General features: G+C 61.5%; 106 protein-coding genes and 2 tRNA genes (2 of these 108 running past the window's edge). 56 read left to right on the forward strand and 52 right to left on the reverse strand.

Annotated elements, in window-relative coordinates; all coding sequences use genetic code 11:
* On the forward strand, nucleotides 1–2,193 hold the 3' portion of the coding sequence (locus IE095_RS01685; RefSeq protein ID WP_189409765.1) for a GcvT family protein. Its footprint begins 231 nt before the window's first position; only the last 2,193 of its 2,424 coding nucleotides appear in the window; its start codon lies off the left edge, out of view; its stop codon occupies nucleotides 2,191–2,193.
* Nucleotides 2,194–2,316: 123 nt separating this feature from the next.
* On the forward strand, nucleotides 2,317–2,904 hold the full coding sequence (locus tag IE095_RS01690; protein WP_189409767.1) for a nucleotidyltransferase family protein: 588 nt from the start codon (nucleotides 2,317–2,319) through the stop codon (nucleotides 2,902–2,904).
* Here IE095_RS01690 and IE095_RS01695 read toward each other — a convergent pair.
* Nucleotides 2,901–3,767 (reverse strand): NAD(P)-dependent oxidoreductase, encoded by an 867-nt coding sequence (locus tag IE095_RS01695; protein ID WP_189409768.1) that lies wholly within the window; start codon nucleotides 3,765–3,767, stop codon nucleotides 2,901–2,903. The two genes, IE095_RS01690 and IE095_RS01695, sit on opposite strands and share 4 nt — an antisense overlap.
* Nucleotides 3,768–3,849: 82 nt before the next feature.
* Here IE095_RS01695 and IE095_RS01700 point away from each other — a divergent pair, with 82 nt between their 5' ends.
* The gene (locus tag IE095_RS01700) at nucleotides 3,850–6,318 is read left to right on the forward strand and encodes a penicillin acylase family protein (RefSeq protein WP_189409769.1); all 2,469 of its coding nucleotides are present in this window, start codon (nucleotides 3,850–3,852) and stop codon (nucleotides 6,316–6,318) included.
* A gap of 51 nt (nucleotides 6,319–6,369) precedes the next feature.
* Here IE095_RS01700 and IE095_RS01705 read toward each other — a convergent pair whose 3' ends face one another.
* A complete protein-coding gene (locus IE095_RS01705) occupies nucleotides 6,370–7,551 on the reverse strand; it encodes an NAD(P)/FAD-dependent oxidoreductase (protein WP_189410127.1) in 1,182 nt (393 codons plus the stop codon).
* 67 nt (nucleotides 7,552–7,618) lie between these two features.
* Here IE095_RS01705 and IE095_RS01710 point away from each other — a divergent pair, with 67 nt between their 5' ends.
* Complete coding sequence (locus IE095_RS01710) at nucleotides 7,619–8,407, forward strand: helix-turn-helix transcriptional regulator (protein ID WP_189409770.1); 789 nt, start codon at nucleotides 7,619–7,621, stop codon at nucleotides 8,405–8,407.
* Between the two features lie 26 nt (nucleotides 8,408–8,433).
* Here IE095_RS01710 and IE095_RS01715 read toward each other — a convergent pair whose 3' ends face one another.
* Entirely contained in the window at nucleotides 8,434–8,814 is a 381-nt protein-coding gene (locus tag IE095_RS01715; RefSeq protein ID WP_189409771.1) for a VOC family protein, read from the reverse strand.
* 76 nt (nucleotides 8,815–8,890) lie between these two features.
* On the opposite strand from IE095_RS01715, the gene soxR reads away from it, so the two are divergent.
* Nucleotides 8,891–9,328: a redox-sensitive transcriptional activator SoxR gene (gene soxR, locus IE095_RS01720; protein WP_189409772.1), complete on the forward strand. Its 438-nt coding sequence runs from the start codon at nucleotides 8,891–8,893 to the stop codon at nucleotides 9,326–9,328.
* A 241-nt stretch (nucleotides 9,329–9,569) separates the two neighbouring features.
* Here soxR and tsf read toward each other — a convergent pair whose 3' ends face one another.
* From tsf to IE095_RS01740, 4 genes are all read right to left on the reverse strand, one after another.
* Nucleotides 9,570–10,466, reverse strand: coding sequence for a translation elongation factor Ts (gene tsf, locus IE095_RS01725; protein WP_189410128.1), 897 nt, complete (start codon nucleotides 10,464–10,466; stop codon nucleotides 9,570–9,572).
* A 75-nt stretch (nucleotides 10,467–10,541) separates the two neighbouring features.
* Nucleotides 10,542–11,300 carry a 30S ribosomal protein S2 gene (rpsB, locus tag IE095_RS01730; RefSeq protein ID WP_189409773.1) on the reverse strand — a complete coding sequence of 253 codons (759 nt, stop codon included), beginning with the start codon at nucleotides 11,298–11,300 and terminating at the stop codon, nucleotides 10,542–10,544.
* Between the two features lie 163 nt (nucleotides 11,301–11,463).
* Complete coding sequence (locus IE095_RS01735) at nucleotides 11,464–11,751, reverse strand: type II toxin-antitoxin system RelE/ParE family toxin (RefSeq protein WP_189409775.1); 288 nt, start codon at nucleotides 11,749–11,751, stop codon at nucleotides 11,464–11,466.
* Entirely contained in the window at nucleotides 11,748–11,996 is a 249-nt protein-coding gene (locus IE095_RS01740) for a type II toxin-antitoxin system ParD family antitoxin (RefSeq protein ID WP_189409776.1), read from the reverse strand. Before IE095_RS01740 ends, IE095_RS01735 begins: the two co-directional genes overlap by 4 nt.
* Before the next feature lie 99 nt (nucleotides 11,997–12,095).
* Here IE095_RS01740 and IE095_RS01745 point away from each other — a divergent pair, with 99 nt between their 5' ends.
* The gene (locus IE095_RS01745) at nucleotides 12,096–12,992 is read left to right on the forward strand and encodes a PfkB family carbohydrate kinase (RefSeq protein WP_189409777.1); all 897 of its coding nucleotides are present in this window, start codon (nucleotides 12,096–12,098) and stop codon (nucleotides 12,990–12,992) included.
* On the forward strand, nucleotides 12,989–13,894 hold the full coding sequence (locus IE095_RS01750) for a pseudouridine-5'-phosphate glycosidase (RefSeq protein WP_189409778.1): 906 nt from the start codon (nucleotides 12,989–12,991) through the stop codon (nucleotides 13,892–13,894). Before IE095_RS01745 ends, IE095_RS01750 begins: the two co-directional genes overlap by 4 nt.
* Here the strand turns inward: IE095_RS01750 and hflX are convergent.
* The 9 genes from hflX to dusB all read right to left on the reverse strand — a co-directional run bounded on the left by hflX (nucleotide 13,891) and on the right by dusB (nucleotide 25,944).
* Nucleotides 13,891–15,204, reverse strand: a complete 1,314-nt coding sequence (hflX, locus tag IE095_RS01755) for a GTPase HflX (RefSeq protein ID WP_308428865.1) — start codon at nucleotides 15,202–15,204, stop codon at nucleotides 13,891–13,893. The genes IE095_RS01750 and hflX overlap by 4 nt on opposite strands.
* A gap of 23 nt (nucleotides 15,205–15,227) precedes the next feature.
* Entirely contained in the window at nucleotides 15,228–15,461 is a 234-nt protein-coding gene (hfq, locus tag IE095_RS01760; protein ID WP_136395097.1) for an RNA chaperone Hfq, read from the reverse strand.
* Nucleotides 15,462–15,585: 124 nt separating this feature from the next.
* Entirely contained in the window at nucleotides 15,586–17,082 is a 1,497-nt protein-coding gene (locus IE095_RS01765; protein ID WP_189409780.1) for a TrkH family potassium uptake protein, read from the reverse strand.
* 5 nt (nucleotides 17,083–17,087) lie between these two features.
* The gene (gene trkA / locus IE095_RS01770; protein ID WP_189409781.1) at nucleotides 17,088–18,464 is read right to left on the reverse strand and encodes a Trk system potassium transporter TrkA; all 1,377 of its coding nucleotides are present in this window, start codon (nucleotides 18,462–18,464) and stop codon (nucleotides 17,088–17,090) included.
* Nucleotides 18,465–18,713: 249 nt separating this feature from the next.
* Complete coding sequence (ntrX, locus tag IE095_RS01775; RefSeq protein WP_189409782.1) at nucleotides 18,714–20,132, reverse strand: nitrogen assimilation response regulator NtrX; 1,419 nt, start codon at nucleotides 20,130–20,132, stop codon at nucleotides 18,714–18,716.
* Nucleotides 20,133–20,138: 6 nt separating this feature from the next.
* On the reverse strand, nucleotides 20,139–22,346 hold the full coding sequence (locus tag IE095_RS01780) for a sensor histidine kinase NtrY-like (RefSeq protein ID WP_189409784.1): 2,208 nt from the start codon (nucleotides 22,344–22,346) through the stop codon (nucleotides 20,139–20,141).
* A gap of 132 nt (nucleotides 22,347–22,478) precedes the next feature.
* On the reverse strand, nucleotides 22,479–23,858 hold the full coding sequence (locus tag IE095_RS01785; RefSeq protein ID WP_189409785.1) for a response regulator: 1,380 nt from the start codon (nucleotides 23,856–23,858) through the stop codon (nucleotides 22,479–22,481).
* Entirely contained in the window at nucleotides 23,858–24,964 is a 1,107-nt protein-coding gene (locus tag IE095_RS01790) for a two-component system sensor histidine kinase NtrB (protein WP_189409787.1), read from the reverse strand. Before IE095_RS01790 ends, IE095_RS01785 begins: the two co-directional genes overlap by 1 nt.
* Nucleotides 24,961–25,944, reverse strand: coding sequence for a tRNA dihydrouridine synthase DusB (gene dusB, locus IE095_RS01795; RefSeq protein ID WP_189409788.1), 984 nt, complete (start codon nucleotides 25,942–25,944; stop codon nucleotides 24,961–24,963). The genes IE095_RS01790 and dusB overlap by 4 nt, the downstream gene beginning before the upstream one ends.
* Nucleotides 25,945–26,109: 165 nt before the next feature.
* On the opposite strand from dusB, the gene IE095_RS01800 reads away from it, so the two are divergent.
* From IE095_RS01800 to IE095_RS01810, 3 genes are read left to right on the forward strand one after another with little or no spacing between them, the layout of a single operon-like run.
* Nucleotides 26,110–27,237, forward strand: coding sequence for a bifunctional 2-C-methyl-D-erythritol 4-phosphate cytidylyltransferase/2-C-methyl-D-erythritol 2,4-cyclodiphosphate synthase (locus IE095_RS01800; RefSeq protein ID WP_189409789.1), 1,128 nt, complete (start codon nucleotides 26,110–26,112; stop codon nucleotides 27,235–27,237).
* Nucleotides 27,234–27,728: a phosphatidylglycerophosphatase A family protein gene (locus IE095_RS01805; RefSeq protein ID WP_189409790.1), complete on the forward strand. Its 495-nt coding sequence runs from the start codon at nucleotides 27,234–27,236 to the stop codon at nucleotides 27,726–27,728. The genes IE095_RS01800 and IE095_RS01805 overlap by 4 nt, the downstream gene beginning before the upstream one ends.
* Nucleotides 27,725–28,189: a CinA family protein gene (locus IE095_RS01810; protein ID WP_189409791.1), complete on the forward strand. Its 465-nt coding sequence runs from the start codon at nucleotides 27,725–27,727 to the stop codon at nucleotides 28,187–28,189. The genes IE095_RS01805 and IE095_RS01810 overlap by 4 nt, the downstream gene beginning before the upstream one ends.
* Here IE095_RS01810 and glyS read toward each other — a convergent pair.
* Genes glyS through IE095_RS01830 form a run of 4 tightly spaced genes read right to left on the reverse strand, consistent with a single transcriptional unit; the run spans nucleotide 28,186 to nucleotide 32,611 of the window.
* Nucleotides 28,186–30,444, reverse strand: coding sequence for a glycine--tRNA ligase subunit beta (gene glyS / locus IE095_RS01815; RefSeq protein ID WP_189409792.1), 2,259 nt, complete (start codon nucleotides 30,442–30,444; stop codon nucleotides 28,186–28,188). The genes IE095_RS01810 and glyS overlap by 4 nt on opposite strands.
* Nucleotides 30,445–30,465: 21 nt before the next feature.
* A complete protein-coding gene (locus IE095_RS01820) occupies nucleotides 30,466–31,227 on the reverse strand; it encodes an FkbM family methyltransferase (protein WP_189409793.1) in 762 nt (253 codons plus the stop codon).
* Complete coding sequence (locus tag IE095_RS01825; RefSeq protein ID WP_189409795.1) at nucleotides 31,224–31,694, reverse strand: DUF6446 family protein; 471 nt, start codon at nucleotides 31,692–31,694, stop codon at nucleotides 31,224–31,226. The genes IE095_RS01820 and IE095_RS01825 overlap by 4 nt, the downstream gene beginning before the upstream one ends.
* On the reverse strand, nucleotides 31,691–32,611 hold the full coding sequence (locus IE095_RS01830; RefSeq protein ID WP_189409796.1) for a glycine--tRNA ligase subunit alpha: 921 nt from the start codon (nucleotides 32,609–32,611) through the stop codon (nucleotides 31,691–31,693). The genes IE095_RS01825 and IE095_RS01830 overlap by 4 nt, the downstream gene beginning before the upstream one ends.
* Before the next feature lie 120 nt (nucleotides 32,612–32,731).
* Here IE095_RS01830 and IE095_RS01835 point away from each other — a divergent pair, with 120 nt between their 5' ends.
* Nucleotides 32,732–34,498 carry a serine protease gene (locus IE095_RS01835; RefSeq protein WP_189409797.1) on the forward strand — a complete coding sequence of 589 codons (1,767 nt, stop codon included), beginning with the start codon at nucleotides 32,732–32,734 and terminating at the stop codon, nucleotides 34,496–34,498.
* 22 nt (nucleotides 34,499–34,520) lie between these two features.
* Here IE095_RS01835 and IE095_RS01840 read toward each other — a convergent pair whose 3' ends face one another.
* Nucleotides 34,521–34,952 (reverse strand): hypothetical protein, encoded by a 432-nt coding sequence (locus tag IE095_RS01840; RefSeq protein WP_189409799.1) that lies wholly within the window; start codon nucleotides 34,950–34,952, stop codon nucleotides 34,521–34,523.
* A 102-nt stretch (nucleotides 34,953–35,054) separates the two neighbouring features.
* On the opposite strand from IE095_RS01840, the gene IE095_RS01845 reads away from it, so the two are divergent.
* From IE095_RS01845 to IE095_RS01890, 10 genes are all read left to right on the forward strand, one after another.
* On the forward strand, nucleotides 35,055–35,843 hold the full coding sequence (locus tag IE095_RS01845; protein WP_189409801.1) for a helix-turn-helix domain-containing protein: 789 nt from the start codon (nucleotides 35,055–35,057) through the stop codon (nucleotides 35,841–35,843).
* Entirely contained in the window at nucleotides 35,840–36,553 is a 714-nt protein-coding gene (locus IE095_RS01850; RefSeq protein WP_229804398.1) for a hypothetical protein, read from the forward strand. Before IE095_RS01845 ends, IE095_RS01850 begins: the two co-directional genes overlap by 4 nt.
* 88 nt (nucleotides 36,554–36,641) lie before the next feature.
* On the forward strand, nucleotides 36,642–38,675 hold the full coding sequence (locus tag IE095_RS01855; RefSeq protein WP_189409803.1) for an ASKHA domain-containing protein: 2,034 nt from the start codon (nucleotides 36,642–36,644) through the stop codon (nucleotides 38,673–38,675).
* A 38-nt stretch (nucleotides 38,676–38,713) separates the two neighbouring features.
* Complete coding sequence (locus IE095_RS01860; protein ID WP_189409804.1) at nucleotides 38,714–39,250, forward strand: sigma-70 family RNA polymerase sigma factor; 537 nt, start codon at nucleotides 38,714–38,716, stop codon at nucleotides 39,248–39,250.
* A 17-nt stretch (nucleotides 39,251–39,267) separates the two neighbouring features.
* A complete protein-coding gene (locus tag IE095_RS01865) occupies nucleotides 39,268–39,891 on the forward strand; it encodes an anti-sigma factor (protein WP_189409806.1) in 624 nt (207 codons plus the stop codon).
* 175 nt (nucleotides 39,892–40,066) lie between these two features.
* Nucleotides 40,067–40,621 (forward strand): fasciclin domain-containing protein, encoded by a 555-nt coding sequence (locus IE095_RS01870; protein WP_189409808.1) that lies wholly within the window; start codon nucleotides 40,067–40,069, stop codon nucleotides 40,619–40,621.
* 204 nt (nucleotides 40,622–40,825) lie between these two features.
* Complete coding sequence (locus IE095_RS01875) at nucleotides 40,826–42,475, forward strand: vWA domain-containing protein (protein WP_229804400.1); 1,650 nt, start codon at nucleotides 40,826–40,828, stop codon at nucleotides 42,473–42,475.
* A gap of 48 nt (nucleotides 42,476–42,523) precedes the next feature.
* Nucleotides 42,524–42,597: transfer RNA gene (locus tag IE095_RS01880), tRNA-Gly, on the forward strand.
* A gap of 158 nt (nucleotides 42,598–42,755) precedes the next feature.
* Nucleotides 42,756–43,160: a Rap1a family protein gene (locus IE095_RS01885; protein WP_189409810.1), complete on the forward strand. Its 405-nt coding sequence runs from the start codon at nucleotides 42,756–42,758 to the stop codon at nucleotides 43,158–43,160.
* Between the two features lie 140 nt (nucleotides 43,161–43,300).
* Complete coding sequence (locus IE095_RS01890) at nucleotides 43,301–43,633, forward strand: H-NS histone family protein (protein WP_189409811.1); 333 nt, start codon at nucleotides 43,301–43,303, stop codon at nucleotides 43,631–43,633.
* A 576-nt stretch (nucleotides 43,634–44,209) separates the two neighbouring features.
* Here the strand turns inward: IE095_RS01890 and IE095_RS01895 are convergent.
* A complete protein-coding gene (locus IE095_RS01895) occupies nucleotides 44,210–44,989 on the reverse strand; it encodes a hypothetical protein (protein ID WP_189409813.1) in 780 nt (259 codons plus the stop codon).
* 175 nt (nucleotides 44,990–45,164) lie between these two features.
* On the opposite strand from IE095_RS01895, the gene IE095_RS01900 reads away from it, so the two are divergent.
* Nucleotides 45,165–45,884, forward strand: a complete 720-nt coding sequence (locus IE095_RS01900; RefSeq protein WP_189409815.1) for an SOS response-associated peptidase — start codon at nucleotides 45,165–45,167, stop codon at nucleotides 45,882–45,884.
* Nucleotides 45,885–46,455: 571 nt separating this feature from the next.
* Here the strand turns inward: IE095_RS01900 and IE095_RS01905 are convergent.
* Nucleotides 46,456–48,006 (reverse strand): tyrosine-type recombinase/integrase, encoded by a 1,551-nt coding sequence (locus IE095_RS01905; RefSeq protein ID WP_189409817.1) that lies wholly within the window; start codon nucleotides 48,004–48,006, stop codon nucleotides 46,456–46,458.
* A 300-nt stretch (nucleotides 48,007–48,306) separates the two neighbouring features.
* Between IE095_RS01905 and IE095_RS01910 the strand changes: the two genes are divergently transcribed.
* Nucleotides 48,307–49,530, forward strand: coding sequence for a hypothetical protein (locus IE095_RS01910; RefSeq protein ID WP_189409819.1), 1,224 nt, complete (start codon nucleotides 48,307–48,309; stop codon nucleotides 49,528–49,530).
* 197 nt (nucleotides 49,531–49,727) lie between these two features.
* Here IE095_RS01910 and IE095_RS18175 read toward each other — a convergent pair whose 3' ends face one another.
* The 11 genes from IE095_RS18175 to IE095_RS01965 form a co-directional block, all read right to left on the reverse strand.
* Nucleotides 49,728–50,285, reverse strand: coding sequence for a hypothetical protein (locus IE095_RS18175; protein WP_229804402.1), 558 nt, complete (start codon nucleotides 50,283–50,285; stop codon nucleotides 49,728–49,730).
* Nucleotides 50,286–50,463: 178 nt separating this feature from the next.
* Nucleotides 50,464–50,916: a hypothetical protein gene (locus tag IE095_RS01920; protein ID WP_189409821.1), complete on the reverse strand. Its 453-nt coding sequence runs from the start codon at nucleotides 50,914–50,916 to the stop codon at nucleotides 50,464–50,466.
* Nucleotides 50,913–51,347 (reverse strand): hypothetical protein, encoded by a 435-nt coding sequence (locus IE095_RS01925; protein WP_189409823.1) that lies wholly within the window; start codon nucleotides 51,345–51,347, stop codon nucleotides 50,913–50,915. Before IE095_RS01925 ends, IE095_RS01920 begins: the two co-directional genes overlap by 4 nt.
* Nucleotides 51,340–52,008: a hypothetical protein gene (locus IE095_RS01930; protein WP_189409825.1), complete on the reverse strand. Its 669-nt coding sequence runs from the start codon at nucleotides 52,006–52,008 to the stop codon at nucleotides 51,340–51,342. Before IE095_RS01930 ends, IE095_RS01925 begins: the two co-directional genes overlap by 8 nt.
* A 481-nt stretch (nucleotides 52,009–52,489) precedes the next feature.
* Nucleotides 52,490–53,089 carry a hypothetical protein gene (locus IE095_RS01935; RefSeq protein ID WP_189409827.1) on the reverse strand — a complete coding sequence of 200 codons (600 nt, stop codon included), beginning with the start codon at nucleotides 53,087–53,089 and terminating at the stop codon, nucleotides 52,490–52,492.
* Entirely contained in the window at nucleotides 53,086–53,541 is a 456-nt protein-coding gene (locus tag IE095_RS01940) for a hypothetical protein (RefSeq protein ID WP_189409829.1), read from the reverse strand. The genes IE095_RS01935 and IE095_RS01940 overlap by 4 nt, the downstream gene beginning before the upstream one ends.
* A 98-nt stretch (nucleotides 53,542–53,639) precedes the next feature.
* Nucleotides 53,640–54,245: a hypothetical protein gene (locus tag IE095_RS01945; protein ID WP_189409831.1), complete on the reverse strand. Its 606-nt coding sequence runs from the start codon at nucleotides 54,243–54,245 to the stop codon at nucleotides 53,640–53,642.
* Between the two features lie 56 nt (nucleotides 54,246–54,301).
* A complete protein-coding gene (locus IE095_RS01950) occupies nucleotides 54,302–54,610 on the reverse strand; it encodes a hypothetical protein (RefSeq protein ID WP_189409832.1) in 309 nt (102 codons plus the stop codon).
* Between the two features lie 31 nt (nucleotides 54,611–54,641).
* Nucleotides 54,642–55,805: a DeoR family transcriptional regulator gene (locus IE095_RS01955; protein ID WP_189409834.1), complete on the reverse strand. Its 1,164-nt coding sequence runs from the start codon at nucleotides 55,803–55,805 to the stop codon at nucleotides 54,642–54,644.
* Entirely contained in the window at nucleotides 55,806–55,988 is a 183-nt protein-coding gene (locus tag IE095_RS01960) for a helix-turn-helix transcriptional regulator (protein WP_189409836.1), read from the reverse strand.
* Nucleotides 55,989–56,145: 157 nt separating this feature from the next.
* On the reverse strand, nucleotides 56,146–57,456 hold the full coding sequence (locus tag IE095_RS01965; protein WP_189409838.1) for a tyrosine-type recombinase/integrase: 1,311 nt from the start codon (nucleotides 57,454–57,456) through the stop codon (nucleotides 56,146–56,148).
* 291 nt (nucleotides 57,457–57,747) lie between these two features.
* Here IE095_RS01965 and IE095_RS01970 point away from each other — a divergent pair, with 291 nt between their 5' ends.
* The 3 genes from IE095_RS01970 to IE095_RS01980 all read left to right on the forward strand — a co-directional run bounded on the left by IE095_RS01970 (nucleotide 57,748) and on the right by IE095_RS01980 (nucleotide 60,207).
* On the forward strand, nucleotides 57,748–58,830 hold the full coding sequence (locus IE095_RS01970) for a hypothetical protein (RefSeq protein ID WP_189409841.1): 1,083 nt from the start codon (nucleotides 57,748–57,750) through the stop codon (nucleotides 58,828–58,830).
* Between the two features lies 1 nt (nucleotide 58,831).
* The gene (locus tag IE095_RS01975) at nucleotides 58,832–59,182 is read left to right on the forward strand and encodes a RidA family protein (RefSeq protein WP_189409843.1); all 351 of its coding nucleotides are present in this window, start codon (nucleotides 58,832–58,834) and stop codon (nucleotides 59,180–59,182) included.
* A 140-nt stretch (nucleotides 59,183–59,322) separates the two neighbouring features.
* Nucleotides 59,323–60,207 (forward strand): hypothetical protein, encoded by an 885-nt coding sequence (locus IE095_RS01980; RefSeq protein ID WP_189409845.1) that lies wholly within the window; start codon nucleotides 59,323–59,325, stop codon nucleotides 60,205–60,207.
* A gap of 7 nt (nucleotides 60,208–60,214) precedes the next feature.
* On the opposite strand, the gene IE095_RS01985 is transcribed toward IE095_RS01980, so the two are convergent.
* Together IE095_RS01985 and IE095_RS01990 are read right to left on the reverse strand one after the other, a co-directional pair.
* Nucleotides 60,215–60,670: a DNA polymerase III subunit chi gene (locus tag IE095_RS01985; protein WP_189409847.1), complete on the reverse strand. Its 456-nt coding sequence runs from the start codon at nucleotides 60,668–60,670 to the stop codon at nucleotides 60,215–60,217.
* Nucleotides 60,671–60,673: 3 nt separating this feature from the next.
* Nucleotides 60,674–62,140: a leucyl aminopeptidase gene (locus tag IE095_RS01990; RefSeq protein WP_189410132.1), complete on the reverse strand. Its 1,467-nt coding sequence runs from the start codon at nucleotides 62,138–62,140 to the stop codon at nucleotides 60,674–60,676.
* 134 nt (nucleotides 62,141–62,274) lie between these two features.
* On the opposite strand from IE095_RS01990, the gene lptF reads away from it, so the two are divergent.
* The 6 genes from lptF to IE095_RS02020 are packed head-to-tail and all read left to right on the forward strand — an operon-like array spanning nucleotide 62,275 to nucleotide 70,300.
* The gene (lptF, locus tag IE095_RS01995; protein WP_189409848.1) at nucleotides 62,275–63,387 is read left to right on the forward strand and encodes an LPS export ABC transporter permease LptF; all 1,113 of its coding nucleotides are present in this window, start codon (nucleotides 62,275–62,277) and stop codon (nucleotides 63,385–63,387) included.
* Nucleotides 63,384–64,478, forward strand: coding sequence for an LPS export ABC transporter permease LptG (gene lptG / locus IE095_RS02000; protein WP_189409850.1), 1,095 nt, complete (start codon nucleotides 63,384–63,386; stop codon nucleotides 64,476–64,478). The genes lptF and lptG overlap by 4 nt, the downstream gene beginning before the upstream one ends.
* Nucleotides 64,478–66,601 carry an LPS-assembly protein LptD gene (locus IE095_RS02005; protein ID WP_189409853.1) on the forward strand — a complete coding sequence of 708 codons (2,124 nt, stop codon included), beginning with the start codon at nucleotides 64,478–64,480 and terminating at the stop codon, nucleotides 66,599–66,601. Before lptG ends, IE095_RS02005 begins: the two co-directional genes overlap by 1 nt.
* A 16-nt stretch (nucleotides 66,602–66,617) precedes the next feature.
* Nucleotides 66,618–67,892: a peptidylprolyl isomerase gene (locus IE095_RS02010; protein ID WP_229804404.1), complete on the forward strand. Its 1,275-nt coding sequence runs from the start codon at nucleotides 66,618–66,620 to the stop codon at nucleotides 67,890–67,892.
* Complete coding sequence (gene pdxA / locus IE095_RS02015) at nucleotides 67,882–68,859, forward strand: 4-hydroxythreonine-4-phosphate dehydrogenase PdxA (RefSeq protein WP_229804406.1); 978 nt, start codon at nucleotides 67,882–67,884, stop codon at nucleotides 68,857–68,859. Before IE095_RS02010 ends, pdxA begins: the two co-directional genes overlap by 11 nt.
* 49 nt (nucleotides 68,860–68,908) lie before the next feature.
* The gene (locus IE095_RS02020; RefSeq protein WP_189409857.1) at nucleotides 68,909–70,300 is read left to right on the forward strand and encodes an MATE family efflux transporter; all 1,392 of its coding nucleotides are present in this window, start codon (nucleotides 68,909–68,911) and stop codon (nucleotides 70,298–70,300) included.
* 97 nt (nucleotides 70,301–70,397) lie between these two features.
* Here the strand turns inward: IE095_RS02020 and IE095_RS02025 are convergent, their stop codons facing one another.
* The 4 genes from IE095_RS02025 to IE095_RS02040 form a co-directional block, all read right to left on the reverse strand.
* Nucleotides 70,398–70,928, reverse strand: a complete 531-nt coding sequence (locus tag IE095_RS02025; RefSeq protein ID WP_189409859.1) for a DUF1993 domain-containing protein — start codon at nucleotides 70,926–70,928, stop codon at nucleotides 70,398–70,400.
* 152 nt (nucleotides 70,929–71,080) lie between these two features.
* Nucleotides 71,081–71,317, reverse strand: a complete 237-nt coding sequence (locus tag IE095_RS02030; protein WP_189409861.1) for a hypothetical protein — start codon at nucleotides 71,315–71,317, stop codon at nucleotides 71,081–71,083.
* Nucleotides 71,307–72,716: a bifunctional serine/threonine-protein kinase/universal stress protein gene (locus IE095_RS02035; protein ID WP_189409862.1), complete on the reverse strand. Its 1,410-nt coding sequence runs from the start codon at nucleotides 72,714–72,716 to the stop codon at nucleotides 71,307–71,309. Before IE095_RS02035 ends, IE095_RS02030 begins: the two co-directional genes overlap by 11 nt.
* A gap of 1 nt (nucleotide 72,717) precedes the next feature.
* A complete protein-coding gene (locus tag IE095_RS02040; protein ID WP_189409864.1) occupies nucleotides 72,718–73,446 on the reverse strand; it encodes a metallophosphoesterase family protein in 729 nt (242 codons plus the stop codon).
* A gap of 107 nt (nucleotides 73,447–73,553) precedes the next feature.
* On the opposite strand from IE095_RS02040, the gene IE095_RS02045 reads away from it, so the two are divergent.
* The 3 genes from IE095_RS02045 to IE095_RS02055 are packed head-to-tail and all read left to right on the forward strand — an operon-like array spanning nucleotide 73,554 to nucleotide 75,843.
* Complete coding sequence (locus IE095_RS02045) at nucleotides 73,554–74,189, forward strand: DsbA family oxidoreductase (RefSeq protein WP_189409866.1); 636 nt, start codon at nucleotides 73,554–73,556, stop codon at nucleotides 74,187–74,189.
* A complete protein-coding gene (locus IE095_RS02050; RefSeq protein WP_189409868.1) occupies nucleotides 74,186–74,650 on the forward strand; it encodes a metal-dependent hydrolase in 465 nt (154 codons plus the stop codon). The genes IE095_RS02045 and IE095_RS02050 overlap by 4 nt, the downstream gene beginning before the upstream one ends.
* Nucleotides 74,647–75,843, forward strand: coding sequence for a multidrug effflux MFS transporter (locus IE095_RS02055; protein WP_189409869.1), 1,197 nt, complete (start codon nucleotides 74,647–74,649; stop codon nucleotides 75,841–75,843). Before IE095_RS02050 ends, IE095_RS02055 begins: the two co-directional genes overlap by 4 nt.
* On the opposite strand, the gene IE095_RS02060 is transcribed toward IE095_RS02055, so the two are convergent.
* From IE095_RS02060 to IE095_RS02070, 3 genes are read right to left on the reverse strand one after another with little or no spacing between them, the layout of a single operon-like run.
* Nucleotides 75,833–76,822: a calcium-binding protein gene (locus IE095_RS02060; protein WP_189409871.1), complete on the reverse strand. Its 990-nt coding sequence runs from the start codon at nucleotides 76,820–76,822 to the stop codon at nucleotides 75,833–75,835. The genes IE095_RS02055 and IE095_RS02060 overlap by 11 nt on opposite strands.
* Before the next feature lie 58 nt (nucleotides 76,823–76,880).
* Nucleotides 76,881–80,318, reverse strand: a complete 3,438-nt coding sequence (gene mfd / locus IE095_RS02065; protein ID WP_189409873.1) for a transcription-repair coupling factor — start codon at nucleotides 80,316–80,318, stop codon at nucleotides 76,881–76,883.
* 32 nt (nucleotides 80,319–80,350) lie between these two features.
* Nucleotides 80,351–80,878, reverse strand: a complete 528-nt coding sequence (locus tag IE095_RS02070) for a component of SufBCD complex (protein WP_189409875.1) — start codon at nucleotides 80,876–80,878, stop codon at nucleotides 80,351–80,353.
* A gap of 170 nt (nucleotides 80,879–81,048) precedes the next feature.
* Between IE095_RS02070 and hemB the strand changes: the two genes are divergently transcribed.
* Nucleotides 81,049–82,047: a porphobilinogen synthase gene (gene hemB, locus IE095_RS02075; RefSeq protein ID WP_189410133.1), complete on the forward strand. Its 999-nt coding sequence runs from the start codon at nucleotides 81,049–81,051 to the stop codon at nucleotides 82,045–82,047.
* Nucleotides 82,048–82,190: 143 nt separating this feature from the next.
* Nucleotides 82,191–82,742 carry a lipid-binding SYLF domain-containing protein gene (locus IE095_RS02080; protein ID WP_189409877.1) on the forward strand — a complete coding sequence of 184 codons (552 nt, stop codon included), beginning with the start codon at nucleotides 82,191–82,193 and terminating at the stop codon, nucleotides 82,740–82,742.
* Between the two features lie 36 nt (nucleotides 82,743–82,778).
* On the opposite strand, the gene IE095_RS18675 is transcribed toward IE095_RS02080, so the two are convergent.
* The 3 genes from IE095_RS18675 to ypfJ all read right to left on the reverse strand — a co-directional run bounded on the left by IE095_RS18675 (nucleotide 82,779) and on the right by ypfJ (nucleotide 88,192).
* The gene (locus IE095_RS18675) at nucleotides 82,779–86,867 is read right to left on the reverse strand and encodes a Hint domain-containing protein (RefSeq protein WP_189409879.1); all 4,089 of its coding nucleotides are present in this window, start codon (nucleotides 86,865–86,867) and stop codon (nucleotides 82,779–82,781) included.
* Nucleotides 86,868–87,213: 346 nt separating this feature from the next.
* Nucleotides 87,214–87,297, reverse strand: a tRNA-Leu gene (locus IE095_RS02090).
* A 46-nt stretch (nucleotides 87,298–87,343) separates the two neighbouring features.
* Nucleotides 87,344–88,192, reverse strand: a complete 849-nt coding sequence (gene ypfJ / locus IE095_RS02095) for a KPN_02809 family neutral zinc metallopeptidase (RefSeq protein WP_189409881.1) — start codon at nucleotides 88,190–88,192, stop codon at nucleotides 87,344–87,346.
* A gap of 141 nt (nucleotides 88,193–88,333) precedes the next feature.
* Between ypfJ and IE095_RS02100 the strand changes: the two genes are divergently transcribed.
* The 8 genes from IE095_RS02100 to rsmA all read left to right on the forward strand — a co-directional run bounded on the left by IE095_RS02100 (nucleotide 88,334) and on the right by rsmA (nucleotide 94,605).
* Nucleotides 88,334–88,792, forward strand: coding sequence for a disulfide bond formation protein B (locus IE095_RS02100; RefSeq protein ID WP_189409883.1), 459 nt, complete (start codon nucleotides 88,334–88,336; stop codon nucleotides 88,790–88,792).
* A 70-nt stretch (nucleotides 88,793–88,862) separates the two neighbouring features.
* The gene (locus IE095_RS02105; RefSeq protein ID WP_189409884.1) at nucleotides 88,863–90,413 is read left to right on the forward strand and encodes a Ppx/GppA family phosphatase; all 1,551 of its coding nucleotides are present in this window, start codon (nucleotides 88,863–88,865) and stop codon (nucleotides 90,411–90,413) included.
* Nucleotides 90,410–91,030, forward strand: coding sequence for a VOC family protein (locus IE095_RS02110; RefSeq protein WP_308428861.1), 621 nt, complete (start codon nucleotides 90,410–90,412; stop codon nucleotides 91,028–91,030). Before IE095_RS02105 ends, IE095_RS02110 begins: the two co-directional genes overlap by 4 nt.
* Nucleotides 91,027–91,515 carry a GNAT family N-acetyltransferase gene (locus IE095_RS02115; protein WP_189409886.1) on the forward strand — a complete coding sequence of 163 codons (489 nt, stop codon included), beginning with the start codon at nucleotides 91,027–91,029 and terminating at the stop codon, nucleotides 91,513–91,515. The genes IE095_RS02110 and IE095_RS02115 overlap by 4 nt, the downstream gene beginning before the upstream one ends.
* Before the next feature lie 32 nt (nucleotides 91,516–91,547).
* Entirely contained in the window at nucleotides 91,548–92,243 is a 696-nt protein-coding gene (locus IE095_RS02120; protein ID WP_189409888.1) for a tellurite resistance TerB family protein, read from the forward strand.
* Complete coding sequence (locus IE095_RS02125; RefSeq protein ID WP_189409889.1) at nucleotides 92,236–93,276, forward strand: endonuclease/exonuclease/phosphatase family protein; 1,041 nt, start codon at nucleotides 92,236–92,238, stop codon at nucleotides 93,274–93,276. Before IE095_RS02120 ends, IE095_RS02125 begins: the two co-directional genes overlap by 8 nt.
* 18 nt (nucleotides 93,277–93,294) lie before the next feature.
* A complete protein-coding gene (locus tag IE095_RS02130) occupies nucleotides 93,295–93,618 on the forward strand; it encodes an AAA+ family ATPase (RefSeq protein WP_189409891.1) in 324 nt (107 codons plus the stop codon).
* 144 nt (nucleotides 93,619–93,762) lie between these two features.
* Complete coding sequence (gene rsmA, locus IE095_RS02135; RefSeq protein WP_189409892.1) at nucleotides 93,763–94,605, forward strand: 16S rRNA (adenine(1518)-N(6)/adenine(1519)-N(6))-dimethyltransferase RsmA; 843 nt, start codon at nucleotides 93,763–93,765, stop codon at nucleotides 94,603–94,605.
* Between the two features lie 57 nt (nucleotides 94,606–94,662).
* Here the strand turns inward: rsmA and IE095_RS02140 are convergent, their stop codons facing one another.
* The 4 genes from IE095_RS02140 to IE095_RS02155 form a co-directional block, all read right to left on the reverse strand.
* Nucleotides 94,663–95,475 (reverse strand): DUF4167 domain-containing protein, encoded by an 813-nt coding sequence (locus IE095_RS02140; RefSeq protein ID WP_189409894.1) that lies wholly within the window; start codon nucleotides 95,473–95,475, stop codon nucleotides 94,663–94,665.
* 178 nt (nucleotides 95,476–95,653) lie between these two features.
* Nucleotides 95,654–96,487, reverse strand: coding sequence for a peptide chain release factor N(5)-glutamine methyltransferase (prmC, locus tag IE095_RS02145; protein WP_189409896.1), 834 nt, complete (start codon nucleotides 96,485–96,487; stop codon nucleotides 95,654–95,656).
* On the reverse strand, nucleotides 96,484–97,539 hold the full coding sequence (prfA, locus tag IE095_RS02150; protein ID WP_189409898.1) for a peptide chain release factor 1: 1,056 nt from the start codon (nucleotides 97,537–97,539) through the stop codon (nucleotides 96,484–96,486). Before prfA ends, prmC begins: the two co-directional genes overlap by 4 nt.
* A gap of 121 nt (nucleotides 97,540–97,660) precedes the next feature.
* Complete coding sequence (locus IE095_RS02155; protein ID WP_189409900.1) at nucleotides 97,661–98,479, reverse strand: sulfite exporter TauE/SafE family protein; 819 nt, start codon at nucleotides 98,477–98,479, stop codon at nucleotides 97,661–97,663.
* Nucleotides 98,480–98,611: 132 nt separating this feature from the next.
* Here IE095_RS02155 and IE095_RS02160 point away from each other — a divergent pair, with 132 nt between their 5' ends.
* A complete protein-coding gene (locus IE095_RS02160; RefSeq protein ID WP_189409901.1) occupies nucleotides 98,612–99,808 on the forward strand; it encodes a multidrug effflux MFS transporter in 1,197 nt (398 codons plus the stop codon).
* Here IE095_RS02160 and dusA read toward each other — a convergent pair.
* Nucleotides 99,799–100,782: a tRNA dihydrouridine(20/20a) synthase DusA gene (gene dusA / locus IE095_RS02165; protein WP_189409902.1), complete on the reverse strand. Its 984-nt coding sequence runs from the start codon at nucleotides 100,780–100,782 to the stop codon at nucleotides 99,799–99,801. The two genes, IE095_RS02160 and dusA, sit on opposite strands and share 10 nt — an antisense overlap.
* 157 nt (nucleotides 100,783–100,939) lie before the next feature.
* Between dusA and IE095_RS02170 the strand changes: the two genes are divergently transcribed.
* Nucleotides 100,940–102,166 carry a BtaA family protein gene (locus IE095_RS02170; RefSeq protein WP_189409903.1) on the forward strand — a complete coding sequence of 409 codons (1,227 nt, stop codon included), beginning with the start codon at nucleotides 100,940–100,942 and terminating at the stop codon, nucleotides 102,164–102,166.
* 4 nt (nucleotides 102,167–102,170) lie between these two features.
* The gene (locus IE095_RS02175) at nucleotides 102,171–102,812 is read left to right on the forward strand and encodes a class I SAM-dependent methyltransferase (protein ID WP_189409904.1); all 642 of its coding nucleotides are present in this window, start codon (nucleotides 102,171–102,173) and stop codon (nucleotides 102,810–102,812) included.
* On the opposite strand, the gene IE095_RS02180 is transcribed toward IE095_RS02175, so the two are convergent.
* Entirely contained in the window at nucleotides 102,809–103,735 is a 927-nt protein-coding gene (locus IE095_RS02180) for a helix-turn-helix domain-containing protein (RefSeq protein WP_189409905.1), read from the reverse strand. The two genes, IE095_RS02175 and IE095_RS02180, sit on opposite strands and share 4 nt — an antisense overlap.
* 194 nt (nucleotides 103,736–103,929) lie before the next feature.
* Between IE095_RS02180 and IE095_RS02185 the strand changes: the two genes are divergently transcribed.
* From IE095_RS02185 to IE095_RS02225, 8 genes are all read left to right on the forward strand, one after another.
* The gene (locus IE095_RS02185; RefSeq protein WP_189409906.1) at nucleotides 103,930–104,805 is read left to right on the forward strand and encodes a carbohydrate ABC transporter permease; all 876 of its coding nucleotides are present in this window, start codon (nucleotides 103,930–103,932) and stop codon (nucleotides 104,803–104,805) included.
* Entirely contained in the window at nucleotides 104,802–105,638 is an 837-nt protein-coding gene (locus IE095_RS02190; RefSeq protein WP_229804407.1) for a carbohydrate ABC transporter permease, read from the forward strand. The genes IE095_RS02185 and IE095_RS02190 overlap by 4 nt, the downstream gene beginning before the upstream one ends.
* A gap of 1 nt (nucleotide 105,639) precedes the next feature.
* On the forward strand, nucleotides 105,640–106,722 hold the full coding sequence (locus IE095_RS02195) for an ABC transporter ATP-binding protein (RefSeq protein WP_189409909.1): 1,083 nt from the start codon (nucleotides 105,640–105,642) through the stop codon (nucleotides 106,720–106,722).
* Between the two features lie 21 nt (nucleotides 106,723–106,743).
* The gene (locus IE095_RS02200; protein ID WP_189409911.1) at nucleotides 106,744–107,985 is read left to right on the forward strand and encodes an ABC transporter substrate-binding protein; all 1,242 of its coding nucleotides are present in this window, start codon (nucleotides 106,744–106,746) and stop codon (nucleotides 107,983–107,985) included.
* A 66-nt stretch (nucleotides 107,986–108,051) separates the two neighbouring features.
* Nucleotides 108,052–110,538, forward strand: coding sequence for a polygalacturonase PglA (gene pglA / locus IE095_RS18195; RefSeq protein WP_229804408.1), 2,487 nt, complete (start codon nucleotides 108,052–108,054; stop codon nucleotides 110,536–110,538).
* A gap of 48 nt (nucleotides 110,539–110,586) precedes the next feature.
* The gene (gene surE / locus IE095_RS02215; protein ID WP_189409912.1) at nucleotides 110,587–111,372 is read left to right on the forward strand and encodes a 5'/3'-nucleotidase SurE; all 786 of its coding nucleotides are present in this window, start codon (nucleotides 110,587–110,589) and stop codon (nucleotides 111,370–111,372) included.
* Entirely contained in the window at nucleotides 111,369–112,019 is a 651-nt protein-coding gene (locus IE095_RS02220) for a protein-L-isoaspartate(D-aspartate) O-methyltransferase (protein WP_189409914.1), read from the forward strand. The genes surE and IE095_RS02220 overlap by 4 nt, the downstream gene beginning before the upstream one ends.
* Before the next feature lie 57 nt (nucleotides 112,020–112,076).
* Nucleotides 112,077–113,171, forward strand: partial view of a LysM peptidoglycan-binding domain-containing protein gene (locus IE095_RS02225; RefSeq protein ID WP_373295387.1) — the 5' portion only. The gene runs 120 nt beyond the window's last position; the window shows 1,095 of its 1,215 coding nt (coding positions 1–1,095); the start codon lies at nucleotides 112,077–112,079; its stop codon lies off the right edge, out of view.

The raw sequence follows: 113,171 nt of genomic DNA on the forward strand, positions 1-113,171 counted from the left end.
ACGGGCATGTCCTGCGGCCTGCACCATGTGGGCGGCATCACCTTGGCCGACACACCGGAACGCTTTGACATGCTGAAAGCGGAACGGGCCAAGCATCGCTATATGGGCCTCGATACTGAAATCCTGTCGCCCGAGGAGGTAACGAAATTCACCGATGGTCTGGTGAATGTCCAGGGCGTTCTGGGCGCGCTTTATGACCCCTTGGATGGACATTTGGACCCTTCGGGCACGACCCATGCCTATGCGAAAGCGGCGCGGATGGGCGGGGCGGAAATCGTGCTGCACAACCGGGTGCTGGAAACACGCCCCACCGCCGAGGGTTGGGAAGTCGTCACCGAAAAGGGCACCGTCACCTGCGAACATCTGGTCAACGCGGGCGGCCTTTGGGCGCGGGAAATCGCGGCCATGGCGGGGGTTTACCTGCCGCTTCTGCCCATGGCCCACCAATATCTGGTTACCGACGACATCCCCGAAATCATGGACATCCTGAAATCGGGCCGCGAATTCCCGCATGTGATGGACCCGGGCGGCGAAAGCTACCTGCGTCAGGAAGGCCGTGGTCTTTGCATCGGTTTCTACGAAAAACCCTGTGAGCCTTGGGCGGTGGATGGCACCCCATGGGGCTTTGGCCATGAACTGCTCGACGAACAGTTCGACAAGATCGAAGATTCGGTGAACTTCGCCTACCGCCGCTTTCCCGTGCTGGAACGCTCGGGCGTCAAGCGCGTGATCCACGGCCCCTTCACCTTTGCCCCCGATGGCAACCCCCTGATCGGCCCCGTTCCGGGCCTTCGCAACTATTGGTCCGCCTGCGCCGTCATGGCGGGCTTTTCCCAAGGCGGTGGCATGGGTCTGGCCTTGGCGCAATGGATGATCCATGGCGAAGTCGAACGCGACCCGCGCGGCTTTGACGTGGCACGCTTTGGCAACTGGACCAGCCCCGGCTATACCGTGCCCAAGGTCATCGAAAACTATCAGATGCGCTTTTCGGTCAGCTACCCGAACGAAGAACGCCCCGCCGCCCGCCCCTTCCGCACGACGCCGATGTATCCGGTCTTTGACCAGATGAACGCCGTCTGGGGCGCACAATACGGGCTAGAGGTGGTGAACTATCACGCCCTGCCAGGGGAACCCCGCTATGAAGACCCGTCCTTCAAACGCTCGAACGCTTGGGAAGCCACACGGCAGGAAGTTCTGGCCGTGCGCAACGGCGTGGGCATCAACGAGGTGCAGAATTTCGGCAAATACCGCGTAACGGGCGCCGGGGCGCGGGCTTGGCTTGACCGGATCATGGCGGGGACGATTCCGAAACCGGGGCGGCTGTCGCTTACCCCCATGCTGGCGCATTCGGGCAAGATTTTCGGCGATTTCACCGTCTCTTGTCTGGCCGAGGATGAATTCCAACTGACCGCCAGCTATGGGGCCCAAGGCTGGCACAGCCGTTGGTTTGAACGGAACGCTGACCCGGACGTGCGAGTGGAAAACATCAGCGATGCAAGGACAGGTTTCCAGATTGCGGGGCCAAAGGCACGCGAACTGCTGGCGCGCGTCACGCGGGCCGATGTCAGCGCCGAGGCCTTCAAATTCATGGATGTGAAACGCATGACCGTCGGCATGGCGAATTGCATCGTGCAAAGGGTCAGCTACACCGCCGATCTGGGCTTTGAAATCTATTGCGACCATATGTCCGTGCGCCAATTGTGGGAAACGCTTTGGGCGGCGGGGCAGGATCTGGGGCTGCGCCCTTTTGGGATGCGGGCGATGATGTCGTTGCGTCTGGACAAGTGGTTCGGAAGCTGGGGCCGCGAATTCAGCCCCGACTACACCCCCGCCGAAACCGGGCTCGATCGTTTCATTCGCTGGAACAAGCCGACCGAATGGATCGGCAAAGAGGCCGCCTTGGCCGAAAAGGCCAGCGGGCCAAAGCGGCGGCTCGCCACCTTTGTCGTCGATGCGGATGATGCCGATGTGGTGGCGTGGGAGCCGATCTGGATCGACGGCACCGTGCAGGGCTTCTGCACCTCAGGCGGCTACTCGCATTTCACCGGAAAATCCGTCGCCTATGGCTTTGTTCCGGAAAGCCATTTCCGCGATGGGCTGGAGGTGGAGATCGAAATCCTAGGCCAGCGCCGCAAAGCCACTGCCCACCTTACGCCCCTCTTCGACGCAGATGGCGCAAGGATGCGGGGCTGACATGCCCCTCATCTTTTCTTCAAAAATATCCCCGGGGGCGGGCCGCAGGCCCGGCGGGGGCGGGCAGCCCCCGGCGAGCCGAGGGGGCTCGATGCCCCCGAGGCTCGCCCCTGCAGAACGCTCATGACCCATCCCGCCATCCTCATCCTCGCCGCCGGTGCCTCCTCCCGCATGGCGCCGCGCGATAAGCTACTGGAACTTGTCGGCGACGAGCCCCTGCTCCGGCGGCAGACAAGGCTCGCCTGTGAAACGGGTTGCCCCACATTCGTCGCCCTAAGCCCCTACCGCGCCAAGGCTTTGGAAGGCCTCAACTATACCCCCATCGTAATCGAAGACCCCTCCCAAGGCATGGCCGCTTCCCTGCGCGCAGGCCTTGCTGAAGCGCGCAAAATCAGCCCGCCCGCCTTGATGATCTTACCCGGCGATATGCCGGATTTCACTCTTCCCGCACTGGTCGCCATCCTCGACGGCTGGCAAGAAACCCCCAACAAAATCCTGCGCGGGCAGGCCGAAAATGGCCAACCCGGCCATCCGGCGATTTTCCCCGCCGATCTCTTCGATGAACTCGCCCAGATGCAAGGCGATCAAGGTGGGCGCACTGTCCTGCAAGCCCACCCCGACCGCATCCGCCTGTTCCCCCTGCCCGGCGCAATGGCCATCACAGATCTGGACACGCCCGAGGATTGGGCCGCCTTTCGCGCCCGAACCTAGCGCGTCAACCGCCGGATCAGGCTGGAGGTGTCGTTCCGGCCACCGCCCATCAGCTGCACCTCTTTGTAGAACTGATCCACCAAGGCCGTCACCGGCAGGCTTGCGCCAATCTCATCCGCCGTATCCAGACAAATCCCCAGATCCTTGCGCATCCAATCGACGGCAAAGCCAAAGTCGAACTGATCTGCCAGCATCGTCTTATGCCGGTTCGCCATTTGCCAACTGCCCGCCGCGCCTTGTGAAATCACCTCGACCACCGCGGCCCCATCAAGGCCCGCCTTTTGGCCAAAGGCCAAAGCCTCGGCCAGACCCTGCACCAGACCCGCGATACAGATCTGGTTCATCATCTTGGCCAACTGGCCCGACCCCGTTTCCCCCAGACGGCGGCAGACCTTGGCATAGGCCGCCATCACCGGTTCGGCCCGGTCATAATCCCCCTCTGCCCCGCCGCACATGATGGACAATTGCCCGTTTTCCGCCCCCGCTTGCCCCCCCGACACCGGCGCATCGACAAAGCCAAGGCCCTGACCCGCAGCAACATCCGCCAATTCCCGCGTCACCTTGGCGGAAACCGTCGTATGATCGACAAAGACCGCCCCCTTGCCCATTCCGGCAAAAGCCCCATCCTCGCCAAGACAAACCTGCCGCAGATCATCGTCATTGCCGACGCAGGCCATCACGAAATCCGCCCCCAAAGCCGCCTCACGCGCGGTCTGGGCCATTGCCCCGCCATGCCGGGCCACCCAAGCCTCGGCCTTGGCCGCTGTCCGGTTCCAGACCGTGACCTGATGCCCTTTGGCCGCCAGATGCCCCGCCATCGGAAAGCCCATCACACCCAAGCCAAGAAACGCCAGTTTCGCCATTGCCTTACCCTTCCGAATTGCCCTTCGCGCATCAATCGACTAGGAACCATCCACCGCCCAAGGTCAAGAACGGCCCCATCCCATGCTCCTTGCTTTCCGCTGGCTTTTGCGTCTGTTCAGCGCCCTGATTGTTCTGGGCCTGCTGGGGCTGGTCGTCGGCTATTATTTCCTGTCCGGCTCCATCCCCGCCTATGAGGATCAGGTCGAGGTGGACGGGGTTTCCGCCCCGGTCGAGATCGTGCGAAACGTGAACAACGTGCCGCATATCTTTGGAAAGACAGACGAAGACGTGTTTTTTGCCCTGGGTTTCGCCCATGCGCAGGACCGGCTGTTCCAGATGGTGCTGATGCGCCGCACCGTGCAGGGGCGGTTGTCCGAAGTCTTTGGCAACCCGACCGTCAAAACGGACGAGCTGATGCGGCGGCTGGACCTATACGGTCTGGCGCTCGACTCGGTCGAGGCGCAGGACGCGCCCACCAAAGCGGCGCTTGAGGCTTATGCGCGTGGCGTGAATGCGCGGATTTCGCAGGTAAACGATCAGGCGCTGGGGCGCGGCGCGCCCGAGTTCTTTTTCTTTCCCGGCGATATTGCCGCATGGCAACCGGCGGACAGCATCGCCATGATCAAGCTCTTGGCGCTGCAATTGTCGCCGCAGATGCAGAACGAGGTTTTGCGGGCGCAGATGTCGATGCTGCTGCCGGCAAGCCGTCTGGCCGACATCCTGCCCGACGATCCCGGCACGGCCAGTATGGCGCTGCCCGATTATGCCAGCCTGATGGCCCCCGGCCTGCCCGGCCCCGGCAAACCTTTGGTGGCGCTGCGCGATCCGCTGTTTCCGGTGCCGCCGCGCGATCTGGCCGGGGCCTCGAACGCCTGGGCGGCAGCGCCCGGGCGTTCGGCAGCGGGCGGTTCGCTGCTGGCGAATGATCCGCATCTGGCCTTTGCTGCCCCCACACCGTGGTATCTGGCGCGGCTGGAACTGTCGTCAGGTGGGGTCATCGGTGGCACGATCCCCGGTATTCCGCTGATTTTGGCGGGGCGATCCGACCAGTTGGGCTGGGGGCTGACCGCCGCCTATATGGACGATCAGGACATCCTGATGGAAGAGGTGAACCCCGCCAACCCCGAGGAATACCGGGGTCTTGCAGGCTGGGAACCCTTTACCACCGACCGCAGCATCATCGTCGTGAAAGACGCCGATCCCCTGACCGTGACCCTGCGGTGGAGCGTGAACGGCCCGATCCTGCCCGGTTCGCATTTCGATCTGGCCAGTGTCACGCCGCAAGGCCATGTCGCGGCCCTGTCTTGGACGGCTTTGCAAGCGGGCGATACGTCGATGACGGCGGGGATGCGGCTGATGGCCGCGCGTTCGGTGGCCGAGGCGCAGGTGGCCGGGGCATTGTTCAAGGCCCCCGGCCTGAACCTATTGCTGGCCGACCGGCAGGGCATTGCCTTGCAGATGGTCGGCTCGATCCCGGCCCGCGATGCGGCCCATGAAACACAGGGCCGGATGCCCGCGCTGGGATACAAGGCGCAGAACCGCTGGCAGGGCTATCTGCCCTATGCCGACAACCCGGTCGAGGTGAACCCCGAAACCGGCATCATCGGCAACACCAACAACCGCACGGTGGACCGCCCCTTCCCGCAGCATGTCAGCTTTGACTGGGGCGACACGCAGCGCATCCAGCGCTGGACGGGGCTGATGAAGGCGCGTGAGGTGCACACGCGCGGCAGCTTTGTCGAGGCGCAGTTGGATACGGTCAGCTTTGCAGCCCGGACGCTGCTGGCGCTGGTGGGGGCTGATCTGTGGTTCACCGGCGAGGCGGCGGCCGAAGGCACGCCGGAACGCAAGCGGCAAGAGGCGCTGGCCCTGCTGGCCGAATGGAACGGCGAGATGAACGAACACCTGCCCGAACCTCTGATCTATTCCGCATGGATGCGGGCGCTGAACGACCGGCTGATCCGCGATGAAATCGGGCCGATGGCCGATCTGTTCACCCATCCCGACCCGGTCTTTGTCGAACGTGTGTTCCGCGATACCGGCGGGGCGGCGGCATGGTGCGACGTGATCCAGTCGTCGCCGGTGGAAACCTGCACCGACATGGCGCGGATTGCGCTGGACGAGGCACTGCTGGACCTGACCGAACGCTATGGCCCCGCCATTGAAAGCTGGCGTTGGGGCGATGCGCATGAGGCGGCGCATGACCATCCGGTGCTGGGGCAGATCCCGCTGCTGCGGCATGTCGTGAACATCCGGCAATCGACCAGCGGCGACGGCGACACGCTGATGCAGGGCAAGACCAGCGGGGCGGAACCGGAGCCTTGGCTGAACGTGCATGGCGCGGGCTATCGCGGCGTCTATGACTTTGCCGATCCGGATTCGTCGGTCTTCATCATCGCCACCGGCCAATCGGGACATCCCCTGTCGCGCTTTTACGACGATCTGGGGGTCTTGTGGCGGCGAGGGGAATATATTCCCATGTCGCTGGACCCGGAACTGGCGCGGGCGGCGGCGGTGGGGGTGACATTGTTGTCACCGCGCAGCCCCTGACCCCCTCACCCTGCCCTTTCCCCAAGGGGAAAGGGGACGTCGTGCCCCAAATCAGACCACCGCCCTTTCACGGAACGCCCGTCCCGCCAGCACCCGTTCCACGCCCAGATCCGACAGGTCCAGCGTCTGCCAACCCCCGGTCAGGATATGTTCGGCAATGCCCCGGCCCAAGGCGGGCGATTGCTGCAAGCCGTGGCCAGAAAAGCCGGACATCAGGTAAAGGTTCGGCAGTTCCGGATGCGGCCCGACGATCGCATTCTGGTCCAGCGTGTTATAGTCGTAATGCCCCACCCAATGCCGGATCACCTTGACCGCATCGAAACCCGGTGCGCGGTGGTAAAGCTGTTCCCAGATCACCTCTTCAAACAGATGCAGGTCGGGATCAAAATCGTTGATGTCGCAGGCCTGGTCATCGGCAGGCACCGTGGCGGTGATCCAATGCGGCCCTTCGGGGCGCAGATAGAAACCCTGGTCGATCAGCAGCGGGGCCTCGGGGTGCCGCGCGTTGGGCGCGTCGATGACAAAGACGGTGCGTTTGCGCGGTTCCACCGGATGGGCCAGCCCCGCCAGCGCCATGATGGCCGTGGCCCCCGTTCCCGCCGCATTCACCAGCGCCCCGCAGGGCAGATCGCCACCCTTTTCCAAGGTCATGCCCTGCACGCGCCCCCCGGCCACCTGCACACCCACCACCCGGTCGGTGACATAACGCACCCCCATGGCCCGCGCGGCGGCCTTGAACCCACCCAGCAGGCCCATGTTGTCGAACCAACCCTCGTCCCGCGGCCCAAAGGAACCCGCCGCCAGATCATCGCAGTTCATCCAAGGATATTTCGCCCGCAACTCATCGGCCGAAAGGATCTGCGTGGCAGCCCCATGCGAACGCTGCATTTCCGCCAGTTCCCGCATCAGCGCGACATTGTCGGGGTTCGAGGTGACGAACAGATAACCATTTTCCCGCAGACCCAGATCGCCCGCCCCCGGCCCCAGATGTTCGGTAAAGTTGCGGATGAAATCGACACCAAAGCGGGAAATCTGCACGTTCACAGCGGTTGAAAACTGGCTGCGGATCGAGGCGACCGAAAGCGCCGTGGCCGCCTTGGCATAGCTGGGGTCAGGCTCCACCACTGTCACCGTGATGCCCGGATGTATCTTGGCCAGCCACCAGGCCGCCGCCGAACCCATCACCCCACCGCCCGCAATCACCACGTCCTGCATCACCGACTCCTCTGTCATGATCATGGACAAACCACGAAGCCGCCCGCTAAGACAAGGGTCGGACAACCAAAGACGGGAAAGACCCATGCCAGACGTCTTGGACGTGATGAATGCCGTGGCCCATGCCCAATCGGTGGACGAAGTCTGGGACCATGCGGTCCGCTATTTCCGGGGCCACGGGCTGGCCCGCGCCACCTATGGCTTTACCCGGTTCCGCCGGGAACGTTCCGTCGGCGACCCGGATGATCTGCTGTTCGTGTCCTCTTACCCCGCCGACTATTCGCGCCTCTATTTCCAAGGCGGTCTATACGCGAAAACCGCGATGTTCCGCTGGGTGACGCAGAACACTGGCACCTGCACCTGGCGCTGGGTGGAAGAGGCGGCCTTGAAGGGCGAGCTTAGCCCCCAGGAAATGGAGGCGATGAAGGTGAACCGGGCGGCCGGCGTGCTCGCCGGTGTCTCGATCAGCTTTCCCGAGGTTTCGGCCCGGGCCAAGGGGGCACTCGGTCTGGCCGCTGATCCGGGGATGAGCCATGATGACTTGGATGTCCTGTGGTCCGCTTGGGGCAAAGAGATCGAGGCTTTGGCCCATCTGATGCATCTCAAGATCGTGCAACTGCCGATGGCGAACCGCCGCCGTCAGTTGACCGAACGCCAACGCGAGGTGTTGGAATGGGTTGCTGACGGCAAGACAGCGCAGGATATCGGCATCATCATGGGCATCAGTCCCGCGATGGTCGAAAAGCATCTGCGACTGGCCCGACATGCGCTGGACGTGGACACCACAGCGCAGGCCGTGGCCAAGGGCACAATGCTGAACCGCATTTTCCAGCGCCCCGCCCATGCGGGAATGAACCTGCGGCTGGTCGGTTAAGGCCCAGCCACAGATCCCGACCCTGCCTAGCGGTAGCTCACCACCTCGTATTCCACCCCCTCCCGGCTCCAGAAATAGAACCGTCGCCCCGGTTCATAATCGGCATGGGCCGTCGGCGTCAGCCCTTCGGCATAGACCGCCCGTTCTGCCGCCTCCAGATCATCCACCACCAGCCCGATGTGGTTCAGCCCACCCCGCTGGCCATGGGTGTCCATCCGTCCCAGCGACACACCTTCGGCCCCCGAATACAGCGCCAGATACTGGTCCTCGGTGCCCACATGCACCGACCGCCCGCCGTGGATCGAAGGCCCTTGCCAGCGCACGTGCCAGCCAAACAGCCGCACCAGCAGCCCGGCCGTCGCGTCCACATCCCCCACCGTCACATTCACATGTTCCAGCCTTGCCATGATCTTCCCTTTCCGGATTGATTCGCATGGCTCTTTTGATAATTTCTTAAGTGCACTTTAGATCAAGGGGAATGTGATGAAGGCCCATGGTTTGACCATCGGCGATCTTGCCGCCCGCACCGGACTGGCCGTTTCCGCCATTCGCCACTACGAATCCATGGGCATCCTTTCGCCCCTGCGGAATGCAGGCGGTCATCGTCGCTATGACCGCAGCGATCTGCGCCGCCTGTCCTATGCCATGGTCGCCCAAGGCCTTGGCCTCTCGCTCGCGCGCATCGCCGAAAGCCTGCGCCACCTGCCGCAGGGCCGGGCCCCCAGCCGCCAAGACTGGACTGCCATTTCCACCGATATCCGCGCCGATCTGGAAAGCCGTATCGCGCAGCTGACCGCGTTGCGTGACCGACTGGATGGCTGCATCGGCTGCGGATGCCTGTCGCTGGAACTCTGCGCCCTGCACAATCCCGCAGATATCAAGGGCCAACAGGGTCCGGGCGCACGCAGTTTATGCGTTTAAGCAGAATCAAGGTCAGGTTTGCCGCACTCGCCCAACGGCCAGATTTTATTCAAACAGGGAACCGGGCGCTGTTGTCGGCGTTCCTTGACACAGGTGCCTGTATCCGCCGCCGGAACCTTTCCCCAAGGTTGCCGTTTCGGATACCATCGGCCGGGCTTGTCCCCCTCGACCGGTCAAACTCAACGGCGCGGCCCCCTAAGGGGACCGCGCCGTTTTTGTTTCAGCCAATCAGAGAGCAGGATTAACCCTGCGTCATCTTCGCGACTTCGGCCGCAAAGTCCTCTTTTTCCTTCTCGATGCCCTCACCCACGGCCATCCGCACAAAGCCCAGGATTTCCACCCCAGCCTCGGTCGCCGCTTGCGCCACAGTGATGTCCGGGTTCACCACGAACTTCTGGTTCACCAGCGTCACTTCTTCCAGGAACTTCTTCATCCGGCCCGGAATGATGTTGTTCTGGATCACGGCTTCCGGCTTCGGCTTGGCCGAGGCGGCGTTTTCTTCCAGCGCCTTCTGCGTCTGCACCGCCAGCTCACGCTCCAGCACCGACGCATCCATCGCCGCTTCGTTCAGCGACAGCGGGTTCGACGCCGCGATGTGCATCGCAATCTGCTTGCCAATGCCGTTGTCTGCGCCCTTCAAGGCCACCAGAACGCCGATCCGGCCCAAAGCATCCGCCGCCGCGTTGTGCACGTACGAGGCCACCGAGTCGCCTTCGATGCTCGCCATCCGGCGCAGCGTCATGTTTTCGCCGATCACGGCAATCGTTTCGTTCAGCGCGGTTTCCACCGGCTTGCCGCCCAGATCCGCCGCCTTCAGCGCTTCCAGATCCGCCGCATTCAAGGCTGCCGTCGTGATCCCACGTACCAGCGCTTGGAAGTCGGCGTTCTTGCCCACAAAGTCGGTTTCCGAGTTCACTTCGACCGCGACACCCTTGCCGCCGACAACCGCAACCCCAACCAGACCTTCCGCGGCCACGCGGTCGGCTTTCTTGGCGGCCTTCGCCAGACCCTTGGTGCGCAGCCAATCGACGGCCGCTTCCATATCGCCGTTGACTTCCGTCAGCGCCTTTTTCGCATCCATCATCCCTGCGCCGGTCGAATCGCGCAGTTCTTTTACCATTTGTGCGGTGATCGTCATCGCCGTCTCCTCAAAGATATGGTCCCGGCGCGCCTTACGCCCGCCGGGCAACAGTTCCATGTCAAAGGCCCGAAATCAGGCCTCGGCGACAGCTTCTTCTTCCGGGGCTTCTTCCAACGCGCCCAGATCCACGCCAGCCGCACCCATATGGGCCGACATCCCGTCCAGCGCCGCACGGGCCACCAGATCGCAATACAGCTGGATCGCACGGGCCGCATCGTCATTGCCCGGAATCACATAGTTCACGCCTTTGGGCGAGTTGTTGGTATCCACCACACCCACCACCGGAATGCCCAGCTTTTGCGCTTCCAGGATCGCCAGATCTTCCTTGCCCACGTCCACGATGAACAACAGGTCCGGCACGCCGCCCATTTCACGGATCCCGCCCAGCGAAGCCTGCAATTTGGCCTGCTCGCGCTCCATGTTCAGACGCTCTTTCTTGGTCAGGCCATCGGCCCCATCCGCCATCAAAGCATCAATCTGCTTCAGACGCTGGATCGAGTTCGACACGGTTTTCCAGTTGGTCAACGTGCCGCCCAGCCAGCGGTGGTTCATGTAGAACTGCGCGCAACGCTCAGCGGCCTCAGCCACCGGCTTTTGCGCCTGACGCTTCGTGCCCACGAACAGGATACGCCCGCCCTTGGCGACGGTATCACGCACGACTTTCAGCGCCTGATCCAGCATCGGAACAGTCTGCGTCAGGTCAAGGATGTGAATCCCATTGCGGTCGCCGTAGATGTATTCACCCATCTTCGGGTTCCAGCGGGCCGTTTGGTGGCCATAGTGAACGCCAGCTTCCAGCAGCTGACGCATGGTAAACTCGGGGAGCGCCATGTCGAATTCCTTTCCGGTTTCGCGCCTCGGCAAAGCCATCTCATCCCCGACGCATTCGGGAACAACCGGCGGACCCTACGGGATTTCTCCCCGCAAAAGCCCAAGCTCTGCCTGTGAAGTGGCGGTGCCTTAGCGGGTTCGGGATGGATGTGCAAGGGGATTGCTAAAGATGCCGCCCGAAATCCGTCCGCCCATGCAGAACGCGGATCACCTCCAACCGCCCCGCCCTTTCGCGGAAAAAAATCAGATGCGCCCCCACCGGACAACTGCGATAGCCGGGGCGAAGATCCACCAAACGCCCCAGCTTTCGCCCATCGGCCAAAGCACGGCAAGCATCGCGGATGTCGTCCACGTATTGATCGGCCTGATCCGCGCCCCACTGTTCCGCAGTATAGTCCCAGACCGCCGCGATATCCGCCATCGCCGCTGGCGAAAACAGCGGCAATGTCATGCCCCGTTCAACGCCGCCCGTTTGCGGGCTTTCAAGGCGTCAAAATCAAACGCCTCTGGCTCTCCGGATTGTTCCCCTTCAATCAACGCCGCCTGCAAGGCCTTCATCTGCGCCTCGCGTTCTTCCAGCAAACGCAAACCCGCCCGGATCACATCACTGGCCGAGCCATAGCGCCCCGTCCGAACCTGATCGCCGATAAACCCCGTAAAATGATCGCCCAAAGAAACGGATGTGTTCTGCACCATGGCTTTCTCCTTCCACTTCCCCGCCATCATACCAATTTTTGGTATTTCCGCAACCACTCCCCCCTTGCACCCACCCCCCGCTTTCGGCAATGACAACCCATGACCCAGACCCCAGACATCCTCTGCATTGGCTCTGTCCTTTGGGACATCATCGGCCGTTCCCCCACCGCCATGCGTCTGGGTTCCGATGTCCCCGGCCGCATCACCCGCTTGCCCGGCGGTGTCGCCATGAACATCGCCGCCACCCTCGCCCGCTTTGGCCTCGCCCCCGCCATCCTCACCGCCATTGGCCGCGATGCCGAGGGCGCGGAACTCCTCGCCGCCTGCGCCCGCCTTGGCCTTGTGACCGACCACGCCTATCTCTCCGAAGACCTGCCCACCGACCGCTATATGGCCATCGAAGGCGCCAATGGCCTCATCGCCGCCATCGCCGACGCCCATTCGCTCGAGGCTGCGGGCGACAAGATCCTCCGCCCCCTCGCCGATGGCCGTCTGGGCACCGCCGAAAACCCCTGGACCGGTCTCATCGCCCTTGACGGCAATCTCACCCAGTCCCTTCTGGCCGATATCGCCGCCTCGCCCCTTTTCGCCAAGGCCGACCTCCGCGTCGCCCCCGCCAGCCCAGGCAAGGCCGAACGCCTGCTGCCCCTGCTGAAACATCCCAGCGCCACGCTCTACGTGAACCTAGAGGAGGCGGGCCTCATCGCCCACCATCCCTTTGCCACCGCGCCTGAGGCCGCCCTTGGCCTTCTTGCCCGCGGCGCCGCCCGTGTGCTGGTCACCAACGGCGGCAAGACCTGCGCCGAGGGCACCCAAGGCGAAGGCGTCATCGAAGACAGACCGCCGCCCGTGCTGGTGACCCGTATCACCGGGGCCGGCGACACCTTTATGGCCGCCCATATCGTCGCCGAACGTCGCGGCGAAAACCGTCAGAATGCCTTGGCCGCCGCGCTGCAAGCCGCCGCCACCTATGTTTCAGGAGAAATCGGATCATGACCCTCCCCCTCACCTTCTCGCCCGAGGTGGCCGATGCCTTGGCCAAGGGCCGGCCCGTCGTGGCCCTGGAATCGACCATCATCACCCATGGCATGCCTTGGCCGGAAAACGTCGAAACCGCCAAACTGGTGGAACAGGACATCCGCGAGGCCGGGGCCGTGCCCGCCACCATCGCCATCATGAACGGCCAGATCCACATCGGCCTGACCGATCGGCAGTTGAAAGAACTGGGCCAAGCCAAAGGCGTCATGAAACTCTCGCGCGCGGATCTCGCCTTTTGTCTCGCCTCAGGCCGCACCGGGGCCACCACCGTCGCCGCCACGATGATCTGCGCCCATCTGGCCGGGATCAAGGTCTTTGCCACCGGCGGCATCGGCGGCGTCCATCGTGGGGCCGAAGACAGCTTTGACGTCTCCGCCGACCTGCACGAACTGGCGAAAACCCCGGTGATCGTCGTCTGCGCCGGGGCCAAGGCCATTCTCGATGTGCCGAAAACGCTGGAGGTGCTGGAAACCCTCGGCGTTCCGGTCGTGGCCTATGGCCAAGATGTGTTCCCCGCCTTCTGGTCCCGCAACTCGGGCCTGCCCGCGCCTTTGCGCGCCGACACGGCTGCCGAAATCGCCAAGGCCCAAGCCCTGCGCGAAACCCTTGGCCTGTCGGGCGGCACCCTCGTTGCCAACCCTGTGCCGCTGGCCGACGAAATCCCGCGTGAAAAGATTGTCCCCGTGATCGAGGCCGCGCTGGCCGAGGCCACCAACCGCAAAATCGCCGCCAAAGCGGTGACGCCCTTCCTTTTGCAACACATCTACGAAATGACCGGGGGCCAGTCGCTGGTCACCAACATCGCCCTCGTCCGCAACAACGCGCGGCTGGCGGCAGAGATTGCAGGGGCAAAGATTTAGATCTGCGCGAATTCGGCGGCCTGCCGTGCCGTCCAATCAACGGTCAACGTCCAGCCCTCCTCGCCGGTCGTTTCATGCAGCACCAGGCCCTTGCCGTGCAGCCAAGCGCGCTGCTTGCCCTGGGCAAAAGACAGCGCGAGTTCGACCTGCGATTTCGGGTCTTGCAGCATTCCCGAAATCGCCGCCAACAAGCCGTCAATCCCAGCGCCCGTCAGCGCCGAAACGGCCCGAACATCTGAACGCTGCCCTGCCTGCGCCTCAAGGGCCGTCAGAGCCGTACCCTCCACCAAATCCAGCTTGTTCCAGACCTCGATCATCGGCGTCTCAGCCTTAACGCCCAATGATTGCAGGATATCCGTCACATCTGCCGCCTGCTCGGCGCTTTCGGGGTGACTGATGTCGCGCACATGGCATATCAGATCCGCCTCCAGCACTTCTTCCAACGTCGCCCGAAAGGCCGCGACCAGCTGCGTCGGCAGATCGCTGATGAAACCCACCGTATCGGACAGGATCACCTTCTGCCCATCGGGCAGCACCAGCCCCCGCATCGTCGGGTCCAGCGTTGCAAACAGCATGTCCTTGGCCAGAACCTCGGCCCCTGTCATCCGGTTGAACAGCGTCGATTTCCCGGCGTTCGTATAACCCACCAAAGCCACGATCGGAAAAGGCACCTTCCGCCGCGCCGCCCGGTGCAGCTCCCGCGTCCGCACCACCTTTTCCAACTGCCGCCTCAGCTTGATCACTTGATCGTCCAGCGCCCGCCGGTCGCTTTCGATCTGCGTCTCCCCCGGCCCCCCCACGAAACCAAAGCCGCCCCGCTGCCGTTCCAGGTGCGTCCAGGCCCGCACCAGCCGCGTCCGCTGATAGGCCAAAGCCGCCAGTTCCACCTGCAACACGCCCTCCCGTGTCCGCGCCCGATCCGCAAAGATTTCCAGAATCAGGCCCGTCCGGTCCAGCAGCTTGACCCCCCATTCCTTTTCCAGGTTCCGTTGCTGCACCGGGCTCACCGGCCCATCCACCAGCACCAGATCAATCTCGGCCGCCTTGAACCGCGCCCCCAAATCCTCCACCTTGCCCGACCCCAGCAATGTGGCCGGTTGCACCTTGGACAGCCGCACCACCTCCGCCCCTTCCACCGTCAAGCCCGGCAGGGCCGCCGCCAAAGAGACCGCCTCGGCCAGACCCAGTTCAGGCAGGCGGCGGGCGGAACGCCCCTTCACATCGGGATGCAGCACATAGGCACGCGTCGGACGCGCGGCGGTGTCATGACCAAAGACCCCAAGGACATCATCATCCTCAGGGCCGTCCAGCGGATCATCAAACGGATCGGAACTCAGTCTTCGCCCTCGTACAGGTTGATCGGCGCACCGGGCATGATGGTGGAAATCGCATGTTTGTAGACCAGTTGCGATTGCCCGTCCCGGCGCAGCAGAACACAGAAATTGTCGAACCAGGTGATCACGCCCTGCAACTTGACCCCGTTGATCAGAAAGATCGTCACAGGAATCTTCGCCTTGCGGACATGGTTCAGGAATGCGTCTTGCAGGTTTTGTTTATCGGCGGCCATTGTTCTTGCCTTTATGCAGCTCCCCCGGGCCCACCTCTCTGCCAGAAGCGACCCTTGAACCAAGTATGGAACGGCTTTCCGGCATGTTCCAGCCCCAAAATCCGTTTTCCCTCCAAAGGTTGTATCAATGCCGCCAGCGGTTCGAGGCAAACAGCGCCAGCAGCGCGATGGTTTCGACCCGCCCCACCACCATCGCCAAAGCCAGCACCAGTTTTTCTGCGCCCCCCAGCGCGGCATGGGTTATCCCCACTTCGCCCGAGGCGGCGACCAAGGGCCCCGCATTCGCCAGCGCGCCGATTGTGAACATCAATGCGGGCTGAAAGTCGCGTCCCAGAAAGGTCAAAAGCCCCACCACCACAGCAATGGATATCCCGAAAAGCACGAAAAAGACCCAAGCCAGATAGACCCCATCCCGTCGCAACAAGCGGTCGCCCCCCCCACCCACGGAATTTGGATGGATGCTGCGCTCCAACTCTCGGGCGCCTTGGCGGAACAGGGCATAGACCCGCAGCAACTTGACCCCACCCGCCGTCGTCGCGATCCCCCCTCCGATCATCGCCAGCCCCGCAAGGATCAACCCCGGCGACGACAGGCCGGCCCAGAACCGTGCCGTATCCCAATCACCCGACACAAAACCCGTCGTCGTCAGGAATGACAGGCAGGTAAACACACTCCCCCACAGGGCCGGGAAAAAGCCGCGTGCGGCCAGTGTGTCGTTTTCTTCCAGCACCGCAATCGTATGGCGCAGCATCAAGGCGACCGACAAACCCAAAACAATGGCCAGCGCCATGCGCAATTCTCGGTCTTGCCAAAGATGGCGACGGCGCAGCGGCACACCAGCCCCCGGCAAACTTTGGCGGGTAATGGCATAGACCAAAAACAGCGCCATGACCATTTCACCCGGAACCCCCGCGCTGGATCCGGCCAGTCCCCCAACGGGCGATATTCCCGAGGTGGACAAAATCGCCATCGAATGGGTCAGCGCCACCAGGTTGCTTTCCCCCAGCAGCGCCAAAAACACCCAAAGCAGGAACGTGAGACCCACATAGACCGGCAGAACGGCCACCAGGTGCAAGGCAATGCGTTGGCCGGGGTCAATCAACCTTGTTTCTTCCTGCCGCCGACCCGGCGCCCGCCCGGACAGCACTTCGACCCCGCCAAGGTTCAGCGGGGCGAGTATAGCCAAGGCCGCGACGAGAATGAACAAGCCGCCCAACCAACCAACCAATGACCGCCACAAATGCAAGGACGGGGCCAAACGGCCATGTTCGTAAACGGTGGCCCCGGTGGTGGTCAGGCTAGACACCATTTCGAACCAGGCATTCAGCAACGTCGTATCACGCAACGCCTGATGCAGGGGCAGCGCCAACATCAACGGCAGCAACGCGAAAGACAGAACAAAAGCGAAAAGGTCTGCCCTTGCGCGATCGTCGGCGCGGCGGTTCATCGTTGCAAGCGCCAACAGAACCGTCAGCACCAGACCAAGCGTCCCACCGTAAAAAAAAGGCCGGGCAATATCATGATCCCGCTGCGTCATGGCGTGCAGGGCGGGCAAATACATCGCAAGCGCCGCAAGGCCCGGCAGAACAACCAGCAGCGGCAATTCAGACAGGCGGCGCATCCACATCAGAAGAAATCAACCGACACTTGCAGCAGCCGCTCGACCTCGGGCACGTCCTTGGCCATGCAGAACAGCGCGATCACGTCGCCCTCTTCAATCTTCAAATCCCCGACCGGTTTCAGCACCTTGTCGCCCCGCATCAACCCGCCGACCAGCACGCCTTCGGGAAATTCGATGTCGCGGATCAAACGGCCCGACAGGGGCGAGGTGCCCAGAACCTGCGCCTCGATCATCTCGGCCTCGTTGTCACCGATGGAATAGACGGCGCGCACGCGCCCATGCCGGATATGCCGCAGAATCGACGAAACCGTGGTGGCACGCGGGTTGATATAGGCGTCAATGTCCAACGGGGCCATCAGCGGCACCAGCGTCGGATCGTTCACCAGCGCAATCGCCATCGGACAGCCCGCCGATTTGGCCCGCACCGACACCAGCAGGTTGGTCTTGTCGTCATCCGTCACGGCCAGCACCGCATCGGCCCGGTCAATCGCCGCCTCCAGCAGCAATTCGCTGTCCATCCCATCGCCCAGCAAAACGATGGTGCGCGACAATTGATCTGCCGCGGCCTCGGCCACGGCCCGGTCGCGTTCAATGATCTTGGCGCGGATACGGTCGGTCCGGGCCTCTAGGGCCTTGGCCACGCCCAGCCCCACGTTGCCGCCGCCCACAATGACCACGCGTTCCTGCTTTTTCGTCGTCTTGCCAAAGATTTCCAGCGAACGGGTCAGGTCTTCGCTGTGACAGAACACATAGATCTGATCGCCCGCGAACAGCTGATCGCCCGGTTCCGGCGCGAAGAGATTGTCCTCGCGTCGAATGCCGACGACAATGGCCCGCAGGGTGGAAAACAGTTCCGACAATTGCCGCAGCGGCGTGTTCAGCACCGGGCAATCCTCGTCCAGCGCAATGCCCAAAAGCTGGGCCCGTCCGCCCATGAAACTTTCGGTGTCAAAGGTCGCAGGCGCGGCCAGTCGTTGCAAGGCTGCTTCGGCCACCTCGCGTTCGGGGCTGATGATCACGTCGATGGGCAGATGGTCGCGCCGATAAAGTTCGTCATACCGCCCGTCCATATAGGCGCTGGCGCGCAGGCGGGCGATCTTTCGGGTGACGTTAAAGACGGAATGGGCCACCTGACAGGTGACCATGTTCACCTCGTCCGAATGCGTGGCGGCGATGATCATATCGGCATCCCGCGCACCCGCCCGGTCCAGCACATCGGGGTGGCTGGCAAAGCCTTCGATGCCCGTCACATCCAGCGTATCGGTGGCCCGACGCACCAGATCGCCATCGACATCAACAATGGTCACATCGTTCTTTTCACCGGAAAGGTGGCGGGCAATCTGCCAACCGACCTGCCCCGCGCCACAGATGATGACTTTCATGGATTGCCCTTCTGCGGCCTGCCTTGGCGAACAGGTGCCACGGGACGGGGGCTTCGGTCAAGGAAGGCTGCGGCTTTGATCCGCAGCAGCCAAAGACCACAGTCTGTCTTTGCAGCCCCCCGGTTCCCAAGCACTGGTCTGCGCAGAAGGATCAAAGCCATGCACCGGCCATTCATAATGAATTCGTATTATTGAATACATTATGACTTTCATGGCCTTACCTGCTATTTCACGCGTGAAATTCCTCGATCAATCCTCATCCCCCAAATCCTCATCATCCTCCAGATGCGCGACCCGTCCACCCGCCTTGTGGGTCGTGACAACCCCCAGCGATTTCAATTTCCGATGCAGGGCGCTGCGTTCCATCCCCACGAAATTCGCCGTGCGGCTGATATTCCCGCCGAACCGGTTGATCTGGGTCAGCAGATATTCCTTCTCAAACAACTCCCGCGCCTCCCGCAGCGGCAGCGTCGCCAAGGCCCCGCCCAGAACCAGCCGCCCGTCCCCTTCCGGAACGACCTCCCGCCCGGGTAACTCCCGCGGCTCAATCGGCCCGGTGCCTTCACCTAGGATCAGCAGCCGCTCGATCACATTCCTCAACTGCCGGATATTCCCCGGCCATTGCATCGTCTGAAGCATCGCCTCCGCCTCCGCCGACAATTCGCGCGGCGGCAGACCCTGGGTCCGGTGGAAGGTCTCAATGAAAGCCCTCGCCAGATCAGGAATATCCTCACGCCGGTCTTCCAAACTAGGCACCGCAATCGGCACCACATTCAGCCGGTCATACAGTTCCTGGCGGAACCGCCCGCCCAAGATCTCGGTTCGCAGATCCCGCGTGGTCGACGAAATCACCCGCAGATCCACCCGCACCTTGTCAGCCCCGCCCACGCGCAAAAATTGCTGTTCCGTCAAAACCCGCAGGATTTTCGATTGCGTCCCCAGCGGCATGTCGGCCACTTCATCAAAATAGACGATCCCGCCATGCGCCTGTTCCAAAAGCCCCGGCTCTACTCGCCGATCCGCCCCTTCTCGCCCGAATAGAACCTCTTCCATCCGGTCCGGTTCAATCGTCGCCGAAGACACCACCACGAAAGGCCCCGCCGCCCGGTTCGAATGGGCATGAATATAGCGCGCCGCCATTTCCTTGCCCGAACCCGAAGGCCCCGTCAGCATCACCCGCCCGTTTGATTTCGTCACCTTTTCCAACTGCGACTTCAGCCCCCGGAACGCGGTCGAGGCCCCGAGCATTTCTGTCGGTGCCCCATCCCGTCGCCGCAATTCGCTGTTTTCCCGCCGCAGCCGGCTGGTTTCCATCGCGCGGCTCACAACCACCATCAACTGATCAATGTTGAAGGGCTTTTCGATGAAGTCGTACGCCCCCTGCTTGATCGCCGCCACCGCAATTTCGATGTTGCCATGACCCGAGATGATCACCACCGGCACATCCGGATTATCCCGCCGCACATGTTTCAGGATGTCGATCCCGTCCATCCGGCTGTCTTTCAGCCAGATGTCCAAAATCATCAGCGCCGGAGGCTCCGCATTGATCGCTGCCAGGCATTCATCGGCATTCGCGGCCAGCCGCACACCAAACCCTTCGTCCTTCAGGATATCCCCGATCAATTCGCGGATGTCGCGTTCGTCATCGACAATCAGAATGTTGCTCATGTTTCCCTACCCCACCTGTTCTTGACCACCCGGCAGCGGCAGCAGGATTTCCGCCATCGCTCCCGCATGGGTATTTCCGTCAAAGACCGGCGCATCGGTCAAAACCAATGTCCCGCCATGTTCTTCGATGATCTTCTTCACGATGGGCAGGCCCAGACCCGTGCCCTTTTCGCGCGTCGTCACATAGGGTTCGAACAGCCGCGCCCGGTCGGGAGGCAGGCCCGTGCCGTTGTCCGCAATCCGGATCAGCACCTTTTCGCCCTGAACCCCCAAGGACACACGAATTTCGCCGGGATAACCATTGCCCGCCACATGCGCTTTGGATTCAATGGCTTCGCCCGCGTTCTTGATCAGATTTGTTAGCGCCTGTCCGATCATCGTCGCATCCACCTCGGCCATCAGCGCACCGTCCGGAAGGTCGGCCTTGATCTCTACATCCGGCTGGCCCGCCCGCTGCAAGGTCACCGCGTCCTGCACCAGCCGCGTCAGATCGCATTCCCGCCGTTCGGGTTCCGGCATCCGTGCAAATTTCGAAAACTCGTCCACGATCCGCCGCAAGTCATTGGTCTGCCTTATGATCACGTCCGCATATTGGTTCAGTTCGTCGTCCTGTTCGCCCACCAAAGGCCCGAATTTACGGCGGATCCGTTCAGCGGAAAGCTGGATTGGTGTCAGCGGGTTCTTGATTTCATGCGCGATCCGCCGCGCCACATCTCCCCAAGCCGCCATCCTTTGCGCCGAAACGAGGTCTGTCACGTCGTCAAAAGCCACCACATAGCCCTCAAGGTTCCCAGCCTCGTTCCGCCGCCCGCTCATCCTGACCAGCAGGCTTTCCATCCTCCCCTGCCGCACCAGCCGGATTTCCTCTTGCACCGCCGCCCCGCCCCCCTGGCGCACGCGGTCGAACAGCCCGGCGAATTCCGGCACGGCCAGCGCTAGGGCCTGATCCGCCACACCTTCCTGAAAGTCCAAAAGCCGCTCGGCTGCCCGATTGGCAAAGTCGACATGCCCTTGCGCATCCAGCCCGATCACCCCGGCCGTGATCGAGGTCAGGACCGAATTGAAAAGACGACGACGCCCCTCGGTCTGCGCGTTGCTGTCGATCAGGGCCTCGCGCTGGCCCTTTAACTGCCGCGTCATCTGGTTGAAAATACGCCCCAGCATGGCGATTTCATCATCGCCCTCATCCTCGACCACCCGAACATCCAGATCGCCTGCCCCAACCCTTTGCGCTGCCCCCGTCAACCGCCCGACAGGCCGCGACAGGCGTTCGGCAAACCAAAGGCCCAGCCAGATCGCCGCCAGAATCAGGATCAGCGCAAAGCCCAGATACAAAAGCCCAAATTCAAACAGCAGCCGCCCACGTTCGCTTTCCAACTGATGATAAAGCTGCACCGTTTCCCGCGTTTCATCCAGCAGCGACAGGATCGACCCATCCACCTGCCGCGAGACGTAAAGATAGCGGTCCGCAAAGGCCGAGAGATGCACAAGCGCGCGGAATTCGTTGTTGGCCCAATCTTGGATGACGACGATTTCCCCCGCCTTGGCCCGCGCAATGTCCTCAACCCCAGGGCGTTCGAAATCGAACAGATAGGATCGCTCGCCCCTCGTTCGCAACTCGCCCCCGCCGTCGATCAGATAGGCCTCGCGCAGACCGCGCTGAACCAGGGCCTGCCCTTGACTTAGCACCGGGCGCAACTGGTCGTCGGCCAGCAACGGAGTGCTGGAACGCGCCGCGTTCAGATAGCCGGCCAGCGCCTCGGCGTCGTCAATCAGACCCTGCTTGTGTTCCGCCTCATAGGCCTCGGCCGCCGAAAGCGAATTGCCCACGACATTGCGTACCCGTTCGGAAAACCACCCCTCTAGCCCCAGGTTGATGCTGAACAGCGCAAACACGGCCACCAGAATCGTCGGCACCAGCGCCACCAGCGCAAAGACACCCGATAGCCGCAGATGCAGGCGCGACCCCGCCGAACGGGAACGCCGCGCCGAAACGATGCTGGCCAAGCGCGCCAGAACCAGCGCGGCCAGCACCAGCACATAGACCAGATCGGCCAGCAGGATCACCCGCAGCAGCCGCGAATCCGTGCCGGTACCAAAAGCCCCCAACGACAGAAAGGTGGCCACTGCCAGAATCGGTCCAAGCACGCTCAAACCAATGGTCAGGGCCGTCTGCACCCTGCGCCTGCGCCGCAGACGCGACAGGCGTTCCATCCATGTGTTGCCGTAAAGCCCGCTCGTCAAACGCTTTTGCCCCAATCTGGTGGGGACATTAACGTTCCACCACCGCCATATCTTGCGTCTCTGCTGCTTTGCGGCACGCCTGACACGCAGGATGTTGCGGTTTTACATCAGCTTGCGCCGCCTTGTCACGCGAATATCCAGATCGGTGATCTTCTTGCGCAAAGTATTGCGGTTGATGCCCAGCAGGTCGGCGCATTTCGCCTGATTTCCCGCGGTGGCATCCAGCGCAATCTCGATCAGCGGGGCCTCCACCTCACGCAATATCCGCTGATAGACGCCGGGCGGCGGCAGTTGACCGCCATGCAGATCGAAATAGCGTTTCAGATGCCGCATGACCGAGGCCGACAATTTGTCGCCCTCGCCGCCCACAGCCCCCCGCAGGGGTTCCATGGTCGGCTGGCTTCCCAAGGCACCTTCGACTTCAGCACGCGAAATCTCGGGCTCGCTGCCCGTCACCATCAACCGACGCAGCGTGTTTTCCAACTGCCGCACGTTGCCCGGCCAGCCATACGACCGCACCAGTTCCCGCGCCTCGCCCGACAGACGCCGCGCGCTGCCGAAATCCCGCTCGCCCCGCGCCAGAAAATGTTCGGCCAGCAGCGGAATGTCATCGACCCTTTCCCGCAAGCTGGGCACATGCAGCGTCACCCCCCCCAGCCGATAGAACAGATCCTGCCGGAATTCGCCCGTCTCGATCTTGCCCGACAGATCAATCTGGCTGGTCGCCATGATCCGTGGCGCATTGTCGCCCAGCATGTCCAGCATCCGTACGGCCCGCGCTTGTGCATCCTCGTCGAAATCCGCCACTTCGTCGAACACCAGACTGCCGCCCTTGGCCCGCGCCACAAGGCTGGATGGGCCATCCATGCCTTGCAGATCGGCCGCCTGCGCCACGACAAAGGGCATCGTCCGCCGGTCGGAGAAATCATGGATCGCCCGCGCGATCAGGCTTTTGCCGGTGCCGCTTTCCCCCGTGACAAGCACTGGCAGATCGGTGTTCATCACCCGCGCCACCAGCCGATAGAGCGCCTGCATCGCCGGCGTCCGTCCCACCAGCGGCAGGTCTTCCACCCCTTCGCGCAGCGGCAGCGCAGGCGTCGGTTTCGCATTGGCCCGCCGCTTCAATTCCAGCGCCTTGGCCGATTTCTTCATGAGATCGGGCAGGTCAAAGGGTTTCGGCAGATATTCGAACGCCTCGGCCTCGGCCGCCTGAATGGCGGTCATGATGGTGTTCTGCGCCGAAATCACGATCACCGGCAGGCCGGGGCGCAACTGGCTAATGCGCGGCAGCGCCTCCAGACCATTTCCATCGGGCATGACCACATCGGAGATCACCAGATCGCCCTTGCCCTCTTCCACCCAGCGCATCAGCGTCATCAGGCTCGATGTTGCATGAACCTTGCACCCCGCCCGCGTTAGGGCCTGCGTCAGCACCGTGCGGATCGTGCGGTCGTCATCGGCGACCAGAATCGTGCCGTCCATCAGGAACGCTCCTTCTTCGTGATTTTATCGGCCGGGGCCATGGGCAGCGACACGCGGAACACTGTCCGCCCCGGCACGCTGTCCACTGCAATCCAGCCGTCATGTTCGGTGATGATCTTTGACACCAGCGCGAGCCCCAGCCCCGTCCCGTTTTCGCGGCCCGAGACAAACGGCTCGAACACTTCTTCCGCGATATGGGCAGGCAGGCCCGGCCCGTCATCGATGATTTCCACTTGCAGGGGCAAGGGATTGCCCGTTCCATCCTTGCGCCGCAGACGCAGCGACAGGTCATAGAAGGTGTGCAGCCGGATCGTCCCGCCCTTTGGGCCCGCCGCCTCGGCGGCATTCTTGATCAGGTTCAGAAAAACCTGCACCAGTTGATCGAGATCGGCAAAGGTGTTGGGCAGGGAGGGATCGTACTCCTCCACTATCGTCATCTGCGTGGCAAAACCGACCATCGCCGATTTCCGTGCCCGGTCCAGTGCGTCATGGATGTTCACCGGCTTGCGTTCCGGCGGGCGGACATTGCCGAACTGTTCCACCTGTTCCAGCAGTTTCACGATCCGCTTGGTTTCCGCCACGATCAGATCGGCCAGTTCCATATCCTCGGGCGACAGGTTCATCGCCAGCAACTGCGCTGCCCCCGAAATGCCCGCCAGCGGGTTCTTGATCTCATGCGCCAGCATTTCCGCCATGCCGATGGCCGATTTCGCCGCCGTTTTCGCTTGCACCGCACGGCCCAGCCGATCGGCAATTTCGCGCGGGGAAATCAGCAGCATGATGATTTCCGCATTGTCGGCCATCGGCGCGATCTGGACCGTGCATTGCAACGGGGGCCGTTCGCCGCTGGTCACGTCCACGTCATTGATGAACAAGGCCGCCTGATTGGCCCGCGCGCGTGCCATGGCGGCATCCATATCCGCGTCGATATGCACCCGGTCCAGCGCCGGTTGGCCGCGCAAACCCTTGGCCGAGGCGTTCAGGAACACTTCCGCCGCAGGATTGACCTCTAGGATCAACCCTTGAGCATCGACCAGCAGCGCCGGAGTGGGCAGCGAGGCCCAGATCACCCCTGGTACCGGATAGGGCGCGGTGAAATTCTTCATGCGGCCTCCGGAATTGGGGCTTCGGTGAAAGCCTCGATCAGCGCGCGCTCCACCTGCAACGGTTGCTCAGATTGCAGCACGATGGCCCGGTTCAGCCCGGTGCCCGCCGCCTCCAGATACCAGCCCAGATGTTTGCGGGCATTCTTGATGCCAAGTTCCAGCCCATAAAACGACAGCATGTCGCGGTAGTGGCCAATCACCAGATCCGCCAGCGCCGCCCCCGTTGGCACCACAGGTGCCGCTTGGCCAAAGAGTTCCGCCGCCACCTGGGCCAACAACCAGGGCCGCCCCTGCGCACCACGGCCGATCATCACCCCATCCGCGCCCGACTGCGCCAAGGCGGTTGCCGCCCGGCCCCCATCGGTGATGTCGCCATTCGCCACGACTGGAATGGTCACGGCATCCTTGACCGCCCGGATCGCCGCCCAATCGGCCTGCCCCTTGTAGAACTGGCAACGCGTGCGCCCGTGAATGGTGATCATGCTGATCCCCGCGCCTTCGGCCCGCCGCGCAAGCGTTGGTGCGTTCAGCAGCGCATCATCCCAGCCCAGCCGCGTTTTCAGCGTCACAGGCACGGACACGGCCCCCACCACCGCCTCGATCAGCGTCAGCGCATGGTCCAGATCCTTCATCAGCGCCGAGCCGGAATAGCCGTTGGTCACCTTTTTGGCTGGGCAACCCATGTTGATGTCGATGACCCGCGCGCCCTGGCCTTCGACATAGCGCGCCGCCTCACCCATCCAATAAGCCTCACGCCCCGCCAGTTGCACCGAGGTCGAAGCCTGATCGAAGCCCAGCTCGGCCCGCGCCCGCGCCAGGGGCCGTGCTTGCACGATTTCCTGACTGGCGACCATCTCGCTGACCACCAGCCCTGCGCCAAAGCCCGCCACCAACCGCCGAAAGGGCAGATCGGTGATTCCCGCCAGCGGAGCCAGCAGAACAGGAGGGTCAACAGGCACCGTGCCAAGGGTAAAGGCCACGAAGGATTCCTTTCATCTGAAGGTTCAGCTAGGCCCCGACTGCCTAAGCCGCAATCGTAAACGCTGCAAATTTGCGCGCCTTTCCAATATCGCCTATTTTTTAGGCGAGTGCGAGGGGGGTGCCGCCCGATTGTTTTGCCCTAAAGCATCGCCTATGACGGGCGCATGACAGTGGCAGCGATCATTCTGGCGGCAGGACGCGGAACGCGGGCAGGCGGCACCATTCCCAAGCAATGGCAAATGCTTGGCGACCGTCCGGTGGTGGCCCATGCGCTGGCCGCCCTGACGCGGGCCGAGATCGGGTTGCGGGTGCTCGTGTGCCATGCGGATGATCTGGCGCAAGCCCAAGCCTTGGGCAGCGAGGCGCTGATTGTGGTGGGTGGGGCCGAACGGGACGCCAGCGTCAAGGCGGGGCTTTTGGCCTTGCAGGGGCGCGGGGTGACGCGCGTCTTGATCCATGACGGGGCGCGACCGTTTCCGGGGCCTGTGATCCCTGCGCTGCTGGCGGCGCTGGAGAGGCATCAGGCCGCGGCACCGGGCCTAGCGGTCAGCGATGCGCTTTGGCGCGTCGATCAAGGGCGGATCGCGGGCCTGCAAGACCGGGCTGGCCTTGCACGGGCGCAGACGCCGCAGGGTTTTGCCTATGAAGCCATCCTTGCCGCCCATCTGGCCCATTCGGGCGGGGCGCTGGACGACGTCGCCGTGGCGATGGCGGCGGGGCTGGACGTGGCGATGGTGCCGGGGCACGAAGACAATCTGAAACTGACATGGCCGGAAGATTTCGCCCGCGCCGAACGCATTCTGAGGGGCAAGATGGATATCCGCTTGGGCAATGGCTTTGATGTCCATGCCTTTACCACCGGCGATCATGTCGTGTTGTGCGGGGTCAAGATCCCGCATTCCAAGGCACTGCTGGGCCATTCCGATGCCGATGTTGCCATGCATGCCCTGACCGATGCCATCTATGGCGCCTTGGCCGAAGGCGACATTGGCCGCCATTTTCCGCCCAGCGATCCGCAGTGGAAAGGGGCCGACAGTGCCATTTTTCTGGCCCATGCCGCCGAACTGGCCGCGCAGCGCGGCTTCCGGCTGGGCAATGCCGACGTGACCATCATTTGCGAAAGGCCCAAGATCGGGCCGCATGCCGCCGCCATGCAGGCGCGGCTGGCCGAAATCATGCGGGCCGATGTCGCCCGCATTTCGGTCAAGGCCACAACATCCGAACAACTAGGCTTTACCGGCCGCGAAGAAGGCATTGCGGCCATCGCCACCGTCACATGGATAAAAGAATGATCCGCGCCATCACCACTTTTGGCTTTGTCGGCCTGCTGAAGCCCGCCCCCGGCACATGGGGCTCGGCCGCTGGTTTGGCCCTTGGCATCGCCCTGCACTGGCTTGCGGGCTTTCCGCTTTTGGCCGTGACGACCCTTGCGGTGACCCTTCTTGGATTTTGGGCCTGCGCGCAGGCCCTCAAGGACCGCCCCGGCGACGATCCGGGTGAGATTGTTGTTGACGAGGTGGCGGGTATCCTGCTGGCCTATTGCATTCCCGCGCTGGCTTTCTTTGGCCGTGGCAATGCGCCCGATCTTTTGCCTTGGCCCGCGCCTCTGGCGACCTTTCTGCTGTTCCGGCTGTTTGACATCTGGAAGCCTTGGCTTGTGGGCCGGGCCGACCGGCGGGGCGATGTGCGGGGCGTGATGGAGGATGATCTTTGGGCCGGGTTGTTCGCGGGCATCGGCACCATCGTTCTTGGCTTTCTCTATCACGTGGTCTTTGTCTTTTGACCGCCGCCCGCGTCCTTGACCTAGCCCGCGCCAAGGGCTGGCGCATCGCCACCGCGGAAAGCTGCACGGGCGGCATGGTCAGCGCCGCATTGACCGCGATTCCAGGCTCTTCCGACGTGTTCGACCGGGGCTTTGTCACCTATTCCAACGCGGCCAAGCAAGCGATGCTGGGCGTTCGGGCTGACACGCTCGCGGCTTTTGGGGCCGTCAGCGAAGAGGTCGCCGCTGAAATGGTGCAAGGGGCCTTGGCCCATTCCGATGCGCAATTGGCGGTGGCCGTGACGGGTATCGCCGGGCCAGGCGGGTCAGAGTTCAAACCCGAAGGGCGTGTCTGCTTTGCAGTGGTCAGCCCCAACGGGGTGCTGACGGAAACGGTCGAGTTCGGCGCAAAAGGCCGCCAAGCGGTGCGCGTGGCGGCCTGTGATCATGCCTTGGCTTTGTTGCTGCGTGGCCTGGCTTAGCCGTCCAGCTTGGTCAGATCAGCGACCTGCCCGCAGATGGTGCGGATGCGGTGCAGCAGGTTCAGGCGGTTGCGGCGGACGATGGAATTGTCGCTGTTCACCTGCACGGCGGTAAAGAAGGCGTCGATGGGCGCGCGAAGGGTGGCCATCGCGGTCATGGCGGTGGTGAAGTCTTCTTTCGCCATCGCCGGGGTGATGATCTTTTCGGCCTGATCAAGGGCGTTGAAAAGGGCGGTTTCTTCCGGGCCTTCGGCGAATTTGGGATCAGCGCCAAAGGAATATTCGACGCCATCCTTGGCCTCGGCTTGGGTCAGGATGTTGTTGGCCCGCTTGAAGCCTTGGATCAGGTTCGCGCCGTCATCGGTTTTGAGCGTCGCGCTGAGGGCTTCGGCGCGTTTCACCAGCAGGGTGAGGTCGTCATTGCCGGGCATGGCAAGGCAGGCGTCGATGATGTCGTGGCGGATGCCTTGGTCTTTGAGGAAGACTTTGAGGCGGTCGTGGAGGAAGGCGAGAACACCATCGCCTTCGTCCTTGTAGCCTCCATCAACCAACGCTTTGAAATCCAGATAATTCCTGCCCTTGCGGTGTTCCTCTAACTCGTGAGGAACTTTGTAAGACTGTGGGGTCAACTTTAGCCCAAACTCGCCGTTTGCACGATCCAATAGCGCGAGGATAAGCAAACCGCCCAACCCATCACCATTTTCTTGAGCGTTCAGTTTGAATAGCAAGTTTTGGATGTTGCCGAGTTCCAACCATCGAAGTTGGCTTCCTTGCACCCCATTCCCAACCACCAATCGAATAACCCCCAACGCCGCCCTCCGCAGCGCGAAGGGGTCTTTGCTGCCTGTGGGCTTTTCATCAATCGCCCAGAAGCCTGTCAGCGTGTCGATCTTGTCGGCCAGCGCCACAGCGACCGAAACCGGCTCGCTCGGCACAGCATCCGACGGCCCCAAGGGCGAATAGTGGTCGCGGGCGGCATTGGCCACGGGCGCGGGAAGACCCGCTTCCAGCGCATAATAACGCCCCATAACCCCTTGAAGTTCCGGGAATTCCCCCACCATAGCCGAACGCAGGTCCAGCTTTGCCACCCGCGCCGCCTGTTCGGCGGCATCGGCATCGGCCCCGACCAGCGGCGCAATCTCGCGCGCCAGCGCCGCGATCCGTGCAATCCGTTCCGCCTGCGAACCCAGCTTGTTGTGGAAGGTCACGGCTTTCAAACCCTCCTCCCACTCGCCCATGCCCGTCTTCGCCACGCGCAGGTCGTTGTCCCAAAAGAACGCCGCATCCGACAGGCGGGCGGTCAGAACCTTTTGGTTCCCCGCCAGAATGGTCGCGCCTTGGTCGGCGGTTTCGCGGTTGGCGACGGTCACGAAGCCTTCGATCCGGCCCGTCTTGGGATTCTTCACCGAAAAGAATTTCTGATGCTCCCGCATCGAGGTCTGCAAAACCTCGGGCGGAAGGTGCAGGAATTGCTCGCCAATCCGCCCCATCAAGACCACCGGCCATTCGACCAGCCCTGCCACTTCCGTCAACAGCCCCGCGTCCGGCACAACCTCCAGCCCCGCCGCAAAGGCCAGGGTTTCGGCGTCGTGCCAGATCTTGGCCTCACGATCCGCCGAATCCAGCACCACATGGGCGCGGGCCAGCTTGGCGCGGTAGTCGTCGAAATTCGTCACGGTAAAGCGGCCGGGCGCCATGAAACGATGGCCATCAGTGGAGTTGCCCGAAACGATGCCGTCCACGTCCAAAGGCACCACTTCCGAACCGCCCTCATCCGCCATCAGGCAGAGGATGGAATGCAAAGGCCGAACCCATTTCAGCGCGCCGGAACCCCAGCGCATGGATTTCGGCCAGGGAAAGTTGCGGATGGTGGTTTCCAGCACCTCGGCCAGAATTTCGGCGGCCTTGCGGCCCGGCTTTTCCACAACGGCAAAATAGACCTGCGCCTTTTTGTCGTCCCGCACCTCAAGCTGTTCTTTCGTCAGGCCGGTCGAACGTAGAAAGCCTTGCAAAGCGGCATCCGGCGCATCGGTGCGCGGGCCTTTGCGTTCTTCGCGCACGGCGTGGCTTTCGGCAGACAGCCCCTCAATCGCCAAGGTCAGACGGCGCGGCGTCGAAAAGGCCCCGGCGCTGGCATAGTGCAGACCGGCCTGAACCAGTCCCTCGGTGACCAGTTTCTTTAGATCCTCGCGGGCGCGGGCCTGCATCCGGGCGGGGATTTCTTCGGAAAAGAGTTCGATCAGGATATCGGGCATGGGCTTGGTTCCGGCGAAGGGTCAGATCCACTCAAGATTGACGCGGGTTTTCGGATAGCGGGCGGCGATCGTCTCGCGCAAGGCGGCGAAGTCGGCAGCACGGTCGGGAATCTGGTATTCATGGGTTTCGGCGGCGGTCAGGCCGATGCGGTCCAACAAGCCATCGGCCAAAAGCCGCGGCAGGATTTCCAGTTCGGCCCCTTCGACATCGATCTTGACAAAGGGCACACTTGCACCTTTGTCCAACGCCTCGGCCAGAAAGGCTGGAAAATCAATCATCGGCACTTCCAGCACTTCTTGGCCCGATTGGCCGGTAGCACGGTGATCGGCATAGATCGAGTTTCCCTCGCCCGCATGGGACGGATCCCCATCCAGCGCCGAGGTGCGGTAAAAGCTTACCTGACCGGCCTTGGCCCCCACCGCTACGGCATGCAGGATAACATTGGGCGCATCGGCAAATTTCTTTTGCAAGATCGACAGGGCGTGCGGATCCGGTTCAAACGCATGGACAGTCGCCCCGGTGGCCGCCAGAACTTCGGTCACTTTGCCGACATTCGCCCCACAGTCGAAAACCACATCGCCTGGTTTCAATGCGGCGCAGACCATTGCCAGAATCCCGTCAGAGTGCCCGCGCCGACGCGCATTCTGCGCCCGACGCTGCAATTTGGCGATCAGTTCTTGCTGGCTGGATATTCTGGCCTGCAAGCGAGCAATCTGCGCATCCTTTTTCTGCAACACTTCAGCGCGGCGCCCAACGCGCAAAAGGCGCGGCAGCAGTTTCATTCTGCGGCCCCGTTCAGTTGTTGCCAAGCAAAGGCCCGGCCGTCCTCCATCACGGCCACGACACGATCCACGCCGGGCCGGATATCAGCGACAGAAAGGAAGGCCACCGCGCGACCCTGTTCCAAGGCCGTTCCGATTTCGCCAGCGTCAAAGCAATCAAACCAGGGCGGCGCGATCAGGGGTTCGGGCTTTTCATAGACCACATAGGTCTCGGTCAAAGTCGCCAGCGATGTGGGCGTGGTGAAACAGGCGCGAAACCGAATGGGCGAGCTTTCGCCATCGGTGCCGGTGACATCATTCACCAAAATAGCCTCGGGCTGGCCGCCCGTGACGGGCGTCAGCAGGATTTCGGCACCGGGGGTAAAGGCCACCGGTTCGTAATAGGCATAGACCTGCTGGTAATACATAAAGGCCCCGGCGGCCAACCCGGCACTGATCAAGAAAGCCCCCACCCATTTGCCATTCACGCGCTGGCCCCCGCTTCGGTTTGCACAAAGGCATCGGCACAGGCCTTGGCCAAAGCGCGGACCCGGCCGATATAGGCCTGCCGTTCGGTGACAGAAATCACGCCACGGGCATCGAGCAAGTTGAACAGGTGGCTGGCCTTGATGCATTGGTCATAGGCGGGATGCGCCATGATGATCGTGCGGCCAGCCTTGTCTGGCTGTTCAGCATTCAGAATGCGATGACATTCAGCCTCGGCATCTTTGAAATGTTGGAACAGCATCTCGGTATCGGCCTGATCGAAATTATGCCGCGAATATTCCTGCTCGGTCTGGCGGAAGATATCGCCATATTTCAAGGCGATGGCGCTGTCTGGGTCGTTAAATGGCATGTCCATCACATGGCCGGTGCCCAGCACATACATGGCCAGACGCTCCAACCCATAGGTCAGCTCGCCCGACACGGGTTTGCAGTCATGCCCGCCGACCTGCTGGAAATACGTAAATTGCGACACTTCCATCCCGTCGCACCAGACTTCCCAGCCCAGCCCCCACGCGCCCAAGGTCGGGCTTTCCCAATCGTCCTCGACGAAGCGGATGTCGTGCAGGTCGGTGTCGATGCCGATGGCCTTCAGCGAACCCAGATAAAGCTCCTGCAAATCCGGCGGCGAGGGTTTGATGATGACCTGATATTGATAATAGTGCTGCAAGCGGTTCGGGTTTTCACCATAGCGCCCATCGGTCGGCCGACGCGAGGGTTGAACGTAAGCCGCCGCCCAAGGCTTGTTGCCCAAAGAGCGCAGCGTGGTGGCCGGATGGAAGGTGCCCGCCCCCACTTCCATGTCGTAAGGTTGCAGGACTGCACAACCTTTTGATGCCCAATAGGTCATCAGACGCAGGATGATTTCCTGAAAACTGCGGGGTGTCGCGGCGGCAGTCATTGCAGAACCTCTTGAAAAGCGCCCCCTCCATAGGCAGAAGGCGACAAAGGGTCAATGCGGGGTTCGTCAGGTTCCCGGCTTTGCCACGCCTGCGTGGGGCGGCGGATGGAAAGGGATTTCATGGCGGTTCGGTTTTTTCTGGCAATTTGGGTGGCGCTGACTGTTCTGGTTCTGCCGGCTGAAACACGGGCGCAGACGGGCGATCAGGTCTGGATTCAGGTGGAGGCACTGCCGACGTTGGCCGAGGGCGAAGACCGGGCGCGGGCCTATGCGACGGCCTTTCCCGATGTGGTTGGCCATCGGCTGCGGTCGGGCTGGTATGGCATTCTTCTTGGGCCTTACAGCCGGGAACAAGCGGCGCTGCGTCTGTCCAGTCTGATTGCCGACCGGATGATCCCCGCCGACAGCTATCTGAACGATGGCGCAACCTTTGCGGAATCCTTCTGGCCGGTGGGCCTTGCCACGCCCGAGGCAACCGAAGGCGAACCCGCCGCCGCCCAATCCGAAGTGGACGAGCCTGAACTGCTTCAGCCTGAAAACCCCGGTCTGCCGCTGTTGCCCGACGAAACGGTGGAAGAGGCGCGTGACAGCGAAAAACTGCTGGAACGCCCGGCGCGTGAGGCGCTTCAGACCGCCCTGCAATGGTTCGGCCATTACGATTCGTCGATTGATGGGGCGTTTGGGCCGGGTACGCGCGAATCTATGGCAGCGTGGCAGACCACGATGGGCTATGATCCGACGGGTATCCTGACCACGGCACAAAGGGGCGAACTCCTGACCGCCTATAATGACGCCTTGGCCAAGCTGGGGCTGGAAAAGGTGACCGAGGCGGAATCGGGCATCGAAGTGACCCTGCCAATGGCGTTGATCCAGTTCGACCATTACGAACCGCCGTTCGTGCATTATGCCGAAAAGGATGGTTCCGGACTGCGGGTGATCCTGATCAGCCAGCCCGGCGATCAATCCTCGTTGAACGCGCTGTATGACACGTTGCAGACGCTATCGGTGATCCCATCGGATGGCCCGCGTGAACGGCTGGAACGCAGCTTTACCATCAGTGGCTCAGCGCCGGGGCAAGAGGCTTATGCCTATGCCGCGCTGTCGGGCGGGCTGATCAAGGGTTACCTCTTGGTTTGGGATCCGGCCAAGGTGGCGGATATGCAGCGGGTCAAGGCGGCAGTGCAGACCAGCTTTAAACCCGTGGGGGATCGTGCGCTCGACCCAGGCCTTGTGCCGATGGAGGATGCACAGCGGCGCGGGCTGATGGCGGGTTTGGAAATCCGCCGTCCGAAACTGTCGCGCTCGGGCTTTTTCGTCGATGGGCAGGGGGCGGTGGTGACGACGGTGCAGGCCGTCGAGCAATGCAGCCGGATCACGCTGGACATGGAAACCGAGGCGACGGTGGCCGCGACGGATGCGACCCTTGGTTTGGCGGTGCTGAAGCCGGCCAAAGCGCTGTCGCCGCGCGCCGTAGGGGTCTTTGGGGCCACCGCGCGTGTCGGGGCCGAGGTGGCGCTGTCGGGCTATAGCTACGAAGACCAACTGCCCGCACCGACGCTGACCTTCGGCACGCTGGAGGATGTGAAGGGTCTGGATGGGCAGGCAAACCTGAACCGCCTGGCGATTGAGGCTTTGCCGGGGGATGCGGGCGGGCCGGTGCTGGATCAGGCGGGTGCGGTGCTGGGTGTGATGCTGCCGCGTGCGGAAGGCGGAACCCGCCAACTGCCGTCCTCGGTGCAGCATATCGCGGCGGGTTCGGCCTTGGCCGGTTTGCTGACCCAAGCGGGCGTTGTGCCCCCTGCGGCAGAGGCGGGCGGTGCCCTGCCGCCGGAAGACCTGAGCCGCAAGGCATTGGGGATGACGGTTCTGGTCTCCTGCTGGGAATAGCAAAGTCGGGGTAAACCCCGACCTACCTTTCCGTAGGTTGGGATTTACCCCGCCCCCGCCACAGGGGCAGCGCGAACAGCGACAGAAAAGCGCTGTTCGCCAGCACGTTCCAAGCGCCACCGGCGGCGACGGATGCCGTGCAGTCCACCACGAACCAGACCGCCAATCCGCCGACGATGATCCGCCGTGCCAAGGCGCGGTCCTGCGCATAGTCGCGCCCCGACAGCTCCCACAGCATCCAGCCCATCCCGGCCATCAACCCGCCTGCAATGGCATACAAAAGCCGCGCCTCGCGCGTCGCCCCCTGTTCCATGCCATCCATCGGCCAAAGCAAAACATCCCCCAGCAGATGCGTCAGCCCCCCGGTCAGGGGATGCGCCCCCGCCGCGATCAGCAGGCCGAAACCGATGGTGGCTGCGCTGGCCGCCCTTAGCGCTTTTTGTTCATGGATCATTTCATTCTCCTGTCTTGCCCAGCCCGTATTGGCCCCGGACAGAGGCAAAACAATTCCTTGGCAGGTAAGTGAAAACGGATTCACCCCATGTTAAAGAAGCCCATGACCGAATTCGGACCCGCCCTCAAAGCCTGGCGACAGGCCCGCCGCCAAAGCCAGATGGATCTGGCCCATGCGGCAGGCGTATCCCCCCGCCATCTGGCTTTCCTTGAAACCGGACGCGCCCGGCCTTCGCGCGGTATGGTCCTGCGCTTGGCCCAGACGCTGACCCTGCCCCATCCCGGCCTGAATGCGCTTTTGTCCAGCGCCGGTTTCGCCCCGCATTTCCCCGCCCTGCCCCTGACCGATCAGGCGATGACGCAGGCGCGCGTGGCGCTCGATTGGATGATAACCCGCCACGCCCCCTATCCGGCGCTGATCCTGGATCGTGTCTGGACCATCACCGCGCTGAACGCACCGGCACAGGCCCTGTTCGGCCCCGCCGGTTTCGCCGCTGGTTCCAGCCTGCTGGATGCAGCCCATCCCGACCGCTTGCAAGCCTTGGTCGAAAATTGGGTCGAGGTGGGCCACCACGCCCTGCTTCGCCTGCGCGCTGAAAGCGCTGCTGCGGGGGGCATTCCCGAACTGGACCGGGCCGCGGCACAACTGGCCCAAGTGTCCGAGATTGCCCGTTTCCTGCCCCCGGCCCCGGTGACGGTCCTCATACCCACAATCTATCGCACGCCATCCGGACCCTTGGCCCTGTTCTCCACCTTTGCCAGCTTTGGCAGCCCCGCCGAAGTGGGGTTGGAAGGCTTGCGTGTGGAACTCATGTTCCCCGCCGACAAGGCGGCGGAAGATTTCCTTGGCAGGCTGGCCGAAGATGGGCAGATTGCGCATTCGCAGCCATGACCGGACAAATGCCCTATACCCAGCTTGACCCCGACCGCATTCTTGCCACCGCCGTTACCCTGCGCCGCAGGGTGGCCTCGCGCTTTCCTGAACGCGGACTCGCCAAGGTCGCGCAGGAAATTGTCACGCTTAGCCATCAGACCATCGACGAATCCCGCGACCTGACGCCGCCGCTTTGGTGGCTACGCGCCCTGATCGCCCTGATCATTCTGGGCGGTGCTTTCCTGTTCCTGTCCGTCGGCAGCGTCATTTCGCTGAACCAACTGGGCACATCCGCCATTCAATCGGTCGAAAGCATCGAGGCTGCGATCAACACCGCCCTGCTGGCCAGCCTTGGTCTGGCGGCGCTGATCCAGTTGGAATCGCGGATCAAACGGCGAAGGGTGGGCCGGGGCCTGCACCGCCTTCGCGCCGTTATCCATGTCATTGACATGCACCAGTTGACGAAAGACCCCGTGGTTTTCACCAAGGGCTATCAGGCCACGGCCGAAAGCCCAGAACGCGCCCTGTCGCAGGATGATCTGGCCCGTTATCTGGACTATTGTTCCGAACTGCTGGCCATCAAGGGCAAACTGGCCGCCCTTTACGCCCAAGCGGTGAATGACGATGGTGTGGCCCAAGCCGTGAATGACATCGAAACGCTGGGATCAAACCTGTCGCGCAAGATCTGGCAAAAGATCACCATGATCGAAGCCTTGACCCACCGTTGACGGAACCGCGCGTCCTAATGCCGCGAATGGCCTTGCGCTTGGGCCTGCCCGGACTAAGACGGGGATAGGCAATCCGAAAGGCGAACCCGTGACTGATGCTTTGGTGATCTTTACCCCCTCGGGCAAACGCGGCCGCTTTCCGCTGGGCACCCCGGTTCTGACGGCGGCGCGGCATTTGGGGGTCGATCTTGATTCCGTCTGTGGCGGGCGGGGCATTTGTTCGAAATGTCAGATCACGCCGGGCTATGGCGAATTTCCCAAACATGGCGTGCATGTCGGCGCCGATGCCCTGTCGGAATGGAACGCGGTCGAGGATCGTTACAACCGCATCCGGGGGCTGGCCGATGGCCGCCGTCTGGGTTGTCAGGCCAAGGTCATGGGTGATGTCGTCATCGACGTGCCGCCGGAAAGTCAGGTCCACCGGCAGGTGATCCGCAAATCGGCCACCCAGCGCGACATGGTGATGGACCCGGCGACCCGCACCGTTTTGGTGCAAGTGGCCGAACCGGATATGGAAGAACCCTCGGGTGATTGGGAAAGGCTGACAGCGGCCTTGGCCGAACAATGGCAGGTGCCTGCGGCCACCATCGCCCTGCCCGTCCTATCCCGCTTGCAACCTGTTCTGCGCAAGGGTGAATGGCAGGCGACGGTGGTGCTGCACAAGGGCCATCATGACAGCGCCCACCGCGTGCTGGATATCTTTCCCGGCTATCACGAAGGCGGCCTTTACGGGCTGGCCATCGACCTTGGCTCGACCACCATCGCCGCCCATCTTTGCGATCTGCGCGATGGGGCGGTCCTCGCCTCCTCCGGCCTGATGAACCCCCAAATCCGCTTTGGCGAGGATCTGATGAGCCGGGTTTCCTATGCGATGATGAATCCCGGCGGCGACCGTGAGATGACGAAAGCGGTGCGCGAAGCGATCAACAATCTGGCGCAAAGCATTGCGCAAGAAGCCGGAATTGATGCCGCCGCGATCTATGAATGCGTTTTCGTCTGCAATCCGGTGATGCACCATCTGCTCTTGGGCATTGATCCCGTCGAACTGGGCCAAGCGCCCTTTGCACTCGCGACCTCGGGTTCGATGGACATCACGGCCCGCGATCTGGAGCTTTCGGCCATCAATGCCCAAGCGCAGGTTTATCTGCTGCCCTGCATCGCGGGCCATGTGGGGGCCGATTGCGCCGCCGTGGCCCTGTCGGAAGAGCCGCAGAAATCCAAGGATATGGTGCTGATTGTTGATGTCGGCACCAATGCCGAAATCCTGCTGGGGAATGAGGCGCGGGTTCTGGCCTGTTCCTCGCCCACAGGCCCGGCGTTCGAAGGCGCGCAGATCAGCTCGGGCCAGCGCGCGGCACCGGGGGCCATTGAACGGGTAGAGATTGACCCTGTCACCAAAGAACCGCGTTTCCGGGTGATCGGTTCCGACCTTTGGTCCGACGATCCGGGCTTTGCGGCAGCGACGGCCACGACGGGCATCACCGGCATCTGCGGGTCAGGCATCATCGAGGCCGTGGCCGAAATGCGCATGGCGGGCATCGTCGATGCGCGCGGGTTGATCGGATCGGCGGAACAGGTGGGCACCGAACGGATGCTGCCGCACGGGCGCACCCATTCCTATCTGCTGCACGACGCGCGTGAGGCGGGCGGGCCGAAGATCATGGTCACACAGGGCGATATTCGGGCCATCCAGCTTGCGAAATCGGCGCTTTATGCCGGGGCGCGGCTGCTGATGGATGAAATCGGGGTGGATAAGGTCGATAAGGTCATCCTTGCCGGGGCCTTTGGTGCGCATATCAGCCCGAAACATGCGATGGTGCTGGGCATGATCCCCGACGTGCCGCTGGATCATGTCCTTAGCGCCGGGAACGCCGCCGGGACGGGCGCACGCATCGCGCTTTGCAATGTCGGGGCAAGGACGGAAATCGAAAGGGTCGTGGGCCAGATCCACAAGGTCGAAACCGCCATCGAGCCGCGCTTTCAGGAACATTTTGTCAATGCCAATGCCATCCCCCATGCCGTCGATCCCTTCCCTGAACTGGGGCAGATCGTCACCCTACCCGACGTGAACTTTAACGACGGCGGTGGCGGTGAAGGCGGACGCCGCAGACGGCGTGGATGAGTGTTGCGTGAAACGATTTCGGGCGTTAGCTTTCCGGTATGGATGATGCTTTCGCCCCGTTGCTCGCTAAAGTTGCCGCGCAGGACCGCGCCGCCTTTCGTGAACTTTACAAGACAGCTTCCTCGAAACTCTTTGGCGTCCTGATGCGTATGCTTGGTAATCGTACCGAGTGTGAGGATGCCTTGCAGGAAGTGTTTACCCGAATCTGGCTGCGTGCCGAACGCTATGATCCGTCCAAAGGCTCGGCCATTGGCTGGATGATTGCGATCACCCGCAACCATGCCATTGATCGTCTGCGGGCCCGCCCCGTGGAAAGCGCCGACGAAGATGCGGTGCTGATGATGGCGGACCAGAAACCGGGGGCCGAAGCGGGCCTTATGGCAAAAGGCGAGGCACAGAGGATCGTGGATTGCATGAGCCAGCTAGAGGGTGACAAAGCCCGCGCTGTGCAGGGGGCCTATCTGAACGGGCTGTCCTATCAGCAACTGGCCGATCGCTTTTCCGTGCCTCTGAACACCATGCGCACTTGGCTACGACGCAGTTTGTTGGCGTTGCGGGAGTGTATGGAGAAATGAGCGGAACTGGCGCGGAAATGGACGACGATCACATCCTGGCCGGGGAATATGTGCTGGGTGTGTTGGATCTGTCGGAACGGCTTTCGGTGCAGGGTCGCATCAAGGGCGATCAGGCCTTTGCCCGTCTGGTCGAAATCTGGGAAATTCACTTCGCAGGCCTGAACGGGGCCTATGTCGAGGTGAAAGCCCCGAACCTTCTGCCCAAGATCGAGGCGCGGCTGTTCCCGCAGGAACGCAAATCGCGCAGATGGTTCGGCTGGATGGCCGGTGGGCTGGTGGCGGCAGGGCTGTTGGGTGCGGTTCTGTTGACCCTGCCTTCGCCGCAACCCGCAACGCCCGTAGCCACCTTGGCTGCCGAGGCGCAGGCCCTGCAATTCGCGGCGGCCTATGATGGGCAGAATCTGACACTGACGCGGACAGCGGGCGAGGCCCCGGCTGCGGGGCAGGACTATGAACTCTGGTTGATCGTCGGCAGCGATGCGCCCGTTTCGCTGGGTCTAGCAAGCGCTGTGGAAACCACCCGAGCCCTGCCGGGCTTGCCTGCGGGCGCGGTTCTGGCGGTGTCGCTGGAACCGACGGGTGGCTCGACCACCGGCGCGCCCACGGGGCCGGTTCTTGTGACGGGTGCCGTCAGCCTGTAATCACCGCAAAACACCTTAAAAAGACGCGCAACGGCGCGTCTTTTTTCATTTCAGCGCAAAGACTTGCATCACGAAAGCGTGAAAGTTCACACCTGCTGAAACTTCTGCCCGAATGCCCCCGTTCTTCTGGGTATGAGGCCGGGAAAATCCCAGCCCGCAACACCGGAGAGACCAGATGAACGACACACTTCGCCTGTTTGGGATGACCACCGCATTGACGCTGTTTGCAGGGCTGGCCCTGGCAGAAAACCCGATGGTGGGTGGCGCGGCCATGTATGAAGACAAGAACATCGTCGAAAACGCCGTCAACTCGGCGGATCACACGACGCTGGTGGCTGCGGTGACCGCCGCTGGTCTGGTCGAAACGCTGCAAGGCGAAGGCCCGTTCACCGTCTTTGCGCCCACCAACGACGCCTTTGCCAAACTGCCGGCAGGCACGGTGGAAAACCTGTTGAAACCGGAAAACAAAGACCAACTGGTCAAGATCCTGACCTGCCATGTGGTTGCCGCGAACGCGATGTCGGATGCGATCATGAAGATGGTGGATGACGACAAAGGCGCACATCCGGTGAAAACCGTGGGCGGCTGTGAATTCACCGCGATGTACGAAGGCGACAAGATCATGATCAAGGACGGCATGGGCAATGTCGCCAATGTCACCATCGCCGATGTGAAACAGTCGAACGGTGTCATCCATGTCATCGACGGGGTTCTGCTGCCCGCGATGTAAATCCTTTGGAACACTGCACCTGTATGGGCCGGCATTTGTGTGCGTACCGCCGGTTGGGTGAGGGTGCATGAGGGGGCTGGCTCCCGTCCCCAGCGGAAAGCCCCCGAAGGGTCGTCGCGCAAGCGGCGGCCCTTTTCTTTTGCATGGTGTGGCGCCGTGCGTGTAGGCTTTGATCATTGTTTTCATTTTCCAAGGATCATTCTGATGAAAAGAAAAATTCTGGCCGCAGCCCTGACGCTGGCCATGGTCGGCGGGGTCATGGCGCAGGAAGCCGGGCGTTCGATCATCGTGCTGGACGCCTCGGGTTCGATGTGGGGACAGATCGAGGGGCGTGCAAAGTTAGAAATCGCGCGCGAGGCTTTGGGCGAGGTGCTGCAAAGCCTGCCGCCCGACACTGAACTGGGTTTGATGGCCTATGGCCACCGGACCAAGGGCGAATGCACCGACATCGAATTGATCGTCCCGCCCGCCGCGGGAACAGGTCCCGCCATTGCCGAGGCCGCGGGAAAACTGCAATTTCTGGGCAAGACACCGCTTTCCAATGCTGTGCGCATGGCCGCAGGCGATCTGAAATCCACCGAAGAAAAGGCGACCGTGATCCTGATCACCGATGGGATCGAAACCTGCAATGCCGACCCCTGCGCGCTTGGGGCCGAGTTGGAAGCCTCCGGTGTGGATTTCACCGCGCATGTGGTGGGCTTTGGCCTGACGGCGGACGAGGGCAAGCAGGTCGCCTGCTTGGCCGAGAACACGGGGGGCCAATATATCGAGGCCAAGGATGCCGGTTCGCTGAAAGACGCGCTGACCACCGTGGTCAAAGCTGAACCCACGCCCGCGCCGCAGCCGGAACCGGAACCGGCCCCTGAACCCGTTCAAGCCCTAGAGTACAATCTGATCCCGCAGCTTTATCTGGCCGAGGGTGGGCCCGAGGTGTTGGATCAAGGGCAGGCGTGGGAGGTTTACACCATCGCCGCCAACGGGGATCTGGGCGACTATATCAGCACCGAATACAACCAATATCGCGCGCTCTTGCCCGCCGGAAAGTATCGCATCAGGGCCAAACTGGGCGAAGCCACGTTGGAACAGGATATCACGGTCACGGACGATGCCTTGCTACAACCGCAGTTCATCCTAAACGCCGGAACGCTGATCCTTCACCCCAAAATCGCTGCTGATGCCGAAGTCGATGCCTCGGCCAGCCTGAACCTGACGAATGCGGCGGGCCTTGACTGGACCAACTATGGCAACACGACTGTCGTTGTTCCTGCGATGGAAACCTTGATCACGCTGAACATCGGTCAGGCGACGGTGACGGAAACCGTCACTTTGAAGCCGGGCGAGACATTGGAGAAAGATGTCGTCGTGGGGGCTGGTCTGGCCGTTGTTAATGCCTTTTATGTCGATGGGCTGATCATGGACACGACGCAGCATTCCGTCGAAATCCTGAACGCCAAGCAGGCCCTCGACGGCAGCCGGAACAGTCTGACCACCAGCTATGGCCCGGCACAGGAATTTACGCTGCCCCCCGGCGACTATGTCGCGCGGGTTGGTCAAGATATCGCCTTGGGCGAGACACCCTTTACCGTTAAAACCGGCGAAAGGGTGGATGTGCAAGTCGTGCTGAATGCAGGCGTTCTGGCGGTTACGGCACCCGGCGCAAACTCGATTGAGGTTCTGGATGCCAAAGCCGACATCAATGGCAATCGGACGACCCGCAGCTTCAATTACACTGACAATCTGACCCTGACGGCACCGGGCGGCGACTATGTCGTGCTTGTCATGCGAGGCGAGGTAGCAAGCGAAGCCACCGCCACAGTCAAGCCGGGCGAACGCACCGAAGTCGCCGTTCCCTGACCCAAACCGCTTGACGCGGCGACGCGCCTGATCTAGGTCAGGCGCGTCGCGGGTGTAGCTCAATGGTAGAGCAGAAGCTTCCCAAGCTTACGACGAGGGTTCGATTCCCTTCACCCGCTCCAACAATCCACACAATCATTTGATTTATTGCGGATTTTTGATTGTATATCATCGCCGCTAGCCAACACGCTATCCAACTCCGTTGATACAAGAAAATCTTGATTGCAACAGGTTTTCTGGCCAGATCGACACCGTTGGACCGAATGAAAGGTGTGGCCGCATGGCAAGAATCATAATCGCTGGCATACTTTCTGCCGCAGTCAACATTGCCTGCCTTCCCGCTTGGGCCGAAGGCGAGCCGGACAAAGACGAGCGCTACAACGCTGAAACCATGCTGCGGCTTTGCCAAGGCAAGATGAAGGAAGACCCTGACCTCCAGTCCATGGTCTGCACATTTCGATTGCAGGGACTGATGACAGTGATGATTGAGAACTGTATGTCCCGCGCGGACGGATACGATCCGGCGTTGATCTTGACGGCATCCCCCGCGCCGTCACGCGGCGCTCTCAAACAGGCGTTTGTCAACTACGTGGAAGACCATCCTGCCGAATGGGGCGACCCTTGGCATATTGTGGCTGCCAAGGCCGCATCCTCTGCCTTTCCATGCGAAGTTGAGGGGCAGTAGTGCCTTTTCCCGCATACGGAAGCGTCTTCGCCACCTACCAGCTGCAATCGGGCGAACGACATTGACCGGGCGTCGGAACCTGCATTAGCGATTGGTTGTTGGTCCAAAGGGAATCGTCCCCGGTTGGCAGAGGAATTTCAATGCAGAATGATCTGAGCGGATTGTCGCTTCGCGCCCTACAGAACTTGGAACAGAGCGTCGCAAAGGCCATTCAGGACTATGAGGGCCGCAGGAAAGAGAAGGCCTTGCGCGCCCTTATGGACACCGCCGCAAAGCATGGCTTCACACTGGCGGACATTTTCGGGGCCGTCGCTGTCAGTCGATTGCAGGGGACTCGGACCAGACGCCCTGCGCGGCCCAAGTTTCGCAATCCCGAAGACCCTGACCAGACGTGGAGTGGCCGAGGCATGAAACCTCGATGGGTCGTGCGCCAATTGAATGCCGGAAAATCTTTGGACGATTTGAGCATCTAACCCGGGAACCAAGTGACCTGATGCGGGTTCACCTTGTTCTACCGTCTCTACCCTTGAGCACCTACGCCAGTCCCATGCGGGCTGGCGTTTTTCGCTACATGGAAAAAGTTCGTCAAACGAAAGATAGTGATCAAATTCATGCCATTTTCGTTCGCTATCTTTCGCAGACTCATCGGGAGGTTTCTTCATGGGTTTGCAATACAACAAAGATTGGATTGTGCCCGTCCTGAAAGACCTTGAAGCATTTCTGTCGGAGAATGGCCTGACGGAAGGGTCCAGGGCGATCACAGAAGCGATGACCATCGTTAAGCGCGACATCAGGCGCAGCGGTTCTGCTGGAAGCGGGTCGGTAGAATGCCGGAAGCCGGAGATCAGGCCCGGCGGTCGAGCGCCCTATCTAACGCTGGTTTCGTCACAGCCTGACTGAACCAAACCAAAGCACATCCAGATACTGCACAGCGGCATATGCAGGCCGCGTCGCTGCCGATTGGTGGGCTGCTGGCCTTCCTAATTGCTGATTGTTGGGTCTATTGGATTGACTGGCTTTCGACGCGAAATCTTGTCCCGCCGCCCCGCTCACTCCGATCTGACCAAATGCAACAGACAAGCGGCCTGACGGCGATAGCCGATCAGGCGAGCCAGATCGGCGGCCTCGGCTCGGCCCTCGGCAGACGGCGCGGCTAGGGCCGCTGCATGCGCGCCTGTCGCGATGAAGGCCCGTAGAGCCGTCTCAACAGACCGGCACGCATCGTCCTGCGCGTGGACAAGGCCCGCCCTGATCTCTTGCAGATCGCGAGCCGCTGCCTTTCTCGCCCGCCACGCGGTTGCAATGGCCCGGTCGGCCAGCAGCAGCGCCAGAACCGTCGCCTTCAACGCCTTGCGGCAATCATGATCCAGCAAGACGAGCAATGCGTCACGATCCCATCCGGTTGCCGGTGGGAGGGTGCGGGGCAGATAGTCCAGAACTTCCATGCCATCGCGCCAGAGACGCCCGTTGGCTGTCAGTAGAAGCCCCTGTCCTACTTGCCCGGCCAGCCGATCCAGAAACATGCCACGAGCCAGATCGCCCAGATGGTTCCGCATCACTTCGGTCTCGGCGGCCAGCAGCCGCCAGATCACAGACCGCAGATCACGTCCTGGCCGCCTTATGGCTTCGGGCAGGGCCACGACAAGAGCACGGGCCTCAGGCCAAGGCAGGCCTTCAAACAGGCCGTCTAGCACTGTGACAATCTGCGGGGGCACACCGAACCTCGTCCAAAAGGTTTGGCCGGGGATGTTCAGCACCTTGGCAACCGGCTGACCACCTTTGCCCAGCCCGACCTTTTCTAGGTCAATCTTTTCGAGTGTTTCCCGCAATCCGGGCAAATCGCATGTTCGCATTTCAACACCTCGACCCCCACCGAAACACGGGGCGGCCAAGTTGAGAACTTTTGCAGAACATCGGTGAGTCGGCAATCCCGCCAATTGGACGCCTGGCAGGATCGCGCTAGGCTTCCCGGTACGAGAGGCCGGCAACAGGCGGGAGGGCGGCATGTGCGGGCGGTATAATCTGGCGGGCCTGTCTTGGCGGGAGTTGTGGCAACTGTTGTCCGAAGGCACGCCCCCGGCAGGCTGGGGCGAAGGCCGCGACGTGCAGGCGATCCCGCAATCTTACAATGTCGCGCCCACGCAGAACGTTCCCCTTGTCCGGCTGCTCAAGAACGAAGGCGGCCAAATCACCCCGGCCATGGCGCGGTGGGGGCTGATCCCGGCGTGGTTCAAGAAATCCGTCAAGGAATGGAAGGCCTCCACGATCAATGCCCGGATCGAGGGCGTGGCCGACGCCCCCTCCTATCGGGACGCCTATCAAAGGGGCCGCTGCATTGTTCCGATGGCCGGATACTACGAATGGTCCACCCGCACCAAGACCAAGCAGGCGCACTATATCCAGCACGGCGGCAACGAACCTGCCCTGCTGGTCCTGGGCCTGTGGACCGAGGTGAAGCTGCCCGACTTCGAGGGCCTGACCTGCGCTATCCTGACTGAGGAAGCCCAAGGTCAGATCGCGGCCATCCACGACCGCCAGCCGGTCATCGTGGATCGCGAAGGCGCGCGGATGTGGCTCGCAGGGGTGCCGGTCGAAGACATTCCCCGCCTGCCGGTATCGACGCTAACCATGCACAAAGTTGGACCGGCAGTCGGGTCGTGGAAGGCGGCGGGGCCGGGGCTGATTGATCCGGTCGAGGATGGGGCACACGACAATTCAGAATAGAGGGCGTTTTCATGCCACCGATGCCATATCGGTCGGAAACGTGCCAACTAGATACGCCGCTCCCTCACTATGGCGCAAATACCCCATGTCACTTGCGAGCAGCATCTGTCCGCTTCAATCCGACCGGTCCAACTCAATGTAGCCAGATTGCCGCTCAACCGCCCAACTACTCGCACCCAATTCCATCGCCGTCCCTGTCCAAGTCGTAGATGTCGGAGCCGATCACAGACACAGGTCCCTCCACATAGGCTGGGCCATTTCCGCTGCCGCCTGCACAATCCACATCGCGGGCTACAGGAACACAGGGGCTATAATTAGGATCGCAACCTTGCGCATGGACAGAGGTAGCCGACACCAACACAAACGACCAGATCGCCATAAAACAAAACGCGTTGCACTTTCGTAGTTTGCTCACCCGTCTTAACCGCGCGCCCTTAGCATCCTTGAAAGAGAAGCTGTCCATTTGAATTCCCCTGAAAGTAAGACTAAGCGAGTTTCAATAGCATTTGCGCCCACAAAGTGACCTCGTTAGGCCCTTTCTGGGTCATTTCACTTATCGCCTGTGCAGCAATCATAGCGCTTCATCTGGGCCAAAAACTTCCGCCACATCGCGTGGCGTCCGCTGATTGGACTTTGCTGGGCCATGGGCAGAGCGCGGCAACTCGCCATAGCTCCGCCAATCGACGGTCTGAACCGACTGCCATAGCCTTTCGAGTTCTGCGGATCGACTTTGCACGTTGGCTTGTTGCGCAGGTTCCAGCGGCGAAAACCGTCGGCGGATGATATCCTCACGAAACTGCTCAGCCAAATGGCCATAGGTCTTGCTGACCGTATCGCTGCCACTATGGCCGAACTGTCGGGCCACGACCTCAAGAGGAACGCCATGCCTAATCAGGTCGCTGGCATAAGTATGCCGCAGGCCGTGGAACACGAAGGACTTGGGCAATCCGGCCTCCGCCACCGCCCGACGGAACAGGTTGCCGTGCTGTCGAGCCCAAGGCTTGCCCTTGTCAGAACGGAGCACGAGGTCGCCCGGCATCTTGCCCTCGCAACAATCAAGGAAGAAGGCCATTCCCTCGTCCGGCAGAAACACGAAATGCGACGGACTGCGCTTATAGGGGGCTATCCAGAGACCATAGACCTGATGGGCGACGTCCTGCACCCGCAATTTGGCCAGTTCACCGACACGGCATCCCGAATAGAGGGCGGCGAGGACCAGCAATTTCAGGGCAGGCGTGCAATGGTCCAACAGGCGTCGGCATTCCTCACGGTTCAGGAAAGTCAATCGGGGGGAATGATTGACGGCCACTCGTTTCAAGCTACGCCATGGCCGTTCCGTCGGGATGTGACCACCTTCCCAGGCCATCTGAAAGGCAACCCGCAGGATCGAAACCACCGAATTGAATGTGCGTTTCCGGCGGCGCAATTCATCCGGCGAAAGCTGGTCCAGTGTGGTCGGCGGTCTCTCGGCCTGAAACCCGTATTTCGGAGGTCGTTCGATAATCCTGGTGGCGATGGACCGCATGTGCCGGGAGCCGAAATCTTCCAGCGGAACGAACAACAGGTCACTGGCAATGTGACGGTTGATCAGGACGATGTTGTTGTAGTGGCCGCCAGATGAACGCGCCAATTTGGACCAGGCTGCATAGTCGCTCAACGCGTGGCCTACGGTATAAACGGGGCCCAGCGGACAGAAGCTGACGGACTGGGTACGTCCCCTCGGCGCGGCTTCGTCAACCTTGTCTTCGGCCTCCAGCGCGTCGAACCAATCGAAGGCCAATGCCATCGCCCGCTGAACGGGCAAAATACCTTTCCCCAGTTCCAGCGCGGGGCCGAGGCAGCGCTGAATGTAGCGCTTGTCCTTGGTCATCACCCGGGCGGTCCAATTGCAGACCCGTCCATCTGGCCGGTGAATACCGATGTGGCGGGAAACCCGGATGGGATGCCAATAAGGGCTGTCACGATAAGGCATCCGCGAGATCGCATCGGCATCAGCCCAAAGACCCAAACGGCTCATTTCCGCGACCGCGTCCTGCACCCGGTTCGGATTCGCCTGCTCTGCTGTCAACTTGGAAGCACCGGTTTGTTCAAACTCCCTGCCGACGGCGGGACCGGCTGACATAGCGCTTGGCGTGCCAGATCGGTGAGGCCGAAGCGTTCGACATACTGGAACAAAGCGCGTTCGATCAGGCGGTGGTAGGCGTCGGTCGTCATTTGCGAGGATGGATATTCCAAGGTTTGCATCACTGGCCCCACGTTGCTTGCAGCCCTGAATAGCATCGAACCGTTAATGATCGGTTAACCGCCCGTCAAACGTCGCAGCTAGCAACCCTTAGGTTGATGGTGACAGAATCAATTTGCTGTGCAAACCTAACAGCCAAGACCAAACCATGAGGCACATGTGACGTCAGAAATTTGCCTAATGAACCGACTTTCAGTGGTTCTGGCAGCCGATAGCGCTGCTACCGTCCAGTACTGGAACAACCAATCCCAAAAATATGAAGAGCGATACTTCAAAGGTGCAAACAAGATTTTTCAGCTTTCAGAAACGCATCCTGTTGGAGTCATGGTTTATGACGCCGCAGATTTATTAGGTGTTCCTTGGGAGCTTGTAATAAAAGAGTTTCGTCGCTTTTTGTCTGAAAGGTCATTTCCATCGGTCCAAGGTTACGTTGCGGAACTCGTGGGTTTCATCAATGAGAACATGAAATTGTTTCCCAACACCGTGCGGGAAGATGAATTTTTTCGCAACATTAATCAGGCAATTTACCAGTCAATGTTTGAGCTGAAAATGGCTATTGAAGATCAAACAATTGTCGCAAAGCCAAATTTTGTAGATATTGCAACTAACTTGTCCGATAGTGATCACGCTGCTGATGCCAGAATTGAAGGGCTTTTGAAGCATTCTGATCGAATTGAAAAAACAATATCCGAGATTGCACAAGAGTTGGAGTTGGACGTAGAAAAACCTTTTGATTCAGTGCTGAGATCAATTATCGCTAAAGCTTTGGACAACATCAAGCGCGATTCACCGCAAACGGGGATAGTTCTCGCTGGGTTTGGAGATCACTCAGTGTTTCCAGAATTGGTGAAATTGTCAGCATGTAGATTTTGGGCAGATGAATTCATAGTTGGCAGTGTCGAAACTGAAGCAACAGGTTATGATCAGCCTGCTTATATATCTGGATTTGCGCAGACTTCTATGACCGACACCTTCCATTTAGGCATCAGCGACGACATTTGGATGGCCATGGCAAGAGGAGTCGGGGAAGCCATGCGAAATCTGGCAATCGAAATACAACAGACATTGGGGCAGACGCTAACCGACCCTGACCTCGGCGCAATATTGGGGCGCGCCAGTGAAAGCATTCGAGCATCGGTACTGGGACATGCAAGAGATAATCATGCAGTTCCGTTGAGGAGGGTCGTTGGCGCACTACCGGTGGATGAAATGGGTCACCTTGCTGAGACCTTGATCAATCTTCAATCTCTCAAGGAAAAGGTAACGCGGCCTTCTGAAAGCGTTGGCGGTCCGGTCGATGTCGCGGCCATCACGAAATCGGAAGGACTGGTGTGGCTCAAGAGAAAGCACTACTTCAGTGCTGACATAAATGCGCGATTCTTCGAGCGTCGCCACAAAACTTGACGGAGGATGGAATGGACATCACGAACAGGAAAGTTGTCGTGGAACCGGCGCAGCGGTCAGATTCGTCGACGGCCCATGGCGTCAACATAACAGAAAATGCCGCCAAGGAGTATCGAGAGGCTATTCGAGCGTTGAACCGCCTCACGGATCGCCAGTCAAGTGTCGATAGCACGATCTGGCGAAATCGCTAGCGGACGTTATTGTCCAGGGGAAGGCATGACTAGTTCGCGTGCGAGGCCTTGGCTTATCAGGGACAGGCCCCGGTCGCGTAACGCATAGGCCGCTGATCGGCCTATGCTTCGCGCCTCACAGGCACGGTCGAACGGACGGCGATAGGCCTTGCAGGTCGCCCACAGGCCTAGCATCTGGGCCGATCCGGAATGGCCATGCGCAACCAGATAGGTTGCGGGCCATTCCAGCGCCGAAAGGTGCCGGGTGATCTGAGCAGCGGATGGCGGAATAGTCAGGCGACAGGCCTCAAGGTCGTCGTCATCAGGACGTTCCGGCAGCCCCCAGCCCGACTCAAAATGAGCGTCAAAGTCGGCCATGAACGGCAAGACGACAAAGCTGAAACCTGCTGGGGCCGTTCTACCTGCAGCATGTCGCGCCCATGCCAGAGCCGCGACGAATTGTGCTGCAACGACCTTAGGCGTCCAGCATTCATCTTGATGAGCGGGTTCTGCCATTTCAGCAGAGGCCTGGCGCATCGCTTCTGCCGCCCAGGCGACAAGCTGGCGATTGGTGGCGCGGGTCATGCGAGGTGAAGGCGATGAAGCTTGGTCAAATGGCATGACGGTCCCCATGGATGCGCAGATGTCCATCATAGCGACCGGCGATGAGAATGGGAACAGTTGATGAACATTGACCGCACGCTGCGTGGCCGGGCCACCAGGCACCCCTTCACCGCCGCCGCCTTGAAGGGGCGGAAAACGCCTAGAAGCGCTGTGAGGGGCGTTCCTGAGTAGCTGCGGCGGTTTCGGCCAATCCGGCGGCCAGCGTCGCGCCCTCTGCCTCGATCCGGCGCGCAAGGACGGCGGCGCGATCAGCGCCAGCCGGATCATGTGCTGCCAGGGTTTCGGCCAGTTCCTTCAAGACGGTGACCATGTGCCCGGCCAGCGTTTCAACGGCGACCTCGCCGACCAAGGCCGGGATATACATAGCAGCTTGACGCCGGGCGGCGGTCTGGGCCTGACGCAATACCCGCCACTTCGGGGCGCGCGCGGCTTTCAGTTCGGCCTGTGCTGCGAGGCGGGCGGCCCGGAAGGCCGCCGCCAAGGTCAGGACGGACAGACCGGAGAACGTGCGCGGGGGCACCGACAGCAGTTGGCCCGCCAACTTTGCAGGGATCGGGGCCGCGAGAAGGCGAAGGGCGATTTCGTCGGTCACGTTTTGGCATCCAGGACGGCATTGGACAACGCGTTCCGACGGAAACCCCGCGCCAGCCGCAGCGCCCAACGTTCTTGGGCAAGCGATTGCTGATGAACCCGCAAATCCCGTGCGACGGGCTTGCCGCGTGGTTTAGGACGCGGTTCGAGACCGGCTTGGAAAAGGCGCATCAGGTTATCCAGGGCCGCGTCGATCTGCATCTGCCGGACGGTTCCAGGCGGCTGTTCCCGGACCGGCGGAACCTGGTAAGGAGCGTCGTTTAGGGCCTTGGCCCGCTGGGCGTCCAAGAGGCCGCGCAGGGCAGCCAAAAGCATCGTCCGGCCCCGCGCAGGGCGGGGCACGACGCCCGCCCGCTGCGCGACCTGAAAGGTCTGCCGGTCGAGGCCAAGGGCGGCGGCAAGTGTCCCTGTGTGAATGACGGGATCATCCATTGGAACGGTTCACGGGCTGGCCATTCACGTACATCAAATGGTCGGCGGAAAAGGGCTGGCCGACAAGCTGATCGGGAAGGGCGAAAGGGCCGTGATCAGCTTGTTGAAAAATGGTCGCCGCAGCACCGATCTGCGCGTTCGCGGCAGCAACTGCCTTTCTCCAGCCTGCATCAATTCGTTCAGACGCGCTCATCCGAGGCGTGTAGTCACTGCCAAATTCCGCTTCGCCCTTGGCGCGTTCTTCGATGGTCATGCGGCGGGGCTGGGAGGTTGTGACGGGGAGGGTCGCAAGCAAGGGCGCGATTTGTTCGCCCGTCAAGCCAGAATCACCCTCAAGGACCAGCGCCGCGACCGCGTCAAACCGACTGGTGGCTTCCGGGCGGCTGAACGCCCCCGCGATCCGGCGGCGCTCGGCCTGGGCAGCGATGGAACCGAACCCTGCGTGATCCGGCACCGCGACCGCCTCAGGCTCTGCTTCGCCATCGGGCACGGTGGAAGACAGAATGCCTGCCAGCATCGTCACGCCGACGGGCGCAAGCAGCGCCGCGCGAAGAGCTTGACGGCCACGGCCAAGATTTTGGCCAGCCCGAACGACTGCTGAAATCCTGGCCCGTTCCTTATCGGCTTCGGCTTTCTGAAACGCGGCTTCTGCATCGGCCAATTCTGCGGCCTCAACTTGGGCAACGGCTGCCCGCCGGGCCACCGCGCGATCTTCGCCGATCGCGCTTGAAGCGGCCATAACCCGATCCACATGGGCGGCCCGCCGGGCGATGGCGGCGGGGGTTTGGTCAAGGGCGATTTTGGCGGTCATCGGGGTGTCCTTTTTCTGGGGTCGGTTTGACTGGCGATTTGCCGATTTGTTCAAGTTTTCTGCGATCTGGCAGGCGAAACTTAGTAAATCAAACCGGAGTTTTAGAATTCTGAAAAACGTTCAAAAGGCGGGCCAACCTGTTGCCGCCCAAAGCTGCGGCCAGAAAGGTACCTAAGGGGGGAGGGGTGTCTGTTGCCCCCGCCGCTGACCGCGCGGCGGGGGCACTGGCTCGACCAGCCGCAGGGGCAGTTGGGAGCCAAGGGGGCATCGCACCGAACGCGATGGATTGCAGGCCACAGGGAGGTCCGAAGACGGCCTTGCCCCCATTCCACTATCCCCCGGCCAGACGGGCAAGGGCGGCGTCCGTCGCCAGCCAGAGGCCAGGGTTGCCGTCGACACGACGTTCGACAGGAATGCCTGCGCTTTCAAGGCCACGCACGGCCACTTCCTCCTCGGCGCCCAGCCGGAGCAAATCGGCGCGCGCCGCATCCAATGCCGCCTGCCGATCCGCAGTCGACAGGCCGGGGCGTGCCGAAAGAGTGTCGGCAATTTGCTCGGCGAAGACGCGACGCATGCCGTCACGGTTCGCTGCGACCAGCGCGCCAAGCAGGACAATGCAGGCGCGAGTCGTGTCGACCACGACGCCGCCCTCGACCTGGCGGTGGTGGAACGGCAGCTCAACGCCATGGACCGCGTTTGCCCGCGAGGTGAAGCGCGAGCCTGGGTGCAACGAGTCGACACTTTCCGTGCTGATTTTGTCCAGCCAGCCATCCAGCATGGCAAGTGCTTCGGCTTCCGAAAGCGGGCTGGCCTCGATCCGGGCAATTTCGGCGATCCGCGATGCAATTTCTTCGCGGAGCCCGTCAAGAAAGCTGAGACCTGCAACCATCGCGCTTTTCTGTTTCGCAAAAATCGACAGCGGATTTCTCATTGCTGACCTCCTGCGCTGGCCGTTGTCGCCATTCCAAGGGGAAAACCGGGGTGGCGGGTGATGGCATTGACGTGATCTTGCAATTCAGTCGGTACGGTCAGACCGATTTCGACTGCGTGTTGCATCGCGCGCTGGAACGTCATGGCCGCCGCGCCAGACACTCCGCTCAAATCGTCGATCTCCTCACCCAGGGCGGAGATTTGGCGCTTGAGATCGTCGGCCTCTTCTTCCAGCTTTTGGCCGCGTTCGAGGTGACCGGCGCGCCCGCGCGGATCAGACAAATCTGCGTTCGACCGTGCTAAGTTGGCGGCACGCCGGATTTCCTGCTGGCGTTCGCGCAGATCGGCAAGACGGTCGTTTGCCGATCTGGTCAGGGCTTTGGTATCGCGTGCCCGGCGGGCCAGCAGAAGCAGGCGGGCGGGGTCAAGGTCGGTTTTGGCAATCTCGGTCATGTGGGCCTCGTGTCGCTTTCGAGGAACATGGCATGGCGCGCGTCGAAAAAGGCGGGGGTGTCAAATTCTACGTTGGCTGGGAGACGCCCACGCCGCGATCAACCTTTGCCAGAAAGTATTTGTGCGAGACGATCCGTCTGCGGCACTACGGTTGCCAGACCGTTGGGCCGATCAGGGGTTTTGCGCATCTGGGCCAGCAGCCAAAACGACGCTGCAGGTTCGCCCTGTGGTCGGGTTTCACGGACGTGCACGCCGAGATATCTCTGAAAGGCAGAACTGATTTCTCGCGCAGCTTGTCGGTCTGGCAGGCCGGAGAAGTGCTGTAGCGCGCCAATCCGGCGCAGCAGGCCGTCACGTTCACGCAGCTTCACGCCGATGCCTGCCGTCTGGCCTTGGTCCGGCGACAGGCCAAGCGTCTTTTCCAAAGGCACCGCATGTTGCACGAATTCTTCCAACGCCCGTGCATACAGGCGACCAGCCGCCCGGACCTCTGGCACCGGACAGAGCGATGCCCAATCCGCAATTGCCGCCAGGTAGGATGCCCGATCAGCCGCCCCGAGACCGCGCAAAACGACACGCGGATCGTCCTGGGCCGCCAAGCCGTCAGCGACGCGACCGGCAAACAGCAGGTTGTTGCGCCATAGATTTTCAGGGTCCAGCGTCAGATTGCGTCCATCAGCTAGGTCGCGCACCTTGGCCTGCATTGCGACCATCGGATCAGGGGCCGCGCCCCGCGCAGGGCCATCGTCGTCGTTCCATGTCATTGGCCACCCCCCGCCCGACGGAACGGCACGACAGCGGCAGGCGGTCGCGCATGGCCTGGGCGTTCGGCCACGGGCACCGGGCCGAGGGAAGCGGTGCCGCGAATGGCGATCAGTTCGGCGCGCACGGCGTCCGAAAGTTCCTTCAGAACAGCATCTCGTGCGGCGGTCGAAAGCCCCTTCCGGTCGAGAACCCTGGCAGCAGCAGCCCGCCACAGCGTCCACATCGCCGTCGCGGCGTCACGGTCGCCCCTGTCAAGCACAGGGGCCAGCCGATATGCGATGTTTTTGGGATCAGCGTTCGACATTCTGCGCCGAAGGCCGGGTGCAGCGACGATTTTAGCCATGGCGCGTGTCCCCTTCTTGAATTTCATCGTTCAGAAACTGGTCGATCACGCGTGCCGCAGCCTTTGGTCCGCCACATGACGCCTCGATCAAAGGCAAAAAGGAACGCACATGGTGCCCGGCGACGATGCCAAGGCGACCCGGGAGGACATCAACGGCAAGGCTTTTGATTTCCTGCCTGAACCTCACCGCCGCCCGTTCATCGCCTTCCGTCAATGCAGCGACGCCAATGGAAATATGGCTATGCAGGTCGATGTCCATTTCGCCATGGAGGTCCGCCAGCATTTCGCCAACGGCTTGAACGGCGGCATCCCAATCCCTCGCGGCTGCGGCGTCTTCGGCGGCCAGATCGGCCAGATCAACGAAACCCGGTGTCATCCAATCTAGGTCTTCGTCGTCGCCATCGGCCACAAGGCCCCGTTCGTTTTCAGACGCGACTTCAGTAAGAAAAAGAACAGACACGGAAGTGCCCTGAGGCCCCTCAAGGGCCTCAGGGGCACCTTTCTGAACAACTGTGTTGTTCTGAAAAACCTCTGCAACTTCTTCAACCAGAACCACATCATTCTGGGAACCGGCGGGCGCGCGCCCGAAGGCGCGCCCGCCTTCCTGAGTGTTCTGTGTGTTATACTTAGTGTTTGTTCCGCAAATTTGCGGAGGGGTCCCACCGCAGTTTTGCGGATGGTTTTGCCGCAAATCTGCGGAGGGTTCATCATCGGCAGCGTTCCGCAAGTTTGCGGCTACCTGCCTGCGGCCTCCTGCCTTCGTCTTGGATTGCACAATGTTCTCATAGGAGAAACCACGAAAACCGCCCAACTGGGTTTGTGGCTTAAGAATCCAGCGCACCACATGAACACCGCTCGGACCTTCACCCCAATTGATTTGGAAATGACCAGCCCGCTCCAGGTCCTTAAGGTCGCGGCCAATGGTGTCAGACGAGACGTCAAACGCTGCCGCCACTTTCTGAACTGCGACTTCCGCGAAACCTTTCTCAAAGTTCACAGAATGCACAAAGGCGTTCGCCGTCCTAAGGGCGGACGGGCGAATGCTTGCGTCCCAATTAATTTGGCGCAGCATCACCGCTTCGCGTTCCCTAAGGAAGGTCGGAACATCGGCCCAGAACGCACTTTTCCTTTCTAACACACTCTTCTTTTTGGACATTTAGGCCACCTCGCCGCCAGCCTTTGCGGCCTCCCATTTTTCGATGTCAGTGAGCCGCCAGCGAACACATCCCGGCGAGAGGTTAAACGGCTGGGGGAAGGTCGGGTCAACTTTCCGCCAACGCCAGATCGTGACGCGGGTCACGCTATAGCGTTCGGCGATTTGCATGTCGGTGAGAAACATCGCGAACCTCTTTGATTAGGTTCAAGTCAAATTATACATACTTTTGCAAAAAGCAAAAGGAAAATAGCAAGAAAATATCCAACTTTCTTTAGCCAATTAGTTGGATTTATTCCCCATTCGTTAAAATCAGTTGGATTAATTACAGTATTCTTTCTTCTCAATCGCTTGCGCTGATGTAGGTCGGAAATTTCACAACGACGCCACTATCTTTACCCGTCAGGAAGTCGGCCCACGCGCCCATCATCGCCCTGCGGCGTTCCAGCAGGTCTGTCCTGCGATAGGCCCTTTCGACATCTGATCCGACTTTGTGCGCCAGCGCGATTTCTGCCATGTCCCGGTCATAGCCGGTTTCTGCGGCCCAATCCCGGAACGAGGACCGCAGGCCGTGGGGAACCGCTGGCCGTCCGGTGCGTGGGTCGATCCAGCCGGGCCGTCCCGCCTTTTCCTCGCGTTCCTGCATGTCGCGCATCACCTTGCTTAGGGTCATGTCCGACATCGTCCGACCTGTGATGCTGGGGAACACAAGGGGCTGATCCTTCATTTTCGGAACCATCTTAAGCAGCGCCACCGCGGCTGGGGACAGGGGGACACGATGTTCCTTATCCATCTTCATCCGGCTGCTTGGTATGGTCCAGACACCAGCCTTCATGTCGATTTCGTCCCATGTCGCGCCCCGGACCTCGCCAGATCGGCTGGCGCATAACGCGGCGAAGCGCAAGGCCATCGCGCCCATACTGTCGCGCTTGGACAGTTCAGCCCACCACGCGGGCACATCCGCCAGCGCCAGCGCCGGGAAGTTGCCGACCTTTCCCTTCTCTACTTGTGAAGGCGCGGGCAGCAGTTCTTTGAGGTTGCCATTCCAGCGCGCCGGATTGTCCCCTGACCTATGCCCGGCGACCGTAGCCCATGACAAGATACCCTCCAGATATGATCGCAACTTCTGACCGGTGTCAGGCTTGTCAGACCAGACGCCTTGAATTGCACGCGTCACATCCTGAACTGTGATGTCTTGGACAGACAACGCGCCGATTTCTGGCAACGCGTATCTCGAAATTGTAGACCGGATTGCCCTCTGTGACTTTTCCGGTCTGTCGGTCATCTTGGCGATAATCCACTTGTCGACTGCATCAGAGAACAGCAGCGTCCGGGCATTCGCTGCCGCCAGTGCGGCACGGGCGGCCTTGCGATCCTCAATCGGGTCAACGCCTTGCTCTACTTTTGCCTTGGCATCACGGGCCTTGTCCCGTGCCGTTGCAAGTGAAATCTCGGGATAAGGTCCAAGACCAATCGCGCGTCGGTTGCCGCCAATCATCGTGCGGAGCAACCAGCTTTTTGCCTGGCCGGGTGTTATCTGAAGAAGCAGCCCCGATAACCCGCCGACTGCAAACCAGATGTTCCGATCTGGCGATCCGGGATGGGACGAACGTTTGACATCCAGCGGTCCCCATTCGCGCGCTCGCTTCGGCATGTGTCAATTCTCCCTAACAATCTGCAAACGCGCCCGGAATCGAACTTTCCCGCACGCCATCCCGCTAGCCAAAAACTATTCTACAGATTGTTACGAAGTGCAACGAGTCAAAGTGGAAAAGTTCAGCAAAACTTGGGGATTTTGGGAGGATGAAACAGGATGAAAAACGTCAAAACAGCCTTTTGGCCCCCTTCACCCGCTCCATCCCCTTCTTCGTCGAAACGGGTCATGTTCCCTTGACCTGCCCTTTATCTTTCCCGCATAAAGCGGCACTTTCCAAGGCAAGGGCAGATGGCGCGGACCTGTTTCATACATATTGGCCTACACAAGACGGGCACGACGGCCATCCAGTCGGCCCTGCATCGTTTCAATAACGAAAACCTGATTTACGCCGATTTTGATCATCCCAATCATGGCCTACCGATGGTCATGATGTTTGCAAAGCGACCGATTGATGCTGCTGACGCGGCGGCCGCCGCCAACTATGCCAAGGAACGTTCGAAAATTCAGGCGCGCTTTGATCGGCATCTGAAAGAAACAAAAAACCTTGTGATTTCTGGTGAGTCGATCTCGACACGTTTCGATCAGGCCGAGCTGGAAGGCATTCGCGAATATTTTTCGCCGCGTTTTGACCGAATTCAGATCATTGTCTATGTGCGCCCTTTCCTTGATGTGGCGGTCAGTCACTGGCAACAGCGCGTGAAAAACGGCTTTGACAAGTTCCAATTGCCCGAGACGCGCTATAGGACGATGATCGAACCCTTCATGCAGGTTTTTGGTCAGGAAAACGTCGTCATCCGTCCCTATCAGCGTGATCTTCTGAAAGACGGCGATGCTGTCGCGGATTTTGCGAAACTGATAGGCCTGCCCGAAGCAACGCTTTCTAGCCAAGCACGAAATCCGACCCTGTCGGCCGAGGCGACGGCGCTCCTCTTCGCGTTCAACCTTTTTGGCGATCTGGCCTCGGCACCCGGCAACCGACGTGACCATAGGGTGGCGCTGGCCAAAGCGCTGCGTCAGTTCGGGACGGAACGTTTCACCTTTTCTCCAGAGTTGGCCAAGGCGGCGGTTGACCGACAGCGCGCCGAAATCGACTGGATTGCCTCGAGGGTCGGCATCGACATGACTGGCAGGCTGCCGGAGGCCAAGGTAGTCTTCGGCTCTGCCGAGGATGTACTGGCCCTCGCCCGACGGCATATGGAAGAAGCCCGCTCCCTGCTGCCCAGCGAAGGATCCAGCGCCGGCCCCGTGGCAAAATTCGGCGGTTTGAAATTGCTTTTGAGCAAAAAACTCGGTTGGCGACAACAACAAGCGGCGCTTTGGCGCCTGGCACCGGGGCCAAGGCCCAACAGAAACGACAGTTCGGAGAAGTAAAATGTCAAAGATCACCCGCTACGGCACCGGCCCCCGCATGAGCGAGGGTGTCGCGTACAATGGCATTCTTTGGGTTGCGGGTCAGGTCGGAAAGCCTGACGAGAGCGTGGCCGAGCAAACCCGCACCTGTCTGGCCGAAGTTGACCGCATTCTTGCAGCCGCCGGCACGGACAAGACCAAAATTCTTTCCGCGCAGATCTGGCTTGCCGATATGGCGGACTTTGCCGAAATGAACAGCGTCTGGGATCAATGGGTGCCCCAAGGTCATACGCCCGCGCGGGCAACGGGCGAAGCGAAACTGGCCGCTCCGGCCTATCGGGTTGAGGTCATCGTCACCGCCGCTCTGGCCTGAACTGACCGATGGTCCGTCGCTGTATCGTGCATGCGGGTTTGCCCAAGACCGGCACAACCGCCCTTCAGGCGGCCCTTTCGGTCATGGATCAACCGGGTTTTAGCTATGCCAACCTTGGCCACCCCAACCATTCGATCCCGTTGATCCTGACCTACACGGGTGATCCGCGCCGCTGCGTCGGTTATCCACGGGTGGAGGGAATGAATGCCTTGGCTGGGCGGGTGTTGCGTTGGCAAATTGGACGCCGCTGGCAAAAGGCGCTGAAAACGCCTGCGCAGACACTGATCCTTTCAGCAGAGTCATTGCTGACCAATCTGCGTGGGCCGGAACTGGCGACGCTATTGCATGACCTACGTCAGTCCTTTGACGAAGTGCGCCTGCTTGTCTACATCCGCCCCTACCACGACCTCGTATCCAGTCTATGGCAGCAGCGGCTGCGTCGCGGCGTGGCTGATCTAAAGATCACCTCGCAGCCCTATCGGAAAATCCTAGAGCCGGGTTTGCAGGTATTCGGGCGCGAGAACATCATTTTCCGCCGCTTTTCCCGGAAAGATTTGCTTCAAGGCGATCTTTTCGCCGACTTCTGCGCCCAGACGGGCCTGCCCGACGGGGCGCTAAGGGACACCGGTACAAAATTTGAATCGCTCTCGCTCGAGGCAGCTTCGGTCTTGTTCGCCCATAATCTGGAACGCAAGGCCAAGATGGGACATGCCGAAGCCCGCGCGGTCGAGGAACGCGCAAGGCTAACCGCGGTTCTTGAACGCTTCGGCCATGAAAAAATTGGCTTCTCGGAAAAATTGCTGCAACAAGCTCTTCAGCGGCGCGCCGAAGGGCTGGACTGGCTGGAAGGGGTCGCGGGATTTGACGTGCGCGGCAAGGCGCAAAGCGTTGCACAACCGATTGACAGTGCCGGTGATTTGCTCCGTTTGGCAGAAAAACACCGCCCCGAGGTCGAGGAAATGCTGTCGCGCGCCAAACCACCCGCCGGACCTATCCGCCGGGCGTTGATGCGGCGCTGGCTTTAACTGCGGTTCACCGTTCGGCCTTCATCGCCCATCGACCGCTTTCTTCGGACCAATATTGCGCCTTGTGGCCTTGCGCCACGATCCTCTTCCATTGTTCGCGTGCGGCTTGCAGGCGGTCTGGATTGGCCCCGTCAAAGGCCACCCAAACCCGCTCCATGTTTTCAACCTCGCCCTCCAAGGGTTCAGCCCCGTCCAGCAACAACACGGCTTTTGCCGCGTTCAGGGCCGGGCCAAGCCCAAGCAAGACCGGCTGGTCAGCGTCATGCAGACCGCCCTCCATCCCATGCGGCAAAAAGCTTTCCTCGGGTTCGATCCATAGCCGTCCGTCCAGTCGATCCAAAGCCGCCTTGTCTGTGCCGCGCAGCATCACCCGCCAGCCCTGCGCCAGAGCGCGCGGCAAAAGCGTGCGCGCCAGGGCATCGGGCGTCGATGCGGTCAGTTGATAGAACAGCACAAGGCCCAAGGATCAGCCCTTTTCATAACCATCGCGGATCATCCGGTTCAGCGCCATCACGCCCCAGCCGGTCGCCCCTTTGGGGGCCAGAGCTGTTTCACCCTTGGTCAGGGCTGTACCCGCAATATCCAAGTGAATCCAAGGGGTTCCCTCTTTGACAAAGCGTTGCAAGAACTGCGCCGCCGTGATCGCCCCGCCGTCCCGGCCGCCGACGTTCATCATATCGGCAATCCGACTGTCGAGCTTTTTGTCATAAGCCGCCCCCATCGGCATCCGCCAAGCGCCTTCACCTTCGGCCACGGCCGCTTTCAGGAAAGCCCCGCAGAAGGCATCATCATTCGAGAAAACGCCCGTATTCTCATGCCCCAAGGCGATGATGATCGCCCCCGTCAGCGTCGCCAGATCAATCATCCCCACCGGATTGAACCGTTCCTGTGCATACCACATCACATCGGCCAGCACCAAACGCCCTTCGGCATCCGTGTTGATCACCTCGATCGTGTCGCCCTTCATCGAACGCACCACATCGCCCGGACGCTGCGCCTTGCCGTCGGGCATGTTTTCGACCAGCCCAACCAGCCCCACGACATGCGCTTTCGCCCCGCGCAGGGCCAAGGTCTTCATCACCCCCGCCACAACGCCCGCGCCGCCCATGTCCATCGTCATCTCTTCCATCCCGCCCGCGGGCTTGATGGAAATGCCGCCCGTGTCGAACACCACGCCCTTGCCGATCAAAGCCAAAGGCGCGCCTTCCGCCCCTTTCCACTGCATCACAACGATCTTCGACGGGCTTTCCGACCCCTGCCCCACACCCAACAGCGAACCCATGCCAAGGTCGGCCATTTGAGATTCTTCCAGAACCTCGACCTCGATCCCCAGCTTTTTCAAGTCCAGCAGTCGCGCCGCGAAATCCTCGGTCGTCAGCACATTCGCCGGTTCATTCACCAGATCGCGGGTAAAGGCCACGCCCTCGGCCAAAGCGAGCAAGGGGGCTGCCAAAGCAGTCACCGCATCGACATCTGCCACGGCAAAGGTCAGCGCCCCGGGTGTCTTTTGTTCGCCCGTCTTGTGCGTGGTAAAGGTATAGGCCTTCAGCACCGAACCAAAGGCCACCTGCGCCATCTGCTCCTGCGCCTCGCCCAGAACCAGCGTGCCCGCCTTGTGCAAGCCCTTGCCAATCGTGGCCCCGGCCTTGCGCGCTTGTTCCACCGTCGCTTTGCGCTCCAGCCGCACAACCTGCACCACTTCCGACGCCAACCCTGCAGGCCATTGGATTTCCAGCGATTCTCCCGCTTTCAGCTTGCCGAAAGCCTCCGACGCCCCAACCCGCGCCACAGCGCCCTTGGTCAGCTTGTCCAACCGCCGCGCCGCCACGCCCAAACGTCCACCTTCCGGCAGAAACACGACGATCTTGCCCGCAACTTGGGCCAGATTGTCTAGATCAGGGGCGGCAAAGGTGGGAATGACGGGCAGCGGCATGGGAACCTCGGGGGCAAGTGGCATGGTTTCGCCGGAACCCTAGCCTTGCCCCCGCCCAAAGGCCAGATGCCAGTTTCCCCCGCCCCCCAAATCGTTTAGCGTCGCCCTAACTTTCGGGGGAAGGTGGTCTGCGCGTGTCGAGATTCGACAGGTATCTTTTGTCGCAATTGCTGGCACTGTTCGGGTTCTTCTCGTTGGTGCTTGTGGCGATCTATTGGGTCAACCGGGCCGTCGGCCTGTTTGACAAGCTGATTGGTGATGGTCAGTCTGCCCTTGTTTTTCTAGAATTTTCTGCCCTGACCCTGCCCAATGTCATTCGCCTTGTCCTGCCCATTTCCGCCTTTATCGCCACGGTCTATGCGACCAACCGTCTGGCTTCGGAATCGGAACTGGTGGTGATGCAGGCCACCGGGTTTTCGGCATTCCGTCTGGCGCGGCCTGTCGTTTATTTCGGGCTGATCGTGGCGCTGATGATGCTGATCCTGATGCATGTTCTGGTGCCCGCCAGCCGCACCATGCTGGCCCTGCGGACGGCGGAAATTTCGCAAAACGTCACCGCCCGGTTCCTGAACGATGGGCAGTTCATGCATCCGTCCGATGGTGTCACGCTTTACATCCGCGAAATCACCCCGACCGGCGAATTGCTGGACCTTTACCTGAACGACAACCGTTCCAGCGGCCAACAAGTGACCTATACCGCCACACGTGCCTTGCTCGTACGCGGTGAAACAGGGGCCAAGCTGGTCATGGTCGACGGCATGATTCAGGCCCTGCGCGACAGTCGTCTGGCGGTGACACGTTTTGCCGATTTCACCTATGATCTGGGTGACGTGATTGGTGGCAGCGAGACCGCAGGCCGCACGATTGATGAACTTTCCACCGCCGAACTCTTCCGGGCCGATCCAGCAGTTGTGGAAGAAACCGGCGAAACGCGGGCGGCGTTTCTGTTCGAGGCGCACAGTCGTTTCGCCCAGCCCTTCCTGGCCCTAGCCGCTGCCCTAATCGGCTTTGCGGCGCTTGTGTCAGGCGGGTTCAGTCGCTTTGGCCTGTGGCCACAGGTGGGGCTGGCAGTCTTGTTGCTGATCTTTGTGCAGATGATCAACACCGGGGCCACCAGCGCCGGATTGAAGCGTGAAAGCGCCGTTTTGCTGGCCTACCTCGCCCCCATCATCGGCGTCGGTATCGCCACCTTCATACTTTGGCAATCGCAATGGTCCCGGCGCCGGCCCAAGGCGGTGGCCGCATGACGCTTTCGCTTTATATTGCCCGGCGCTTTGCTGGGATGCTGGGGCGAGTCTTCCTTGTGTTCTTCGGCATCCTCTTGCTGATCGACACGCTGGAACAGCTTCGCCGCTTTTCCGATGCCGGCATCGGCCTGACGCAGGCGTTGGAACTGGGCCTGTTGAACGTCCCCTCCAGCCTTTACCGCATCCTGCCGCTGATCCTGATCCTATCGGCGATCGCGCTGTTCCTTGGTCTGGCGCGGTCGTCCGAACTGGTGGTCGTCCGCGCCGCTGGTCGGTCGGGCCTGCGGTTTCTTATGACGCCAGTCATCGTCGCTCTGCTGTTCGGGGCCTTGGTCGTGGCAGTGCTCAATCCCATCGTTGCCGGTACCTCGCGGCTGTATGATCAGCGTTGGGCGGAACTGGCGCATGGCGATGCCCAGGCCTTTTCGGTCAGCGAAGGCGGGCTTTGGCTGCGACAGGGCGGCGATGACGGACAGACCGTCATTCATGCGGGACGCGCCAATGGTGAAGGGACCGAGCTTTACGATGTCACCTTCCTGACCTTTGATCCCGACGGCCTGCCTCTGCGCCGCATTCTGGCCGACAGCGCGCAACTTGTCCCCGGCGAATGGCGGCTGACCGGAGCCAAGGCATGGACGCTGGACGCCCAAAACCCCGAGGCGGTGTCGGTTGTGGAAACCACAGCGAACCTGCCCTCGGACCTGACAGGGGACGCCATCCGCGACAGTTTCGGCACGCCCGAGGCGGTGCCCTTCTGGCAATTGCCTGATTTCATCGCAGGGCTGGAAAAGGCAGGCTTTTCGGCACGGGCCTATCGGGTCTGGTTCCAAATGGAACTGGCCCAACCCCTTCTGCTGGCGGCGATGGTTCTGCTTGCAGCGGGCTTTACCATGCGCCATGCCCGTTTCGGCGGCACGGGGATGCGGGTTCTGGTGGCCCTGCTGGCCGGTTTCGGCACGTTCTTCATAAGGAATTTCGCGCAAGTGTTGGGCGACAATGGCCAAATCCCGATTCTGATGGCCGCATGGGCCCCGCCTGCCGCGGCCGTTTTGGCCGCTATGGGCCTGCTTTTGCATCTCGAGGATGGCTGATGTTCCGCTGTCTTCTTCTGATCCTTTTGCTTCTGCCCCTGCCCCTTGCCGCGCAGGATCTGGCCACTTTGGTTGCCGACCGAGTTGCTGTTAGCGGCCAGTCGATCCTGATCGCCGAAGGCAATGTCGAGGTTTTGTATCGCGGCCAGCGCCTGCGGGCCGCTAAGATCATCTATGACCGCAGCGCCGACCGACTGGCGATTGCCGGGCCGATCTGGCTAACCGACGAAAAAGGCAATGTCATTCAGGCCCAGCAAGCCGATCTGGCCGCCGATCTGACCGAAGGGGTCTTGACCTCGGCCCGCATGGTCATGGACCAAAAACTGCAAATCGCCGCCGATCAGATTGCCCGGCGCGAGGGGCGCTATACCGAACTGACGAACACCGTCGCCTCCAGCTGCAAGGTCTGCGGCGGTCGGGCGCCGCTTTGGGAAATCCGCGCCAGTAAGATCACTCATGACCAGCAAGCCCAGCAGCTTTATTTTGATGATGCCACGCTGCGGATGGCCGGGGTTCCCATCTTTTATCTGCCCCGTATGCGCGTGCCCGACCCGACGCTTGACCGTTCCTCGGGCTTTCTGGTGCCCCGTCTCCGCTCCACTTCCGCCCAAGGCACGGGGATCAAGATCCCCTATTTCCTGACCCTCGGCCCCAGCCGTGACCTGACCTTTACCCCCTATGTCACCACCAAGGGCACACGCTCCATCGACCTGCGCTATCGGCAGGCCTTTGCCACCGGCAGCATCGAGGCAAACGGCGCGCTGTCCTATGACGACCTTCTGCCCGGCGAGCGGCGCGGTTACTTCCTCGGCACCGGCGCTTTTGACCTGCCCGCCGCTTTCAAGCTGACCTTCCGGCTGGAACAGGTCTCGGACCCGGCCTATTTCCTTGACTATGGCATTTCCGAAAAAGACCGCCTGGACAGCCGCATCGAAGTCACCCGCACCCGCCGCAACGAATACATTCAGGCGCGGCTCGTGTCGTTCCAGTCGATCCGCGAAGGCGAAAGCAACGAAACCATCCCCTATCTTCTGGGGGACGTGACCTTTCACCGCCGTTTCAGTGGCGGCTTTCTGGGCGGCGAGGCTGGCCTGCGCTTTCAGACCCACAGCCATGCCCGCCGCTCCACTGAAATCTTCGATCTCGACGGCGACGGCCATGCAGATGGCCGCGATCTGAGCCGCGTTTCGACGCGGCTGGACTGGCAACGCAACTGGGTTCTGCCCGCCGGCATTCTGGGCACCACGATGGGCGAGCTGTCCGCCGATGTTTATGACATCCAGCAGGATGCCGTTTATGCCGGCCGCACCACCCGCTTCGACGCCGCAGGTGCCGTCGAACTCCGCTGGCCCTGGGTCGCGGCGGGGGAAAAAGCCAGCTATGTCGTCGAACCCATCCTGCAACTTGTGGTGAACAGCCGCACCCAGCCCGACCTGCCGAATGAAGATTCGGCGCTGGTCGAATGGGACGAGGGCAACCTGTTTTCGATGCATCGCTTTGCCGGTTCTGATGCCCGCGAAAGGGGCATTCGGGCGAACCTTGGCCTAAGCTGGACCCGCTATGACGCCACCGGCTGGTCTTTGGGCGGCACCGTGGGCCGTGTCTTCCGCGCCGATGATCTGGGACAATTCGGGGCCTCCTCCGGCCTTGACGGCCGCGCCTCTGATTGGCTGATGGCTTGGCAGATTGCCACGCCCGAAGGTCTGACCTTCACCAACCGCTACATCCTGTCCGATGATTTCGAACCCACCAAGGCCGAAGCCCGGCTTGATCTGTCGCGTGATCGCTATGGGCTTTCGGGTTCCTATGTTCTGGTCAAGGCCGATCCTTTGGAAGGTCGCCTCATCGACACCTCCGAGCTTTATCTCGACGGTAGCTATACCTTTGCCGGAAACTGGACGGCCAAGGCCAGCGCAAGGCACGATTTCATCGCCGACCGGGCCACTACGGCTGGGGTCGGTCTGGAATTCCGCAACGAATGCCTGTCGGTCGATCTTTCTCTCTCGCGTCGCTTCACATCCTCGACTAGTGTGCAGCCGACCACCGATTTCGGCCTTCAGGTCGATCTTCTGGGATTTGGCGGGGGGCAGGCCGCAGGTCCGGCCCGCACCTGCCGACGCTGAACATAGGCAAGACGTGATGACATTGACCGGAAAGACCATGACGCGCTGGACCCTTGCTTTCACCACGGCCCTTGGCCTTTCCCTTGCCGCAACCCTGCCCGCCCCGGCGCAGGAAAGCCCCTTTGCCCCCCGCATGATCATCAACGATCAGGTGATTTCCTGGTATGAACTGGAACAGCGAATGCAGTTCATGCGCCTGCTGCGCGCGCCCGGCGATCTCGAGAAAGAGGCGCTGAAGGCGCTGATGGAAGACCGGCTTCGTATGCAAGAGGCCAAAAAGCTGGGTGTGGAACTGACCGAAGAGCAGATCAAGCGCGGGATGGAGGAATTCGCCTCGCGCGCCAATCTGACGGCCGATCAATTCATCACCGCACTGGCCCAAGAAGGCGTCGCCGCCGAAACCTTCCGCGATTTTGTGATGGCTGGCTTGGCTTGGCGCGATGTGGTGCGCGCGAAATTCGGCTCGCAAGCCAGCGCGACCGACACCGACATCGACCGATTCCTCACCAATCAGGGCAAGGTCGCGGGCGTTCAGGTGCTGATGTCGGAACTGGTGATCCCCGCCCCGCCGGGCCGCGAGGATGAGGTGATGGCTTTGGCCCTGCAATTGTCCGACAGCGTGGTCGGCGAAGGGGCCTTTGCTTCTGCCGCGCGTGAATATTCGGCCTCGGGTTCCAAAGGCCGAGGCGGGCGGTTGGACTGGCTGCCCTTGGCCAATCTGCCGGGCGCCATTGCGCCTGTGGTTCTGGGCTTGGCCCCCGGCGAAACGTCCGATCCGGTGGCCATTCCCGGGGCCGTGGCGCTGTTCCAACTGCGCGGTATTCTGGAAGAAAGCACCGAGACCGCCGAATCGACGCAAGTGGAATATGCCCAGATCGCCCTGCCGAATGACGGGGCCTTTGACAGCGCGGTAGGTGCCATCATGGGGCAGGCCGAAACCTGCGATCAGCTTTACACCGCCCTGCCCGGCGGCGGGGTCAGCCGCCAGACGGCGACGATGGCCGCACTTCCGGGCGATGTCGCCATGGCCTTGGCGGGGCTTGATCAGGGTGAATATTCGACGACCGTGGTTCAGGGCAGTTCGCGCCTGCTGCTTATGATGTGCCTGCGTCAACCCGTGCCGCAAGAACCGGAAATGGGCATGGGCACTGAACCGCCAAAATCCCGCGCGGATGGCAAGGATCCCAAGCGCGAGGCGATCCGCGAACAGCTGATCAACCGCAAACTGGGCCTTTTGTCCGACAACTGGCTGGCCGATCTGCGCGCCAATGCGATCATCCGTGAACCCTGATCTGCCCCCTATCGCGCTGACCTGCGGCGAACCTGCGGGCATCGGCCCGGAACTCGCCCCCAAAGCCTTGGCCTCGGGTGTGCCCTTCTTCTTGCTGGGCGACCCGCGGCATCTGCCCGACGGCACGGACTGGACCGCCATTTCCGCCCCCGATCAGGTGGCCCGTGTCCGCAAGGGCAGCCTGCCCGTGCTGATCCACACCTTCCCCGGCGAAACTCGTCCCGGCCAACCCGACCCCGCCGATGCCGCCGAAGTGGTGGCTGTCATCGCTAAGGCCGTGTCGCTGGTGCAGGCCGGTCAGGCCAGCGCCGTTTGCACCCTGCCGATCCACAAAAAGGCCCTGCAAACGGGTGCTGGCTTCGCCTTTCCAGGCCATACTGAATATTTGGCGGCTCTTGCAGGCGTGCCCCGTGTGGTGATGATGCTGGCCTGCGATGAATTGCGTGTGGTGCCCGTCACCATCCATATCGCGCTGGATCAGGTCGCCACGCAACTGACCCCCGAATTGCTGGAAGACACGATCCGCATCACCCACCGCGCCTTGCAGCAGGATTTCGGCCTTGAAAACCCAAGGCTAGCCATCGCAGGCCTAAATCCCCACGCAGGCGAAGGCGGGGCGATGGGCACGGACGAGCCTCGCGTGATCCTGCCCGTGATGGAACGCCTGCGGGCCGAAGGCCTGCGGCTAACCGGCCCCCATCCCGCCGACACGATGTTCCACGCCGCCGCCCGCGCCCGCTATGACGCCGCGATCTGCATGTATCACGATCAAGCGCTGATCCCGATCAAGACCATCGACTTTGCGGGCGGCGTGAATGTCACCCTCGGCCTGCCTTTCGTGCGCACCTCGCCCGACCACGGCACGGCGTTTGATATCGCGGGCAAGGGGCGGGCCGAGGCCACCAGCACCATCGCCGCCCTGCGCATGGCTGCACAACTGGCGACCCGTCGGCGCGCGGGGGCATAGGCCGTTTCCCTTGCTGCCCATAAAAAAGGCAGCTAAGCGGGACGGCATCATGACCCAAGAAAATCATTTCCTGTCCCACACCCGTGGGCTTGCCCTTTTGTCGCTGCCGATCATCGGCGGCCATCTGGCCAATTTTGCGCTGCATGTCACCGATACGGTGATGATGGGCTGGTATGGCGTGACCGAACTCGCCGCCCTGGTTCTGGCCACCTCGACCTATTTCTTTCTGTTCATACTCGGCTCGGGTGTCAGCATCGGCCTGATGGGCCTGCTTTCCACCGCGCTTGGGCGCGGGGATGAGGTTCAGGTTCGCCGCGATACCCGCATGGGTCTGTGGTTTTCCATTGGCTATGGCTTGGTCATGGCGCTGCCGTTGTTCTGGTCGGAATCCCTGCTGATTGCCCTGGGGCAAAAACCCGAACTGGCGGGGCTGGCGCAGGATTATCTGCGCATTGCCGGGTTCGGCATGGTTCCGGCGCTGGTGGCTGCGGTTCTGCGCAGCTACTTTTCGGCGCTGGAAAAGGCGGGGCTGGTGCTTTGGGTCACGCTGGCCTCGGTGGTTCTGAATGCGGGGCTGAACTGGGTTTTCATCTTTGGCCGCTACGGGCTGCCAGAAATGGGTGTGCAGGGGGCCGCGATTGCCACGCTGGGAAGCCAGATCTTTGCCACGCTGATCCTGCTGTATGTCGCGCATTTCGGACGGGATTTCCGGCGCTTTCACCTGCTGCAACGGTTCTGGCGGCCGGATTGGAATGCGATGGGGAATGTGCTGCGGCTGGGGTTGCCTGCCGGGTTGACGGCGCTGGCGGAGAGTGGGCTGTTCATCGCGGCCGCGCTGATGATGGGTTGGGTCGGCAAGATTGAACTGGCCGCCCATGGGATTGCCTTGCAGGTCGGTGCGCTGGCTTTCATGGTCTATATGGGGATTTCCAACGCGACGACGGTGAAGCTGGGGCGGGCCTATGGGGAGGGTGATGCCCTGGCCATGCAGGGCGTGGTCAAGGCGGCGCTGGTTGTGACGCTGGTGATCTGTGCGACGCTGGTTTCGCTTATCTTGCTGTTCCCGGAACAGATCCTGCGGCTGTTTTTGGACCCGTCCTCACCCGACGTCGCCGAGATTCTGATTTTCGGGACCAGCCTGCTGACGCTGGCCGCCGCGTTTCAATTGTTTGATGCGATGCAGGTGCTGGCCTTGGGGTTTTTGCGGGCCGTGAATGATGCCAAGGTTCCGATGTTGCTGGCCAGCTTTTCTTATTGGCTGATCGGCCTACCTTCCAGCTATGTCCTGGGTTTTATCGTGGGCTGGGGCGGCATGGGAATTTGGATGGGGCTGATCATCGGGTTGGCCGCTGCGGCGGGGCTTTTGATGCTGCGATATTTCCGGGGGGATTGGTCGGCACGGGTTGGGGTGGAGGAGGTTTCGGCGGGTTTTCACGCGTGAAATCTTGTGTAAGGGATTGTTTTTAAATGTTATTTTGGTTTTTTTAGCTTTTGGTTAGGCAAGATTGTTGCGCCATGAAGGCGCAACCTTGCGCCTGCTACCTTATGTTAGATCGCAGTTGACCTTCGAAATCACGTTTTCCGATGGGCACCCCCTGCGCACGAAGGATGTCGTAGGCGGTGACAGCGTGAAAATAGAAGTTGGGGAGCAGAAATGACAGAAGATATGTCTCGGCCACAAAGGCCGTCTTCTGCGGATCGGTATGGATTTGCATGTCAAGTTTCTTGCCTGACCAAGCATTCACCTCTTCCGGCGTGAGGTTTGTCAGCGCAGCCTCGGTTCCGGAAATTCGGGCTTGCAGCGCGCGGAATGGAACCGGTCCGACAAGGTCAGGCGGGTTGAAGACACTGCCCCTTATCGCATCAAGTCCCCAGACCGAATAATTGTCTATGCATTCAATCTGGAAGAAAAACGGAGCCATGTCCGGGAAAAGTCTTGCGCTGACCAGTTCATCCGGATCAGTTCCAGTCTCGCGGCAATGCACAGTGGCCTTATCAAGACACACACCAACTGAACGCACCGTTTGCAAAAATGTTGGAACGCCGAGATCGAAAAAGGAGACTGTCATTGGTAAGGTCCATCCTTTTGCTCTGTCGATTTCGTGTCGATGAATTGTGATAGGAAAGGTGCGTGAAATCACGCACCCTACGCTTGCTTTCGTAGTCGATGAGTGGTGTGAGGGAAAATGCGTGAATTTGCTCCCGATGAGGCTGGATGCATTTAAGTACATCCACGACGTATCATCCCATCAACCACGCTCAAAAAATAGCGAGCGGCTTGTTCTTCGGTTGCGAAGGTTACTTCGTTTGATCTTTTGCCACGCTCAAAATGAAAAACCGCCCAATTGTATTTGTCATCGGTAATGCAGAATCTATCGTCCCGTTGTTCTCCGATTCCGAATTCATCGGGGTTAAGGTTTTTTGCCTCTAAGGTGGCTGCAAGTTCTTCAAGGTTCATTTGTCCCTCCCCCTACCCGCATCACCGTCACACTGCACCCCGCCTCGGCCACCACCTTGGCCGACACCGACCCCAGATAGCGCCTTGCCCCGCCGGAGCCCCTTGCCCCCATCAGAATATGGCTGGCACGCACCTTTTCGGCGTGGTCGATCAGGGCATCCGCAGGGTCAGAGTGTTCCAGAACGGTGAAGGTCAGGCGTTCGTCGGGCAGGTTCAGCCCCTCGGCCCAGTGGCGCAGGCCGACCAGCCTTGTCACATGGATGTTGTTGCCTTCATCATCCGTCATCTGGTCGATCCCCAGACGGGCCGTCTTGATCACGTTCACGCAGACCACCCGCGCATCGGGTTGGATCGTCAGCATCCGGCCCAAGGATTGGCGGAGTTGATCGGCCAAAGCCTCCATATCCGGGGAAAGATCGACGGCGACCAGCAGGATGGGCACTTGCCCCTGCACCGAAAGGCGGGGCGGTGGGCCAAGGTCGGTCAGGCGGGCCATGCGGCGCTTTCTTTGCCAGACGGTCCACCAGCCATCTTGCCGCATTTTGCGGGCGCGGGCCGTCAGGGGGACTTGGGCGGGATGTTCCAGATCAAAGGCCATCTGGGCGGCGGTCTGATAGCGGCGGCGGGGATCGACGGACAGGGCGCGCAGGATGATTTCCTGCAACCATTCGGGCAGCTCGGGGCGCAGAGCGCGCGGCGGCACCGGATCGCGCCAAAGACGGCGGCGGACTTGGCGGAGCTTTTCGGGTTGACCAAAGGGCATCTGGCCCGTGGCCAGTTCATAGATCATCGCGCCCAAGGCGAACAGGTCGCTGCGCGGGTCGTCGCGGCGGCGCAGATATTGTTCGGGGGCGATATAGGGGTAAGTGCCCATGGGGATGGTGAATTCTTCGGCCAAAAGGTCAGGAAGCTGATCATGATGGGCCAGGCCAAAGTCGATGCAGACCATTTCGCCCGTGTCCCTTTGCAGGAAATTGGCGGGTTTGAGGTCAAGGTGGATGACAAGCTGGGCGTGCAGGGCGGCCACCGCTTCAGTCATCAGGGCGGCCTTTTCAATAACGGTGGAAAGGGAACGGGGGCCGCGTTCAAAGCTGCGCAGAAGACTGCCGCCGGGGATGAATTCGGTGACGATATAGGGCATGACGCTGAAATCGCCCATGGCGATCAGGCGGGGGACATGGGGGCCGGAAAGGCGGGGCATGATCATCTGTTCCACCTCGAACCCCACAATCGTCGGCGCGTCGTCGCCATCAAGGATGGTGGGGACTTTCATGATCATAGGTGTGGGCTGGTCGGGGTGGGTCACATCCCAGATGGTGGCAAAGCCGCCCTTGTGGAGCATTTTCCCCAAGGTGAAACCGTCGATTTGCAAGCCTTCGTGTGGGCGGATCTGGGGCATGTCAGTTCCCGTTCAGCAGGCGTTGGGCCAAGGCTTCGGGCAGGCCTGCGGCGCGGATTTTGTCCACGGTGGCTTGGACATCATAGGGGGTGCGGCGAAAGGTGATCTGGTGGGGTTCGAGCATGGCCCAAGCGGCATGGGGTGATCCGTCGCGGGGCTGGCCTGTTGAGCCAACCACGGCGAGCCAGCGGCGCGAGGGGAGAAGCGGCATGGGTTGGTTGAGGGTGAGGGGGCATTCGCGAACGATACCCTGATGGTCGATGGAATAGAGGGCGGGTTTGTGGACATGGCCGCAGAGGGTAAGGCGGGCGTCGGTGGCCTGAAAGGCCGGGGCGGCGCGGGTGTTGGTGGTGATATAGGTCCAGTCGGCGGGATTGCGGGGGCTGGCATGGGTGAAGAGGGTTTGATCGAGGTGCTGGGTCAGGGGCAGTTGGGCGAGATAGGCGGCCTGATCGGGGGTAAGCTGAGCGCGGGTCCATTGGATGGCCGTGGCAGCATGGGGGGACATGGGTTCTGACGGCTGGGCGATGGCGTGGTCGTGGTTGCCTTTGACGCAGATGGTGGGATTTAGGGCGCGGATGCGGTCGATGCAGGCGCCCGGCTCGGGGCCATAGCCGACGATATCGCCGAGGATGGCAAAGGCCTTGGCCCCCCTTGCGGTGGCATCGGCCAGAACGGCGGCCAAGGCGGGGCGGTTGGCGTGGATATCGGTCAGGACGGCGAGTTTCATGGGCCTCTCCTCTGCATTCACGCTAGGGGCTGCACGGGATATGTGCAACCGGGCCGGTTGCGGGGTTTTCGGCGGGGGGATAGTGAGGGGGAAATGGAGTTTTGCCGATGATCCGCCTTGATATCTTTTCTGATCCGATCTGCCCCTGGTGCTTTATCGGGAAGTCGAACCTGGACCGGGCGCTAGAGGCGGATGCGAGCCATCCGTTCACGGTGGAATGGCATCCGTTCCAGTTGAACCCGGATATGCGGGCGGAAGGGGTGAACCGGCTGGAATATCTGGCGGCGCGTTTCGGGGGGATGGAGCGGGCCGAGGCCATGTCGCGGCAGGTGGAGGAAACGGCGGCGGGTTACGGGGTGGTGATCGATTTTTCCAAGGTGGAGCGGGTGCCGAACACGCTGGATGCGCATCGGCTGATCCATTGGGCGGGGCTGGAGGGGGCGCAGACGCCGATGGTGAATGCGGTGCTGCGGGCCTATTGGCGGGAAAGCCGGGATATTGGCGATCAGGGCGTGCTGGCGGATCTGGCGGGGGAAGTGGGCTTGGACCGTGCGGCCATGGCGCGGCTTTTGGCAAGCGAGGCGGACCGGGATACGATCACGGCGCGGGATAGCCATGCGCGGGAACGGGGGATCAGCGCAGTGCCGACCTTTGTGATTGCGGATCAGTATGTGGTGTCGGGGGCGCAGCCGCCCGAAATGTGGCGGAATGTGATGGCGGAACTGAAGGCGCAGTTGCCGTGATTTTGGCGCATCTGCCTGCGGGATATCTGACCGGCCGCGCGATGGGCGCGCGGCGGGGTTTGGTGTTGTGGGCGGCGCTGCTGGGTGGGGTGTTCCCGGATTTTGACATGTTCTGGTTCCATCTGGTGGATCAGGGGAGCGTGCATCACCATCGCTACCCGGTGCATATTCCGGGCTTTTGGGCCTTGGTGGCGCTGATCGCCCTGCCCCTGATCCGGCTGATGCGGCCGGCATTGTTCGCCCCGGCCTGCGCCTTTCTGGCGGCCATTGCGGTGCATCTGGTGCTGGATTCTGTGGGGGGCGGGATTCTGTGGCTTTGGCCCTTCAATGACCAGCTCTACAGCCTGATCAAGGTGCCCGCGACGCAGTCGCATTGGGTGCTTTCCTTTATCTTTCATTGGAGCTTTCTGGCTGAAATCGCCATCGTCGGATCGGCGGTTTGGGTCTGGTTGAAAACATGACGCAAAAACGCCTGTCCTACCCCGAGTTCGTGGCGCTGATCGCCTCGCTTTTTGCCATTCTGGCGTTTTCCATCGACTCGATGCTGCCCGCCCTGCCCCAGATCGCGGCAGAGCTTTCGCCCGATGCGCCGAATGCGGCGCAGTTGATCATCACGTCCTTTGTCTTTGGCATGGGGTTCGGCACGCTGTTGACCGGCCCCCTCTCGGATGCCTTTGGCCGCCGTCCGGTGATCTTTGCGGGGGTGGCGCTTTATGCGGTCGCGGCTTTGGCCGCTTGGGCCGCGCCGACGCTGGAAACCGTGCTGGCGGCGCGGTTCGTGCAAGGCTTGGGGGCCGCCGCCCCGCGCGTGGTGTCGCTGGCGATCACCCGTGATCTGTATCAGGGCCGCCAGATGGCGCGGATCATGAGCTTTGTGATGATGGTCTTTACGATCGTCCCCGCGCTGGCCCCCTTCATCGGCCAATACATCATTGCCGCCGCGGGCTGGCGTGCCGTGTTTCTGGCCTTTCTGGTCTTTGCCAGTTTCGCGATGCTGTGGTTCGGCCTGCGCCAACCGGAAACCCTGCCAGAAAAACGCCCCCTGACCCTTGGGCGGCTTGGCGCGGGGATCAAAGAGGTGCTGTCGCACCGCGTGATCCGCCTGTCGATCTTGGCACAAGCCTTTATTCAGGCTTGCCTTTTCGGCACGCTTTCCTCGACCCAGCCCATTCTGGACGTGATTTATCACCGGGCCGACGAATTCCCCTTTTGGTTCGCCGTCATCGCCATCTGTGCCAGTTCCGGCAGCTTTGTGAATGCCGCCTTGGTGGTGAAACTGGGGATGCGGCGGATGGTGGTTTCGGTGTTGATCGGGCAGGTCGTCGCCTCGAGTCTCATGCTGGCGCTGACAATCAGCGGGGCCATTCCGCAGGATGTGGCCTTTGCGCTGCATCTGATCTGGACGATCAGCGTTTTCTTTATGATTGGCTTGACCATGGGCAATCTGAACGCCTTGGCGATGGAGCCTGTGGGTCATATCGCCGGGATGGCAGCCTCGGTCATGGGGGCGCTTTCGACCGTCGCCGCTGTGCCGGTGGCGGCAGTGATCGGGCTGATGTTCGATGGCACCGCCCTGCCCCTGATCGCCAGCGTCGCGGCACTGGCCTTGGCCGCTCTGGTGACGGTCAAGGCGATGGGGGTGCCTAAAGGATAAAGTCGCTGGCGGTCAGGTTCGTGACCCAAGTCACCCAAAAATTCATCTCGGAAGCGCCGTCGCCGTCAATGTCCACATGAACCAATGTGGAACCACCCGAGATTTCGAGCCTGACCTCGCCCCTCGCCGATGAAAAACCATCGGTTCCGCGAAAAAGGAAAGCATCGTTCTTTTTGGTCGCGGGATTGGCATCAATGCGGCTGAGGTCGATCTTGGATTGCCCGAGGCCAAAATACTCCAACGTGTCGCTGGCACCGAGCACATTGCTGACGGCGCTGTCCTTGATGGACAAAAACCGCACGACGTCCCCTTGCGGCCCTTCCAAAACGAAGGTGTCGATCCCGCGTCCGCCGACCATGGTATCGGCGCCGTTCCAGCCTTTCAGCGTGTCATTTCCTGCCCGGCCCAGCAAAAGATCGCTGCCATTGTCGCCGTCAATGTAGTTGTCTTTGGCGTCGCCATAAATCTTGTCGTCCAGTGCCGTGCCCGAAACCTGTTCAAAGTTGCGGATCACATCCTTGCCCCAAAAGCCCAGATCCTGACGGGTGGTTTTTGCCATATCAAAAACAACACCCGTGGGCGCCGTGTCATAGCCCGAAACCATGTCGCGGTAGATCAGCCCAAAGGACAACCAATCACGGCCATCTCCCCCGTCGAGCGTGTCATTCCCGACACCGGCGCGGACGGAATCTTCACCATCACCGAGCAGGGCCAGATCGTTGCCCGATTGATCAAAATATTGATCCAGTCCTGCGCTGCCCAGCACGGTGTCATTGTCGGCCCCGGCAAAAACCACCGCGTCGCTGTCGTCGCTCATATCGCGCAGGTCGATCAGGTCGTTGTTGCGATAGGTGTAAATCAGATAGCTGGAATCCGTTGTGCTGTAGGCGACATAAACGGTGTCCGCCTCATATCCGGCCAGAAAGGCCGGGGTGTTAAGATTGCCGGAATCGCCGGGGAAAAGGACTTTCAGAACCATGCTTGCACCGATTTGATAAAGGGGGGCGCAACGGGCCGGAAACTCTTTACACGCAGGATCAGGCTTTGGGCCTGACAACTTTTTCTGCCAAGTCGCGGGCAATCTGGAAAGCCCCTTTGATACGGTCGCTTTCCGTCTTCCAATCCCGCGCCATAACGATCTTGTTGCCTGTGACCTTGGCCGCACCCTGTTCGGCGCGGATGAAATCGACAAGGCCCGCCGGGTTGTCGAATTTGTCATTGTGGAATTGGACGGTGGCCCCCTTTGGCCCGGCATCGAGTTTGGAAATTCCAGCGCGTTTGCACATGGCCTTGATGCGGACGACAAGCATCAGGGTGTTCACCTCACGCGGCAGCGGGCCGAAACGGTCGATCAGTTCGGCGGCGAAACCTTCGAGTTCGACCTTGGTCGTCAGGCCCGAGAGGCGGCGGTAAAGGCCAAGGCGGACGTCGAGATCGGGGATATAGCTGTCGGGAATGGTGACGGGAACGCCAAGATTGAGCTGCGGGGCCCAGGCGTCCGAGATGGGGGAAAGACCGTCAATCTCGCCCGTTTTGATCTTGGCAATCGTCTCTTCCAGCATCTGCTGGTAAAGTTCATAGCCCACTTCCTTGATATGCCCCGACTGTTCCTCACCCAGCAAATTCCCAGCACCACGCAGGTCAAGGTCATGGCTGGCGAGGTTGAAACCTGCACCAAGGTTGTCCAGCGAACCCAGCAATCGCAGGCGCTTCGTCGCCTGCGGCGTCAGTTTCATGCGGGGTTTGGTGGTCAGATAGCAATAGGCGCGGGTCTTGGCGCGGCCGACGCGGCCACGGATCTGGTAAAGCTGCGACAGGCCGAACATATCGGCGCGGTGGATGATCATGGTGTTGGCGGTGGGGATGTCGAGACCGCTTTCGACGATGGTTGTGGCGACCAGCACGTCATATTTGCCGTCATAGAATTCGTTCATCCGGTCATCCAGATCGCCCGCCGCCATCTGGCCGTGGGCGATGACATAGCGGACCTCTGGCACGTGGGTTTGCAGGAAATCCTCGATATCCGGCAGGTCGCTGATACGCGGCACGACATAAAAGGACTGCCCGCCGCGGAAGCGTTCGCGCAAAAGCGCCTCGCGGATCGTCACGGTGTCGAATTCGGACACATAGGTGCGGATCGCCAGACGGTCCACCGGGGGGGTGGCGATGATCGAGAGGTCACGGACGCCGGTGAGCGAGAGTTGCAGGGTGCGGGGGATGGGGGTGGCGGTCAGGGTCAGGACGTGGACCTCCGACCGCATTTCTTTCAGGCGCTCTTTGTGGCCGACGCCGAAATGTTGTTCTTCGTCAATGACAAGCAGGCCAAGGTTCTTGAAGCTGACGCCCTTGGCGAGCAGCGCATGGGTGCCGACGCAGATATCGACGGAACCATCGGTGATCCCGGCGCGGGTGAGGTTGGCGTCCTTGGCTGACACAAAGCGAGACAGGGGGCGGACGTTGATGGGAAAGCCGCGGAAGCGTTCGGCAAAGCTGCGGTAGTGTTGGCGGGCCAGAAGCGTGGTGGGGCAGATGACGGCCACCTGCATCCCCGCCAGAGCCGCGATAAAGGCGGCGCGCATGGCGACCTCGGTCTTGCCAAAACCCACGTCGCCCACGACCAGACGGTCCATCGGGCTGCCTTTTTCCAGATCGGCCACGACATCTTCGATGGCGGCCAGTTGGTCATCGGTTTCAGTATAGGGAAAGCGGGCGCAGAAGGCCTCCCACATGGAATGCGGCGCTTCCAGAATGGGGGCATGGCGCAGGGCACGTTCGGCGGCGATGCGCATCAGGCGGTCGGCGATTTCCTTGATGCGTTCTTTCAGCTTGGCCTTTTTCGCCTGCCAAGCGCCGCCGCCCAGACGATCCAGAAGGCCTTCTTCATGGCCATAGCGGGACAGCAGTTCGATGTTTTCCACGGGCAGGTAAAGTTTCGCGCCTTCGGCATATTCCAGCGCGACGCAGTCATGCGGGATTTTCAGGGCGACGATGGTTTCAAGGCCAAGGTAGCGGCCAACGCCATGTTCGACATGGACAACCAGATCGCCGGGGGTAAGGGTATCGACCTCACGCAGGAAGTTTTCCGCCTTGCGCTTGCGGCGGGGTTTGGCGACCAGACGGTCGCCTAAGACATCCTGTTCGGAAATGACGGCCAGACCGGGGGCGGTAAAACCGGCCTCCAGCGGCCAGACGATCAGCGACAGTTTCGCCTTAGGCGTCTGACGCAGGTCGGTGATATTTTCAGCCTCGGTCAGGCCCTGATCGGCAAGCAGGCCGCGCAGGCGTTCACGGGCGCCGTCAGACCATGAGGCGATGACGACCTGATGATCTTTGCGCAGGGCGCGAATGTGATCAACCAAAGCCCCGAAAAGGCTGACGTTTTCCAACTGGCGTTCGGGGGCGAAGTTCCGGCCGATACGGCCCGAGGCGTCCAGCACGCCCGGACCGGGGGCTTGGGCCAGGGGCGAGAGTTGCACGACGCGGTGGTTGTCGACAGCCAGTGTCCAAGCCTTGTCGTCCAGATACAAAAGCTCGGGCGCGCAGGGTTTATAGACGGTGTCGATGCGGCCCTTCGCCGTCATCGCCTCGCGTCGTGAATCATATTGGTCTTCGATGCCCTCCCACCGCGACAGGCGGGCGGGGGTGATCTGGTCGTCCAGCATGACGGAAGCGTCGGGCAGATAGTCAAAGATCGTCTCAAGCCGGTCATGAAAGAACGGCAGCCAATGTTCCATCCCCTGATGCTTGCGCCCCGCACTGACCGCCTCATACAGCGGATCGTCGGTGCCCGCCGCGCCAAATTCGATGCGATAGGTCTGGCGGAAACGGGTGATGGCGGCTTCGTCCAGCACCACTTCGCTGACGGGGGAAAGGTCAACTGTCGAAAGCTTTTCCACCGTCCGCTGGGTTTCCGGATCAAAGCGCCGCGCGCCATCCAGCACATCGCCAAAGAAATCCAGCCGGATCGGCCCTGCCTGCCCCGGTGGGTAAATATCGATGATCCCACCGCGAATAGCGAAATCGCCGGGTTCCGCGACCGTCGTCGCGGGCGAATAGCCCATCCGCGCAAGGTAGCCTTTTAATGCGGCTTCATCGACGCGGGTGCCCACATCGGCCCGAAACGAGGCCGCCCGCAGCACATCGCGGGCGGGCAGGCGCTGGGTGGCGGCGTTCAGCGTGGTCAAAAGGACAAAGGGGCCAGATAGGCCCGAAACCAGCGCCGCCAGCGTCGCCATGCGGCGGGCGGAAATGTCAGGGTTGGGCGAGGATCGGTCATAGGGCAGGCAATCCCAGGCCGGAAACTCCAGCACAGCCACCTGCGGCCCGGCCACTGCCAGCGCCGCGCGCATCGCCTCGGCCCGTTTGTCGTCGCGGGCGATGTGGATGACCGGACGGCCCTTTTCCAACTCGCGCAGCAAAAGCAGCGCGTCAAAGCCTTCGGGAGCCCCGCCCAGAATGATGCGTTCGCCGGTCATGCGTCAGTCTTCCTTTTGCAGAGCGGCAAGCCTTATTTGAAAACCGGGCCGATTGTAAGGCTGACATACATGCCCCAAAGGGCGGTCAGCAGGATGCCCAGAATGCCCAGCCCCTGGATGATCAGCCGCGTCACCAACAATTGCTTATGCAGCGCAGGCCCGGTCATTTCCAGCCGCGAAATCTTGCGCGCCGACCAGACCGTGATAGCGATGATGATCAGCAAAGGGAAATACAGACAGAACATCGCCTGCGCGAATTCCATCTGATAATAAAAGGCACAGGTGACCAGCATCGACAGGATGAAGGTCGCAACCACCACGAAATACGCCCCGCCCTGATCGACATATCGCAGCATCCGGCGGATCTGGATATGGGCCAGAACATCCAGATCGGCCGCCTCTTCGCTGCCTTCTCGCCGGGCGCGCATCACCATATCAAAGGGCACACCCAGCACGAAATGGCTGGCCGAGGACCAAAAGACCGCCAAGGCGATCCAGTACCACAGGTTCGAGAACGACCTGAGGTCGATCACTTCGGTCACAAGTTTCAGAACTTCCACTGTGCGGTTCCTGCTTTGGCCTTGGCCAGCAGGGTGATCCGGCATCCGCCTTTGCGCCCCGCAGCTTTCGCTGATATCCATGCCACCGTTGAAAGTTTACTGCAATGGCGGCGGTTCTTGCGAACCGAAATCCGCCCCGATACGAAGGTCGAACGCCGATGCGCCCCATCCTGACCCCGGTTCAGGCCCCGTTTCCCGCCACCCGCCACCGTCGCACAAAACGCAGCGCCGCCCTGCGGAATTTGGTGCAAGAAAACAGACTGGCGGTGCATGATCTGATCTGGCCAATCTTTCTGCGCGAGGGGACAGCGATCGAAGAACCGATCGCGTCGATGCCGGGGGTAAGCCGACTTTCGATTGACCGGGCTGTGGTGGCAGCGGAACGGGCCGTGGGCTTGGGGATTCCTGCACTTTGCCTGTTCCCCTATACTGAACCCGCCCTGAAAACGCTGGATTGCGCCGAGGCTTGGAACCCTGAAAACCTGACGAACCGGGCGATCCGGGCGATCAAAGCCGCCTTTCCTGAACTGGTGGTTATGACGGATGTGGCGCTGGATCCCTACAATGCCTTGGGTCAGGATGGTTTGGTGCGGGATGGCGTGATCCTGAATGATGAGACCATCGAGGCCTTGGTCAAGATGGCCTTGATTCAATCCGAAGCGGGGGCTGACATTCTGGGACCGTCCGACATGATGGATGGACGGATCGGCGCGATCCGTTCGGCACTGGAAAGCGCCGGCCACAAGGATGTGACAATTATGTCCTATGCAGCGAAATATGCCAGCGGCTTTTATGGGCCGTTCCGCGATGCAGTGGGGGCTTCGGGCCTGTTGAAAGGCGACAAAAAGACCTTTCAAATGAATCCGGCGAACGGAGACGAGGCCTTGCGTCTGGTGGCGCGCGACCTGTCGGAAGGGGCGGATATGGTGATGGTGAAACCGGGGCTGCCCTATCTGGACATCTGCCGCCGGGTGAAGGACGCCTTTGGGGCCCCGACCTTTGCCTATCAGGTGTCCGGCGAATATGCGATGATCAAGGCTGCGGCGCAGAACGGCTGGGTCGATGGGCAGACCGTGATGATGGAAAGCCTGATGGCCTTTAAACGTGCAGGGTGCGACGGCGTGCTGACCTATTTCGCGCCAGAAGCGGCGGCGCTTTTGCGGGGCTAGCCGGTTGCGGGGCGAGCAGGGCGGATTGGGCGGGCGGTAAGCTGCCGAAGGGCGCCAAATCTGGTGACAGATCGGCCATGGCACGCTAGAATTGTTGCATTGCGTGGACAAAGAAGCCGCGCCAAGAGGCATGAGGCAAGCAGATGACCATTTCCAGACGAACCCTGATTCAATCGGGCGGCGCGGCCTTGCTGTTGGGCGGCTGTGCCAATGGCGTGGGTAGCAATGGGGCACCGACCATTGACGCGCGGGTGGATGCGACACGCGATTTTCTGTTCCAGAACTATCCCGATACGCGGAATATGGCGGGTCAGGCGGCGGGGGTTTTGTATATGCCCTTGGTGACCGAGGCGGGCTTTATCTATGGCGGGGCTTACGGTCGCGGGGCTTTGCGCATTCGGGATGTGACGGTGGATTACTATTCTGCGACGAAGGCGAGCTTTGGTTTGCAGATCGGGGCGCAGCAATATGCCCATGCGCTGTTCTTTATGAATGATGGGGCCTTGGCCGAATTCCGGCGGGGCAGTGGCTGGGCCGCCAGCGCCGACATCCGCTATGCGACACCGGAATCGGCGGGCAGCATCGGCAAGGAAACGACGGAACTGGACCAGGTGGTGGCCTTGGTCTTTGGCCAGCAGGGGATGATTGCCGGGGCCTCGCTGGCCGGCGTGAAATATTCGCGGATCATTCCTTAAGCCTTTAGAAAAAGGGCGGCTTTTCAGCCGCCTTTTTCATTCAGCGGCGATCCGCTTGTTTGGGGCCATGAGGACCCGCACCTCATGGGCTTTCAGGGTCATCCGGGCGGCCTCGAAGGCCTGTTCGCGGTCGGCCAGTTCGGGGAACAGTGCCAGGATTTCCGCCCGCGCCATCTGGTCCATCGCCGAGATCATCCGTGCCGCGGGTTGGAAGCTTTCCGACCAGGCCCCGTCGACATGCACGATCTCATGCCCGTCGAACAGGATATGGACATAGGTCACCCCTTCGGCCGGCACCACCTGCGCAATCCCCGGCTGGCCCAGCAGATGCAGCGCCGCCACCAGCACCTCATGCTCGCCAAACAGCAGCTCTGCCCCCGCATCGGCGATCAGCATCCGGTGCTGCGGCGACACCATCGTGTCGCGCAGCGGCACCTGCGCCCCCAGCGATCCGGCCGCCAAGGCGACCGGTGCCAGATCGGGGGCCGTCCGCAGCTGCGCCTGGCTCAGATGCCGCTGGCCCACCCAACGCACCGCCTGCCAGCCATGATCCCGCGTCAGCACCCGATCGCCCGGTTTCACCGCCTCCACCGCCATCGCCCCTTGCAGGGTCACGATCCGCGAACCGGCGGTAAAGCAGGGGATGATGTTCTCAATCTGCGAGAACTGAATCCGCCCGATTTCCTGCCGCAGCGGGTTGCCTTCGGGCAGGTCGTAGAAGATGACCGTCCCCGCCTCGGGGTCACCGGGAACAAAGATGACATCGGTGTAAGACTTGCCATAGGCCGTCAGGTCCAGAACGTCGATGTCGCCATTGCCGGGATCTTCGCCGCCGACGATGACGTCATTGTCCGCCCCCGGCCCGAAACTGCCCGCCGCGACCGAGAACGTGTCGTTGCCCAAGCCGCCGTAAAGGCTGTCCTGCCCGGCATCGGTGGTGAAACTGTCGTTCCCGGCATCGCCCTCGATGCTGTCATTGCCTTCGCCGCCGAACAGGCTGTCGTCCCCCGCCCCGCCCGAAAGCGTGTCCTGGCCGTTGCCCCCGAACAACGTGTCCTGACCATTGCCGCCCGAAAGGCTATCCTGATCATTCCCCCCAAACAGCGAGTCATTCCCCTCGCCGCCGAAGAGCCGGTCATTGCCCACATCGCCGTTCAGCGTGTCGTCGCCATCGCCACCATAAAGGCTGTCGGTCCCGTTGCCGCCAAAGAGAATGTCTGAACCCGCGTCGCCCGTCAGGGTGTCACCGCCATCACCGCCTGACAGACTGTCACCGTCGTTGCCACCAGAAAGCTGATCGTTGCCCTGACCGCCAATCAGTGTGTCGGCACCCTGATCTCCAAACAGGGTATCATCGCCGTTGTCGCCGGAAAGACTGTCGTCGCCAGCGTTGCCTGACAGTCTGTCATTGTCGTCGCCGCCAAAGAGCTGGTCATTGCCATTGCCGCCGAACAATCGGTCGGCGCCGTTCTCGCCAAACAACGTGTCATCGCCATTGTCGCCCAGCAAGCTGTCGGCCCCATTGCCGCCAAACAAGCTGTCGCCATCATTGCCGCCGTAGATCGTGTCCAGCCCGTTGCCGCCATAAAGGCTGTCTATACCGTCATCACCCTCGAGGCTGTCATTGCCCTCTTCGCCCAGAACAATGTCGTTTCCGCTGCTGCCGAACAGGCTGTCCTGCCCAATGCCACCAGCCAAAGTGTCATTGCCAGAGCCGCCGTCCAGCGTGTCGTCGCCGTCATCGCCAAAAAGACTATCCTGATCATTGCCGCCGTAAAGCAGATCGTTGCCGGTGCCACCAAACAGTGTGTCGTTGCCCTCGGCACCGTGCAGCCAATCGTCGCCATTGTCGCCGAAAAGACTGTCGGATCCGGTCCAACCGTCAAGCTCGTCGCCAGCATCGCCGCCATAAAGCGTATCCTGATCTTCGCCTCCGTAAAGAGAGTCGATGCCATTGCCGCCAAAAAGGCTGTCGTTCCCCTCGCCGGCCGCCAGCACGTCATTGCCAAGCTCACCCGTCAGGGTATCGTGACCCTCGCCGCCATAAAGGCTGTCGTCGTCAATCCCGCCGGAAAGCTGATCGTTGCCTTCGCCGCCATACAGACTGTCGTTCCCGGCGTCGCCGCCAATCGTGTCGTCGCCATTGTCGCCGAAAAGACTGTCAACCCCATCACCGCCGGTCAGCAGGTCATTGTCGTTGCCGCCGTCCATCCGGTCACGGCCATCGCCGCCATACAGGCTGTCATTCCCGGCTTCGCCCGCCGCCGAGTCGTCGCCGTTGCCCCCCACGATACTGTCATTGCCATCGGCGCCGAGCATCATGTCATTGTCATTGCCGCCCGAAAGCGTATCGGCCCCTTCGCCCCCATAGAGGTTGTCGTTGCCATTGTCGCCCGACAGGCTGTCGGCGTCATTGCCACCGTAGAGGCGGTCATTGTCAGCATCGCCCGAAAGCGTGTCGGCACCATCACCGCCATAGAGGCTGTCGTCGCCGTTGGCCCCCGTCAGGCTGTCGGCATCATTACCACCATAGAGCAGATCATTGCCGTCGCCGCCGTCCAGCGTGTCCAGCCCGTTGCTGCCGATCAGGCTGTCGCGGTCATTGCCGCCGAACAACAGGTCGTTGCCTTCGCCGCCATCCAGCGTGTCGTTGCCGTTGGCCCCTGTCAGGCTGTCGCCATCGCCGCCGCCGAACAGCCGGTCATTGCCCTCGCCGCCGTCAAGGGTGTCATTGCCCGCATCGCCCAAAAGCGAGTCATTGCCATTGCCGCCCGAAAGACTGTCGGCGTGATCGCCGCCCGACAGGGTATCGTCGCCTTCGCCCCCTGACAGCGTATCAAGGTCATTGCCGCCAGAGAGGGAGTCGTTGCCCGCCTCACCCAAGAGTGAATCGTTGCCCGCATCGCCGGACAAGGTGTCGTTGCCGATACCACCGGCAAGGGTGTCGCGGCCATCGCCACCGAAAAGGTTGTCGGCCCCGTCCGCCTGAACCATCACGACATTGTCGAGAAGCAGGCCCAAGGAGTTGTTCTGACTGGACAGTTCCCGAAATTCGATGCGGTCAAATCCGCCTGTCCCTGTGACGGTAAAGCTGTAGGTGGTAAAAGTATTGGCAGGGGTGATCGTGGCGATCACGACGCCATTCACCACCACCTCAAAGCTGTCGGCCCCGTTGGGCTGGTCGACCACGCGCTGGCGGGCGTCGATGGTCAGCGTATAGGTTTGCCCGGCCTCGGTCTTGATGTTCTGCCAGATCGCATCGACATCCGTCGCAAAGCGATCGAGTTCAATATAGCTGTTGCCGTCGGTGGCATTGATCCCTTTGAAGCCCGAGCCCCAGCCCTCGACAAAGCCCGAGGTGGTGTTCCAGCCACTGACGATTGTGTTGTCGTTTTGCCCGCCAGCCCCCGGCCCGCCGATTTCGAAACTGCCGTTATGGAACATGTTGGACGGCAGCGCGCTGTCGCCCCGCAGGCTGTCGTCGTCATTGCCGCCATAAAGGGTGTCGTTGCCCCCGCCGCCCTCGATCGTGTCATTGCCGTCGTTGCCGGAAAGACTGTCCTGTCCCGCGCCGCCAAACAGCGAATCTGTTCCAGTGCCGCCGTCCAGCGTGTCGTCGCCCGGATCACCCGAAAGGGTATCGGCACCATCGCCACCGAAAAGGGAGTCGTTGCCCGCCTCGCCGGTCAGGCTGTCGGCGTCGTCCCCGCCGTAAATCTGGTCGGCATCATTGCCGCCAAGCAATGTGTCGTTGCCTGCATCCCCGGCAATGGAATCCGCACCATCATCGCCCGAGCCCGAATCGTTGCCATCGCCCCCGGACAATGTGTCATTGCCAAGCCCCCCCGATAGGAGGTCTTGACCATTGCCGCCGGAAAGGCTGTCGGCATCATTTCCGCCATAAAGGCTGTCGGTATCGTTGCCCCCCAACAGGGTGTCATTGCCAATACCGCCAAAGAGAAGATCGTTGCCGGTGCCGCCGAAAATCGAATCGTCGCCGCCATTGCCTGAAAGTGTGTCATTGCCGCCGCCGCTGCCGGTGGCAGTGCCACCATAAATGACGTCATTCGCAGCGCCACCCGTCAGAGAGTCGTTGCCTGTATTGCTGCCAGTCAGCGTCGCCATATCACACCAGCCCATTCCAAAGGGCAAAAGCGCCCATCAGGAGCGTTGGCCTGATGACCGAAGATACCGTCCATTTCGAAATGCTTAACGACAATGACATCAAAACTCCCGCGATCGGAACAACGTGAAACTATCGCGCCACGTTAAAGTGATTTAGCGCTTTCGCGTGTTATCGAATGAGAGCGGAAAAATCAAAGAGGATGACCAGAAATTTAGCTGCGTTGCAGCTATACTGTCGCCCATCGGGCAAGATGGTCACATCCGCCCATTTGTGAAATTGAATTGAATGCGAATGGGATCAATCCCTGCATAATATTGTAAATATGCGGGGATGATCCGGAAAATTTGGTACCCGAGACTGGACTCGAACCAGCACACCTTGCGGCGGGGGATTTTGAATCCCCTGCGTCTACCATTCCGCCACTCGGGCAACGCCCCTGCCCTCTAGCTTGGGGCAAAGCGAAGGTCAACAGCGATTACAGGCGGTTGGCGTTGAAAGTGTCGCATTGGTCCAGATCACCCGATTTGTAGCCGCGGATGAACCAATTGGCGCGTTGGGCCGAGGTGCCGTGGGTGAAGGTATGCGGCATGGGAACCTGACCTGCATTCTTTTGCAGAGTGTCGTCGCCGATCTGATGGGCGGCATTCACCGCCTCTTCGACATCGCCCGCCTCAACGGTGCCAAGTTTGGCTTGGGCCATGCGGGCCCAGATGCCGGACAGGCAATCGGCCTGCAATTCGATGCGGACAGAGATGTCGTTCGACTGGCGTTCGCTGACGCGGGCGCGCATGTCGTTGGCTTGGCCAAGGATGCCGAGTTCGTTCTGGACATGGTGGGCCACCTCATGCGCCACAACATAGGCGGCGGCGAAATCACCCTTTGCGCCCAAGCGGTTGTGCATGGTGGTGAAGAAGGCGGTGTCGAGGTAAATCTTCTTGTCGCCGGGGCAATAGAACGGGCCCGTGGCCCCGCTGGCCCCGCCGCAAGGGGATTGGGTGACGCCTTTGTAGAGGACAAGGGTGGGTTCACGATATTGACGACCCAGCTGGTCAGCAAAGACGCTGCCCCAGATTTCTTCGGTATCGGCAAGGGTAACCGAAACGAATTCCCCCTCGGCCTGATCCGCCTGGGTCAATTCAGTGGGCGCACCGCCGCCGCCAAGCGCGTTGGGGTCGTTCAAAAGGGGCGTCACATCCACGCCCAGAAACCAGCCGATCAGCAGAACGGCGATCACGCCCACGCCGCCAATGCCCCCGGCGGCCCCGCCGGAAACCCTGCGACGATCCTCGATATTGCTGCTGCCCCGCCGTCCACGCCATTGCATCGCTTGATCCCCCGCTTTGCGTCAGATTAGCAAAGGAACCCGCAGCCGTAACCCCGGTTCCGCGCAACGAGATGTGATTTCAAGCCGCTTGCGTTGGGGGGCGGGACATGGTCCTGATCAGCGAAAATCGATGGGGACAGAATGACGCGCAACAACCTTGTTTTGCTGGCCGCTGCCGGTTCGGCGCTGCTGCTGGGTGGGGCCTTTGCCTTTCAGTACATCGGCGGCCTTGCGCCCTGCAAACTGTGCCTTTGGCAGCGCTGGCCGCATGGGGCGGCGATTGTGCTGGGGGCTTTGGCCTTTGCGCTGCCGGGGCGGATCGTGCCCTTGCTGGGGGCTTTGGCGGCGCTGGCGACGGCGGGGGTCGGGCTTTACCATACGGGGGTGGAGCGCAAATGGTGGGAAGGCCCGGACACCTGCACCTCGGGCGGGGTGGAGGGTGTTTCGTCGGGCGATCTGCTGAACCAGATCATGGCGGCGCCGCTGGTGCGCTGTGATGAGGTGGCTTGGTCGATGATGGGGCTTTCGATGGCGTCCTGGAATGGCATTGCATCGGTGATTCTGGCGCTGATCTGGGTGCAGGCGGCGCGGAAGGCCTGATCCTTCTGTTTGCAAAAACCGCGCTGTGCAGGCAGTTTAGCGGCGATGCCAGACAGAGAAGGAATCGATTATGGCCCATTCCAGCGACCAGACCGATGCTTTTGGCGATGATGTGGGGCTGTTTGGCAAACCCCTGTTCGAAGACCCATCCGCGCGGGCCCTGTCGCGGGTGGGGGTGGTGGATGTCGGCTCCAACTCGGTCCGGATGGTGGTTTTTGACGGGGCGGCGCGCAGCCCGGCCTATTTCTACAACGAAAAGATTATGGCGGGTCTGGGCCAGAATCTGGCGGAAACCGGCTTTCTGAACCCGCGGGGCAAGGAGCGGGCGCTTTCGGCGCTGAAGCGTTTCGCTTTGCTGGCCGAGGGGATGGATATTCAGCCAATGACGGTGGTGGCGACGGCGGCGGTTCGGGAGGCATCGGATGGGCCGGCCTTTGCCGAACAGGTGCTGGCGGAAACCGGCCTCAGGCTGAATGTGATCGACGGGGACGAGGAGGCGCGGCTTTCGGCGCAGGGCGTGCTCTTGGGCTGGCCGGATGCCAAGGGGATTGTCTGCGACATCGGCGGCAACTCGATGGAACTGGCGCGGATCGGGGATGGCAAGGTGACGCGGCGGGTTTCGACGCCGCTGGGGCCTTTCCGGCTGCAACAGGTGGAAGGCGGCATCAAGAAACGGCAGGAACATATTGCAAAGGTTTTGAAATCTGCCCAAGCGGAAATGAAATCGGAAGGTGAGCGCATCTATCTGGTGGGCGGTTCCTGGCGGGTCATCGCGCGGCTGGATATGGAACGGCGGAACTATCCGCTGACGGTGCTGCATGAATACCGGATGACGCCGGAATCGGTGTTGGATACGGTGGAATGGGCGTTGGCCAGCGATCTGGGGGTTCTGCGGGCGCGGACGGGCACTTCGGCGGAACGGATGGATCTGGTGCCGCTTGCCTGCGAGGTTCTGCGGGAATTGGTGCGGGTCTTGAAGCCCAGCGAGATTGATGTATCGGCTTATGGCATCCGCGAGGGGATGCTTTACGAGCAGATGCCGGAACGGTTGCGGGCGCGGGATCCGCTGATTGAGGCTTGCCGCGCGACCGAGGCGGTGCAGGCGCGGATACCGGGGTTCGGGAAAAAGCTTTATGCCTTCATCGAGCCTTTGTTCGAGGGGGCCAGCAAGGAAAAGGTGCGTCTGATCAAGGCGGCCTGCCTGCTGCATGACACCACTTGGCGGGCGCATCCCGATTACCGGGCGGAGGCCTGTTTCGACAATGCAACGCGGGCAAACCTAGGGGGCTTGGACCATCCGGGGCGGGTGTTTCTGGGGCTGGCCCTGCTGCATCGCTATAAGAACAGTCGGGCGGGGAGCCGGATGGAAAACCTGTTCCGTCTGCTGAATGATGAGGAAATTCGCGAAGCGGAAGTCTTGGGCAAAGCGATGCGTTTCGGGGCGATGTTTTCGATTGCCCATCCGGAAACGGCGGGCAAATTGCAATGGAACGCGAAAAAGCGTGAACTGAAGCTGGTGCTGACAGAAACAGGGGTCGGGCTGTTCGGCGAGGTGGCTGAGGCGCGGTTCAACGCGCTGTCGCTGGCCCTGCGCGCCAAGACGACGGTGAGCCTGGATTGACCTTACTGCGGCTGGATCATCTGGCCGTTTCGGCCCAAACACTGCAAGAAGGCACCGCCTGGGTGGAAGAATGCCTTGGGGTGGCGCTGGCGGCGGGCGGCAAACATGCCGCCATGTCGACGCACAACAGATTGTTATCTTTGGGTGATTTATATCTGGAAGTGATTGCGATTGATCCAGAGGCCTCGGATCCCGGACGGGCGCGCTGGTTTGATCTGGACCGGTTCGAGGGGAAGCCGCGGCTGACCAATTGGGTGGTGGCTTGCGCCGATATGGCCGACGCCTTGCGCCTTTGCCCTGACGGCAGCGGTCAGCCGATGGATCTGGCGCGGGGCGATCTGCGCTGGCAGATGGCCGTGCCCATCGATGGTATCTTGCCATTTGATGGGCTTTTCCCGGCGCTGATCGCTTGGCAGGGCGCGGCCCATCCAAGCCAGCGCCTGCCGGATCAGGGCATCCGCCTGCGGCAGATGGAGTTGGTTCATCCACAGGCCGAGGCGCTGAAGATCGGCCTGAAGCCGCTGATCCATGACACGCGGATCAAGATCGTGACTGGCCCCGCACCGGCAATACATGCCACATTTGCCACGCCCCATGGCGAAAGGACGATGGCATGATCCGACCGGCCCGGCCCGATGATATTCCCGCGCTGCTGGCGATCTGGAATCCATTGATCCGTGACACGATGGTCACTTTCGCCTCGCTCCTGAAAACCCCCGACGATTTGCAGCAGATGTTGGAGACAAAACGCCGCGAGGGCCACGCCTTTCTGGTGGCCGAAATCGGGGGGCAAGTGGGTGGCTTTGCCACCTATGGTCCCTTCCGCAATGGCAATGGCTATCGTTTCAGCATGGAACATACCATTATTCTGGGGACCGAGGCGCGCGGGCGGGGCTTGGGTCGTGGCCTGATCGAGGGGCTTTGCCAGCATGGCCGCGCGGCGGGGGTTCACAGTCTTTTGGCAGGGGTCAGTTCGGGCAACCCGGATGGCGTGGCTTTTCACAGCGCCTTGGGTTTCAATCTGGTCGCCCGCATCCCCGAAGTCGGTCACAAGTTCGACAAATGGTGGGATTTGATCCTGATGCAGAAAATCCTGACCTGACAGCCCTGCCCCAGCCCGCTATGTTCCCGCCCATGTCACTTTGGACCCGCATCACGGACGCCCTGTCGGCGCTGACCGCCGGTGAACCGCTTTCGGTGGTTTTTGACCGGCTGTTCGCGCATCCGACCCCGCCTGAACGTTCTGTGGCCTTTACCATTGCGGTGATCGCTTTGGGGGCCAAGATCGCCAAGGCCGATGGTCTGGTGACGCGGAACGAGGTGATGGCCTTTCGTGAAGTGTTCAGCATTCCGGCGGGTGAAGAACAAAACGCGGCGCGGGTCTTTGATCTGGCGCGGCAGGATGTGGCCGGGTTTGACGCCTATGCCCGCAAGATTAGGCGGATGTTCGATGGCGACAGCCATATCCTGACCGACCTGCTAGAAGGGTTGTTCTACATCTCGATGGCCGATGGGCAGCATCATCCGCACGAAGAGCATTTTTTGGCCGAGGTGGCACAGATCTTGCAGATCGACGGGCGCACGCTGCGGGCGATACAGGCACGGCATGTGCCGGATGTGGAGGCGGACCCGTTCACCGTTTTGGGCATCCCCGAGGATTCCAGCCGGGCCGACGCGCGGGCGGCCTGGAAAGCGATGGTGCGGGACAATCACCCCGACGTGCTGATGGCGCGGGGCGTGCCCCCCGAAGGGCTAAAGCTGGCGGCGAAGCGGTTGATCGCGATCAACGCGGCTTGGGCCACGATTGCGGCGGCGACCAGCGATGCCTGAGCGGTATCGCATTGCGACCTACAATTGCGAATGGATGAATGCGCTGTTCGATGACCGGGGCAATCTGCTGGCCGACAATGTGCTGTCGTCGCGCTATGAAACCAGCCGAGCGGACCAGTTGGCGGCGCTGGGCATTGTGTTCACCGCGATGGATGCTGATGCGGTGATGGTGATCGAGGCGCCGGACACCAGCCGCCACCGGTCTTCGGTTAAGGCGCTGGAACGGTTCGCCGCGGTGATGGGCTTGCGGGCGCGCAAGGCGGTGACGGGTTTTCCCAGCGAAACCGAACAAGAGATCACATTGCTTTATGATCCCGACCGGTTGACAGCGCGACATGACCCGCAGGGGCAATGGCCCCTGCCACAGGGTAGCACTGCCCTGCCCCGGTTCGACGGCATCCACCGGGCGGTGCATGTGGCGGGACAGCCGGTGGAACCGGCGCGCTTTTCCAAGCCGCCGTTGGAACTGTTGCTGACGACCGCAAAGGGTCGGGAACTGCGGCTGATCGGGGTTCATGCCAAATCGAAAGCGCCGCATGGGGCCAACGGAAAAGCGGATCTGAAACGGATTGCCCTGCTGAACCGGCGCAAGCAGATTGCCGAATGCCAATGGCTGCGCGCGCGCGTGGATATGCATTTGCTGGCGGGCGACAGTCTGATCGTGCTGGGTGATCTGAACGATGGTCCGGGCCTAGATGAATATGAACAAATGTTTGGCAAATCAGGCGTAGAGATTGTGATGGGCTATGGTGGTGTTGCGCCACAGCTTTTTGACCCACATGCCGAACTGGCCCTGGCCAGCAAGGTCGGGATCACGCCCACCAGTGCGCGTTTCTACATCGCGCCGCAGAAGCAGTATTTCGAGGCGCTGCTGGATTTCATCATGGTCTCGCCCGATTTGGTGAAACGCGATGCCGATTGGCGGATCTGGCATCCGTTCAACGACCCGAAGATCTGGAAAGTGCCGGAACTGCGCGAGGCTTTGCTGACGGCCTCGGATCATTTTCCGGTCACTCTCGACCTAAGCCTGTAGCGGGCCTATATTGGCCCTATGAAACACGCGCTAGCCCTTTCCTTGATGCTGTTTGTGACGCCTGTTTGGGCGCAGGACAGTGAGATTGACCAAGGCACCGACCTGTTGGAGGAAGGGGCCAAGCTGCTGTTGCGCGGGCTTTTGTCGGAAATCGAGCCGGAACTGGACGATATGGCCAAGGCGCTGGATGAGGCGGCCCCGAAAATTCAGGAGCTGATGGGGATGATCGGGGATATCCGCAACTATCGTGCGCCCGAGGTTCTGCCGAATGGGGACATCCTGATCCGCAAGAAAACGCCCGCCGAGATTGCCGCCGAGGGTGAAGGCGAGATCGAACTTTAGGCTTCTTTTCTTTGAAAATCTCCCTGCCGGAAGCAAGGCCGAGCGCCCGCGGCAGAGCCGCGACGCGCGATGAAGGCTTGCGCCGCAGGCGCGCTATTTGGCAAGAGGCATCAGGGGCGCTGTGCCCGCAAAGAAAGAACCGCCTTGGCCACGATTGACAACCTTCCCCCGCTGCGTGCGGTGATCGCCGAACATGGGCTTTCGGCGAAAAAGCAATTGGGGCAGAACTTTCTGCTGGATCTGAACCTGACGGCGCGCATCGCGCGTTCGGCGGGCGATCTGACAGGCTGTGACGTGCTAGAGGTCGGGCCCGGCCCCGGTGGGCTGACCCGTGGCCTTTTGGCCGAAGGGGCGCGGCGGGTGGTGGCGGTGGAAAAGGATGACCGCTGCCTGCCCGCGCTGGCCGAAATCGCGGCGGCCTATCCCGGCCGGTTAGAGGTTTTGTCCGGCGATGCCTTGGCCCTGCCTTTGGCGGATCATCTGATCGGGCCGGTCAAGATCGTGGCCAACCTGCCCTATAATGTGGGCACGGAACTGTTGATCCGCTGGCTGACGCCACCCAGCTGGCCGCCGTTTTGGCAAAGCCTGACGCTGATGTTCCAGCGCGAGGTGGCGGAACGGATCGTGGCGCAGCCGCGGACGGATCACTACGGCAGGCTGGCGCTGTTGGCGCAGTGGCGGGCGGATGCGAAAATCGTGCTATCCTTGCCGCCCGAGGCTTTTGTGCCCGCGCCCAAGGTGCATTCGGCGGTGGTGCATCTGAAGGCCCTAGCGGAACCGCGCTATCCGGCGGATGCGGCGATCCTGTCACGGATCACGGCGCAGGCGTTCAACCAGCGGCGCAAGATGCTGCGGTCGTCGCTGAAGGGGCAGTTCCCCGATCTGGAAGACCGGCTGCTGGCGTCGGGCATTCAGCCGACGCAGCGGGCAGAGGAAGTGAGCTTGGAACAATTTTGCGCCTTGGCCCGCGCGGTGGCGCAAGGCTGACGGTTTTCAGACTAACCTGAACATTTGAAAAAGCCCCGGACGATGCCGGGGCTTTTCTTATTCTGCGGCCTCAAGCGGGCCATCGCCGCCGTCGGCTTTCGGTTCCGCCGGTTTGCGCGGCTTTGGCGCGCGGCGGGGACGGTCGGCTTTGGGCGCATCGGCCACCACAGGGGCGGCGGTCTCACCGCCTTCAAGCGGCAAAGTCGGTGCTTCCTCGACCCGTTCAGGCCGTGGCGGGCGGGGTTCGCGCGGCGGGCGGCGGTCGCCGCCTTCGCCCCGGTTGTTATCATTCCGCTGACCCTCATTGCGATGGCCATCGTTCCGATTCCGCTCATTCCGGTTGCCACGGTCTTGCGAACGATCATTCCGATCGCCCCGATCCTGGCGTTCGGCCTGCACGGGCCGGGCTTCGGGAGTTTCAACCAGACCGGCCTCATCCTCGGCCATGCGGAAAGCGGCGGGTTCCGCCTCGAACGCGGCCATCGGCGGCTGTTCTTCGCTGTCATTGTCGCGGTTATAAGGCCGGTAGTCGCCACGATCTTCGCGCCGTTCGAAACGGTCACCATTCTGGCGTTGCTGCTGCTGGCCCTGCTGGGCGGCGCGGGCCTCCTGCTCGGCCGCCAGTTCGCGCTGCGCTTCGCTGAGCATCCGCGTGTAATGTTCCGCGTGTTGCTGGAAATTTTCAGCCGCCACCCGGTCGTTCGACAATTGGGCGTCGCGGGCCAAAAGCTGGTACTTTTCGATAATCTGCTGCGGCGTGCCGCGCACCTTGCCCTCGGGGCCGGAGCTGTCGAACACACGGTTGATGATGTTGCCGATATTGCGCGGGCGGTTCGGTTTGGAACGCGAGCGTGACTTGGAAGAGCGCATATGTCCTAAATCCAGAAGACTGGCGTTAGCCGGATGCTTGGCCACACGGACCGCAGAAATTCAGCATCAGGCGCGAGGGTACATGGCAGGGGGCTGATAAGCCCTGAGACCCGCCTTGTAAGCCTGCTTAATCATGGAAATGTCGCCCTGACAAGAAGATTCGCATGGCTGGCGGCGGCTATTCGCCTTTGCGGGCGAAAACCACACGATCCCGCCCGTCGAGATCCGGGTGGACGGCAATGTCCTGCAAACCAGCCCGCGCGAAAAGGTCGGCGACGGCGCGACCCTGGTTCGGACCGATTTCGACGATCAGGCGCCCGCCCTGCAAAAGCCGGGCGGGCGCGCCTTGGGCGATGGTGCGATAGGCATCGAGTCCGTCACCGCCGGGGGTGAGGGCAAGATGGGGTTCCCAATCGCGCACCTCGGGGGCAAGGCTGGGCATTTCGTCGGCGGCGATATAGGGGGGGTTGGATAGGATCAGGTCAAAGCGGCCCTCAACCTGTGTAAACCAGTCAGAGAGTTGAAAGCGGGCGCGGCTGGCAAGGCCCTGAGCCTCGGCATTGCCTTGGGCGACGGCAAGGGCAGCGGGCGAAAGATCAACGCCCGTGCCACGCGCCATGGGCAGGTCGCCCAAGACCGACAAAAGGATGCAGCCAGAACCCGTGCCCAGATCCAGCACCTTCATCGCGGGTTCCTTGAGCGCCCATTCGACAAGGGTTTCGGTATCGGGGCGGGGGTCCAGCACATCGGGCGTGACGCGAAAAACGCGGCCCCAGAAATGCCGCTGACCGATGATCTGGGCGACGGGCTGTCGGGACAGGCGGGCGCTCAAGGCCTTGTCATAGGCGGCCTGCTGGGCAGGCTTGATGTCGTCGGCCAAATGCAGGGTCAGTCGGTCCTGCGGCAGTGCCATCGCAAAGGCCAGCAAGACACGGGCATCGCGCGCAGCATCCTCGATCCCTGCCTCGCGCAGGCGGATCACGCCTTGGCGCAGGGCTTCTTGGGCGATCATCCTTCCATCTCGGCCAGTTTGGCAGCCTGATCATGGGCGGTCAGCGCGTCGATGATGTCACCCAGATCGCCCTGCATGATTTGCCCCAAGGCATAAAGCGTCAGGTTGATGCGGTGGTCGGTCATGCGGCCTTGAGGAAAGTTGTAGGTGCGGATGCGTTCGGAACGGTCGCCGGAACCCACCTGCGATTTGCGGTTGGCTGCGCGTTCATTGTCGATGCGTTCGCGTTCCAGTTCAAAGAGACGGGCGCGCAGCACCTGCATGGCCATCGCCCGGTTCTGGTGCTGCGACTTTTGCGCCGAGGTCACGATGATGCCGGTGGGCAAATGGGTGATGCGGACGGCGCTGTCGGTGGTGTTAACGTGCTGTCCCCCTGCCCCGCTGGCGCGCATCGTGTCGATGCGGATGTCACTGGCGGGGATGTCAATGTCGACCTCTTCTGCCTCGGGCAGAACGGCGACAGTGGCGGCAGAGGTGTGGACGCGGCCCTGCGCTTCGGTTTCCGGCACGCGCTGCACGCGGTGGACACCGCTTTCGTATTTCAGACGGGCAAAGACGCCTTCGCCCTGAACATGGGCGGTGACTTCTTTGATGCCACCCAGATCGGACTCTTGCAGTTCCAGAATGTCAAAGCGCCAGCCCATGCGTTCGGCATAGCGGCGATACATGTTGAGCAGGTCGCCCGCGAAGAGCGCCGCCTCATCCCCACCCGTGCCAGGGCGGATTTCCAGAATGGCGGGGCGGGCGTCGGCGGCATCTTTCGGCAGCAGCGCAATGCGCAAGGCCTTTTCCATTTCGGGAATGCGGGCTTTGAGCTGGGGCATTTCCTCTTCGGCAAGGGCCTTCATATCGGGATCGGCCAGCATCAATTCGGCCTCGGTCAGATCGTCCAAGGCCTGTCGATAGGCGGCAATCTGATCGACCACCGGTTTCAGATCGGAATATTCGCGGGACAGCGTGGCAATCTCGTTCGGGGCCGCGCCCTGATTGAGCTTGGCTTCGAGAAACTCGAAACGCTGGGTGATCTGGGCAAGGGTGTCTAAGGGAACCATGATGGGGCGGGTTTGGCCCAAGGCCCTGCCCCGGTCAAGCCTGATCGGCACATCTCCAGCCGGTCCAAGCCGACCGACAAACACCAAATTCAGAGGCGAAGGCGCTCTGGCTTGCAGAGGGTCAGTACCCAAGCGCCTTGCGCAGCATGTTCAACCCGACCAGCACGATGAAAATCCCGAACGCCTTTTTCAGCGGCTTGGGATTCATCGCATGGGCCAACTTTGCGCCCCACGGGGCGGTGATCAAAGTCATGGAGATGACGATCAGAAAGGCCGGCAGGTTGATCGCGCCAAGCGTATAGGGCGGGGCCGGATCGACGCGCACCAGCAGAAAGGACAGCGCCGCAGGCAGGGCAATCACCAGACCAAAGGCCGCCGCCGTGGCGACGGCCCGGTGAATGGGTGTTGCATAGAGCGTCATGATGGGCACACCGAAGGTCGCCCCGCCAATGCCCATCAGGGCCGAGAAAAAGCCGATCACCCCGCCATAAGTCTGCCGCAGGATGCCCACGGGCAGCCGGTCGCCCAAGCGCCAGTTCTCGCGGCCAAAGGTCATGTAGAACCCGGCGATACAGGCCAGCACGCCAAAGATCGCCTGCAAGGCCGTCGATTTCAGCACCGCGGCCAGCATCACCCCCGCCACAGCCCCCACGGCAATCGCCGGACCAAAGCCGCGCAGAATCTGCAAATCCACCGCCCCCCGCTTGTGATGCGCATGGGCCGACCGCATGGAGGTCACGACAATGGTCGCAAGCGAAGTCGCCAGACAGATCTGCATCAGATGCGGCCCGCCATAGCCCAGATGGCCGAACAGATAGAAAAACGCGGGCACCAGCACCATGCCGCCGCCGATCCCCAACAGCCCCGCCAGCAACCCGGCCAAAGCCCCGATCGCCAACAGCATCACCAACATCGGCCACAAAGTCGCAAAATCGGGCATCGGACGCTCCTTCTTTGCCCATGGGTTAGCATTGCACAGACCGCCCCGCCAGATGCGCATTTCTGCACTGGTCTTCACGCTGAAATCCGTCTAGCCCTGCCCATCCAAATCCTTCCTCCGACAGGTTTCCCCATGTCTCCTCATTTGCTGCGCGCTGCGCTGACGCTTGGGCTTTTGTCCGCCGTCGGCCCCTTTGCCATCGACATGTATCTGCCCGCCATGCCCGCCATTGCCGAGGGCCTTGCGACCACACCGCAAGCGGTGCAGACCACCGTCATTTCCTACTTCCTGGCCTTTGGTCTGGCCCAGATGATCTTTGGCCCCTGGGCCGATCAGGCGGGACGCAAACGGCCGATCTATGCCGGGCTTGGCATCTTTCTGGTGGGCTCGGTGATCTGCGCGACCGCCCCCACCGCCGGCTGGCTAATCTTTGGCCGCGCTGTGCAGGGCTTGGGCGGTGCCGCCGTCATGGTCGTGCCCCGCGCTGTTATCCGCGATCTGGCAACCGGCCATGACGCCACCAAGATGATGGCCGCCATCATGGTCGTCATTTCCGTCTCGCCCTTCCTTGCCCCCTTGGCCGGGGCGGGCATGATTGCCATCGCCGATTGGCGGGCGGTGTTCTGGGCCTTGGCTGCGGTGACGCTCATCAGCCTGCTGCTGACCCGCTATGCGCTGGACGAGACCCTTCCCACCGAACAGAGGGTTCCCTTTGATCTGGCCCATATGAAGGACGGCATCCGCACGCTGACCCGTGACCGGACCTTTATGATGCTGACCCTGCTGGGCGGCTTTGGCTTTGCCAGCTTCTTCGTCTTCATTGCCACGGCGTCCTTTGTCTATACCGAGGCCTATGGCCTGTCGCCCACAGCCTTTAGTCTGGCTTTTGCCTTGAATGCGGCGGGCTTCATGGCCGCTTCGCAATTCGCGGCCGGTCTTGGGCAAAAATTCGGGGCCAAACGCGTGATCATCACGGCCACAGCGGGATTTGCGGCTTTCGCGGTCGGTCTATTCTTGATCGCGCTGGCTGGCATCACCGCCTTGCCGGTCGTCATGGGCGGGCTGTTCCTTGCAAACGCTTTCCTTGGCCTTGTGATCCCCACGGCGATGGTTCTGGCGCTGGATGAACACGGGCCAATTGCCGGGCTTGCCTCGTCGCTGGGTGGCATGATCCAGATGCTTGCCGGCGCCCTGATGGCCGCCGTTGCGGCGCCTTTCCAGAACGGCACGGTCACGCCGATGCTGGGCGCGATTGCCGCCTGCGCTGTTCTGGCCTTCGGCTTCAGCCGCCTGATCCCCCGGCCACAAGCAACGCCGGTTCAGGCCTGAGCCGTAACGCCTTCCAAGGCGTCCTCAACAACCCCCCAACCGGCCCCCGGCCGGTTGGCTTGTTCCGACAGAACCCGCCGCCAATGCCGCGCGCCGGGGCGGCCCTGAAACAGCCCCAGCATGTGCCGCGTGATCTGATGCAAGCGGCCGCCCTGCGCGATGTGATCTTCCATATAGGGCCGCATTGACAGGACAACATCCAGAATGTCCGGCGCAAAAGCCTCGCCCCACAGCGCATCCGCCCCGATCAGGCTATGCGCCGGATCATGATAGGCCGCCCGCCCGATCATCACACCGTCCAACCCCCGCGCCAACAGATCGCGCGCCTGATCCAGCGTCGTGATCCCACCGTTGATGCAAATCGTCAGTTCGGGAAAACGCTCTTTCATCGCCACCACCAGATCATGATCCAGCGGCGGAATTTCCCGGTTTTCCTTGGGGCTTAACCCCTGCAACCACGCCTTCCGTGCATGCACGATGAAATGCGTCACCCCGGCCCCCGCCACCGTTTCGATGAAACGCGGCAGAATTGCGGTCGGCTCCTGATCATCCACCCCGATCCGGCATTTCACCGTCACCGGCACTGGGCTTTCCCCTGCCATCGCCCGCATGCAATCGGCCACCAAGGCGGGGCTTTCCATCAGAACGGCCCCGAAACAGCCCGATTGCACCCGGTCTGACGGGCAGCCGCAGTTCAGGTTGATCTCGTCATAGCCATAAGGCACCGCCGCCCGCACCGCCTGCGCCAGTTCCGCCGGATCCGACCCGCCCAGTTGCAAGGCCACCGGATGCTCTGCTGGGCCAAAACCCAGCAACCGATCACGCGGCCCATGGATCACCGCCGGGGCCGTCACCATTTCCGTGTAAAGCATCGCCCGCCGCGTCATTTGCCGATGGAAAAAGCGGCAATGGCGGTCAGTCCAATCCATCATCGGGGCGACAGACAGGCGGTGGGCCTGATCAAGCTGGGGCATGGCAAAACCTTTCGCGCCGCCCTTAGCGCAAATTGGCCCAAGCGTAAACCTGCCCCCCAGCCACCCCCGTTACCAAAACTTTATCCCGCCGACACAAATCAACATCAGTGGCCCGGATACTGCCCCGCAACAGCAACCCAGCGGACCGGACCCTTTCATGATCCAGACTTCGACGGCGGAACAGCAGCTTGGCGCGGCAGTGCATCAGAACATCGCCCTTTCCAAAACCGGGATGCTAGAGCGGCTCTTTTCCCGATTGTTCCAGCAACTGGTCTATCCGCAAATCTGGGAAGACCCCGTCGTTGATATGCAGGCGCTGAACATCCAGCCGTCGCACAATCTGGTCTGCATCGCCTCGGGCAGTTGCAACGTCCTGTCTTACCTGACCCAAGCACCCCAGTCTGTTCTGGCCGTCGACCTTTCCCCGGCCCATATCGCCTTGGGCAAGCTCAAGCTGACCGCCGTGCAAAGCTTGGCGGATTTTGACGACTTCTACCGCTTCTTTGGTCAGGCCGACAGCCGACAGAACCTTGAGACCTATGACCAACAGATCGCCCCGAACCTTGACCCGCAGAGCCGCGCCTATTGGGAACAGCGGGGCCTGCGCGGTCGGCGCATCGCGCAGTTCAAACGCGGCTTCTATCGCCACGGGCTTCTGGGGCGTTTCATCGGCGCGGTGCATCTGGTGGCGTGGATAGGCCGCGTCGATTTCCGCCCACTGCTGGTGGCCCAAAGCATCGACGAACAGATCCGGTTCTTTGACACAAGCATTGCCCCCCTGTTCGACATGCGCCTTGTGCGCGCCTTGGCACGCCGCCGCGCCTCGCTGTTTGGCCTGGGCATCCCACCCGCGCAATATGACAAGCTGGCGCAGGACGGGAATGGCGATGTCCTCCCCGTGCTGCGCGAACGTGTCCGCAAGCTGATCTGCGATTTTCCTATCCAGAACAACTATTTCGCCTGGCAAGCCTTTCACCGCGCCTATCAGCCGACCGAGCCGCGTTCCGTGCCGCCCTACCTTGCCCGCGAAAATTTTGCGGCGGTCAAGGCCGCAGCCGGCCGCGTGCGGATGCTGAACCGTTCGCTCACCGATCAACTGGCCGAAGAACCCGCCGGTTCCAAACATGGCTTTGTGCTGCTTGATGCCCAAGACTGGATGACCGATGCCCAACTGAACGCCCTTTGGGGTGAAATCCACCGCACGGCGGCGGCGGGTGCCACGGTGATCTTTCGCACCGGCGCCAAGGCCGATCTTTTACCGGGCCGGGTGGCGGCAGACCTTTTGGCCGAATGGTCCTATGACCAACCCGCGTCCGAAGCAGGCTTTCAGGCCGACCGCTCGGCCATCTATGGCGGCTTTCATGTCTATCGGCGCAAGGGATAACACCATGACCGCGCCAGAGATTTCCCACAAGCGGCTGATGGATGCCACCTACCGCCACCAGCGCCTGATCTATGACGCCACGCGGCGCTATTTTCTGCTGGGCCGCGACCATCTGATCCGCGATCTGGCCGCCAAGGATGGCAGCTTTGTGTTGGAAATCGCCTGTGGCACGGGCCGCAACCTCAAACGCGTCGCCCAACACTATCCCAAGGCGCGGCTTTTCGGGCTCGACATTTCAGACGAAATGCTGCGCACAGCGCGACAGAAACTGGGGCCGCAGGCCCATCTGGTGCAGGCCGATGCTTGTGACTTTGACGGTCAACGCCTTTTTGGTGTGCGGCAATTTGATCGGATCATCCTGTCCTACAGCCTATCCATGATCCCCGACTGGAAAGCCGCCCTGACCACTGCCGCCCAGCATCTCGCCCCCGGCGGGCAGCTGCATGTTGTGGATTTCGGCACGCAAGAGGGCTTGCCCCCATGGTTCCGGCAGGGGTTGAACCTGTGGCTTGGCAAGTTCCACGTCACGCCGCGCCCGGATTTGCAGGCCGCGCTGACCGCAGCGGCCGACAATCTGCGCGCCACAGCCTATCACCAATCGCTGATGAACAGCTATGCGCAATATGGGATCATCCTGAGGCCCTAGCTGACCGGCCCCAGCCCAACAGCCCGCAGCGCGTCCAACTGTTCCGCCTCGTCCAACTGCATCAGCGCCCCATCCCGCGACTGGCGCACCCTTTGCACATAGGCGCGCGGCGACAGCCCGATCACCCGCTTGAACATGCGCGAGAAATAATAGGGGTCGGCATACCCCACCGCCTCGCCCACCTGCGCCACCGCCTGCCCTGCCTCCAGCAGCGGCATCGCGCGCTCCATCCGCTTGAAATCCTGAAACTTTCGTGGTGTCCGTCCGATGCGCTTCTGGAACGCCCGCAGAAAATAATCCGGGTTGAACGGGGCCTCCGCCACCACATTTTCCGCCATCCCCTCCTCCAACGGATGCGCCGCGATCCGGCTGGCGGCGACCGTCACCGCAATGTCGATGGCATTGGCCCCTTGCGCCTGAAAGGCCGACGCCCCCCGCCAATCGACAAAGGCATCGTCGATATAGGCCAACAACAGCACCATAAACCCATGATGCTGCGCCAAAGTGACCGAGGACGGCGGTGCCGACTGCCGATAGTGCCGCGCCAAAGGCTCCAACATCTCCCATTTCGACAGCCGCACCTTCTGGCGCAATTCCAGCTGGGCCAAAAGGTCGGTCGATCCGAAAATCTCGAGCGTGAAATGCTGCGCAATGCCGGTAAAGGCCGCCTGCCCCTCATTCCAACCCACAAACCTTGTCCCCGGCGGAATCCAGATCGCCTCCCCCGGCTCCAGATGCAGCCTTTCGCCACCGATCAGGTATTCGCCCCGCCCCTCGAGCCCGATCAGCAGGTCATGCACCGGATTGATCTTGTCGATCCGCCAGCTGGCCGAATGCTGCATCTTGATCGTGGACCGCGTAAGCCGCAGGTTCAACGCACCGGGGGAAATCTGGGCCAAGGGGCCATGTTCGATTTCATCCATCTTTTTCCCCGGCTTTGTGAATTCCTTGGTTGCAGGAATGCGTTAATCATCCGGGAAATCAAGCTGTGGATCGTGGAATCCTTGGCTTGAGGCCCCGAAGCAGGCGGAACAGCCGAAACAAGGGCCAATGGGAGGAAATGAAACATGCACATCCGCGACCTGATGCGGGGTCGGTGGCCGAAAGGGTCCACCGGATGAAACAGCGTCACATCGGGCTGGCTTATCTGTCGCCCTATATCCTTGGCCTGCTGGTTTTCACGATGATCCCCTTCGGGGCGTCGCTTTACCTGTCCTTTACCGATTACAACCTGATGCAATCGCCGAACTGGACGGGCCTTGCCAATTATTGGGAGCTGTTCACCACCGACCGGACTTTTCGCCGTTCGCTGCTGGTGACGCTGACCTATGTCTTTCTGACCGTACCGCTGAAACTCGCCTTCGCGCTGTTCATCGCCTATATCCTGAACCACAAACTGCGCGGCATAAACCTGTTCCGCACCGCGTTCTACGTGCCGTCCATCCTTGGCGGCTCCATCGCCATCGCGGTGCTGTGGCGCTATATCTTTGCCGAACAAGGCATTGTGAACATGGCGCTTTTGGGCCTTGGCCTTGAACCCGTCAACTGGTTCGGCGACCCCACCAATGCCCTGATCACCATCACCCTGCTGCGTTGCTGGCAGTTCGGTTCCGCCATGGTGATCTTTCTGGCCGCCCTGCAATCGATCGACAAATCGCTCTATGAGGCCGCCGCCTGCGATGGGGCAAAGCCTTGGCATAGCTTTGTCTTCATCACCATTCCGCTGATCACGCCGGTCATCTTCTTCAACCTGATCATGCAGATGGTCCAAGGTTTTCAGGAGTTCAACGGCCCCTACATCATCACCCAAGGCGGGCCGCTGAAATCAACCTATCTGCTGCCGCTCTATATTTATGATGAGGCGTTCAAGAAGTTCAACATGGGCTATGCCTCGGCCATCGCCTGGGTGCTTTTCCTGATCATCATGGTGCTGACCCTTGTCGCCTTCTGGTCATCCAAGAAATGGGTCTATTACGCGGGGGACAAGCGGTGAACACATCCCTTGGCAATGTCCTGCGCTATACGCTGCTGATCGCCGTCGGTCTGATCATGCTTTACCCGCTGATCTGGCTGATCGGGGCCAGTTTCAAAACCAACTCCGAGATTTTCGGCAATGCGAGCATCCTGCCCGAAAACCCCACTTTGGACGGTTATATCAAGGGCTGGGAAACCTCGACCCCCTACACCTTTGGCCGGTTCTTCTGGAATTCCTTTCTGATCATCCTGCCGAAAACCATCGGCACGGCCATATCCTGCGCGCTGGTGGCGTATGGCTTTGCCCGCTTTGACTTTCCCTACAAGAAGATTCTGTTCGGGACGGTGATTGCGACGCTGCTGCTGCCGAATGTGGTGACACGCATTCCGCAATACATCCTGTTCCGCGATCTGGGCTGGCTGGATACCTTCCTGCCGCTTTGGGTGCCCTCGGCGCTGGCGGGGGATGCTTTCTTTGTTTTCATGCTGGTGCAATTCCTGCGCGCCATCCCGCGCGACATGGAAGAGGCCGCGCGGGTGGATGGGGCCAACAGCCTGCAAACGCTGATCTTCATCGTCGTGCCGATGCTGGCCCCCGCGCTGATTTCTGTCTGCCTGTTCCAGTTCATGTGGACGATGAACGATTTCCTTGGCCCGCTGATCTATATCTCGTCCGTCGACAAATATCCCGTCTCTTTGGCGCTGAAACTGTCGATCGACACCACCGAAAGTTTTGAATGGAACCGCATCCTTGCGATGTCGGTGCTGACGATCCTGCCTGCGCTGATCGTGTTCTTCCTCGCGCAGAAGCATTTCATCGAAGGCATCTCGACCGGCGGGGTGAAAGGCTAAAATGGCAAGTGTAGACCTGATCAATCTGGAAAAGACCTATGGCGGCGGTTTTCGTGCCGTGCATGGCATCAACCTGAACATCGCCGATGGCGAGTTCATGGTGCTGGTCGGCCCGTCCGGCTGTGCCAAATCCACCACCCTGCGGATGGTGGCGGGGTTGGAGGAGATCACCGGGGGCGAGGTCCGCATTGGCGGCAAGGTCGTGAACAGTCTTTCGCCGGGGGAACGCTCCATCGCGATGGTGTTCCAGAATTATGCGCTTTACCCGCATATGAAGGTGCGTTCCAACTTGGCCTTTGGCCTGAAACTGGCGGGCGTTCCAAAACCCGAAATCCGCAAGGCGGTGGATGAGGTTGCGGCGATCCTGGAAATCGAGCCCCTGCTGGACCGGCTACCGAAACAGCTTTCGGGCGGTCAGGCGCAAAGGGTGGCCCTAGGGCGGGCCTTGATCAAAAAGCCAGGGGTTTTCCTGTTCGATGAACCCCTGTCCAACCTTGACGCGAAACTTCGGGCCTCTATGCGGGTGCGCATCACCGAACTCCACAAGCGGCTGAAAACCCAAGGGCTTTCGTCCACCGTCCTCTATGTGACCCATGACCAGACCGAGGCGATGACCATGGGCGACCGCATCTGCGTGATGCAGGGTGGCCATATCATGCAGGTGGCAGATCCAAAGACGCTGTATAACCGCCCCGCCAATCTGTTCGTGGCGGGTTTCATCGGCATGCCCGAAATGAACCTGATCGACGGGCGGCTGGATGGTGACGCCTTTGTCCTCGGCGATCAGCGTCTGCCGCTGGACCTCTCACGCCTGCCGCGCCGTCCCGCCCAAGCGGTCCTCGGCGTCCGGCCCCAAAACCTGACGCCGGGCGCAACGGGCCTGACGGGCACCCTCGCCCATGTCGAATTCATGGGCCATGACGTGAACCTGCATGTGGACATTGGCCCCGCCCGCATGGTCGCCACCATGCCCGCCGCCGATTTTGATCGGCTCGACCGCGCAGGCGACCGCGTCACCCTGACGCCCGACCCCAGCGCCCTGCACATCTTTGACAAGGACAGCGGCGACAACCTGTCGCTGTGAACAATAAACGGGAGGAACGACATGAAACATCTGATGCTGACGACGGCCACCCTGATGGCCTTGACCACCATGGCCCGCGCCGACGATCTGCGCATGTCCTGGTGGGGCGGCGACGCCCGCCATGTGGCGACGCAGGAGGCGCTGAAACAGTGCGGCACGAAATATGGCCATACCATCGCAGCCGAATTCACCGGCTTTGACGGCTATCTGGAAAAGCTGACCACGCAGATGGCCGGTGGAACCGAGGCCGATATCATTCAGGTGAACTGGCCTTGGCTGCCCCTGTTCAGCAAAGACGGCACGGGCTTTGCCGATCTGCGCAGCCTGACTGCGATTGACCTGTCACAATGGACCGAAGAACAACTGACCGCCGCCAGCATGAACGGTGTCTTGCAGGGGCTGCCCGTTTCCACAACAGGCCGCGTCTTCTTCTTCAACAAGACCGCCTTTGAAAAAGCCGGGCTGGCGATCCCGACAACTTGGGACGAGCTGATGGCCGCAGGCGGCAAAATGGGCGATGGCGCGCAACCCTTCAACGCGGTCAAGGAAACCGCGCAACTGATCATCACGCTGTCGGTGGTGCAAAAGACGGGCAAAGATCTGGTCGATCCGGCGACGAACCGTGTGGCGTGGACGGCCGAAGAACTGGCCGCGGGCTTTGAATTCTACAACCAACTGGTCGAAACCGGCACCATCCTTTCGGCGAAAGACGAGGCGGCAGCCGGTGGCGTGAACCTGTTTGAAAAGCCGGAATGGGCCGATGGCCGCATTGCGGGTTCCTATGAATGGGATTCGACCTATGCCAAATACGCCGACCCGATGGCCGAGGGGCAGGAATTGGTTCCCGTCGAAATGCTGACCTTTGCCGATGCCAAGACGAAAGGCGTCTATCGCAAGCCTTCGATGGTCTTCTCGGTGTCGAAAAACTCCAAAAACCCCGAAGCGGCGGCGCAGATCGTCAACTGCCTTCTGAACGAAGAGGAAGGCATCGCCGCCTTGGGCGACAGCCGTGGCCTGCCCGCCTCCAAGGTCGCCGCCGAATGGCTGGCCACCAATGGCAAGGTTGATCCGATGGTCAAGGCGGCGAACGACATCGCCATGGCCGCCGATGGCCCGGTAATCTCGCCCTTCAACGAACACCCGGAAATCCGGGGTCTCTTCCTCGATACGCTCGAGGAATACGCCTACGGCATGATCGACGCGCCCACGGCGGCGCAGGTGGTCATCGACGGTGCGAACGCGACCTTGGCCAAGTTCGACTAGGCCCTGGACGCCAGGGCTGCGGGACGAGTTTTCCCCCGCCCCGCAGCCCGCCTTGCGGAGAAGAACATGCAGAACCCCGAACTGATCGCGGCCACCCCGCGTTCCGTGGCGATAAGACTTGCCCAGCCCGGCGCGCACTATCATCTGGAGCCTCGCCCTTGGGTGATGGGCGATCGTTCCGGCATCGCCGACCGCGTGGTTCTGGTGCTGGATGATCTGGTTCCGAATACGGAATATCATCTTCAAATTCATGGCTTTGCGACGTTTTCCTTTCGTACCACATCATGCGCAGGGATGATCAAAGCCAGTGATCATTCCACCCTGCAAGCCGCCATAAATGTCGTCCCAAAAGGCGGCACGCTGTTCATTCCCCCTGGCGATTGGACCAGCCCACCGCTGTTCCTGAAATCGGACATGCACCTCTATCTCGCCGAAGGTGCCCGCCTCCTCGCCCCACCGCGCAATGATCAATGGCCCATCCTGCCTGCTGATCATGGCACTTGGGAAGGCGAACCCGCCCCGACCCATGCCGCCCTGATCACCGCCATCGGCGCGGAACGCCTGACCATCACCGGGCCGGGGCTGATCGACGCGGGCGGGGCAAATGGCGATTGGTGGCAATGGCCCAAAGGCACCCGCAACGGCGCAAGACGGGCGCGGGGTCTGCATCTGATCAACTGCCGCGACGTCACGCTGATGGGCTTCACGATCCAGAACGCGCCAAGCTGGACCATCCATCTGCAGAACTGCGACAGGCTAAAGGCCCTTGGCCTGCATATCAAAGCCCCGCATGACAGCCCCAACACCGATGGGCTGAACCCCGAATCCTGCCGCGATGTGCGGATTGAAGGCGTCCGCTTTTCCGTCGGCGATGATTGCATTGCCATCAAATCGGGCAAGCGGGGGGCCAAGACCGACTTCCCCCCCACCGAACGCATCGCCATCCGCCATTGCCTGATGGAACGCGGTCACGGCGGCGTTGTCATTGGTTCCGAAATGTCGGGCGGCGTGTCGGATGTCACTGTGGAACATTGCGACATGCTGGGCACCGACCGCGGCCTGCGCCTGAAAACGCGTCGGGGCCGGGGCGGCACAATTCGCAACATTCGCATGGCACATGTCCATATGAATGGTGTCAAAGTCCCCTTCTGCGCCAATGCCCATTACCATTGCGATGCCGATGGGCATGATGATTGGGTGCAATCCCGCCAAGCGGCCCCCTTTGGCCCCGGCACGCCGCGCATCGAAAACATCCACATCACCGATGTCACTATCGAAAACCTGTCCGTCGCGCTTGGGGCTTTTCTGGGCCTGCCCGAAAGCCCCATTCGCGATGTGACCCTCGACCGTATCCACATCCTGTCCCACGATCCCAATGCCGAAGCGGAGGCCCCCATCATGGCCGACCATATCCGCCCCCTGCGCCATGCGGGCATCGCCCATGAACAGGCGGAAATCTTGGCTGACGGCCAACCCCTCCCCCCACTGCCCCTGACGGAATCCCCCATGGAATTGCTGGACTATGCCGACGCCTATGCCACCCGCTATCAGCCCTATAAAGACGGCGATTGGTGCTATGAGGATGGCTGCCTTTACCGCGCTTTGGTCTTGCTGCATCAGGCGACCGGGGACGCAAAGTGGTTTGACCACCTCCTCCGCCTGACCGCCCCCCAGATTGCCGCCGATGGTGCGCTGAAAGGCTATTCCCCCGACGAATTCAACATCGACAACATCCTTGCAGGCCGTTGCCTGTTCCACTTGGCGGATGTCACGGGCGACGCGCGCTATGAAAAGGCCGCCGATCTGCTGGCGAGCCAGCTTTCCCGCCACCCCCGCACCGCCAGCGGCAACTATTGGCACAAGGCGATTTACCCCCATCAGGTCTGGCTTGACGGCCTCTATATGGCCCTGCCCTTTCAGATCGAATATGCCCTGCGCAAGCCCGATCCCACCCTCATCGACGATGCCCTACGCCAGTTTGAAAGCGCCCTGCGCCTGACCCTCCGCCCCGATGGGCTTTACGCCCACGGCTATGACGACCAACGTCAGCAAATCTGGGCCGACCCGACCACCGGCCAAAACGCCGCGCTCTGGACCCGCTCGCTCGGCTGGCTTGCCATGGCCTTGGCCGATGCCGCCGATCTGCTGGGTGACCGGCCCGAATTGGAAAGCCAGCTCACCCAACTCCTCACCCGCCTCGCCTCCCTTCGCGCCCCGAATGGCCTGTGGTGGCAGGTCACCGACCAGCCTGATCTGCCCGGCAACTACCCCGAGGCATCGAGCAGCGCCATGCTCGCCTATGCCGCCCTTGTCGCCGCCCGTCGCGGCCTGATCCCCCCAGACCTTGGCCAATCCACCCTTGCTGCCCTCCGCCCGCAAGGCCAGCCACCCAAACTCCAGAACATCTGTGAGGTCGCAGGCCTTGGCGGCAAAGCCCTGCGCGATGGCACCGCCGCCTATTATCTCTCCGAACCCATCGTCGCCGATGATGTCAAAGGCAGCGGCCCCTTCCTGATGGCTGTGGCCGAGGCAATCGCCCAAGCCCCCGCTTGAACGCAGGCGGGCCAGCGTCTAAACCAAGGCCCAAGCAAGGGGGCCTTCATGCGCATTCTGATCACCAATGACGACGGCATCAACGCGCCGGGGCTGGAAGTCCTGCAATCCATCGCCCATGACATCGCCGGCCCCGATGGTCAGGTCTGGACCGTCGCCCCCGCCTTTGAACAATCGGGCGTCGGTCATTGCATCAGCTACACGCACCCAACGATGATCGCCGAACTTTCCCCCCGCCGCTTTGCCGCCGAAGGCTCCCCCGCCGATTGCGTGCTGGCGGGCATCTATGATGTGCTGCAAGGCGGCAAGCCTGACCTCGTGCTGTCCGGCGTCAATCGTGGCAACAACTCTGGCGAAAACACCCTCTATTCCGGCACCATTGGCGGCGCGATGGAAGCAGCCCTGCAAGGCATCCCCGCCATCGCCATGTCCCAATTCATGGGGCCAGAGACCGAGGCGCTGGACGATCCCTTTCAATCCGCCCGCCAACACGGCACCGCTGTCGTCCGCGCCTTGCTGGACAAGGGGATTTGGACCCAGGACGCCTACCGCATCTTTTACAACGTGAACTTCCCCCCCATCGGGGCCGCCGCCACCAAAGGCCTCAAGGTCGCCCCCCAAGGCTTCCGCCAAGGCCCCGGCTTTTCCGCCGAACCGCATTTTTCCCCATCCGGCCGCAAATTCCTTTGGATCAAGGGCGGCCCCCAGCACATTCCGGGCGAACCCGGCTCGGATGCCACCGTCAACCTCGAAGGCTGGATTTCCGTCACCCCCATGCGCGCTGATCTGACCGCCCATGATCTTTTGGCCGACCTCACGGCGCGGCTCGCATGACCGACGAAGACGACATCGCCGAACGCCAGATGCGCTTTCTTTTCGGCCTGCGCTCGCACGGCGTCACCGACAAACGCACGCTTTCCGCGATGGAAAAGGTTGATCGCGGCCAATTCGTCACCGGCACCTTCGCCGCCCGCGCCTATGACGACGTTCCACTCCCCATCGCCTGCGGCCAGACCATCAGCCAGCCCTCGGTCGTGGGCCTTATGACCCAGGCCCTTGATGTCCAGCCCCGCGATGTCGTGCTCGAGGTCGGCACGGGTTCCGGCTATCAGGCCGCCGTCCTGTCGCATCTGGCCCGCCGCGTCTATACCGTTGACCGTCACCGCCGCCTTGTCCGCGATGCCGTCGCCCTGTTTACCCGCCTTGATCTGCGCAATGTCACGGCCCTTGTCGCCGATGGCAGCCGGGGCCTGCCCGATCAGGCCCCTTTCGACCGGATTCTGGTGACCGCCGCCGCCGAAGACCCGCCCGGCCCCCTATTGGCGCAGTTGAAAATCGGGGGTATCATGGTGTTGCCTGTCGGCCAGTCCGACCATGTGCAAAGCCTGATCAAGGTGACGCGGCTGGAAAAGGGCTATGATTATCAGGAACTTCGCCCGGTGCGCTTTGTGCCGCTGGTCGAAGGGCTTGGGACAGACTAAGGTTTTGTGCATAACCGGGGCACGACGAACCCGGAACGGATAATAAGGGGCAAGCGGATGGGGCATCTTTCAAAGCAGAAATTGCGGGTCGGTCTGGTGATGACGGTGGCATCGCTGGCCCTGACCGCCTGCAACGGCGGCATGGATTGGGATCTGCGCCAAGGTGGCGTCTTGAACACCACCGGGGCCGCCCGCAGCGCCACCGAATCCCGCCCCCAGCCCGACAGTCGCGGCGTCATTTCCTATCCCGGTTATCAGGTGGCCGTCGCCCAGCGGGGCGACACCGTCGCCAGCGTCGCGGGCCGTCTGGCGATTGATGCTGGGGCCTTGGCCCGTTACAATGCCCTGCAACCGCAAGACCCGCTGCGTCCGGGTGAGGTTCTGGCCCTGCCAACCCGCGTCGCCGGTGGCACAGCGCCCCTTTCGGGCACGACCGTCGCAGGCTCCGGCCCGGTTCTGACCGGCAACACCATCGGCAGCCCGCCCGCAAGCGGCACTGGCGCATCGCCCGTCAATGTGACAACCATCGCCACCACCGCCATTGACCGCGCCTCGCCGCAGGGCACCGCCCCGGCCCCTGTCGCTGCGGGCCAGCAACCGGCCCAGCACAAGGTCGCGCGCGGCGAAACCGCCTTTACCATTGCCCGGCAATACAATGTCAGCGCCAAGGCCTTGGCCGAATGGAACGGCCTTGGCCCCGATATGGGCGTGCGTGAGGGTCAGATGCTCATGATCCCGGTGGCCAGTGCCGCGCCCCCCAAACCCGTTGCTGCGGAAACCGCGCCGGGCCAAGGTTCGCCCACGCCCCTGCCGCCCTCGGCCAGCGATCCCTTGCCGGATGAGGACGTGACTGCGGCCAGCGAAAAACCGAAAGACACGCCCACCTCACCCGATCTTGCCAGCGAACGCACCGGGGCCTCGGCCTCGAAATTTGCCATGCCGGTCGGCGGCAGCATCATCCGCGGCTTCGGCCCGCCGAAAAGCCTTGGCATCGACATTTCCGCCAACGCCGGCGCCTCGGTCGCCGCCGCCGACAGCGGCACGGTGGCCGCCGTGACGAAAGACACCGACGGCACGGCAATTGTCATCATCCGCCACGCCGACAATGTGCTGACGGTTTACGGTGGCGTCGATCAGATCACCGTGAAGAAG

This window comes from Neogemmobacter tilapiae, from assembly GCF_014652215.1.
GTDB lineage: Bacteria > Pseudomonadota > Alphaproteobacteria > Rhodobacterales > Rhodobacteraceae > Neogemmobacter > Neogemmobacter tilapiae.

Excerpts from the sequence above, each read along its gene's own strand:
- prmC (WP_189409896.1), bottom strand. The coding sequence starts at position 96,487 with ATGATCGCCCAAGAAGCCCTGCGCCAAGGCGTGATCCGCCTGCGCGAG.
- IE095_RS01965 (WP_189409838.1), bottom strand. The coding sequence starts at position 57,456 with ATGCCGAAGCGAGCGCGCGAATGGGGACCGCTGGATGTCAAACGTTCG.
- IE095_RS01975 (WP_189409843.1), top strand. The coding sequence starts at position 58,832 with ATGTCAAAGATCACCCGCTACGGCACCGGCCCCCGCATGAGCGAGGGT.
- IE095_RS02080 (WP_189409877.1), top strand. The coding sequence starts at position 82,191 with ATGACCATTTCCAGACGAACCCTGATTCAATCGGGCGGCGCGGCCTTG.
- glyS (WP_189409792.1), bottom strand. The coding sequence starts at position 30,444 with ATGCCCGATATCCTGATCGAACTCTTTTCCGAAGAAATCCCCGCCCGG.
- IE095_RS01925 (WP_189409823.1), bottom strand. The coding sequence starts at position 51,347 with ATGGATGATCCCGTCATTCACACAGGGACACTTGCCGCCGCCCTTGGC.
- IE095_RS02140 (WP_189409894.1), bottom strand. The coding sequence starts at position 95,475 with ATGCGCTCTTCCAAGTCACGCTCGCGTTCCAAACCGAACCGCCCGCGC.
- rpsB (WP_189409773.1), bottom strand. The coding sequence starts at position 11,300 with ATGGCGCTCCCCGAGTTTACCATGCGTCAGCTGCTGGAAGCTGGCGTT.
- lptG (WP_189409850.1), top strand. The coding sequence starts at position 63,384 with ATGACGCTTTCGCTTTATATTGCCCGGCGCTTTGCTGGGATGCTGGGG.
- IE095_RS01940 (WP_189409829.1), bottom strand. The coding sequence starts at position 53,541 with ATGACCGAGATTGCCAAAACCGACCTTGACCCCGCCCGCCTGCTTCTG.
- IE095_RS01800 (WP_189409789.1), top strand. The coding sequence starts at position 26,110 with ATGACAGTGGCAGCGATCATTCTGGCGGCAGGACGCGGAACGCGGGCA.
- IE095_RS01870 (WP_189409808.1), top strand. The coding sequence starts at position 40,067 with ATGAACGACACACTTCGCCTGTTTGGGATGACCACCGCATTGACGCTG.
- IE095_RS01990 (WP_189410132.1), bottom strand. The coding sequence starts at position 62,140 with ATGCCGCTGCCCGTCATTCCCACCTTTGCCGCCCCTGATCTAGACAAT.
- IE095_RS02170 (WP_189409903.1), top strand. The coding sequence starts at position 100,940 with ATGATCCAGACTTCGACGGCGGAACAGCAGCTTGGCGCGGCAGTGCAT.
- IE095_RS18675 (WP_189409879.1), bottom strand. The coding sequence starts at position 86,867 with ATGGCGACGCTGACTGGCAGCAATACAGGCAACGACTCTCTGACGGGT.
- IE095_RS01710 (WP_189409770.1), top strand. The coding sequence starts at position 7,619 with ATGCCAGACGTCTTGGACGTGATGAATGCCGTGGCCCATGCCCAATCG.
- IE095_RS01790 (WP_189409787.1), bottom strand. The coding sequence starts at position 24,964 with ATGAAGAATTTCACCGCGCCCTATCCGGTACCAGGGGTGATCTGGGCC.
- IE095_RS02155 (WP_189409900.1), bottom strand. The coding sequence starts at position 98,479 with ATGCCCGATTTTGCGACTTTGTGGCCGATGTTGGTGATGCTGTTGGCG.
- tsf (WP_189410128.1), bottom strand. The coding sequence starts at position 10,466 with ATGACGATCACCGCACAAATGGTAAAAGAACTGCGCGATTCGACCGGC.
- IE095_RS01960 (WP_189409836.1), bottom strand. The coding sequence starts at position 55,988 with ATGTTTCTCACCGACATGCAAATCGCCGAACGCTATAGCGTGACCCGC.
- IE095_RS02125 (WP_189409889.1), top strand. The coding sequence starts at position 92,236 with ATGCCTGAGCGGTATCGCATTGCGACCTACAATTGCGAATGGATGAAT.
- IE095_RS01845 (WP_189409801.1), top strand. The coding sequence starts at position 35,055 with ATGACCGAATTCGGACCCGCCCTCAAAGCCTGGCGACAGGCCCGCCGC.
- IE095_RS01905 (WP_189409817.1), bottom strand. The coding sequence starts at position 48,006 with ATGTCAGCCGGTCCCGCCGTCGGCAGGGAGTTTGAACAAACCGGTGCT.
- IE095_RS01935 (WP_189409827.1), bottom strand. The coding sequence starts at position 53,089 with ATGAGAAATCCGCTGTCGATTTTTGCGAAACAGAAAAGCGCGATGGTT.
- IE095_RS01690 (WP_189409767.1), top strand. The coding sequence starts at position 2,317 with ATGACCCATCCCGCCATCCTCATCCTCGCCGCCGGTGCCTCCTCCCGC.
- IE095_RS01875 (WP_229804400.1), top strand. The coding sequence starts at position 40,826 with ATGAAAAGAAAAATTCTGGCCGCAGCCCTGACGCTGGCCATGGTCGGC.
- dusA (WP_189409902.1), bottom strand. The coding sequence starts at position 100,782 with ATGCCCCAGCTTGATCAGGCCCACCGCCTGTCTGTCGCCCCGATGATG.
- IE095_RS02160 (WP_189409901.1), top strand. The coding sequence starts at position 98,612 with ATGTCTCCTCATTTGCTGCGCGCTGCGCTGACGCTTGGGCTTTTGTCC.
- IE095_RS02185 (WP_189409906.1), top strand. The coding sequence starts at position 103,930 with ATGAAACAGCGTCACATCGGGCTGGCTTATCTGTCGCCCTATATCCTT.
- IE095_RS01950 (WP_189409832.1), bottom strand. The coding sequence starts at position 54,610 with ATGTCGAACGCTGATCCCAAAAACATCGCATATCGGCTGGCCCCTGTG.
- IE095_RS02025 (WP_189409859.1), bottom strand. The coding sequence starts at position 70,928 with ATGACAGTCTCCTTTTTCGATCTCGGCGTTCCAACATTTTTGCAAACG.
- trkA (WP_189409781.1), bottom strand. The coding sequence starts at position 18,464 with ATGAAAGTCATCATCTGTGGCGCGGGGCAGGTCGGTTGGCAGATTGCC.
- IE095_RS01860 (WP_189409804.1), top strand. The coding sequence starts at position 38,714 with ATGGATGATGCTTTCGCCCCGTTGCTCGCTAAAGTTGCCGCGCAGGAC.
- IE095_RS01715 (WP_189409771.1), bottom strand. The coding sequence starts at position 8,814 with ATGGCAAGGCTGGAACATGTGAATGTGACGGTGGGGGATGTGGACGCG.
- IE095_RS02120 (WP_189409888.1), top strand. The coding sequence starts at position 91,548 with ATGTCACTTTGGACCCGCATCACGGACGCCCTGTCGGCGCTGACCGCC.
- IE095_RS01785 (WP_189409785.1), bottom strand. The coding sequence starts at position 23,858 with ATGGACGGCACGATTCTGGTCGCCGATGACGACCGCACGATCCGCACG.
- IE095_RS02115 (WP_189409886.1), top strand. The coding sequence starts at position 91,027 with ATGATCCGACCGGCCCGGCCCGATGATATTCCCGCGCTGCTGGCGATC.
- IE095_RS01830 (WP_189409796.1), bottom strand. The coding sequence starts at position 32,611 with ATGACTGCCGCCGCGACACCCCGCAGTTTTCAGGAAATCATCCTGCGT.
- mfd (WP_189409873.1), bottom strand. The coding sequence starts at position 80,318 with ATGACCGGCGAACGCATCATTCTGGGCGGGGCTCCCGAAGGCTTTGAC.
- IE095_RS01910 (WP_189409819.1), top strand. The coding sequence starts at position 48,307 with ATGAACCGACTTTCAGTGGTTCTGGCAGCCGATAGCGCTGCTACCGTC.
- IE095_RS01735 (WP_189409775.1), bottom strand. The coding sequence starts at position 11,751 with ATGACATTGCCGCTGTTTTCGCCAGCGGCGATGGCGGATATCGCGGCG.
- IE095_RS02195 (WP_189409909.1), top strand. The coding sequence starts at position 105,640 with ATGGCAAGTGTAGACCTGATCAATCTGGAAAAGACCTATGGCGGCGGT.
- pglA (WP_229804408.1), top strand. The coding sequence starts at position 108,052 with ATGCAGAACCCCGAACTGATCGCGGCCACCCCGCGTTCCGTGGCGATA.
- IE095_RS02035 (WP_189409862.1), bottom strand. The coding sequence starts at position 72,716 with ATGCCCCAGATCCGCCCACACGAAGGCTTGCAAATCGACGGTTTCACC.
- IE095_RS02020 (WP_189409857.1), top strand. The coding sequence starts at position 68,909 with ATGACCCAAGAAAATCATTTCCTGTCCCACACCCGTGGGCTTGCCCTT.
- IE095_RS01705 (WP_189410127.1), bottom strand. The coding sequence starts at position 7,551 with ATGACAGAGGAGTCGGTGATGCAGGACGTGGTGATTGCGGGCGGTGGG.
- IE095_RS01765 (WP_189409780.1), bottom strand. The coding sequence starts at position 17,082 with ATGCGCCGCCTGTCTGAATTGCCGCTGCTGGTTGTTCTGCCGGGCCTT.
- IE095_RS02010 (WP_229804404.1), top strand. The coding sequence starts at position 66,618 with ATGACATTGACCGGAAAGACCATGACGCGCTGGACCCTTGCTTTCACC.
- IE095_RS01840 (WP_189409799.1), bottom strand. The coding sequence starts at position 34,952 with ATGATCCATGAACAAAAAGCGCTAAGGGCGGCCAGCGCAGCCACCATC.
- IE095_RS02055 (WP_189409869.1), top strand. The coding sequence starts at position 74,647 with ATGACGCAAAAACGCCTGTCCTACCCCGAGTTCGTGGCGCTGATCGCC.
- ntrX (WP_189409782.1), bottom strand. The coding sequence starts at position 20,132 with ATGAGCAACATTCTGATTGTCGATGACGAACGCGACATCCGCGAATTG.
- IE095_RS02220 (WP_189409914.1), top strand. The coding sequence starts at position 111,369 with ATGACCGACGAAGACGACATCGCCGAACGCCAGATGCGCTTTCTTTTC.
- IE095_RS01835 (WP_189409797.1), top strand. The coding sequence starts at position 32,732 with ATGGCGGTTCGGTTTTTTCTGGCAATTTGGGTGGCGCTGACTGTTCTG.
- IE095_RS02175 (WP_189409904.1), top strand. The coding sequence starts at position 102,171 with ATGACCGCGCCAGAGATTTCCCACAAGCGGCTGATGGATGCCACCTAC.
- IE095_RS02040 (WP_189409864.1), bottom strand. The coding sequence starts at position 73,446 with ATGAAACTCGCCGTCCTGACCGATATCCACGCCAACCGCCCCGCCTTG.
- IE095_RS01900 (WP_189409815.1), top strand. The coding sequence starts at position 45,165 with ATGTGCGGGCGGTATAATCTGGCGGGCCTGTCTTGGCGGGAGTTGTGG.
- IE095_RS01780 (WP_189409784.1), bottom strand. The coding sequence starts at position 22,346 with ATGGAACGCCTGTCGCGTCTGCGGCGCAGGCGCAGGGTGCAGACGGCC.
- IE095_RS02180 (WP_189409905.1), bottom strand. The coding sequence starts at position 103,735 with ATGGATGAAATCGAACATGGCCCCTTGGCCCAGATTTCCCCCGGTGCG.
- surE (WP_189409912.1), top strand. The coding sequence starts at position 110,587 with ATGCGCATTCTGATCACCAATGACGACGGCATCAACGCGCCGGGGCTG.
- IE095_RS01695 (WP_189409768.1), bottom strand. The coding sequence starts at position 3,767 with ATGGCGAAACTGGCGTTTCTTGGCTTGGGTGTGATGGGCTTTCCGATG.
- IE095_RS01945 (WP_189409831.1), bottom strand. The coding sequence starts at position 54,245 with ATGCAGGCCAAGGTGCGCGACCTAGCTGATGGACGCAATCTGACGCTG.
- IE095_RS01865 (WP_189409806.1), top strand. The coding sequence starts at position 39,268 with ATGGACGACGATCACATCCTGGCCGGGGAATATGTGCTGGGTGTGTTG.
- IE095_RS01700 (WP_189409769.1), top strand. The coding sequence starts at position 3,850 with ATGCTCCTTGCTTTCCGCTGGCTTTTGCGTCTGTTCAGCGCCCTGATT.
- IE095_RS01805 (WP_189409790.1), top strand. The coding sequence starts at position 27,234 with ATGATCCGCGCCATCACCACTTTTGGCTTTGTCGGCCTGCTGAAGCCC.
- IE095_RS01890 (WP_189409811.1), top strand. The coding sequence starts at position 43,301 with ATGCAGAATGATCTGAGCGGATTGTCGCTTCGCGCCCTACAGAACTTG.
- IE095_RS01955 (WP_189409834.1), bottom strand. The coding sequence starts at position 55,805 with ATGTCCAAAAAGAAGAGTGTGTTAGAAAGGAAAAGTGCGTTCTGGGCC.
- soxR (WP_189409772.1), top strand. The coding sequence starts at position 8,891 with ATGAAGGCCCATGGTTTGACCATCGGCGATCTTGCCGCCCGCACCGGA.
- IE095_RS01885 (WP_189409810.1), top strand. The coding sequence starts at position 42,756 with ATGGCAAGAATCATAATCGCTGGCATACTTTCTGCCGCAGTCAACATT.
- ypfJ (WP_189409881.1), bottom strand. The coding sequence starts at position 88,192 with ATGCAATGGCGTGGACGGCGGGGCAGCAGCAATATCGAGGATCGTCGC.
- IE095_RS02045 (WP_189409866.1), top strand. The coding sequence starts at position 73,554 with ATGATCCGCCTTGATATCTTTTCTGATCCGATCTGCCCCTGGTGCTTT.
- IE095_RS02130 (WP_189409891.1), top strand. The coding sequence starts at position 93,295 with ATGAAACACGCGCTAGCCCTTTCCTTGATGCTGTTTGTGACGCCTGTT.
- IE095_RS01820 (WP_189409793.1), bottom strand. The coding sequence starts at position 31,227 with ATGAAACTGCTGCCGCGCCTTTTGCGCGTTGGGCGCCGCGCTGAAGTG.
- IE095_RS01970 (WP_189409841.1), top strand. The coding sequence starts at position 57,748 with ATGGCGCGGACCTGTTTCATACATATTGGCCTACACAAGACGGGCACG.
- IE095_RS02030 (WP_189409861.1), bottom strand. The coding sequence starts at position 71,317 with ATGAACCTTGAAGAACTTGCAGCCACCTTAGAGGCAAAAAACCTTAAC.
- IE095_RS01745 (WP_189409777.1), top strand. The coding sequence starts at position 12,096 with ATGACCCAGACCCCAGACATCCTCTGCATTGGCTCTGTCCTTTGGGAC.
- IE095_RS02100 (WP_189409883.1), top strand. The coding sequence starts at position 88,334 with ATGACGCGCAACAACCTTGTTTTGCTGGCCGCTGCCGGTTCGGCGCTG.
- IE095_RS02060 (WP_189409871.1), bottom strand. The coding sequence starts at position 76,822 with ATGGTTCTGAAAGTCCTTTTCCCCGGCGATTCCGGCAATCTTAACACC.
- IE095_RS01850 (WP_229804398.1), top strand. The coding sequence starts at position 35,840 with ATGACCGGACAAATGCCCTATACCCAGCTTGACCCCGACCGCATTCTT.
- IE095_RS01740 (WP_189409776.1), bottom strand. The coding sequence starts at position 11,996 with ATGGTGCAGAACACATCCGTTTCTTTGGGCGATCATTTTACGGGGTTT.
- hfq (WP_136395097.1), bottom strand. The coding sequence starts at position 15,461 with ATGGCCGCCGATAAACAAAACCTGCAAGACGCATTCCTGAACCATGTC.
- IE095_RS02200 (WP_189409911.1), top strand. The coding sequence starts at position 106,744 with ATGAAACATCTGATGCTGACGACGGCCACCCTGATGGCCTTGACCACC.
- IE095_RS02005 (WP_189409853.1), top strand. The coding sequence starts at position 64,478 with ATGTTCCGCTGTCTTCTTCTGATCCTTTTGCTTCTGCCCCTGCCCCTT.
- IE095_RS02105 (WP_189409884.1), top strand. The coding sequence starts at position 88,863 with ATGGCCCATTCCAGCGACCAGACCGATGCTTTTGGCGATGATGTGGGG.
- prfA (WP_189409898.1), bottom strand. The coding sequence starts at position 97,539 with ATGGTTCCCTTAGACACCCTTGCCCAGATCACCCAGCGTTTCGAGTTT.
- IE095_RS01750 (WP_189409778.1), top strand. The coding sequence starts at position 12,989 with ATGACCCTCCCCCTCACCTTCTCGCCCGAGGTGGCCGATGCCTTGGCC.
- IE095_RS18175 (WP_229804402.1), bottom strand. The coding sequence starts at position 50,285 with ATGACCCGCGCCACCAATCGCCAGCTTGTCGCCTGGGCGGCAGAAGCG.